The organism is Burkholderia sp. BCC0398 (genome assembly GCF_902833245.1).
Taxonomy (GTDB): Bacteria; Pseudomonadota; Gammaproteobacteria; order Burkholderiales; family Burkholderiaceae; genus Burkholderia; species Burkholderia sola.
In genome coordinates this window covers 112,972-225,578 of the sequence record NZ_CADFEM010000007.1, presented here as the reverse complement: position 1 = coordinate 225,578, position 112,607 = coordinate 112,972, and the positions used below count along the sequence as shown (strand labels likewise).

106 protein-coding genes, 1 tRNA gene and 1 pseudogene (1 of these 108 running past the window's edge) are annotated in these 112,607 nt (G+C 66.1%); 56 read left to right on the top strand and 52 right to left on the bottom strand.

Annotated features, from left to right (window positions below; genetic code table 11):
* Nucleotides 1-613, bottom strand: the 5' portion of a protein-coding gene (locus tag HWX76_RS17650; RefSeq protein WP_124631689.1) for an AMP-binding protein. Its footprint begins 950 nt before the window's first position; 613 of the gene's 1,563 nt are visible here — the first part of the coding sequence; its start codon is at nt 611-613; the stop codon falls past the left edge of the window.
* Nucleotides 614-848: 235 nt separating this feature from the next.
* Between HWX76_RS17650 and ybaK the strand changes: the two genes are divergently transcribed.
* A complete protein-coding gene (ybaK, locus tag HWX76_RS17645) occupies nt 849-1,340 on the top strand; it encodes a Cys-tRNA(Pro) deacylase (protein WP_047898865.1) in 492 nt (163 codons plus the stop codon).
* A gap of 116 nt (nt 1,341-1,456) precedes the next feature.
* Nucleotides 1,457-2,098 (top strand): glycerol-3-phosphate 1-O-acyltransferase PlsY, encoded by a 642-nt coding sequence (plsY, locus tag HWX76_RS17640; RefSeq protein ID WP_050017052.1) that lies wholly within the window; start codon nt 1,457-1,459, stop codon nt 2,096-2,098.
* A 77-nt stretch (nt 2,099-2,175) separates the two neighbouring features.
* Here the strand turns inward: plsY and HWX76_RS17635 are convergent, their stop codons facing one another.
* Entirely contained in the window at nt 2,176-2,661 is a 486-nt protein-coding gene (locus tag HWX76_RS17635) for a YajQ family cyclic di-GMP-binding protein (RefSeq protein WP_006482217.1), read from the bottom strand.
* 135 nt (nt 2,662-2,796) lie between these two features.
* On the opposite strand from HWX76_RS17635, the gene murB reads away from it, so the two are divergent.
* Nucleotides 2,797-3,846, top strand: coding sequence for a UDP-N-acetylmuramate dehydrogenase (murB, locus tag HWX76_RS17630; RefSeq protein WP_124639440.1), 1,050 nt, complete (start codon nt 2,797-2,799; stop codon nt 3,844-3,846).
* Between the two features lie 85 nt (nt 3,847-3,931).
* On the opposite strand, the gene argF is transcribed toward murB, so the two are convergent.
* A complete protein-coding gene (gene argF / locus HWX76_RS17625; protein ID WP_027785240.1) occupies nt 3,932-4,861 on the bottom strand; it encodes an ornithine carbamoyltransferase in 930 nt (309 codons plus the stop codon).
* Between the two features lie 423 nt (nt 4,862-5,284).
* On the opposite strand from argF, the gene HWX76_RS17620 reads away from it, so the two are divergent.
* Complete coding sequence (locus tag HWX76_RS17620) at nt 5,285-5,605, top strand: DUF3579 domain-containing protein (RefSeq protein WP_011546046.1); 321 nt, start codon at nt 5,285-5,287, stop codon at nt 5,603-5,605.
* A 159-nt stretch (nt 5,606-5,764) separates the two neighbouring features.
* On the opposite strand, the gene rpsT is transcribed toward HWX76_RS17620, so the two are convergent.
* A complete protein-coding gene (gene rpsT / locus HWX76_RS17615; RefSeq protein WP_006482211.1) occupies nt 5,765-6,037 on the bottom strand; it encodes a 30S ribosomal protein S20 in 273 nt (90 codons plus the stop codon).
* A 304-nt stretch (nt 6,038-6,341) separates the two neighbouring features.
* Between rpsT and murJ the strand changes: the two genes are divergently transcribed.
* Nucleotides 6,342-7,892, top strand: coding sequence for a murein biosynthesis integral membrane protein MurJ (gene murJ / locus HWX76_RS17610; protein ID WP_176016098.1), 1,551 nt, complete (start codon nt 6,342-6,344; stop codon nt 7,890-7,892).
* 8 nt (nt 7,893-7,900) lie between these two features.
* Entirely contained in the window at nt 7,901-8,743 is an 843-nt protein-coding gene (locus HWX76_RS17605) for a SirB1 family protein (RefSeq protein ID WP_011546044.1), read from the top strand.
* 233 nt (nt 8,744-8,976) lie between these two features.
* Here HWX76_RS17605 and adk read toward each other — a convergent pair whose 3' ends face one another.
* The 4 genes from adk to lpxK form a co-directional block, all read right to left on the bottom strand.
* Nucleotides 8,977-9,639: an adenylate kinase gene (gene adk, locus HWX76_RS17600; RefSeq protein WP_050017061.1), complete on the bottom strand. Its 663-nt coding sequence runs from the start codon at nt 9,637-9,639 to the stop codon at nt 8,977-8,979.
* Between the two features lie 208 nt (nt 9,640-9,847).
* Entirely contained in the window at nt 9,848-10,639 is a 792-nt protein-coding gene (gene kdsB / locus HWX76_RS17595; protein ID WP_050017063.1) for a 3-deoxy-manno-octulosonate cytidylyltransferase, read from the bottom strand.
* Nucleotides 10,640-10,763: 124 nt separating this feature from the next.
* On the bottom strand, nt 10,764-10,958 hold the full coding sequence (locus HWX76_RS17590; RefSeq protein ID WP_006482216.1) for a Trm112 family protein: 195 nt from the start codon (nt 10,956-10,958) through the stop codon (nt 10,764-10,766).
* Complete coding sequence (gene lpxK / locus HWX76_RS17585; protein ID WP_089488758.1) at nt 10,939-11,967, bottom strand: tetraacyldisaccharide 4'-kinase; 1,029 nt, start codon at nt 11,965-11,967, stop codon at nt 10,939-10,941. The genes HWX76_RS17590 and lpxK overlap by 20 nt, the downstream gene beginning before the upstream one ends.
* A 449-nt stretch (nt 11,968-12,416) precedes the next feature.
* Between lpxK and xseA the strand changes: the two genes are divergently transcribed.
* Both xseA and sodB read left to right on the top strand, forming a co-directional pair.
* On the top strand, nt 12,417-13,799 hold the full coding sequence (xseA, locus tag HWX76_RS17580) for an exodeoxyribonuclease VII large subunit (RefSeq protein ID WP_089488757.1): 1,383 nt from the start codon (nt 12,417-12,419) through the stop codon (nt 13,797-13,799).
* Between the two features lie 227 nt (nt 13,800-14,026).
* Nucleotides 14,027-14,605 (top strand): superoxide dismutase [Fe], encoded by a 579-nt coding sequence (gene sodB / locus HWX76_RS17575; protein ID WP_006489396.1) that lies wholly within the window; start codon nt 14,027-14,029, stop codon nt 14,603-14,605.
* Nucleotides 14,606-14,708: 103 nt separating this feature from the next.
* Here the strand turns inward: sodB and chrA are convergent, their stop codons facing one another.
* Entirely contained in the window at nt 14,709-15,920 is a 1,212-nt protein-coding gene (gene chrA, locus HWX76_RS17570; protein ID WP_050017070.1) for a chromate efflux transporter, read from the bottom strand.
* A 115-nt stretch (nt 15,921-16,035) separates the two neighbouring features.
* Nucleotides 16,036-16,743 (bottom strand): Crp/Fnr family transcriptional regulator, encoded by a 708-nt coding sequence (locus HWX76_RS17565; RefSeq protein ID WP_050017071.1) that lies wholly within the window; start codon nt 16,741-16,743, stop codon nt 16,036-16,038.
* Between the two features lie 81 nt (nt 16,744-16,824).
* Here HWX76_RS17565 and HWX76_RS17560 point away from each other — a divergent pair, with 81 nt between their 5' ends.
* Both HWX76_RS17560 and HWX76_RS17555 read left to right on the top strand, forming a co-directional pair.
* Nucleotides 16,825-17,349 (top strand): Mpo1-like protein, encoded by a 525-nt coding sequence (locus HWX76_RS17560; protein ID WP_050017073.1) that lies wholly within the window; start codon nt 16,825-16,827, stop codon nt 17,347-17,349.
* Between the two features lie 237 nt (nt 17,350-17,586).
* Complete coding sequence (locus HWX76_RS17555) at nt 17,587-18,192, top strand: methyltransferase domain-containing protein (RefSeq protein ID WP_124557694.1); 606 nt, start codon at nt 17,587-17,589, stop codon at nt 18,190-18,192.
* Nucleotides 18,193-18,211: 19 nt separating this feature from the next.
* On the opposite strand, the gene HWX76_RS17550 is transcribed toward HWX76_RS17555, so the two are convergent.
* Nucleotides 18,212-19,486 carry an EAL domain-containing protein gene (locus HWX76_RS17550; protein ID WP_176016097.1) on the bottom strand — a complete coding sequence of 425 codons (1,275 nt, stop codon included), beginning with the start codon at nt 19,484-19,486 and terminating at the stop codon, nt 18,212-18,214.
* 168 nt (nt 19,487-19,654) lie between these two features.
* Nucleotides 19,655-21,091, bottom strand: a complete 1,437-nt coding sequence (gene mdtD, locus HWX76_RS17545) for a multidrug transporter subunit MdtD (RefSeq protein WP_050017080.1) — start codon at nt 21,089-21,091, stop codon at nt 19,655-19,657.
* Nucleotides 21,092-21,329: 238 nt separating this feature from the next.
* On the opposite strand from mdtD, the gene HWX76_RS17540 reads away from it, so the two are divergent.
* On the top strand, nt 21,330-21,653 hold the full coding sequence (locus HWX76_RS17540; RefSeq protein ID WP_176016096.1) for a DUF2917 domain-containing protein: 324 nt from the start codon (nt 21,330-21,332) through the stop codon (nt 21,651-21,653).
* Here HWX76_RS17540 and HWX76_RS17535 read toward each other — a convergent pair.
* Nucleotides 21,626-22,858 (bottom strand): citrate/2-methylcitrate synthase, encoded by a 1,233-nt coding sequence (locus tag HWX76_RS17535; protein WP_124631693.1) that lies wholly within the window; start codon nt 22,856-22,858, stop codon nt 21,626-21,628. The genes HWX76_RS17540 and HWX76_RS17535 overlap by 28 nt on opposite strands.
* 140 nt (nt 22,859-22,998) lie before the next feature.
* On the opposite strand from HWX76_RS17535, the gene HWX76_RS17530 reads away from it, so the two are divergent.
* A complete protein-coding gene (locus HWX76_RS17530) occupies nt 22,999-24,501 on the top strand; it encodes a CoA transferase (protein ID WP_244137978.1) in 1,503 nt (500 codons plus the stop codon).
* Here the strand turns inward: HWX76_RS17530 and HWX76_RS17525 are convergent.
* Nucleotides 24,401-25,147, bottom strand: coding sequence for a GntR family transcriptional regulator (locus HWX76_RS17525; protein ID WP_006489667.1), 747 nt, complete (start codon nt 25,145-25,147; stop codon nt 24,401-24,403). The genes HWX76_RS17530 and HWX76_RS17525 overlap by 101 nt on opposite strands.
* Before the next feature lie 167 nt (nt 25,148-25,314).
* On the opposite strand from HWX76_RS17525, the gene HWX76_RS17520 reads away from it, so the two are divergent.
* Entirely contained in the window at nt 25,315-26,160 is an 846-nt protein-coding gene (locus HWX76_RS17520) for an aldo/keto reductase (protein WP_176016095.1), read from the top strand.
* Between the two features lie 27 nt (nt 26,161-26,187).
* On the opposite strand, the gene HWX76_RS36700 is transcribed toward HWX76_RS17520, so the two are convergent.
* From HWX76_RS36700 to HWX76_RS17490, 6 genes are all read right to left on the bottom strand, one after another.
* Entirely contained in the window at nt 26,188-27,624 is a 1,437-nt protein-coding gene (locus tag HWX76_RS36700) for a hypothetical protein (RefSeq protein ID WP_244137981.1), read from the bottom strand.
* A gap of 291 nt (nt 27,625-27,915) precedes the next feature.
* Nucleotides 27,916-28,926, bottom strand: a complete 1,011-nt coding sequence (locus tag HWX76_RS17510) for a HoxN/HupN/NixA family nickel/cobalt transporter (RefSeq protein ID WP_176016093.1) — start codon at nt 28,924-28,926, stop codon at nt 27,916-27,918.
* 167 nt (nt 28,927-29,093) lie between these two features.
* Nucleotides 29,094-31,205, bottom strand: coding sequence for an elongation factor G (gene fusA / locus HWX76_RS17505; protein ID WP_023477042.1), 2,112 nt, complete (start codon nt 31,203-31,205; stop codon nt 29,094-29,096).
* Between the two features lie 249 nt (nt 31,206-31,454).
* Nucleotides 31,455-31,955 carry a DUF192 domain-containing protein gene (locus HWX76_RS17500; protein ID WP_006490889.1) on the bottom strand — a complete coding sequence of 167 codons (501 nt, stop codon included), beginning with the start codon at nt 31,953-31,955 and terminating at the stop codon, nt 31,455-31,457.
* A 160-nt stretch (nt 31,956-32,115) separates the two neighbouring features.
* Nucleotides 32,116-32,331, bottom strand: coding sequence for a hypothetical protein (locus HWX76_RS17495; RefSeq protein ID WP_011352970.1), 216 nt, complete (start codon nt 32,329-32,331; stop codon nt 32,116-32,118).
* A 281-nt stretch (nt 32,332-32,612) separates the two neighbouring features.
* Nucleotides 32,613-33,191, bottom strand: a complete 579-nt coding sequence (locus HWX76_RS17490; RefSeq protein ID WP_006490892.1) for a pseudouridine synthase — start codon at nt 33,189-33,191, stop codon at nt 32,613-32,615.
* Between the two features lie 276 nt (nt 33,192-33,467).
* On the opposite strand from HWX76_RS17490, the gene icd reads away from it, so the two are divergent.
* Both icd and HWX76_RS17480 read left to right on the top strand, forming a co-directional pair.
* Nucleotides 33,468-34,724 carry an NADP-dependent isocitrate dehydrogenase gene (icd, locus tag HWX76_RS17485; protein WP_039368210.1) on the top strand — a complete coding sequence of 419 codons (1,257 nt, stop codon included), beginning with the start codon at nt 33,468-33,470 and terminating at the stop codon, nt 34,722-34,724.
* A 281-nt stretch (nt 34,725-35,005) separates the two neighbouring features.
* Nucleotides 35,006-37,234, top strand: a complete 2,229-nt coding sequence (locus tag HWX76_RS17480; RefSeq protein WP_176016092.1) for an NADP-dependent isocitrate dehydrogenase — start codon at nt 35,006-35,008, stop codon at nt 37,232-37,234.
* A 123-nt stretch (nt 37,235-37,357) separates the two neighbouring features.
* Here the strand turns inward: HWX76_RS17480 and HWX76_RS17475 are convergent, their stop codons facing one another.
* Entirely contained in the window at nt 37,358-37,582 is a 225-nt protein-coding gene (locus HWX76_RS17475; RefSeq protein WP_006478028.1) for a hypothetical protein, read from the bottom strand.
* A gap of 591 nt (nt 37,583-38,173) precedes the next feature.
* On the opposite strand from HWX76_RS17475, the gene HWX76_RS17470 reads away from it, so the two are divergent.
* Entirely contained in the window at nt 38,174-39,790 is a 1,617-nt protein-coding gene (locus HWX76_RS17470) for a multicopper oxidase family protein (protein WP_176016091.1), read from the top strand.
* A gap of 180 nt (nt 39,791-39,970) precedes the next feature.
* On the opposite strand, the gene HWX76_RS17465 is transcribed toward HWX76_RS17470, so the two are convergent.
* The gene (locus HWX76_RS17465) at nt 39,971-40,174 is read right to left on the bottom strand and encodes a cold-shock protein (protein ID WP_006488945.1); all 204 of its coding nucleotides are present in this window, start codon (nt 40,172-40,174) and stop codon (nt 39,971-39,973) included.
* Nucleotides 40,175-40,719: 545 nt separating this feature from the next.
* Between HWX76_RS17465 and clpS the strand changes: the two genes are divergently transcribed.
* The 3 genes from clpS to HWX76_RS17450 all read left to right on the top strand — a co-directional run bounded on the left by clpS (nt 40,720) and on the right by HWX76_RS17450 (nt 44,814).
* A complete protein-coding gene (clpS, locus tag HWX76_RS17460) occupies nt 40,720-41,034 on the top strand; it encodes an ATP-dependent Clp protease adapter ClpS (RefSeq protein WP_006398529.1) in 315 nt (104 codons plus the stop codon).
* Nucleotides 41,031-43,331 (top strand): ATP-dependent Clp protease ATP-binding subunit ClpA, encoded by a 2,301-nt coding sequence (clpA, locus tag HWX76_RS17455; protein ID WP_050017548.1) that lies wholly within the window; start codon nt 41,031-41,033, stop codon nt 43,329-43,331. Before clpS ends, clpA begins: the two co-directional genes overlap by 4 nt.
* A gap of 103 nt (nt 43,332-43,434) precedes the next feature.
* Nucleotides 43,435-44,814, top strand: coding sequence for an amino acid permease (locus HWX76_RS17450; RefSeq protein WP_176016090.1), 1,380 nt, complete (start codon nt 43,435-43,437; stop codon nt 44,812-44,814).
* A 106-nt stretch (nt 44,815-44,920) separates the two neighbouring features.
* Here the strand turns inward: HWX76_RS17450 and dut are convergent, their stop codons facing one another.
* The 5 genes from dut to HWX76_RS17425 all read right to left on the bottom strand — a co-directional run bounded on the left by dut (nt 44,921) and on the right by HWX76_RS17425 (nt 51,137).
* Complete coding sequence (gene dut / locus HWX76_RS17445; RefSeq protein ID WP_050017546.1) at nt 44,921-45,367, bottom strand: dUTP diphosphatase; 447 nt, start codon at nt 45,365-45,367, stop codon at nt 44,921-44,923.
* A 55-nt stretch (nt 45,368-45,422) separates the two neighbouring features.
* The gene (gene coaBC / locus HWX76_RS17440) at nt 45,423-46,634 is read right to left on the bottom strand and encodes a bifunctional phosphopantothenoylcysteine decarboxylase/phosphopantothenate--cysteine ligase CoaBC (RefSeq protein ID WP_050017545.1); all 1,212 of its coding nucleotides are present in this window, start codon (nt 46,632-46,634) and stop codon (nt 45,423-45,425) included.
* Nucleotides 46,635-46,701: 67 nt separating this feature from the next.
* A complete protein-coding gene (lspA, locus tag HWX76_RS17435; RefSeq protein ID WP_050017544.1) occupies nt 46,702-47,202 on the bottom strand; it encodes a signal peptidase II in 501 nt (166 codons plus the stop codon).
* Between the two features lie 3 nt (nt 47,203-47,205).
* Complete coding sequence (ileS, locus tag HWX76_RS17430; RefSeq protein ID WP_050017543.1) at nt 47,206-50,043, bottom strand: isoleucine--tRNA ligase; 2,838 nt, start codon at nt 50,041-50,043, stop codon at nt 47,206-47,208.
* Nucleotides 50,044-50,144: 101 nt separating this feature from the next.
* A complete protein-coding gene (locus HWX76_RS17425) occupies nt 50,145-51,137 on the bottom strand; it encodes a bifunctional riboflavin kinase/FAD synthetase (RefSeq protein ID WP_176016089.1) in 993 nt (330 codons plus the stop codon).
* A 123-nt stretch (nt 51,138-51,260) separates the two neighbouring features.
* Between HWX76_RS17425 and purN the strand changes: the two genes are divergently transcribed.
* The 6 genes from purN to nadC all read left to right on the top strand — a co-directional run bounded on the left by purN (nt 51,261) and on the right by nadC (nt 58,121).
* The gene (gene purN / locus HWX76_RS17420) at nt 51,261-51,923 is read left to right on the top strand and encodes a phosphoribosylglycinamide formyltransferase (protein ID WP_006478038.1); all 663 of its coding nucleotides are present in this window, start codon (nt 51,261-51,263) and stop codon (nt 51,921-51,923) included.
* On the top strand, nt 51,920-53,185 hold the full coding sequence (locus tag HWX76_RS17415; protein ID WP_050017541.1) for an RsmB/NOP family class I SAM-dependent RNA methyltransferase: 1,266 nt from the start codon (nt 51,920-51,922) through the stop codon (nt 53,183-53,185). The genes purN and HWX76_RS17415 overlap by 4 nt, the downstream gene beginning before the upstream one ends.
* 18 nt (nt 53,186-53,203) lie before the next feature.
* Nucleotides 53,204-54,565, top strand: a complete 1,362-nt coding sequence (locus tag HWX76_RS17410) for a mechanosensitive ion channel domain-containing protein (protein WP_124631844.1) — start codon at nt 53,204-53,206, stop codon at nt 54,563-54,565.
* Nucleotides 54,566-54,780: 215 nt separating this feature from the next.
* On the top strand, nt 54,781-55,977 hold the full coding sequence (locus tag HWX76_RS17405; protein ID WP_089488751.1) for an acyl-CoA desaturase: 1,197 nt from the start codon (nt 54,781-54,783) through the stop codon (nt 55,975-55,977).
* 129 nt (nt 55,978-56,106) lie between these two features.
* Nucleotides 56,107-57,243: a quinolinate synthase NadA gene (nadA, locus tag HWX76_RS17400; protein ID WP_176016088.1), complete on the top strand. Its 1,137-nt coding sequence runs from the start codon at nt 56,107-56,109 to the stop codon at nt 57,241-57,243.
* Nucleotides 57,240-58,121 (top strand): carboxylating nicotinate-nucleotide diphosphorylase, encoded by an 882-nt coding sequence (gene nadC / locus HWX76_RS17395; protein WP_050017538.1) that lies wholly within the window; start codon nt 57,240-57,242, stop codon nt 58,119-58,121. The genes nadA and nadC overlap by 4 nt, the downstream gene beginning before the upstream one ends.
* Before the next feature lie 96 nt (nt 58,122-58,217).
* On the opposite strand, the gene nadB is transcribed toward nadC, so the two are convergent.
* The 4 genes from nadB to radC all read right to left on the bottom strand — a co-directional run bounded on the left by nadB (nt 58,218) and on the right by radC (nt 61,395).
* On the bottom strand, nt 58,218-59,804 hold the full coding sequence (gene nadB, locus HWX76_RS17390; RefSeq protein WP_050017536.1) for an L-aspartate oxidase: 1,587 nt from the start codon (nt 59,802-59,804) through the stop codon (nt 58,218-58,220).
* 160 nt (nt 59,805-59,964) lie between these two features.
* Nucleotides 59,965-60,132 (bottom strand): 50S ribosomal protein L33, encoded by a 168-nt coding sequence (gene rpmG / locus HWX76_RS17385; RefSeq protein WP_006478046.1) that lies wholly within the window; start codon nt 60,130-60,132, stop codon nt 59,965-59,967.
* Nucleotides 60,133-60,149: 17 nt separating this feature from the next.
* Nucleotides 60,150-60,383, bottom strand: coding sequence for a 50S ribosomal protein L28 (rpmB, locus tag HWX76_RS17380; RefSeq protein ID WP_004186391.1), 234 nt, complete (start codon nt 60,381-60,383; stop codon nt 60,150-60,152).
* A 238-nt stretch (nt 60,384-60,621) separates the two neighbouring features.
* Entirely contained in the window at nt 60,622-61,395 is a 774-nt protein-coding gene (radC, locus tag HWX76_RS17375) for a DNA repair protein RadC (protein WP_050017535.1), read from the bottom strand.
* Between the two features lie 135 nt (nt 61,396-61,530).
* Here radC and HWX76_RS17370 point away from each other — a divergent pair, with 135 nt between their 5' ends.
* The 8 genes from HWX76_RS17370 to HWX76_RS17335 all read left to right on the top strand — a co-directional run bounded on the left by HWX76_RS17370 (nt 61,531) and on the right by HWX76_RS17335 (nt 68,658).
* Nucleotides 61,531-61,986, top strand: a complete 456-nt coding sequence (locus tag HWX76_RS17370; RefSeq protein WP_069233031.1) for a peptidylprolyl isomerase — start codon at nt 61,531-61,533, stop codon at nt 61,984-61,986.
* Between the two features lie 2 nt (nt 61,987-61,988).
* Nucleotides 61,989-62,969, top strand: a complete 981-nt coding sequence (gene ispH, locus HWX76_RS17365) for a 4-hydroxy-3-methylbut-2-enyl diphosphate reductase (protein WP_050017533.1) — start codon at nt 61,989-61,991, stop codon at nt 62,967-62,969.
* A 269-nt stretch (nt 62,970-63,238) separates the two neighbouring features.
* Nucleotides 63,239-63,883 (top strand): hypothetical protein, encoded by a 645-nt coding sequence (locus HWX76_RS17360; RefSeq protein WP_050017532.1) that lies wholly within the window; start codon nt 63,239-63,241, stop codon nt 63,881-63,883.
* Nucleotides 63,884-64,094: 211 nt separating this feature from the next.
* Nucleotides 64,095-65,045 carry a branched-chain amino acid ABC transporter permease gene (locus HWX76_RS17355; RefSeq protein ID WP_021160758.1) on the top strand — a complete coding sequence of 317 codons (951 nt, stop codon included), beginning with the start codon at nt 64,095-64,097 and terminating at the stop codon, nt 65,043-65,045.
* 19 nt (nt 65,046-65,064) lie between these two features.
* Nucleotides 65,065-66,234 (top strand): ABC transporter ATP-binding protein, encoded by a 1,170-nt coding sequence (locus HWX76_RS17350; protein WP_006488940.1) that lies wholly within the window; start codon nt 65,065-65,067, stop codon nt 66,232-66,234.
* Between the two features lie 23 nt (nt 66,235-66,257).
* Nucleotides 66,258-67,034 (top strand): ABC transporter ATP-binding protein, encoded by a 777-nt coding sequence (locus tag HWX76_RS17345; RefSeq protein ID WP_050017531.1) that lies wholly within the window; start codon nt 66,258-66,260, stop codon nt 67,032-67,034.
* Entirely contained in the window at nt 67,034-67,750 is a 717-nt protein-coding gene (locus HWX76_RS17340; RefSeq protein WP_050017530.1) for an ABC transporter ATP-binding protein, read from the top strand. Before HWX76_RS17345 ends, HWX76_RS17340 begins: the two co-directional genes overlap by 1 nt.
* A 236-nt stretch (nt 67,751-67,986) precedes the next feature.
* Nucleotides 67,987-68,658: a DUF2278 family protein gene (locus tag HWX76_RS17335; protein ID WP_050017528.1), complete on the top strand. Its 672-nt coding sequence runs from the start codon at nt 67,987-67,989 to the stop codon at nt 68,656-68,658.
* A gap of 24 nt (nt 68,659-68,682) precedes the next feature.
* Here the strand turns inward: HWX76_RS17335 and HWX76_RS17330 are convergent, their stop codons facing one another.
* From HWX76_RS17330 to HWX76_RS17320, 3 genes are all read right to left on the bottom strand, one after another.
* Nucleotides 68,683-69,138 (bottom strand): GNAT family acetyltransferase, encoded by a 456-nt coding sequence (locus tag HWX76_RS17330; protein WP_050017527.1) that lies wholly within the window; start codon nt 69,136-69,138, stop codon nt 68,683-68,685.
* A gap of 13 nt (nt 69,139-69,151) precedes the next feature.
* Nucleotides 69,152-70,336: an acetylornithine transaminase gene (locus HWX76_RS17325; RefSeq protein ID WP_050017526.1), complete on the bottom strand. Its 1,185-nt coding sequence runs from the start codon at nt 70,334-70,336 to the stop codon at nt 69,152-69,154.
* A gap of 292 nt (nt 70,337-70,628) precedes the next feature.
* Nucleotides 70,629-71,660 carry a CDP-6-deoxy-delta-3,4-glucoseen reductase gene (locus HWX76_RS17320; protein ID WP_050017525.1) on the bottom strand — a complete coding sequence of 344 codons (1,032 nt, stop codon included), beginning with the start codon at nt 71,658-71,660 and terminating at the stop codon, nt 70,629-70,631.
* Nucleotides 71,661-71,767: 107 nt separating this feature from the next.
* On the opposite strand from HWX76_RS17320, the gene HWX76_RS17315 reads away from it, so the two are divergent.
* A complete protein-coding gene (locus tag HWX76_RS17315; RefSeq protein WP_050017524.1) occupies nt 71,768-72,805 on the top strand; it encodes an NAD-dependent epimerase/dehydratase family protein in 1,038 nt (345 codons plus the stop codon).
* Here the strand turns inward: HWX76_RS17315 and HWX76_RS17310 are convergent.
* Both HWX76_RS17310 and HWX76_RS17305 read right to left on the bottom strand, forming a co-directional pair.
* Nucleotides 72,788-72,976 (bottom strand): hypothetical protein, encoded by a 189-nt coding sequence (locus HWX76_RS17310; protein WP_050017523.1) that lies wholly within the window; start codon nt 72,974-72,976, stop codon nt 72,788-72,790. The genes HWX76_RS17315 and HWX76_RS17310 overlap by 18 nt on opposite strands.
* A gap of 106 nt (nt 72,977-73,082) precedes the next feature.
* Nucleotides 73,083-73,799: a 16S rRNA pseudouridine(516) synthase gene (locus HWX76_RS17305; protein WP_050017522.1), complete on the bottom strand. Its 717-nt coding sequence runs from the start codon at nt 73,797-73,799 to the stop codon at nt 73,083-73,085.
* Between the two features lie 112 nt (nt 73,800-73,911).
* On the opposite strand from HWX76_RS17305, the gene copC reads away from it, so the two are divergent.
* From copC to HWX76_RS17285, 4 genes are all read left to right on the top strand, one after another.
* Complete coding sequence (copC, locus tag HWX76_RS17300; protein WP_176016087.1) at nt 73,912-74,292, top strand: copper homeostasis periplasmic binding protein CopC; 381 nt, start codon at nt 73,912-73,914, stop codon at nt 74,290-74,292.
* Nucleotides 74,293-74,358: 66 nt separating this feature from the next.
* The gene (locus HWX76_RS17295; protein WP_089488748.1) at nt 74,359-74,859 is read left to right on the top strand and encodes a DinB family protein; all 501 of its coding nucleotides are present in this window, start codon (nt 74,359-74,361) and stop codon (nt 74,857-74,859) included.
* Nucleotides 74,860-75,041: 182 nt separating this feature from the next.
* Complete coding sequence (locus tag HWX76_RS17290) at nt 75,042-75,815, top strand: SDR family oxidoreductase (RefSeq protein WP_027785181.1); 774 nt, start codon at nt 75,042-75,044, stop codon at nt 75,813-75,815.
* Nucleotides 75,816-75,979: 164 nt separating this feature from the next.
* Nucleotides 75,980-76,909: a LysR family transcriptional regulator gene (locus HWX76_RS17285; RefSeq protein ID WP_176016086.1), complete on the top strand. Its 930-nt coding sequence runs from the start codon at nt 75,980-75,982 to the stop codon at nt 76,907-76,909.
* Nucleotides 76,910-77,020: 111 nt separating this feature from the next.
* On the opposite strand, the gene HWX76_RS17280 is transcribed toward HWX76_RS17285, so the two are convergent.
* Nucleotides 77,021-77,908 (bottom strand): LysR substrate-binding domain-containing protein, encoded by an 888-nt coding sequence (locus HWX76_RS17280; protein ID WP_089488746.1) that lies wholly within the window; start codon nt 77,906-77,908, stop codon nt 77,021-77,023.
* Between the two features lie 106 nt (nt 77,909-78,014).
* Between HWX76_RS17280 and HWX76_RS17275 the strand changes: the two genes are divergently transcribed.
* Nucleotides 78,015-78,905 carry an alpha/beta hydrolase gene (locus HWX76_RS17275; RefSeq protein ID WP_050017517.1) on the top strand — a complete coding sequence of 297 codons (891 nt, stop codon included), beginning with the start codon at nt 78,015-78,017 and terminating at the stop codon, nt 78,903-78,905.
* Between the two features lie 30 nt (nt 78,906-78,935).
* On the opposite strand, the gene HWX76_RS17270 is transcribed toward HWX76_RS17275, so the two are convergent.
* Together HWX76_RS17270 and HWX76_RS17265 are read right to left on the bottom strand one after the other, a co-directional pair.
* Nucleotides 78,936-79,835: an SDR family oxidoreductase gene (locus HWX76_RS17270; protein ID WP_176016085.1), complete on the bottom strand. Its 900-nt coding sequence runs from the start codon at nt 79,833-79,835 to the stop codon at nt 78,936-78,938.
* A 44-nt stretch (nt 79,836-79,879) separates the two neighbouring features.
* On the bottom strand, nt 79,880-80,617 hold the full coding sequence (locus HWX76_RS17265; RefSeq protein WP_050017515.1) for an SDR family oxidoreductase: 738 nt from the start codon (nt 80,615-80,617) through the stop codon (nt 79,880-79,882).
* A gap of 120 nt (nt 80,618-80,737) precedes the next feature.
* Between HWX76_RS17265 and HWX76_RS17260 the strand changes: the two genes are divergently transcribed.
* Nucleotides 80,738-81,640, top strand: a complete 903-nt coding sequence (locus HWX76_RS17260; protein WP_176016084.1) for a LysR family transcriptional regulator — start codon at nt 80,738-80,740, stop codon at nt 81,638-81,640.
* A 717-nt stretch (nt 81,641-82,357) separates the two neighbouring features.
* Here HWX76_RS17260 and HWX76_RS17250 read toward each other — a convergent pair.
* Both HWX76_RS17250 and HWX76_RS17245 read right to left on the bottom strand, forming a co-directional pair.
* On the bottom strand, nt 82,358-83,260 hold the full coding sequence (locus tag HWX76_RS17250; protein WP_060010179.1) for an SDR family oxidoreductase: 903 nt from the start codon (nt 83,258-83,260) through the stop codon (nt 82,358-82,360).
* A 672-nt stretch (nt 83,261-83,932) separates the two neighbouring features.
* Nucleotides 83,933-84,841 (bottom strand): LysR substrate-binding domain-containing protein, encoded by a 909-nt coding sequence (locus tag HWX76_RS17245; protein WP_060010182.1) that lies wholly within the window; start codon nt 84,839-84,841, stop codon nt 83,933-83,935.
* 99 nt (nt 84,842-84,940) lie between these two features.
* Here HWX76_RS17245 and HWX76_RS17240 point away from each other — a divergent pair, with 99 nt between their 5' ends.
* Both HWX76_RS17240 and HWX76_RS17235 read left to right on the top strand, forming a co-directional pair.
* Nucleotides 84,941-85,858 carry a DMT family transporter gene (locus HWX76_RS17240; protein ID WP_060010184.1) on the top strand — a complete coding sequence of 306 codons (918 nt, stop codon included), beginning with the start codon at nt 84,941-84,943 and terminating at the stop codon, nt 85,856-85,858.
* Between the two features lie 185 nt (nt 85,859-86,043).
* Complete coding sequence (locus HWX76_RS17235) at nt 86,044-87,138, top strand: NmrA family NAD(P)-binding protein (protein WP_060010187.1); 1,095 nt, start codon at nt 86,044-86,046, stop codon at nt 87,136-87,138.
* 369 nt (nt 87,139-87,507) lie between these two features.
* Here the strand turns inward: HWX76_RS17235 and HWX76_RS17230 are convergent, their stop codons facing one another.
* The 4 genes from HWX76_RS17230 to HWX76_RS17215 form a co-directional block, all read right to left on the bottom strand.
* A complete protein-coding gene (locus tag HWX76_RS17230; protein ID WP_060010189.1) occupies nt 87,508-88,083 on the bottom strand; it encodes a recombinase family protein in 576 nt (191 codons plus the stop codon).
* A 257-nt stretch (nt 88,084-88,340) separates the two neighbouring features.
* Nucleotides 88,341-89,501: an IS30 family transposase gene (locus tag HWX76_RS17225; protein WP_176016082.1), complete on the bottom strand. Its 1,161-nt coding sequence runs from the start codon at nt 89,499-89,501 to the stop codon at nt 88,341-88,343.
* Between the two features lie 170 nt (nt 89,502-89,671).
* Nucleotides 89,672-91,909 carry a restriction endonuclease gene (locus HWX76_RS17220; RefSeq protein ID WP_176016081.1) on the bottom strand — a complete coding sequence of 746 codons (2,238 nt, stop codon included), beginning with the start codon at nt 91,907-91,909 and terminating at the stop codon, nt 89,672-89,674.
* A gap of 4 nt (nt 91,910-91,913) precedes the next feature.
* The gene (locus HWX76_RS17215) at nt 91,914-94,181 is read right to left on the bottom strand and encodes an AAA family ATPase (protein ID WP_176016080.1); all 2,268 of its coding nucleotides are present in this window, start codon (nt 94,179-94,181) and stop codon (nt 91,914-91,916) included.
* A gap of 620 nt (nt 94,182-94,801) precedes the next feature.
* On the opposite strand from HWX76_RS17215, the gene HWX76_RS17210 reads away from it, so the two are divergent.
* The 7 genes and pseudogenes from HWX76_RS17210 to HWX76_RS36695 all read left to right on the top strand — a co-directional run.
* Nucleotides 94,802-94,993 (top strand): AlpA family phage regulatory protein, encoded by a 192-nt coding sequence (locus HWX76_RS17210; protein WP_013699107.1) that lies wholly within the window; start codon nt 94,802-94,804, stop codon nt 94,991-94,993.
* Nucleotides 94,990-95,514, top strand: a complete 525-nt coding sequence (locus tag HWX76_RS17205) for a hypothetical protein (RefSeq protein ID WP_176016079.1) — start codon at nt 94,990-94,992, stop codon at nt 95,512-95,514. The genes HWX76_RS17210 and HWX76_RS17205 overlap by 4 nt, the downstream gene beginning before the upstream one ends.
* Before the next feature lie 327 nt (nt 95,515-95,841).
* Nucleotides 95,842-96,018, top strand: coding sequence for a hypothetical protein (locus HWX76_RS17200; RefSeq protein WP_045588310.1), 177 nt, complete (start codon nt 95,842-95,844; stop codon nt 96,016-96,018).
* A complete protein-coding gene (locus tag HWX76_RS17195; RefSeq protein WP_176016078.1) occupies nt 96,011-96,313 on the top strand; it encodes a hypothetical protein in 303 nt (100 codons plus the stop codon). Before HWX76_RS17200 ends, HWX76_RS17195 begins: the two co-directional genes overlap by 8 nt.
* The gene (locus tag HWX76_RS17190) at nt 96,306-96,518 is read left to right on the top strand and encodes a hypothetical protein (protein ID WP_043304843.1); all 213 of its coding nucleotides are present in this window, start codon (nt 96,306-96,308) and stop codon (nt 96,516-96,518) included. Before HWX76_RS17195 ends, HWX76_RS17190 begins: the two co-directional genes overlap by 8 nt.
* Entirely contained in the window at nt 96,511-96,858 is a 348-nt protein-coding gene (locus HWX76_RS17185) for a hypothetical protein (RefSeq protein ID WP_176016077.1), read from the top strand. The genes HWX76_RS17190 and HWX76_RS17185 overlap by 8 nt, the downstream gene beginning before the upstream one ends.
* Nucleotides 96,859-97,046: 188 nt before the next feature.
* A pseudogene (locus HWX76_RS36695) lies at nt 97,047-97,445 on the top strand (hypothetical protein); the annotation flags it as partial.
* 615 nt (nt 97,446-98,060) lie between these two features.
* Here HWX76_RS36695 and HWX76_RS17170 read toward each other — a convergent pair.
* From HWX76_RS17170 to HWX76_RS17155, 4 genes are all read right to left on the bottom strand, one after another.
* Nucleotides 98,061-99,275, bottom strand: coding sequence for an integrase arm-type DNA-binding domain-containing protein (locus HWX76_RS17170; RefSeq protein WP_028201415.1), 1,215 nt, complete (start codon nt 99,273-99,275; stop codon nt 98,061-98,063).
* Between the two features lie 172 nt (nt 99,276-99,447).
* Nucleotides 99,448-99,532: transfer RNA gene (locus HWX76_RS17165), tRNA-Leu, on the bottom strand.
* Between the two features lie 95 nt (nt 99,533-99,627).
* Nucleotides 99,628-100,803 (bottom strand): ABC transporter substrate-binding protein, encoded by a 1,176-nt coding sequence (locus HWX76_RS17160; protein ID WP_050012081.1) that lies wholly within the window; start codon nt 100,801-100,803, stop codon nt 99,628-99,630.
* Between the two features lie 64 nt (nt 100,804-100,867).
* Nucleotides 100,868-101,809 (bottom strand): CysB family HTH-type transcriptional regulator, encoded by a 942-nt coding sequence (locus HWX76_RS17155; RefSeq protein ID WP_006478072.1) that lies wholly within the window; start codon nt 101,807-101,809, stop codon nt 100,868-100,870.
* A 214-nt stretch (nt 101,810-102,023) separates the two neighbouring features.
* On the opposite strand from HWX76_RS17155, the gene HWX76_RS17150 reads away from it, so the two are divergent.
* The 6 genes from HWX76_RS17150 (at nt 102,024) to cobA (ending at nt 108,201) form a co-directional block, all read left to right on the top strand.
* Complete coding sequence (locus HWX76_RS17150; RefSeq protein WP_124554760.1) at nt 102,024-103,703, top strand: nitrite/sulfite reductase; 1,680 nt, start codon at nt 102,024-102,026, stop codon at nt 103,701-103,703.
* A gap of 25 nt (nt 103,704-103,728) precedes the next feature.
* A complete protein-coding gene (locus HWX76_RS17145; RefSeq protein WP_050012079.1) occupies nt 103,729-104,271 on the top strand; it encodes a DUF934 domain-containing protein in 543 nt (180 codons plus the stop codon).
* Nucleotides 104,268-105,014 (top strand): phosphoadenylyl-sulfate reductase, encoded by a 747-nt coding sequence (locus HWX76_RS17140; RefSeq protein WP_050012078.1) that lies wholly within the window; start codon nt 104,268-104,270, stop codon nt 105,012-105,014. Before HWX76_RS17145 ends, HWX76_RS17140 begins: the two co-directional genes overlap by 4 nt.
* Nucleotides 105,015-105,089: 75 nt before the next feature.
* Entirely contained in the window at nt 105,090-106,052 is a 963-nt protein-coding gene (cysD, locus tag HWX76_RS17135) for a sulfate adenylyltransferase subunit CysD (RefSeq protein WP_050012077.1), read from the top strand.
* A gap of 22 nt (nt 106,053-106,074) precedes the next feature.
* Complete coding sequence (locus HWX76_RS17130; RefSeq protein WP_050012076.1) at nt 106,075-107,391, top strand: sulfate adenylyltransferase subunit 1; 1,317 nt, start codon at nt 106,075-106,077, stop codon at nt 107,389-107,391.
* A 60-nt stretch (nt 107,392-107,451) separates the two neighbouring features.
* Complete coding sequence (cobA, locus tag HWX76_RS17125; protein WP_050012075.1) at nt 107,452-108,201, top strand: uroporphyrinogen-III C-methyltransferase; 750 nt, start codon at nt 107,452-107,454, stop codon at nt 108,199-108,201.
* Nucleotides 108,202-108,285: 84 nt separating this feature from the next.
* Here the strand turns inward: cobA and HWX76_RS17120 are convergent, their stop codons facing one another.
* The 3 genes from HWX76_RS17120 to lptF are packed head-to-tail and all read right to left on the bottom strand — an operon-like array spanning nt 108,286 to nt 110,940.
* Nucleotides 108,286-108,666 (bottom strand): CbiX/SirB N-terminal domain-containing protein, encoded by a 381-nt coding sequence (locus HWX76_RS17120; protein ID WP_050012074.1) that lies wholly within the window; start codon nt 108,664-108,666, stop codon nt 108,286-108,288.
* 27 nt (nt 108,667-108,693) lie between these two features.
* Nucleotides 108,694-109,842: an LPS export ABC transporter permease LptG gene (gene lptG, locus HWX76_RS17115; protein WP_050012073.1), complete on the bottom strand. Its 1,149-nt coding sequence runs from the start codon at nt 109,840-109,842 to the stop codon at nt 108,694-108,696.
* A 3-nt stretch (nt 109,843-109,845) separates the two neighbouring features.
* Nucleotides 109,846-110,940 (bottom strand): LPS export ABC transporter permease LptF, encoded by a 1,095-nt coding sequence (gene lptF, locus HWX76_RS17110; protein ID WP_050012072.1) that lies wholly within the window; start codon nt 110,938-110,940, stop codon nt 109,846-109,848.
* A 122-nt stretch (nt 110,941-111,062) separates the two neighbouring features.
* On the opposite strand from lptF, the gene HWX76_RS17105 reads away from it, so the two are divergent.
* Nucleotides 111,063-112,574 (top strand): leucyl aminopeptidase, encoded by a 1,512-nt coding sequence (locus HWX76_RS17105; protein WP_050012071.1) that lies wholly within the window; start codon nt 111,063-111,065, stop codon nt 112,572-112,574.
* Nucleotides 112,575-112,607: the final 33 nt, after the last annotated feature.

The window sequence follows — 112,607 nt, the reverse complement described above, 5'->3', positions numbered from 1 at the left end:
TCGCCGCGATGAACAGCAGGTTGCGGTGCGACAGCATCACGCCTTTCGGCGTACCGGTCGTGCCAGTCGTGTAGATCAGCGCCGCGCATTGCCCGGCGCCGTCGGCGGCCACCGGTTCGGCGGGGGCGCTTGGATCGACGCGATACGACCACGCGCCGATGTCGACCGGCAGCGCGCCGGCGGGCGTCGCGCCGAGCCGCTCGGCGTGGGTGCGCGCGTCGGCCGATGCGTCGGTCGTGAACGCGATCAGCTTCGGACGCGCATGCGCGGCGATCGCGTCGAGCTCGGCGGCCGACAGCCGCGCGTTCGACACGAGCGCCCAGGCGTCGAGGCGCGCGGCCGCGAACAGCAGCACGATCTGCGCGACGCAGTTTTCCGCGACGATCATCACGCGGTCGCCGCCTCGCACGCCGAGGCGCGCGAGCCGCGCGGCCGCCGCGTCGACGGCCTGCGCCAGCTCGCCGTACGACAGCCGGCGAGCATCCTCGATCAGCGCCGGATGCGCGGGCGACTGCGCGGCCCGGTGCGCGGGCACGTCGGCGATGCGGCGCGGCAGCGCGGCGAGCAGCGCATCGACGTCGAGCGATTCGGATGAACGGATGGGCGAGGACATGGCGTCTCCAGATGAGGGGGCCGGCGGCGCCGACGATATTTGCGAACGATCGTGCCATGAGGGCGCGCGCGCCACAATCAGCCAAACGGGCAATAGCGCTTCGCGATGTTCGCAACGATGATGGGCACACTTGCGACGGCGATGCGGCGGGCCGGCGGAAAACGGGCCGCGAGTATACCGCCGGCGCGGGCACGCCATTGCGCGCTCGCCGATCGTTCGCCATTAAAATGCCGCCATGAGCAAATCCAGACACGTGTCCGAAACCCCCGCGACCCAGTTGCTGCGCCGCCATGGCGTCGCGTTCGGCGAGCATCCGTACGAATACGTCGAGCACGGCGGCACCGGCGAATCGGCGCGCCAGCTCGGCGTCGACGAGCACAGCGTCGTGAAGACGCTCGTGATGGAAGACGAGCACGCGAAGCCGCTGATCGTGCTGATGCACGGCGACCGCACCGTGTCGACGAAGAATCTCGCGCGGCAGATCGGCGCGAAGCGCGTCGAGCCGTGCAAGCCCGACGTCGCGAACCGCCATTCGGGCTATCTCGTCGGCGGCACGTCGCCGTTCGGCACGCGCAAGACGATGCCCGTCTACGTCGAGGCGACGATCCTCGAACTGCCGACGATCTACCTGAATGGCGGCCGGCGCGGCTACCTCGTCAGCCTCGCGCCGGCGGTGCTCACGTCGCTGCTCGGCGCGCAGCCGGTGCAGTGTGCGAGCGTCGACTGAGGGTTTCACCTTCGTGGCACCCCGCGCCCGTTCGGTAGAATGGGCGCCGTTTCGGCCTGCCGGCTTGCCGCGCACGGCCGTCCCTTTCCCGATACGTTGAAAGAAGAGTCCTCCGCATGCAGATCCTGCTCGCCGCCCTCGTTGCCTACCTGATCGGTTCGGTGTCGTTCGCCGTCGTCGTCAGTTCCGTGATGGGGCTGGCCGACCCGCGTTCGTACGGATCGAAGAATCCCGGCGCGACCAACGTGCTGCGCAGCGGCAACAAGAAGGCCGCGATCCTGACGCTCGTCGGCGACGCGTTCAAGGGCTGGATCGCCGTCTGGCTCGCCCGGCGCTTCGGCCTGCCCGACGTCGCGATCGCGTGGGTTGCGATCGCCGTGTTCCTCGGCCACCTGTACCCGGTGTTCTTCCGCTTCCAGGGCGGCAAGGGCGTCGCGACCGCGGCCGGCGTGCTGCTCGCCGTGCACCCGGTGCTCGGGCTCGCGACCGCGCTGACCTGGCTGATCGTCGCGTTCTTTTTCCGCTATTCGTCGCTCGCGGCGCTGGTCGCGGCCGTGTTCGCGCCGGTATTCGACGTGTTCCTGTTCGGCATGCCGGGCCACAACCCGGTCGCGTGGGCCGTGCTGGCGATGAGCGTGCTGCTCGTGTGGCGTCACCGCGGCAACATTTCGAAGCTGCTCGCGGGGCAGGAGAGCCGGATCGGCGACAAGAAGAAGGCGGCCGCGGACGGCGGCGCGCAGGACGGCGGGAAAGCCTGAGCACGCGCGGCTGGCCGCGCGCCGGGCGCGCCGCGTGCGCGGGGCCCGGCCGGATGACGCGACGGATCGGCGGCCGGTCAGTCGCGGAAGTTGTTGAAGTCGAGCGGCGTGTCGGTCACGTCCTTGCGCAGCATCGCGATCGTGCTCTGCAGGTCGTCGCGCTTCGTGCCCGAGATGCGCACCGCGTCGCCCTGGATGCTTGCCTGCACCTTGATCTTGCTGTCCTTCACGAGGCGCACGATCTTCTTCGCCAGGTCGCCCGTTACGCCCTTCTTCACGGTGACGATCTGCTTGACCTTGTCGCCGCCGATCTTCTCGACCTTGCCGTAGTCGAGGAAGCGCACGTCGACGTTGCGCTTGGCCAGCTTGCCGATCAGCACGTCCTTGACCTGGCCGAGCTTGAAATCGTCGTCGGCGAACAGCGTCAGCTCGCGTTCCTTCTGCTCGACGCGCGCGTCGGAGCCCTTGAAGTCGAAGCGCGTCGAAATTTCCTTGTTCGACTGCTCGATGGCGTTCTTCACTTCGATCATGTTCGCTTCGGAAACGACGTCGAACGATGGCATGGCATTCTCCCTTGAGATGCGGGCACCCGGCTCGCGCGCGGGCACTCGCTATAATTGCGGACTGTTTGCCATTTTACCGATGCCCCTCCGTTTGCCCAAGGCCGGCCATGCGCCGCCCGGCCGACGTGACCGCGAATGCCGATGCCTCCTGACGATTGCTCCCTGTCGCTGCTTCCCGACCATCCGCTCGCCGCGCACAACACGTTCGGCATCGCCGCGCGCGCGCGCTTCGCCGCGCGCATCACGCAGGCGGCGCAGTTCGAGGCGCTGCATCGCGACCCGCGGGTCGCGAGCCTGCCGCAGCTCGTGCTCGGCGGCGGCAGCAATATCGTGTTCACGCGCGATTTCGACGGCATCGTGCTGCTCGACGAGATCGCGGGCCGCCGCGTCGTGCGCGAGGACGACGACGCGTGGTATGTCGAGGCCGGTGGCGGCGAGAACTGGCACGCGTTCGTCGCGTGGACGCTCGAGCACGGGATGCCGGGCCTCGAGAATCTCGCGCTGATCCCGGGCACCGTCGGCGCCGCGCCGATCCAGAACATCGGCGCGTACGGTCTCGAGATGAAAGCGTATTTTGATTCGCTGGTCGCGGTCGAGCTGGCGACCGGGCGCAGCGAGCGCTTCGACGCCGCGCGCTGCGCGTTCGGCTATCGCGACAGCTTCTTCAAGCGGGAAGGGCGCGGCCGGTTCGCGATCGTCGCGGTGACGTTCCGGCTGCCGAAGCAATGGACGCCGCGGCTCGGCTACGCGGACGTCACGCGCGAGCTCGACGCGCGCGGCATCGCGTCCGATGCGGCGACGCCGCGCGACGTGTTCGATGCGGTCGTCGCGATCCGCCGCGCGAAGCTGCCCGATCCGCTCGTGCTCGGCAATGCGGGCAGTTTCTTCAAGAATCCGGTGATCGACGCCGCGCAGTTCGACACGCTGCGCGCCCGCGTGCCGGAGGTCGTGTCGTATCCGCAGCCGGACGGGCAGGTGAAGCTCGCGGCCGGCTGGCTGATCGACCGCTGCGGCTGGAAGGGGCGCGCACTCGGGGCGGCGGCCGTGCACGACCGCCAGGCGCTCGTGCTCGTCAATCGCGGCGGCGCGACCGGCGCCGACGTGCTGGCGCTGGCGCGGGCGATCCAGGCTGACGTGCGCGCGCAGTTCGGCGTCGAGCTGGAGGCCGAACCGGTCTGCCTGTAACGGCGCGCGCCGGTTTTCGCGCATCCAAACGAAAAGCGCCGGTCGTCGACCGGCGCTTTTTTACGCGGGTGCGTTGGGCGGCGCGTCAGTGCTTGAGGCGGCCGAGCAGCAGGAACTCCATCAGCGCCTTCTGCACGTGCAGGCGGTTTTCCGCTTCGTCCCACACGACGCTCTGCGGGCCGTCGATCACGCCGGCCGTCACTTCCTCGCCGCGGTGCGCGGGCAGGCAGTGCATGAAGAGCGCATCCGGATTCGCGTGGCCCATCATTTCCTCGTCGACGCACCAGTCGGCGAATGCCTGCTTGCGCGCCTCGTTTTCGGCCTCGAAACCCATGCTCGTCCACACGTCGGTGGTGACGAGATCGGCGCCCTTGCACGCTTCGTTCGGATCGTCGAACACCTCGTAGAACGGCGCGCTGTCGGGCGACACGAGCTTCATGTCGAGCGCATAGCCGGGCGGGGTGGACAGGCGCAGCTTGAAGCCGAGGATCTGCGCGGCCTCGATCCACGTGTACAGCATGTTGTTCGCGTCGCCGACCCACGCGACGGTCTTGCCGGCGATCGGCCCGCGGTGCTCGTAGTACGTGAAGATGTCCGCGAGCACCTGGCACGGGTGGTAGTCGTTCGTCAGCCCGTTGATCACCGGCACGCGGGAATTCTGCGCGAAGCGCGTGATCACGTCCTGTTCGAACGTGCGGATCATGATGATGTCGACCATTCGCGAGATGACCTGCGCGGAATCCTCGACGGGCTCGCCGCGGCCGAGCTGCGTGTCGCGCGTGCTCATGAAGACGGCGTGGCCGCCGAGCTGGAAGATCCCGGCCTCGAACGACAGGCGCGTGCGCGTCGAGCTCTTCTCGAAGATCATCGCGAGCGTGCGGTCGTGCAGCGGGTGATAGGTCTCGTAGTTCTTGAACTTGCGCTTCAGGATACCCGTGCGTTCGAGCACGTACTCGTAGTCTTCCAGCGAGAAATCCTTGAACTGCAGGTAGTGACGAATGGTTTTGGCGGTCATGAAACGAAATACGGCGGGTCTCACCCGGCAGCGAGGCCGGACGGCGCCGCCGTCGGGTGTGGATAACTCAAAGCAGCATAAAGGATTTTCTGTGCTTTGACGAGCCGTGAAAAAGCCGTCGAAAGACGCGGGGCAGGATCGCCGCGCGCGACCGGCCGTGCGGGAAGAGGGGTGTCGGGACGACGCGCGATGGCGCGCTGCGGTATAATTCAAAAGTTTTCTCCAGCCCGGCAGGCAAGGCTTTTCGCGCTCTGCCGGACACAAGCCGTGCGCTGCACACATCCGGTGCAGTCCACCGGCGGCGCGCATCGACGCTCCGTTTTCGGGATATCGATCGGCGCGTGCGGCCGACCCTCCAGCTTTGTGTTCGCGTATCCAGGCGCCGTTGCCTGGGCATCGCCGGGCCGTCACTTGGGTAACCACATGGCTGAAACCCCTCCGACCGAATTTTTCATCCAGGGCATCACGAAAGACGGGAAAAAGTTTCGCCCGAGCGACTGGTCGGAACGTCTGGCCGGTGTGATGGCCTGCTTCGGGCCGGGGGCGAGCGGGCCGAACGCGCGTCTCAAGTATTCGCTGTACGTGCGCCCGACGATGCTCGGCGACCTCAAATGCGTGATCCTCGATTCGCGGTTGCGCGACATCGAGCCGATGGCGTTCGATTTCGTGCTGAATTTCGCGAAGGACAACAACCTCGTCGTGACCGAGGCGTGCGAACTGCCGGACTACAACACGAAGAAGTGACTGATGCCGACGGGCGAGGGTGCGTGTCGCACCCGCCCCCAAGGCAAGCACTGCCGCCGCGCACGATGCGCCGGCGGCAGGCAACGAAAAAGCCCGCCTAGGCGGGCTTTTTCGTGATCGCAGGAAACAGGAACGCCCGCGTGAGCGGGCGCACCGGAGTTACGCTGCTGCCTGCAGGCCCTTGACGGCTGCGGCCAGGCGGCTCTTGCTGCGAGCGGCCTTGTTCTTGTGAACGATCTTCTTGTCGGCGATCGTGTCGATCGTCTTCACGGCAGCCTTGAACAGCTCGGCAGCCTTTGCCTGGTCGCCGGCTTCAACAGCCTTGCGAACCGACTTGATCGCGGTACGGAATTTCGAGCGCAGCGCCGAGTTGTGCGAGTTTGCCTTCGCGGCCTGGCGGGCGCGCTTGCGTGCTTGTGCGGAGTTAGCCATGACGGTTCCTTATCCTGTCCTGTTTCCAGAGCTTGGAGCCTGACGGCCAAGCGCTGCTTTTCGATCCGTCCCCTGAGAACGATTGCCCAGGGGCGCATAAAAAAACGGTGATTTTAACCGAGGCCGGGACATGAAAACGGCAGTTGCCGTGCATGTACGAGCCCAGAAACCGGCGATTATAGCAACAAAATCAAGCGAGTGGCAAGTTCGACGTAACGTCCGCCAACTGGAGCGCCGGCGGCGGCCGCGCTTTTCGGCATCGGCCGGTGGCCGGGTCGCGCAACGTCCGTATAATAAGCGCCCCATGAATCTATTCCGAGCCCTGCTGACGGTCAGCGGCTTCACGCTGCTGTCGCGCGTGACCGGACTGGCCCGCGAGACGCTGATCGCCCGTGCGTTCGGCGCCAGTCAATACACCGACGCGTTCTACGTCGCCTTCCGCATCCCGAACCTGCTGCGCCGCCTGTCCGCCGAAGGCGCGTTCTCGCAGGCGTTCGTGCCGATCCTCGCCGAGTTCAAGAACCAGCAGGGGCACGATGCGACGAAGGCGCTCGTCGACGCGATGTCCACCGTGCTCGCGTGGGCGCTGGCCGTGCTGTCGGTCGTCGGCATCGCCGGCGCGTCGTGGGTCGTGTTCGCGGTCGCGTCCGGCCTGCACGCCGACGGCCAGGCGTTCCCGCTCGCGGTCACGATGACGCGGATCATGTTCCCGTACATCGTGTTCATTTCGCTGACCACGCTCGCGTCGGGCGTGCTGAACACGTACAAGAGCTTCTCGCTGCCCGCGTTCGCGCCGGTGCTGCTCAACGTCGCGTTCATCGCCGCGGCCGTGTTCGTCGCGCCGCACCTGAAGGTGCCGGTCTACGCGCTTGCATGGGCGGTCATCGTCGGCGGCGTGCTGCAGTTTCTCGTGCAGTTGCCGGGCCTGAAGAAGATCGACATGGTGCCGCTGATCGGCATCAACCCGCTGCGCGCGCTGCGTCATCCGGGCGTGAAGCGCGTGCTCGCGAAGATGGTGCCCGCGACGTTCGCGGTGTCCGTTGCGCAACTGTCGCTGATCATCAACACCAACATCGCATCGCGGCTCGGGCAGGGCGCCGTGTCGTGGATCAATTACGCCGACCGCCTGATGGAATTCCCGACCGCGCTGCTCGGCGTCGCGCTCGGCACGATCCTGCTGCCGAGCCTGTCGAAGGCGCACGTCGACGCCGACTCGCACGAGTATTCGGCGCTGCTCGACTGGGGGCTGCGCGTCACGTTCCTGCTCGCGGCGCCGAGCGCGCTCGCGCTGTTCTTCTTCGCGACACCGCTCACCGCGACGCTGTTCAATTACGGCAAGTTCGACGCGCATACCGTCACGATGGTCGCGCGCGCGCTGGCCACCTACGGGATCGGCCTCGTCGGCATCATCCTGATCAAGATCCTCGCGCCGGGCTTCTATGCGAAGCAGGACATCAAGACGCCGGTGAAGATCGCGGTCGGCGTGCTGATCGTCACGCAGCTGTCGAACTACGTGTTCGTGCCGCTGATCGGCCACGCGGGCCTTACGCTCAGCATCGGCGTCGGCGCGTGCCTGAATTCGCTGCTGCTGTTCCTCGGGCTGCGCAAGCGCGGCATCTACCAGCCGTCGCCGGGCTGGCTGCGCTTTTTCGTGCAGCTCGCCGGCGCGGCGCTTGTGCTCGCGGGCCTGATGCACTGGTGCGCGATCAATTTCGACTGGACCGGCATGCGCGCGCAGCCGCTCGATCGCATTGCGCTGATGGCCGCGTGCCTCGTGCTGTTTGCTGCACTATATTTCGGTATGTTGTGGGTGATGGGCTTCAAATACGCTTACTTCAGAAGGCGCGCCAAGTGACGACCGCAATGACCCGCGTCCTCGACTACTTCAGCACGCTCGTGGCGGACGACGACAGTCTGCCCGTCACGGAAGCCGCGCTGTCGCTGGCGCAGGACGCGTATCCCGACCTCGACCTGCAGGGCACGCTGGCCGAACTCGACATGCTGGCGGCGCGGCTGCGCCGGCGACTCGCCGACGATACGGACCTGAAGGGCCGCGTCGCCGCGCTGAACGACTTCTTCTTCCGCGAGCTCGGCTTCGCGTGCAATCACAACGATTACTACGACCCCGATAACAGCCACCTGAACGCCGTGCTGAAACGGCGCCGCGGGATCCCGATCTCGCTGTCGGTGCTGTACCTGGAGCTCGCCGAGCAGATCGGCGTGCCGGCGCGCGGCGTGTCGTTTCCCGGCCATTTCCTGCTGCGCGTGACGCTGCCGGACGGCGACCTGATCATCGATCCGACCAACGGCCATTCGCTGTCCGAAGCCGAGATGGTCGAGATGCTCGAGCCGTACGTCGCGCGCGCGGCCGGCGCCGTCGACAGCGCGTTGCGCGCGCTGCTGCAGCCGGCGACGAGCCGCGAGATCATCGCGCGGATGCTGCGCAACCTGAAGACGATCTATCTGCAGACGGAGCGCTGGCAGCGGCTGCTCGCGGTGCAGCAGCGGCTCGTGATCCTGTTGCCCGAGCAGCTCGACGAGGTGCGCGACCGCGGCTTCGCGTATGCGCGGCTCGATTACCTGCGTCCCGCGCTCGAGGATCTCGAGCAGTATCTCGGCGAGCGGCCGGAGGCGGAAGACGCGACCGTCGTCGAGTCGCAGGTCAGCGAATTGCGGCAGCGGATGCAGCGCGACGGCGAGGATTGAGCGCGCCGGCACGCCCTTGCCCGCACACGGAAAGAACGCCCGCATCGCGGGCGTTTTTCTTGCACGCGTGCCGTTGCTACTTCGGCTGCATCCGGATCGCGCCGCCCACGCGAATCACTTCGCCGTCGAGCCTCGGACGCTTGCGGCGGCGACACGCGCACGCGCGTGCACGTCGCGGCAGGCGAAAAAAAAGCCGCCCGGAACGGGCGGCTTGCGGGTGCGCGACGCGCTGCTTACTTCAGTGCGTCAAACGCGCGCTCGCGGATTTCGTCGACGGTTCCGAGGCCCGAGATCTTGCGATACTGCGGCGCCTTCAAACCGTTTTCCTCGCCGCGCTGCGCCCAGTCGCCGTAGTACGTGATCAGCGGCTTGGTCTGCGCTTCGTATACTTCGAGACGCTTTTTGACAGTTTCTTCCTTGTCGTCGTCGCGCTGGATCAGCGGTTCGCCCGTCACGTCGTCGTGCCCTTCGACCTTCGGCGGGTTGAACTTGACGTGGTACGTGCGGCCCGATGCCGGGTGCGTGCGGCGGCCGCTCATGCGCTCGATGATTTCCGAGAACGGGACGTCGATCTCGAGCACGTAGTCGATCGCGACGCCGGCGTCCTTCATCGCGTCAGCCTGCGCGATCGTGCGCGGGAAGCCGTCGAACAGATAGCCGTTCGCGCAGTCGGATTCCTTCAGGCGTTCCTTGACGAGACCGATGATCAGCGCGTCCGGCACGAGCTTGCCGGCATCCATGTAGCCCTTCGCCTCGACGCCGAGCGGCGTGCCGGCCTTGACGGCCGCACGCAGCATGTCGCCGGTCGAGATTTGCGGAATCCCGAATTTTTCCTTGATGAAGTTTGCCTGGGTGCCCTTTCCCGCGCCGGGCGCGCCCAACAGGATCAAACGCATGGTGATATCTCCAAGTATGTAGATTCGTGTGGCGAGACTCAAAGGCGTCGGCGACGGCGGGCGCGGGGCTTGCACGGCGCGTGGCGGACCGGTCTGATGCGGCGCGTCGGTTCGAGTGACGCGCGGCTGCCGGCAGGGCCACGGGCGGGGTCAAGCGAGGACGCGCTGGTCGCGGACGGCTCGCACAATCGCCTGATTATGCCACGGGTTATTTTGAACCCGGCTGAAAAAGGGCCTGCACGCGCGCGAGATCGGCCGGCGTGTCGATGCCGGCTTCGGGCGCGGACTCGGTGATCAGCACTGCGATGCGCTCGCCGTGCCACAGCGCGCGCAGCTGTTCGAGCTGCTCGGCCTGTTCGATCGGCGCCTGCGCGAGCGACGGATAGGTGCGCAGGAAACGCGCGCGATACGCATAGAGGCCGATGTGCCGGTAGACCGGGAAAGCCGGTGCTGGCATGGCTGAGACGTCGGGCCAGTGCGGCTGGTACGCGTCGCGGCTCCACGGAATCGGCGCGCGCGAGAAGTACAGCGCGACGCTCTGCGCGTCGAGCGCGACCTTCACGACGTTCGGGTTGAACACGTCGGCCGCGTCGTGGATCGGATGGGCCGCGGTCGCGATCGCGCACGCCGGATGGGCGGCCAGGTGCGACGCTACGTCGCGGACGAGCGCGGGGTCGATCAGCGGTTCGTCGCCTTGCACGTTGACGACGACGGTGTCGTCGCGCCAGCCGAAGGCCGCCGCGACTTCCGCGAGCCGGTCGGTGCCGGACGGATGATCGGCGCGGGTGAGCACCGCTTCGAAGCCGTGATCGCGCGCCGCGTCGAGCACGCTCTGCGCATCGGATGCGACGAGCACCTGCTGCGCGCCCGCTTCGCGCGCGCGTTCGGCGACACGCACGACCATCGGCTTGCCGCCGAGATCGGCGAGCGGCTTGTTCGGGAGCCGCGTCGACGCGAGCCGGGCGGGAATGACGGCGATGAAGGGTTGCGGCTGAGTCATCGGGGAGCGCTGGGAAGGACGGGGCGGGCGACGCCGGAAGCCGGTCGCCCGGCGGAGGGCGGCGACCCGGCCGGGGCCGGGCCGCCAGTGTCGAATCGGTGCGCCGGGCGAGCGGCGCGGCGGTTCAGCGGCCGGCCGGATCGACCGGCGTGCCTTCGACGGTCTGGCGCGCTTCGTCGACGAGCATCACCGGGATGCCGTCGCGGATCGGGTACGCGAGCTTGTCCGCGTTGCAGATCAGCTCCTGCGCGGCACGGTCGTAGTGGAGCGGGCCTTTGCAGATAGGGCACACAATGATTTCAAGCAGGCGAGCGTCCACGGAGTTTCTCCACAACGAGGGCAATGAGGCGAGGGTCGAGCGCGGCTTCGACGGGGACTACCCACAGTCGGGCGTCGCGCCAGGAAGCGCCCAATTTTACTGCATCCTTCTCGGTGATCAGGATCGCATCGACGGCATCGTCGACGAACGGATTGTCGGCGAACGCGTAATGGTCGGGCAGCGCGCGGGTCGCCGGCGAGAGGCCGGCCGCGCGCAGCGTCGCGAAGAAGCGTTCCGGCGCGCCGATGCCGGCCGCGGCGAGCACGCGTTCGTTCGCGAATTGCGACAGCGGGCGGCGCAGCGCGGGCTGGTCGAGGTGCCATGCGGCGCCCGGCGTCAGCGCGAGCGCGTAGGTGTCGGGCCACGGCGGCAGCGCGCCGCTGTACGGATCGTTGATGAGCGTCGCGTCGCGATGCCGCGACAGCGGCTCGCGCAGCGGGCCGGCCGGCAGCAGGAAGCCGTTGCCGCCGAGCCGGTGGTCGAATACGACGAGCTCGACGGTGCGCGCGAGGCGGTAGTGCTGCAGGCCGTCGTCGCTGACGATCACGTCGACGTCCGGATGCGCGGCGCGCAGCGCCTGCGCGGCCGCGACGCGGTCGGGGCACACCCACACGGGCGCGCCGGTGCGGCGCGCGATCAGCAGCGGTTCGTCGCCGGCCGCGCCCGGGCGAGACGCCGGCGTGACGGCCGTCGGCGCCTTCACGTTCGCGCCGTAGCCGCGCGACACGACGCCGGGCGTGAAGCCGGCCGCGCGCAGCGCGTCGACGAGCGCGATCACGGTCGGCGTCTTGCCGGTGCCGCCGACGGTCACGTTGCCGACCACGACGACGGGCACGCCGACGTCGACCGGCTGCTTCCAGCCTTGCGCGTAAGCGGTGCGCCGCAGCGCCGCGCCCAGGCCGAACACGCAGGCGAACGGCGTGAGCGCCCACGCGAGCGCGCCGCGCCGCTGCCATTCGCGCGTCAGGCGCGCTTCGAGTCGCGCGAGCGGGCCGCCGGGCGCGCTCATCGGGCCGGGCGCGGCGCGTCGGGCGCCGCGGCGAGGGACGGATTCGTCAAGGCGGGTTCTCCATTGGGCGGCGCATGCCGCGGGGTCCGTGGAAGGCGGCACTCTAGCGCGCCGCACGCCGGCGCGGCAAGCGCGACCGGCCGCCGCGGCGCGCGGGGCCGGATCGCGACGGCCTGTGGATAACTCTGTGAAAAACTCGCCGGTCGATCGTGTCAAACGCCCGCCCGGCGGGCATCGAATCGGATGAGAATCATTTCGAAAGGTTTAAAAGATTATAAAAATCAACGTGTTGCGAAGAATCGTCTGGCTTTTTTCGCGGTTTCCGGGCGTTTTACGTGGACGAATGCCAGAGTGTGGACACCTTCCGCGCACGGTGGCGAATGCGGCGGCGCTGGACGCCGCGCGCGCGTCGGACTATCGTGACGCCGCCAGCATTCATCCGACCGCCCATGCTTTCCGATTCTCCTTTTTCCGCACCCGGCGCCACGCGCGGCGGCGACGAAGTGATTCCCGTTTCGGCGCTCAATCGTGCGATCTCGACGATGCTCGAGCGTTCGTTTCCGCTGCTGTGGATTGCCGGCGAAGTGTCGAATTTCACGCGCGCCGCGAGCGGCCACTGGTATTTCTCGATCAAGGACCAGCAGGCGCAGATGCGTTGCGTGATGTTCCGCGGCCGCGCGCAGTACGCGGAATTCACGCCGCGCGAAGGCGACCGCATCGAGGTGCGCGCGGTCGTCACGATGTACGAGCCGCGCGGCGAGGTGCAGCTCAACGTCGAAGCCGTGCGGCGCACCGGGCAGGGGCGCCTGTACGAAGCGTTCCTGCGGCTGAAGGCGCAGCTCGAAGGCGAGGGCCTGTTCGCCGCCGAGCGCAAGCGGCCGCTGCCGGCCCATCCGCGCGCGATCGGCATCGTCACGTCGCTGCAGGCCGCCGCATTGCGCGACGTGCTGACCACGCTCGCCCGCCGCGCGCCGCACATTCCGGTGATCGTCTATCCGGCCCCCGTGCAGGGCGCCGGCTCCGCCGAAAAGCTCGTCGCCGCAGTTGCGACCGCGAACGCGCGGCGCGAGGTCGACGTGCTGCTGGTGTGTCGCGGCGGCGGCTCGATCGAGGATCTGTGGTCGTTCAACGACGAGGCGCTGGCGCGCGCGATCGCAGCGAGCGAGCTGCCGGTCGTCAGCGGCGTCGGGCACGAAACCGATTTCACGATCGCGGACTTCGCGGCCGACCTGCGCGCGCCGACGCCCACTGGCGCGGCCGAACTCGCGAGCCCGCAGCGCGCGCTGCTGCTGCGCGAGGTCGACGAGCGCCAGCGCGCGCTCGCGCGCGGCATGGCGCGCCGGCTCGAACAGCGCGCGCAGCAGCTCGACTGGCTTGCGCGGCGGCTCGTGAGCCCGGCCGAGCGGCTGCAGCGGCAGCGCACGCACGTCGAGCAGCTCGCGGTGCGGCTCGCGTCCGCGGCATCGCGGCCGGTGCGCGATGCACGTGCGCGTTTCGCGCTCGCGCAACTGCGCTGGCAGCGCGCGCGGCCCGATCCGTCCCAGGCGCGCCACGCGCTCGCCGGGCTGTCGCAACGTCTCGCGAGCGCGGTGCAGCGCCGTCACGAACGCGACACCGCGCGTGTGTCGGCCTGTGCGGCACGGCTCGAGGTGCTGAGCCCGCAGCGCACGCTCGAGCGCGGCTATGCGGCGCTGATCGATGCGCAGACGGGCCGCGCGGTGCGCGCACCGAACGCGCTGAAGCCGCAGCGGCGCCTGACCGTGCATCTCGCCGAAGGCTCGGCCGACGTGTCGCTCGCCGACGTGCAGCCACGGCTGACGGATACGATCTGACGTAACGGGTGCCAAGCGAAACGCGTGTCGTCGCAACACGCGCATCGCGGCGGGAACGGATGCTGCGCATCGTCGGGCTCGTCCTGCCCGGCGTTGCGCCAGCAGCGCTTTTCCGCATACCGCGGATAAATGGCCCGTGAGTTTGCGGGGTTATTCGTCCTCGCCTACAATCGGACGCTCGGCAGCATCCAACACAGCCTCCCTACATACTCAACGAAGGAATCGCCATGGCTCATACGCTCCCGCCGCTCCCGTACGCTGAAGACGCACTCGCGCCGACCATCTCGAAAGAGACGATCGAGTACCACTACGGCAAGCACCATCAGGCTTATGTGACGAACCTGAACAATCTGATCCCGGGCACGGAATTCGAAAACCTGCCGCTGGAAGAGATCGTGAAGAAGTCGTCGGGCGGCATCTTCAACAACGCCGCGCAAATCTGGAACCACACGTTCTTCTGGAACAGCCTGTCGCCGAACGGCGGCGGCGCACCGACGGGCGCGCTGGGCGATGCGATCAACGCGAAGTGGGGTTCGTACGACGCATTCAAGGAAGCGTTCACGAAGGCCGCGGTCGGCACGTTCGGTTCGGGCTGGGCATGGCTCGTGAAGAAGGCCGACGGTTCGCTCGACATCGTGTCGACGAGCAACGCCGCCACGCCGTTGACGACCGCCGACAAGGCGCTGCTGACGATCGACGTGTGGGAACACGCGTACTACATCGACTACCGCAACGCGCGTCCGAAGTTCGTCGAAGCGTTCTGGAACATCGTGAACTGGGACTTCGCCGCGAAGAACTTCGCGTAAGTCCGGCGCCTGCGCGCCGCCACGGCGCGCGGCATCGAAGCAAAGCCCTCGGTTCGAGGGCTTTTTGTTTTTTGCGCGGCCCGAACGTGCGGCGTTCGCTGGCTCAGCCGGCCGTGCCGAGCAGCCAGCCGAGCGCCGCGCTCGCGATCACCACGGCCCACGGCGGCACGCGCCAGAACACCAGCGCGACGAACGCGACCAGCGCGGCGGCCAGGTCGCGCGGCGCGACGATCGTGTCGGTCCAGACCGGATGATAGAGCGCGGCGAGCAGCAGCCCGACGACGGCCGCGTTCACGCCGGCGAGCGCGGCCTGCATGTGCGCGCTGCGGCGCAGGCGCTCCCAGAACGGCGCGGTGCCGGCGATGAGCAGGAACGACGGCGCGAAGATCGACACGAGTGCGAGCGTGCCGCCGAGCCAGCCGTTCGGCGCATCGCGCAGCGACGCACCGAGGAATGCCGAGAACGTGAACAGCGGCCCCGGCACGGCCTGTGCGACGCCATACCCGGCGAGAAACGCCGAATCGCCGACCCAGCCGGGTGCGACCACGGCCGCCTGCAGCAGCGGCAGCACCACGTGGCCGCCGCCGAACACAAGCGCACCCGTGCGGAAGAATGCGTCGACGACAGCGAGCGTATCCGAGCGCAGCGCGCGGGCTGCGGACGGCAGCGCGACGAGCAGCGCCGCGAACAGCGCGAGCCACAGCACGCCCGCGTGGCGCGACACGTGCAGCGGCAACGGTTCGTGTGCATCGCGTGCCGGTTGCGGCAGCAGCACGAGACCGGCCGCGCCGGCCACGACGATCACCGCGACCTGCATCCACGCAGCCGGCGCGAGCAGCGCGACGCACGCGGCCGCGGCCATCAGCGTGACGCGCCGCGCATCCGGGCACAGCGTGCGCGCCATGCCCCACACGGCCTGCACGATCACCGCGACCGACACGATGCGCAGCCCGTGCAACGCGCCGGCTTCGATCGGCGCGCCCGTTGCGTGAACGCCGAGCGCGAACAGCATCATCAGCAGCGCCGACGGCAGCGTGAAACCGAGCCACGCGGCGAACATGCCCGCATAGCCGGCACGCGCGAGACCGATCGCCATCCCGACCTGGCTGCTCGCGGGCCCCGGCAGGAACTGGCACAGCCCGACGAGATCGGCATAGGTGCGCTCGGTGAGCCAGCCGCGCCGCGTGACGAATTCCGCGCGAAAGTAGCCGAGATGCGCGACCGGGCCGCCGAACGACGTGAGGCCGAGCCGCAGGAATGCGATGAAGACGGGCCACGGATGGCGGGCGGAGGCGGGGACGGTCGACGTGTTCAAGGCGGTGCGCGCGGCGGACGGAACGAGTCGCCACGATAGCGCAACTCGGCGGCCGCGGGCAGCGCATGGCGCCAATCGCGGCCAATCGCGGCCGATAGATGTCGTTGCGCGTCGTTCAGTACGGGCCGTCGCCGAGCCCGCTCGCGCGGCGCAATGCGTCGATGTCCACGAGTTCGATCTCGCCGACGTGCAGCCGCACGACGCCATCCGCCTGAAGCGCCTTCAGCAACTGGTTGGTGGTCTGCCGCGTCAGCGACAGCATCGACGCGAGCGTTTCCTGCGACAGCCGGATGTGCGTGCGCCCGGCGCTGATGCCGCCGTAGCCTTCGGCGATCATCAGCAGCCGCGCGGCGAGCCGCTGCGCGGCCGGCATCACGCTCATCGATTCGACGGTCAGGAAGCTCAGGCGCAGCTTTTGCGCCATCAGCAGCGCGAACTGCCGCCAGTATTGCGGCGTCGTCTCGAGGATCGCGAGCAGCCCGGCCTGCGGCACGTGCAGCAGCAGCGCGTCGTCGAGCGCGATCGCGTCGTGCGTGCGCGGCTGGCCGTCGAACAACGCGATCTCGCCGAACCACGTGACGGGCTCGGCCACCGTCAGCAGCGTCTCCTTGCCCTGCGGATCGACCGCACCTATCGTGAGTGAACCGGCCAGGACCGCGTACAGTCCGCACGGCGGGTCGCCGCGCCGGAACAGCGCGTGGCCGGACGGCAGCCGGCGCAGCGTCGCGCGGGCGATCAGCTCCGCGCGCAACGCGGGCGGCAGCGCGGCGAACCACGGGTTCGCTTCGAGCTGCTGCAGGTATGGGGCGAGCGAGGCAGGCATGGGCACGCGATGTCGGGTAGCTGACAGAGGTTCTCGGGCGTGACGCGCATCATAGCGCTCAACAACCGATCAGGAGACGCGATGAAGACCCTCGAAGACCATCTTTCCCAGTATGCGGCCTACCATCGCGACGCGCGCAACATCGCGACGCATCTGGTCGGCATCCCGATGATCGTGTTCGCGGTCGAGGTGCTGCTGTCGCGGCCGGCGCTCGGGATGCTGGCCGGCATCGCGCTGTCGCCGGCGCTGCTGCTCGCCGTCGTGTCCGCGCTGTTCTACCTGCGTCTCGACCTGCGGTTCGGGATCGTGATGACCGTGCTGCTCGCGCTCGGCCTGTGGGCCGCGCAGTCGCTGGCGCCGCTGCCGACCGCGCAATGGCTCGCGATCGGCGTCGGCGCGTTCGTCGTCGGCTGGATCGTGCAGTTCGTCGGGCACTGGTTCGAAGGCCGCAAGCCGGCATTCGTCGACGATCTGGTCGGCCTGATCGTCGGGCCGTTGTTCGTCGTCGCCGAGGTCGCGTTTTTCGCGGGACTGCGCGGCGACGTGCGCCGCGAAGTCGAGCGGCGCGCCGGTCCCGTGCATGGCGGTGCGCATTCGCATGTCTGACGGGCCGGCCGGGCCGGTCTGCGTGTTCGGCGCGGGCGCGTCCACGGCGCCGAACGCGCGACGGCGCGTCGGGCTTGGCGCGGCGATGCGCGGTGGGCCGATCTGACCGCGCAGGCGCCGCGTGCGGGCCACGTGCCGGCCCCGTAGACCGGCGTCGCGCGAACCCGGTCGGCGCGGGCCGCGCGCAGCGACTAAGATGCGGAGTGCGTCATACGACGCCTTTGCGGAGCACTCGCCATGGCGGATCGCCCGACACTCGATGCCTACGACACCCATGCCGCGCAATACGCGCAGGACTGGCTCGACCAGGCCGCGCCCGACGACATGTACGCGCTGCTCGAACAGTATTTCACGCCGGGACCGACCGCCGACGTCGGCTGCGGCGCGGGGCGCGACACGGCCTGGCTCGCGTCGCGCGGCTTCGACGTGCGCGGCTACGACGCGAGCGCCGCGCTGCTCGACGAGGCGCGGCGTCGCCATCGCGGGCTGACTTTCGAGCTGACCGCGCTGCCGGCGCTGGCCGGCGTACCGTCCGGCGCGTTTCGCAACGTGCTGTGCGAAACGGTCGTCATGCATCTCGAACAGGCGGACGCGGCGGCCGCCGCCGCGCGGCTGGCCGATCTGCTGATGCCGGGCGGCACGTTGTACCTGAGCTGGCGGGTGGCCGGACACGGCGTGTTGCGCGACGAGCGCGGCCGCCTCTATACGCCGCTCGACTCGGCGCGGATGCATGCGGCGCTGGGCGCCGGCGTGCAGGTGATCGACGAACACGAAGTCGTCAGCGCGTCGTCCGGCAAGCGCGTGCACCGGCTGATCGTGCGCAAGGCGGCCGGCGACGCGTGAACGCGGCGCGCCGGCGCGCTTACTCGCGGCTGAGCGCCGCTTCCCAGTTGATGTCGACGCAGAGCACCTGCATGCCGGTCGCGGCCGGCGCGGCGATCGACGCGGTCACGCACAGGTGCGCCTCGTTGATCGACAGGTAGGGCGGCGTCAGGTGCACGCGGCCCGGCGCGCGCATCGCGTCGATGAAATACGGGCGGCGTTCCCAGCTCGCGCCTTCGGAATGCAGCAGCGGCCGGAAGCGCTTCGCGCGTTGCGACACGCTGCCGCGCGCGAGCACGTTGTCGCCGATCTGGCGGCCCGACGCGTCGAGCAGGAAGCAGCGCGCGGTCTCGGGCAGCCCGAGCACGGCGGCCGCCGCATCGGTGAGCGATTCGCCCGCGCCGAGCCGGCGGCTCGCTTCCTCGAGTGCGGCGACGTACGGCGCGAGCCGTTCCGACTGCGTGCGCTCGCGCTGCGCGACGCGCAGCCGCAGCGCGGCCGACAGCGTATCCATGCAGCCCGCGGCGGCCTGCGGCTGCACGGGATCGACGCTCGGCCCCGCGAAGTACTGACCCTGCACGAAATCGACGTCGCATTCGAGCGCGATCAGCGCGTCGCGTTCGGTCGAGAGGCCGCCCATCAGCACGAGCTGGCCGGATTCGTGCAGCAGCGACACGAGCCCTGGCAGCACGCGTTCGAGATGCGAGTGCTCGCTCGCCTGCGCGAGGATGCCGCGGTCGAGCGTGACGATGTCGGGATGCAGATGCCACACGCGATCGACGTTCGAGTGCTTCGCGCCGAACCCGACGAGCGCGATCAGGAAGCCGGCCTTGCGCAGCCCGTCGATGATCGCCGCATAGCGCGGCGTCTCGCCGCCGGCCTGCTCGGGCACCTCGAGCACCACGCGGTGCGGCGGCAGCCCGAGCGCCTTCAGGTTCGCGAGCAGCGCGTCGCCGTAGACGGTGTCCATCAGCGCGGCCGGATGCAGGCTCAGGAAGAGCCATTCGTCGTGGCTGTCGAACGCGTGGAAGTTACCGAGATGCAACGATTCGGCGAGCCGGCCGAGCTCGAGCAGGTCGCCGCGCCGCGCCGCCTGCGTGAATACCTCGTGCGACGCGACCTGGCGGCTTTCCTCGTCGTGCGCGCGCAGCGACGCGTGATAGCCGATCGCGCGCCGGTGCGACACCGAGAAAACGGGCTGGAACACGCTGAACACGGTGTAGCCGCCGTACAGCACGGTGCGCCGGTTCCCGTCGTCGCCGGCGACCGGGCGGGGCGGCTGAAAGCCGGGGGGATCGATTTCGATCATGCTCATGATGTCGGCCGAAGGAAGACTGCCAGTTTACCTACAGAATAGGCGAGCAAGAAGCATGCACGGCAGGGCGCCACGTGCGGCCGCCGGTCGCGGTCGATACGCGCACGCGTGCCGGGCCGCGTTGCACCGCGATGGTGCGCGCGGGCCCGATTCGGCGCGCGCCGCCGGTCACGCGCGCTCGGACGGGTCGGTCTTGCGCGCGGTGCTGCGGATCTCGGGCGCGAGCTGCGCGAAGATCCACGCGGACGCGGCCGTGATGATCCCGACGCAGACGAACGTCGCATGGAACGCCGGCAGCGTGTTGCTCGGCGTCACGGTGCGCAGCATGCCGGTGAACGTCGCGAGCAGCGCGCCGGCGACCGTGACGCCGAGGCTCATCGACAGCATCTGCACGAGCGAGAACAGGCTGTTGCCGCTGCTCGCGCCGCCGGTGCCGAGATCCTTCAGCGTCAGCGTGTTCATCGCGGTGAACTGCATCGAGTTGAAGCCGCCGAACAGCGCGAGATGCACGACCTTCACCCACACCGGCACCGTGTCGCGCATCAGCGCGAAGCTCGCCATCATCACGCCGACCATGATCGTGTTCGCGAGCAGCACCTTGCGATAGCCGTGCTGCGTGATCAGCCGCGTGATGATCCGCTTCGAGAACATGCCGGCCGCCGCGACCGGCAGCATCATCAGCCCGGCCTCGAACGCCGAGTAGCCGAGGCTCACCTGCAGCAGCAGCGGGATCAGGTACGGCATCGCGCCGCTGCCGATCCGCGCGAACAGGTTGCCGAGCAGCCCGACGCTGAACGTGTGGATCTTGAACAGCTCGAGCGAGAAGATCGGCTGCGGCGCGCGCACCGCATACAGCCCGTACGCGACGAAGCACGCGAGGCTCAGGATCAGCAGCACCAGCACGGCCGCGTGCTGCATGCCGAGATCGGCGAGCCCGTCGAGCGACAGCGAGATCGCGACCATCCCGATCGTCAGCAGCAGATAGCCCTTCAGGTCGAAGCGGCCGGCGGCCGGGTTGCGCGAATCGGGCATCGAATAGAAGGTCGCGATGCAGCCCGCGACGCCGACCGGCACGTTGATCAGGAAGATCCAGTGCCACGACGCGATCTTCACGAGCCAGCCGCCGAGCGTCGGCCCGATCAGCGGGCCGATCAGGCCCGGAATCGCGACGAACGACAGCGCGGGCAGGTAGCGCTCGGCCGGGAACGTGCGCAGCACCGCGAGCCGCCCGACCGGCAGCAGCATCGCGCCGCCGACGCCCTGCACGACGCGGAACGCGACGAGCTGCGTCAGCGTATGGGCGTTCGCGCACAGCAGCGAGCCGAGCGAGAACACCAGGATCGCGCTGAAGAACACGCGCCGCGTGCCGAACGTATCGGCGAGCCAGCCCGACACGGGGATCATCACCGCCATCGTCAGCGAGTACGCGATCACGACCGATTGCATCCGCAGCGGCGATTCGCCGAGGCTCGCGGCCATCGACGGCAGCGCCGTGTTGACGATCGTCGCGTCGAGCGTCTGCATGAAGAAGCCCGTCGCAACGAGCCAGAGCATCACGGTGAGGTTTTTTTCGCCGGGAGCGGCGGCGGGCGGGCTTTGGAACATGACGGCGGGGGCGGTGGCGCGGGACAGCCGACATTGTAGGGAAAGCCGCCGCGCCGTGCAGGTTCTGCGCGGTATGTCGTGCGGTTCCGGCCGGACCGGGCCGGCGCGGCGGCCGGCTGCCTGTCCCCGTCGGGCGGCCAGTACAGTTCAGCCGGAACTGTACGCGGCCGTATCTGTCCGGGTGCGGCCGCTCTCCGAAATACTGGTGTCATCGAACCGGTGCGACCAGGAGGCTGCGATGCGCGAACTGCGACTTTACGTAATGGACGGCGACGAGCCGGCCGGACGGTGGCGGATCGTCGATCGTACGCTGCTCGAAGTGGCCGAAGGCGACGTGTGGGTGACCGTCGAGGGCCGGTCAGACGATCACTGGCTGGGCGCGGGCGAATCGTTGACGTTGCTGCCCGGCACGCGCGCGTGGGTCAGCGCCGGGCCGCGTGGCGCGACGTTCGCGTTCGGGCCATTGGCGGTGCCGGCCCTGCGCACCGCGCCCGCGTGGTGGCGCCCGTTCGCCGCATGGCGCGACGGCCGGCGTCACCCGGCCGCGTCGCTGCCGACGTAGCGTGCGCGCGGCCGGATCAGCTTTCCGTCCGCGTACTGTTCGAGCGCGTGCGCGATCCAGCCGGCCGTGCGGCCGGCCGCGAACAGCGTGAACGCCGCGCCGTCGGGCAGCGCGAGCGTGCGCTCCAGCACCGCGAGCGCGAAATCGATCGTCGGCCGCAGGCCCGTCGCCGCATCGACGCGTGCGGCGAGCGCGCGCGCCGCGCGCAGCGCCGGCCGGTCGGGCGCCGTCGCATGCAGCGCATCGAGCAGCGCCCGTGCGCGCGGGTCGCCGTCGGGGTACAGCGGGTGCGCGAAGCCGGACAGGGCCGTGCGCCCGCCGTCCGCGCGTTCGTCGTGCGCCAGCCGCAGCGCGAGGTAGCGATCGAGATCGGCGGCGCGGGCCGCTTCGTCGAGCAGCGTGCCCGCGCGGAACGTCTCGCCGCCGTGACGCGGCCCCGACAGCGCCGCGAGCCCGCCCGAGATCGCACCGAACAGATGGGTGCCGGTCGATGCGATGCAGCGCACCGCGAAGGTCGACGGATTCAGTTCGTGATCGGCGCACAACACGAGCGCACGCCGCAGCAGGTCGGCTTCGTTGCGCCGCCGCACGCGCCACGCGGCCGCGAGCTGGCGGTGCACGGGCGCGTCGCCCGGCGCGATGCCGGCGAGCGCAGCCGTCGCGACGCGCAGCAGCAGCGCCGCGGCATCGAGCTGCGCATCGCGCCCTTGCGCCCACAGGCGCGGCAGCGATGCGGCCGCGGCCGGCAGCAGCACCAGCGTGCGTTCGAGCGGTGCGAGATGCGCCCAGCGACGCGCCCAGTCGTCCCACTGCGCCGCATCGAAACCGCTGGAAGCGAGCGACGCGGCGGCCAGCCGCGCGGGCGGACAGTCCCACAGCCGCGCGGCCGTTTCTTCGAGCGTCGCCGCGTCGGCCAGCGCGAGTGCATCGACGCCGCGGTAGCGCAGGCGGCCGTCGGCGATCTGCGTGATCCGCGATTCCAGGACGGGCACACCCCAGTCGAGCGAACGTTCGGCGACACCGCCCGCGCGTTTCGCATCGGCGCGGCGGCGCGCGAGCAGGCGCACCTCGTTGGCGTCGTAGCGGCGGCGCTTCGTCGCGCCGTCGGGCAGCGAGCGCAGCAGGCCGCGGCTCACGTACGCGTAGAGCGTGCTCACGCTGACGCCGAGCATGCCCGCGGCTTCCTGCGCACTGACGGATGTCATGCCGGTGGCTCCTGTCGCCGCGCATGAAGCGCGGGCCCGTTACGACTATTCGTTATGTATTGATTCGCGCAATCAAGATTGATCGCGCCTGTCGCGAATTCTAGACTCGATTCCGTCTCCTCAACGGCGTCTCCTCCACCATGACACCCGAATCCGCATTGGCGCATCTTTGGCAACTCGCACGTGGCGAGCGCGACGCGCTGGCCCGCACGACCGTGACGGGGCAGGACCCGACGCTGCCGTCGACGTTTCATGTCGGCACGCTCGCTGCCGCGACGATCGCCGCGGCCGGGCTCGCGGCAGCCGAATGCCATCGGCTGCGAACGGGCGTGGCGCAATCGGTCGACGTATCGGTGCGCGACGCGCTCGTGGCGTTCCGCAGCGAACGCTACCTGCGCGTGGACGACGGGCCGCCGCCGGAGCTGCGCCATCCGGTGACCGGCTTCTTCGAGACGGGTGACGGACGATGGATTCAGCTGCACGCGAATTTCCCGCATCATTTGCACGGCATTCTCGACGTGCTCGGCTGCGGCCCGCGGCCCGCCGACGTCGCCGCCGCGATCCATACGTGGGACGGCGCGGCGCTCGATACCGCGCTGGCCGACGCCGGCCTGTGCGCGGCATTGATCAGAACCCCTGATGAATGGGCGGCGCACGAGCAGGCGCACGCGATCGCGTCGCTGCCGCTGTTCGAGATCGAGCGGATCGGCGACGCACCGGCCGAGCCGATCGGCCGCGGCGAAGCCGGCCAGCCGCTGGCCGGCGTGCGCGTGCTCGATCTCACGCGCATCATCGCGGGGCCGGTCGCGGGCCGCACGCTGGCGTCCCACGGCGCGCAGACGCTGCTCGTCAACGGTCCGCACCTGCCGAACATCGCGCCGCTCGTGATCGACAACGGGCGTGGCAAGCGCTCGACGCGGATCGATCTGCGCGACGCGGCAGGCGTCGATACGCTGCGCGCGCTCGCGCGCGAGGCGGACGTGTTTCTGCAGTCGTACCGGCCCGGCGCGCTCGCGGCGCGCGGTTTCGCGCCGCAGGCATTGGCCGAACGGCGGCCCGGCATCGTCTACGTGTCGGTGTCGGCGTACGGGCATGCAGGGCCATGGGCGAAGCGGCGCGGGTTCGACAGCCTCGTGCAGTCGGCGAGCGGAATCGCATGGCAGGAGCAGCAGGCCGTGCAGGCGCGCGGGCCGCGCCATCTGCCGTGCCAGGCGCTCGATCATGCAACGGGGTATCTCGCGGCGTTCGGCGCGATGATCGCGCTCGCGCGAAGGGGGAAGCTGGCACGTGCGGATGTCGCTCGCGCAGACGGGGCGCTGGCTGCAGTCGTTCGGCGCGGTGCCGGACGGGTTGCACGCGCCCGATCTCGCGTTGGCCGACGTGCGCGACCGGATCGACCGCATCGCGTCGCCGTTCGGCGTGCTCGACACCGTGCGGCCGGCCGAGCGACTGTCGGCGACGCCGCCGTCGTTCGCGCGGCCGCCCGTGCCGCTCGGCACCGACGACGCGCGCTGGCTGTGAGCGCCGGCGACGCGCGTCGCGTTACTTGCGCAGTTCGACGACGAAATCGTAGTAGTCGTTGCGGCAGTAGGTATCGGTCAGTTCGATCGCGCGCTGGTCGGACGTATAGCCGATCCGCGTGATCAGCAGCAGCGCGTCGTGCGGGGCGATGCCCATCTGCTCGGCGATCTCGTCGGTCGCGTTGACCGCGCGGAAATGCTGCAGCGCGCGCACGATCGGCGTGCCGCGCGCTTCGAGATAGCTGTACAGCGAGCCGACGATCGCCTGCGGATCGGGAATCAGCGTCGCGGGGAACGTCGAATTCTCGACGGCCATCACGATGCCGTCGGCGAGACGCAGACGTTTCAGGCGTGTTACCGATGCGGCCGGCGACAGCCCGAGCTGGATCACTTCGTCGCGGTTCGCGGGCTGAATTTCGCGCGCTAGCCACTGCGAGCTCGGCTTGAAGCCGCGGCGCTCGAGCATTTCGCTGAAGCTCGACAGCCGCGACAGCGGATCCTCGTAGCGCGGCTGGATGAAGTTGCCGGCGCCCTGCGTGCGACGGATCAGGCCTTGCTCGACGAGCAGCGCGATCGCCTTGCGCGCGGTGATGCGCGACACGCCGAGCGCTTCGGACAACACGCGCTCGGACGGCAGCGCCTCGCCGGCCGTCCAGCGGTTGTCGTGGATCGCATCGCCGAGCTTGCGGGCGAGCTGCAGGTAGAGCGGCGTATCGTTGTCGGGGTCGGGGCGCAGGTCCTGCCAGCGGTCGTCCGTGGGTGCCTTCATACAATGGGTATCGATCAGGTTGCGGCCATTCTAAGTCATCATGCCGCGCCGTTATAGCCGGTTTTTGCCGCGTAACAGGCCGGGGGCGCACCGATTGACTACACTGATGCGTCGTATCCGATGCTTCGGCCGCGGTGTGCGGCCACGAATCCGCCACGAGGAAACGCATGACAGACACGATCGCCACGGTCGTTTTGCCGAACGGCGAGACGATTCCGAAGCTGGGCCTGGGCACCTGGGAAATGGGGGAGCGGCCGGCGCGGCGCGCGGACGAGATCGCCGCGCTGCGCGAGGGCGTCGAGCTCGGAATGACGTTGGTCGATACCGCGGAGATGTACGGCGACGGCGCGACCGAGGAACTGGTCGGTGACGCGCTTGCGGGCCTGCGCGACGACGTGTTCCTCGTCAGCAAGGTCTATCCGCACCATGCGAGCCGGCGCGGCGTCGCCGCCGCGTGCGACGCGAGCCTCAAGCGCCTGCGTACCGATCGCCTCGACCTGTACCTGCTGCACTGGCGCGGTTCGGTGCCGCTAGCGGAAACGGTCGAGGGTTTCGACGCGTTGCAGCGTGCGGGCAAGATCCGGCACTGGGGCGTGAGCAACTTCGATACGGCCGACATGGCCGAACTCGTCGACGACGCGGGCGGCGGGGCGTGCGCCACCAACCAGATTCTCTACAACATCGCGCGACGCGGTCCGGAGTTCGACCTGCTGCCGTGGCTGGCCGATCGTCGGATCCCGGCGATGGCGTACAGCCCGGTCGATCACGGGCGGCTGCCGAAACGCTCGCCGCTCGACGACATCGCGCGGCTGCGCGGCGTGTCGGTGACGCGCGTCGCACTGGCATGGGTGCTCGCGCAGCCGGGTGTATTCGCGATTCCGAAGGCGTCGCGGATCGAGCACGTGCGCGACAACCGCGCCGCGCTCGATGTCGTGTTCAGCGATGACGAGCGCGCGCAGCTTGACGCGTATTTCCGTCCGCCGCGCAGCAAGCGCGCGCTCGAGATGCTCTGACCGACTTCAGCCGGGCAACGCTTCGGGTCAGTGGCGGCCGCCCGACGATCCGCCGTTGCCGGGACCGCCGCCGTTGCCGTTGCCGGCGCCACGGCCGTTGCCGACGCCGTTGGCCCCGCCGTTGCCGGCGCCGCCACTGCCATTGCCGTTACCGTTGCCGCCGCCATTGCCGTGGCCGCCGGTGCCGTTGGCGCCGCCGCTTCCGCCGCTCCCGCCGTTACCGTTTCCACCGCCATTGCCACCGGCGCCATTGCCGTTACCGCCGCCGTTGCCCGCGCCACCACCGCCGTTTCCGTGGCCACCTCCGCCGTTACCATGGCCGCCGCCGCCGCCGCCGCCGCCGCCGCTGCCGCCGCTGCCGCCGCTGCCACCGCTGCCACCGCTGCCACCGCTGCCGCCGCTGCCGCCGCTGCCGCCGCTGCCGCCGCTGCCGCCGCTGCCGCCGCTGCCACCGCTGCCACCGCTGCCACCGCTGCCACCGCCACCGCCACCGCCGCCACCGCCACCGCCGTTGCCGTGACCGCCGCCGCCGCCACCATGACCACCGCCGTTGCCGTGACCGCCACCATCGCCATGGCCGCCGCCGTTGCCGTGACCGCCACCGTCACCATGGCCGCCGCCGTTGCCGTGACCGCCACCGTCACCATGGCCGCCGCCGTTGCCGTGACCACCGCCGTCACCATGGCCGCCGCCGTCGCCGTGACCACCGCCGTCACCATGGCCGCCACCGTCGCCATGACCGCCGCCATGACCGTGACCGCCGCCGTCACCATCGCCACCACCACCGTGGCCACCGCCACCGGAAGTGCCGCCACCGGAAGTGCCGCCACCGGAAGCGCCGCCACCGGAAGTGCCGCCACCGGAAGTGCCGCCACCGGAAGTGCCGCCACCGGAAGTGCCGCCACCGGAAGTGCCGCCACCGGAAGTGCCGCCACCCGAGGTGCCGCCACCCGAAGTGCCGCCACCGGAAGTGCCGCCACCCGAGGTGCCTCCACCCGAGGTGCCTCCACCGGAAGTCCCACCACCCGAAGTCCCACCACCTGAACCACCGTTCCCGGACGCATTGCCTCCGCGGCCCGTGCCGTTCGTACTGCCGGAGGTTCCGCCTGTCGTTCCGCCGACACCCGCAGGTCCGACGGCGCCGTTCCCGTTGTTGCCGCCGCTACCGTTCCCATTCCCTGTGCCGCCGCCGTTTCCGCTGCCGCCCGCACCGGCGCCGCCATTACCGACGCCCCGGCCGGCATACACGTGTACCGCGCACGCAGCCGGATTGGCGGCGCACGGCGATGCGTTCTCGACGAGCGTCATGATGGTGTCCGCGCTGGCGTTCGCGTCGGGCGCGGCGTCAGGCGTCGTGTTCTGTGCGACCGCATACGAGCAGCAGCACGCGAACGCGGCCACGGCCAGCAAGGTTGCACGAGGGCGCCGTCCCGCCGCGCGGAACGGTTGTTTCGTTTTATGCATCATGGCCTCCCCATGCGCGCGATGCCTCGTAGCCGCGCGACGATTTACGTGTGGTGCAGGGGGGCGTAAAAGATTCGTAGTCCTATCGTCGGCCGATCGCCTTCGGGCCGACGCTGGACGTCAGCCGCGAACGCGGATCGGCACGCGGGCCCGCCGTGCGAATCTCACTCTGCGAGATTCGTGCCATCGGCCGCTCGGGCCCGTCGGTAAAGGCGGGCGCAGTCGCGTGACCGCGCATGCAACGTCGTAGGGGAGCGTTTTGTTTCCGGAATGAAACGTCGGAGGAGTCGTTCAGCGCGCCGGCGCGTCGGCCGCGCGTTGCCAGCGGTGGAACAGGATCGACGCGATCCAGCAGACGAGGAACAGCGCGACGATGCCGTAGCCGATCGAGCCGAAGCGTTCGCCGAGCGCGTCGAGCGTGTCGCGCACGGGGCCCGTCAGCGACAGCTTGTCGGCCAGCAGGCCGGCTGCCTCGATCCCGCCGATCGCCAGCGCGACGGCCGCCGAGACGAACGTGATGCTCGCGTTGTAGAGCAGCTTGCGCTGCGGATCGTCCATTGCCCAGCCGTATGCCTGAATCATCAGCACGTTGTCGGTCGAGTCGATCAGCGTCATGCCGGCGGTGAAAAGCGCGGGAAACAGCATGACCGTATAGACCGGCAGCCCCTGGCTCGCCTGCGCGGCGGCGATCGCGAGCAGGCCGATTTCGGTTGCAGTATCGAAACCGAGCCCGAACAGCACGCCGACCGGATACATGTGCCAGCTCTTCGACACGAACCGGAACAGCGGGCGCAGCAACCGCGATACGAGTCCGGCGGGACGATGCTCGTGCGCGCCGTCGTGCGTGTGCCCGGACGCGCCGCGATAGCGTCGCCACACGTCGCGCAGGATCATCAGGTTCACGCACGCGAGCACCAGCAGGAAGGTAGCCGATACCGCCGTGCCGATCGTGCCGCCGATCTCGCGGAATGCATCGAACCGGTCGCGCAGCGCGAACGCTGTCAGCGCGATACCGAGCGTCGCCGCGATCACGATCGTCGAATGACCGAGCGAAAAGAACAGGCCGACGCTCACCGGACGCTGGCCGTCCTGCATCAGCTTGCGCGTCGCGACGTCGATCGCGGCGATGTGATCCGCGTCGACCGCATGACGCAGCCCGAGCCCGTATGCGATCGCCGCGGTGCCGAGCAGCAGCGGATGGTCGTGCAGCACCGCGAGCGCCCACAGCCAGACGGCGACGTTCGCGGCGATCAGGCCGGCATAGAGGGTCAGCAGGCGGCGCAGGGCAGGGGTGGGCGGCATCGGGCGGGTTCCATCTGACGAAACGCCATCCATTGTGGCACGCGAAAAAAAGCGCGGCACGCCGATCGACAAGCCGCGAACGCGATGTGCGCCGGACGAAAAAAAGCCCGTCCGGAATGAACCGGACGGGCCTTGTGCGCATGCGCCGAAGCGCGAGCGAGCGGCGCTTACTTCACTTTCGCGTTGATCACGGCTTCCGACACGTTCGCCGGCGTTTCCGCGTAATGCTTGAACTCCATCGTGTATGTCGCGCGGCCCTGCGTGGCCGAACGCAGCGACGTCGAATAGCCGAACATTTCCGCGAGCGGCACCTCGGCGCGCACCAGCTTGCCGCCGCCGCCCGCGATGTCCTCCATCCCCTGCACGATGCCGCGCCGGCTCGACAGGTCGCCCATCACGTTGCCCATGAAGTCCTCGGGCGTCTCGACCTCGACGGCCATCATCGGCTCGAGCAGCACCGGCTTCGCCTTGCGCATCGCTTCCTTGAACGCCATCGAGCCGGCCATCCGGAACGCGTTTTCGTTCGAGTCGACGTCGTGGTACGAACCGAACGTCAGATGCACCTTCACGTCGACGACCGGGTAGCCCGCGAGCACGCCGCTCTTCAGCGTCTCGGTGATGCCCTTGTCGACGGCCGGGATGAACTCGCGCGGAATCACGCCGCCCTTGATCTCGTCGAGGAACTCATAGCCCTTGCCGGGGTTCGGCTCCAGCGTGATCACCGCATGGCCGTACTGGCCGCGCCCGCCCGACTGCTTGACGAACTTGCCTTCGACGTCGGCCGCCGTCGTGCGCACCGTTTCGCGATACGCGACCTGCGGCTTGCCGACCGTCGCCTCGACGCCGAACTCGCGCTTCATCCGGTCGACCAGGATTTCGAGGTGGAGCTCGCCCATCCCCGAAATGATGGTCTGGCCGGACTCTTCGTCGGTCTGCACGCGGAACGACGGATCCTCCTGCGCGAGACGGTTCAGCGCGAGGCCCATCTTTTCCTGGTCGGCCTTCGTTTTCGGCTCGACGGCCTGCGAGATCACCGGCTCCGGGAATTCCATCTTTTCCAGGATGATCGGCTTGGCCGGATCGCACAGCGTGTCGCCGGTGGTCGCTTCCTTCAGGCCGACGGCCGCCGCGATGTCGCCCGCGCGCACTTCCTTGATTTCCTTGCGCTCGTTCGCGTGCATCTGCAGGATCCGGCCGAGCCGTTCCTTCTTGTCCTTCGTCGCGTTGAGCACCGTGTCGCCAGACTCGACGACGCCCGAATACACGCGGAAGAAGATCAGCTGGCCGACGAACGGGTCGGTCATGATCTTGAACGCGAGCGACGAGAACGGCTCGTCGTCGCTCGGATGACGTTCCGCCGGCTTTTCCGGATCGGCGAAATCGTGACCGAGGATCGCGGGCACGTCGACCGGCGACGGCAGGTAGTCGATCACCGCGTCGAGCATCGCCTGCACGCCCTTGTTCTTGAACGCGCTGCCGCACAGCATCGGCACGATCTCGTTCGCGATCGTGCGCTGGCGCAGCGCGGCCTTGATCTCGTCCTCGGTCAGCGATTCATGGTCGTGCAGATACTTCTCGAGCAGTTCCTCGCTCGCTTCGGCCGCGGCCTCGACCATCTTCTCGCGCCACTCGTGCGCGAGCTCGACGAGGTTCGCGGGGATGTCCTCGTACGTGAACTTCACGCCCTGGCTTTCGTCGTCCCACACGATCGCCTTCATCTTCACGAGATCGACGACGCCCTGGAAATGGTCTTCTGCGCCGATCGGAATCTGGATCGGCACGGCGACGCCTTTCAGGCGCTCGCCGATCTGCTTCTGCACGCGGAAGAAGTCGGCGCCGATCCGGTCCATCTTGTTGACGAACGCGATGCGCGGCACCTTGTACTTGTTCGCCTGGCGCCACACGGTCTCGGATTGCGGCTGCACGCCGCCGACCGAGTCGTAGACCATGCACGCGCCGTCGAGCACGCGCATCGAGCGCTCGACTTCGATCGTGAAGTCGACGTGCCCGGGCGTATCGATGATGTTGATCCGGTGTTCCGGATAGTTGCCGGCCATGCCCTTCCAGAAGGCCGTGGTCGCGGCCGACGTGATCGTGATGCCGCGTTCCTGCTCCTGCTCCATCCAGTCCATCGTGGCCGCGCCGTCGTGCACTTCACCGATCTTGTGGCTCACGCCGGTGTAAAACAGGATGCGCTCGGTCGTCGTGGTCTTGCCGGCATCGATGTGAGCGCTGATCCCGATATTTCTATAGCGCTCGATGGGGGTTTTGCGGGGCACGTGAACCTCCTGGTGGTTCGGATCGTAAGCGGGCCGGCTGATTGGGTGCCGGCCCGGGCTGGAACTAGCGAGATTTAAAGGATAGCGCTTGTCCGTGGCTTTTGCAGATGCGGGCAGCGGGTGCCGAATCAAGGCGGGCGCCGCCGGCGGGCGAAAAAAAAGGCCGGCGCCCGATAACAAACAAGGGGCGGCCGGCTTTTCGGTCGGTGCGCGGTGCGCGATGCAAGGCCGCCGCGCGGGCCGCTGCGGTTACTGGGCCCTCGGCAGGCCGTCGAGCTTCATGCCGGGCTTGATGCCTTTCGCGGCGAACCAGCCCTTGCTCATTTCCAGCGCATAGACGCCGTTGTTGCGCGGGCAGTGGTTGTCGGTGGTTTCCGCGCGCATCTCGTCGATGTCGGTGATCGTGCCGTCGGCGCGGATGAACGCGATCGACAGCGGAATCAGCGTGTTCTTCATCCAGAAGCAGTGCACGGCGTTCTCGTTGAAGACGAACAGCATGCCTTCGTTCGGCGCGAGCTGCGAACGGTACATCAGCCCCTGTTCGCGGTCGGCGTCGTTCGCGGCGACGGCCGCGTCGATCACGTACATGCCGGCGCGCAGCTTCACGCGCGGGAACTCGCTCGGCTGCTTGGCGCCGGGCGGCACTTGCGCGCCGGCGGCCTGCATGCCGAGCGCGAGGACGGCGAGCGCGGCGGGAAACACGGCGGCACGCGCAAGGCGGCCGAGCGACGGGCGCAGGGAGAAGTGCACAGCATGGCTCCTGTCTGGAAAACGAGACCCGCATGGTACGCGATGCGCGCCGGCGGGCACAAAAAAGAAAAAGGCAGATCGCCTTGCGGTGATCTGCCTTTCAACGCCGTAAGAACGGCAGGACTGCGTGTTCTTGACTGCGTTATTACAGCTTGCTTACTTAGTTCGAAGCAGCTGCCGGTGCTGCTGCGTCGCTTGCTGCAGCCTTCTTCGATGCCTTGTGGTGCTTCTTGGCAGCGTGGTGCTTCTTGGCAGCGTGCTTAGCCGGTGCCGAAGCAGCTTCTGCTGCTGCCGGAGCAGCTTCCGGAGCCGAAGCTTGTGCGAAAGCAGCCGTTGCGAAGAGGCCAGCGACCAGAGCGGCGATCAGTTTGTTCATGTTGTGTTCCTCAGCTTTAGTTAATTAACCAAATGACCCGGCAATAGGAGTCATGTCGTCTAACGGTGCCATCCACCTTTCGGTTGACAGACGCTTCGAGAAATTTCTCTTTGCGCTGCGGGCGCCGAATCGTATTCGAATAAAACGTCGCTTTCGTGACGCAAACACGGGTTCGGCTGCCAATGCCGGATAGCTAAGGTTGGCATCTGCGTGATTTAACGCGCGATCTGCGCGGGTGGTTGACGAAAAAGATGACGAAAAATTCGCGCGTCCCGGATTCGTCATCCGGCCGGCGCGAAACCGTCCCACGGCGCGCGCGGCGGCAGCGCGATTGTTTCGCCCGGCGCAATGCCGAGCGCGAATATATCGAGCGCGCCGATGCCGACGCGCACCAGACGCAACGTCGGGAAGCCGACGGCCGCCGTCATCCGGCGTACCTGCCGGTTCTTGCCCTCGGTGATCGCCAGCTCGATCCACGTGGTCGGGATCGCGGCGCGGTAGCGGATCGGCGGATTGCGCGGCCACAGCGTGTCGGGCGGCTCGATGAATTCGGCGCGGCACGGGCGCGTCACGTAGTCGCCGAGGTCGACGCCGCGTGCGAGCGCCTTCAGGTCGGCCGGCCCCGGCGCGCCGTCGACCTGCGCCCAGTAGCGCTTCACCAGCTTGTGGCGCGGCTCCGCGATGCGGGCCTGCAGCGCGCCGTCGTCGGTGAGCAGCAGCAGCCCCTCGCTGTCCGCGTCGAGCCGGCCGGCCGCATACACGCCGGGCGTTTTTACCCAGTCGCCGAGCGACGGTCGCGTCTCGTGCGCGGAAAACTGGCAAATCGTGCCGAACGGCTTGTTGAGGGCGATCAGGTTCATGGCGGGGCGCCCGCCCGGCGCCCCGCGGGGAGCGGGGGCGGGCGGTCTATGGCAAATGGCGGAATCTTAATGCATAATACGGAACGGCAAGTCCTCTGTCTTATATAAGACATAAGTGAGGTCTTGATGCGCAGTGCCGCGGTTCGCGCCGAAGTGCCCGGTTGGGGCGCTAGAATAGCGGCTCGCTGTTGTCGTCACGGGGTGGCCATGCCTCGCCCCGCCGCGCGCGCAGCTTCGACCAGCATCACCTGCTCAGCCACGTCACTGGAGTCGATCATGCCGTATCAGCACATCAAGGTTCCGGAGGGCGGTGACAAGATCACCGTCAACAAGGACTTCTCGCTCAACGTTTCCGATCAGCCGATCATTCCCTATATCGAAGGCGACGGTACGGGCTTCGATATCACGCCGGTCATGATCAAGGTCGTCGACGCGGCGGTCGCGCATGCGTACAAGGGCCAGCGCAAGATCCACTGGATGGAGATCTTCGCGGGCGAGAAGGCGACCAAGGTGTACGGTCCGGACGTGTGGCTGCCGGACGAAACGCTGCAGGTGCTGAAGGAATACGTGGTGTCGATCAAGGGGCCGCTCACGACCCCGGTCGGCGGCGGCATCCGTTCGCTGAACGTCGCGCTGCGCCAGGAGCTCGACCTGTACGTGTGCCTGCGCCCGGTCCAGTACTTCAAGGGCGTGCCGTCGCCGGTGCGCGAACCGCAGAAGATCGACATGGTGATCTTCCGCGAGAATTCGGAAGACATCTACGCGGGCATCGAATGGGCCGCGGGCTCCGAGCAGGCGAAGAAGGTGATCAAGTTCCTGCAGGACGAGATGGGCGTGAAGAAGATCCGCTTCCCGGAAACGTCCGGGATCGGCGTCAAGCCCGTGTCGACCGAAGGCACCGAGCGTCTCGTGCGCAAGGCGATCCAGTATGCGATCGACAACGATCGCAAGTCGGTCACGCTGGTGCACAAGGGCAACATCATGAAGTTCACGGAAGGCCTGTTCCGTGACGCCGGCTACGCGCTCGCGCAGAAGGAATTCGGCGGCGAGCTGATCGACGGCGGCCCGTGGATGCGCGTGAAGAACCCGAAGACGGGCAACGAGATCGTGATCAAGGATTCGATCGCCGACGCGTTCCTGCAGCAGATCCTGCTGCGCCCGGCCGAATACGACGTGATCGCGACGCTGAACCTGAACGGCGACTACATCTCCGACGCGCTGGCCGCGCAGGTCGGCGGCATCGGGATCGCGCCGGGCGCGAACCTGTCGGATTCGGTCGCGATGTTCGAGGCGACGCACGGCACGGCGCCGAAGTACGCAGGCAAGGATTACGTGAACCCGGGTTCCGAGATCCTGTCGGCGGAAATGATGCTGCGCCACCTCGGCTGGACGGAAGCAGCCGACACGATCATCGCCGCGATGGAGAAGTCGATCCTGCAGAAGCGCGTCACGTACGACTTCGCGCGCCTGATGGAAGGCGCGACGCAGGTGTCGTGCTCCGGCTTCGGCGAAGTGCTGATCGAGAACATGTAAGACCCCTTCCGGGGTGGGCCGGCAGGTTGCCGGCCGCCCCGGCGCTGACTGCCGGCGCCGGAGCGTTTCGTGGATGGCAGGTTTGTTGGCAGGGTGGCCCGGCATGCGGGCCGCGGCGCCGCGAGGCGGCCGCATGCCCTGCAAGGTAGAACATGACGGCCCTCGCAACACCACCGCCCGGCTGAGCCGGCGCGCCCCTTTCGCGATCGACCCGGTCGCTTCCCGCCGGTTACCGCCGGCGCTCCTCAGTCCCATCATCACGTAGCAATGCTTTGACCACCATGTCCACTTCGCCCAAGATCATCTACACCCTCACCGACGAAGCGCCGGCGCTCGCGACCTATTCGCTGCTGCCGATCGTCAAGGCCTTCACGCGTTCGTCGGGCGTCGCCGTCGAAACGCGCGACATCTCGCTCGCCGGCCGCATCATCGCGGCATTCGCAGACGTCCTGCCGTCGGAGCAGAAGGGTTCCGACGATCTGGCCGAACTGGGCCAGCTCACGCTGAAGCCGGAAGCGAACATCATCAAGCTGCCGAACATCAGCGCATCGGTGCCGCAGTTGAAGGCCGCGATCGCCGAACTGCAGGCGCAGGGCTACGCGCTGCCGGCCTATCCGGAAGATCCGTCGACGGACGAAGAGAAGGCCGTCAAGGCGCGCTACGACAAGATCAAGGGCAGCGCGGTGAACCCGGTGCTGCGCGAAGGCAACTCCGACCGCCGCGCGCCGCTGTCGGTCAAGAACTACGCACGCAAGCATCCGCACAAGATGGGCGCGTGGAAGGCCACGTCGAAGGCCCACGTCGCGCACATGAGCGAAGGCGATTTCTACGGCAGCGAGAAGTCGGCGCTGATCGCCGATGCCGGCAGCGTGAAGATCGAACTGACGACGACCGACGGCGCGAAGAAGGTGCTGAAGGAAAAGACGGCCGTGAAGGCCGGTGAAGTGATCGACGCGTCGGTGATGAGCCGCAACGCGCTGCGCCGCTTCATCGAAGCGCAGATCGCCGACGCGAAGGCGCAGGACGTGCTGTTCTCGGTGCACCTGAAGGCGACCATGATGAAGGTCTCGGACCCGATCCTGTTCGGTCACTTCGTGTCGGTGTTCTACCGCGACGCGCTCGCGAAGCACGCGGACGTGCTGGCGAAGGTCGGCTTCAACCCGAACAACGGGATCGGCGACCTGTACGCGCGCCTGAAGGACCTGCCGGCCGACACGCGCGAAGCGATCGAAGCCGACGTCAAGGCCGAGTACGCGGTGCGCCCGCGCCTCGCGATGGTCAACTCGGACAAGGGCATCACGAACCTGCACGTGCCGAGCGACGTGATCGTCGACGCATCGATGCCGGCGATGATCCGCGATTCGGGCGGCATGTGGGGCCCGGACGGCCAACTGTACGACGCGAAGGCCGTGATTCCGGACCGCTGCTACGCGGGCGTCTACCAGGCCGTGATCGAGGACTGCAAGCAGCACGGCGCGTTCGATCCGGTCACGATGGGCAGCGTGCCGAACGTCGGCCTGATGGCGCAGGCGGCCGAGGAATACGGTTCGCACGACAAGACGTTCCAGATCCCGGCGGACGGCGTCGTGCGCGTCACCGACGAAGCCGGCAACGTGCTGCTCGAGCACGCGGTCGAGGCGGGCGACATCTGGCGCATGTGCCAGACGAAGGACGCGCCGGTGCAGGACTGGGTCAAGCTCGCGGTCAACCGTGCCCGCGCGACCGGCGCCCCGGCCGTGTTCTGGCTCGATCCGGCGCGCGCGCACGATGCGCAGATCATCGCGAAGGTCGAACGCTACCTGAAGGATCACGACACGAACGGCCTCGACATCCGCATCATGACGCCGGAAGACGCGACCCGCTTCTCGCTCGAGCGCATCCGCGCGGGCAAGGACACGATCTCGGTCACCGGCAACGTGCTGCGCGACTACCTGACCGACCTGTTCCCGATCATGGAGCTCGGCACCAGCGCGAAGATGCTGTCGATCGTGCCGCTGATGGCCGGCGGCGGGATGTTCGAAACGGGTGCGGGCGGCTCCGCGCCGAAGCACGTGCAGCAGTTCGTCGAGGAAGGCTTCCTGCGCTGGGATTCGCTCGGCGAATTCCTCGCACTGGCCGCGTCGCTCGAGCACCTCGGCAACGCGTACCAGAACCCGAAGGCGCTCGTGCTCGCGAAGACGCTCGACCAGGCGACCGGCAAGTTCCTGGACGAGAACAAGTCGCCGGCGCGCAAGGTCGGCGGCCTCGACAACCGCGGCAGCCACTTCTACCTGTGCCTGTACTGGGCGCAGGCGCTGGCCGAGCAGACCGAGGACGCCGCGCTGAAGGCACAGTTCGAGGGCGTGGCGAAGGCGCTGTCCGACAGCGAAGCGCGCATCCTGGAGGAACTGGCGGCCGCGCAAGGCAAGCCGCAGGCGATCGGCGGCTACTACCGTCCGAACGTCGACCTGACGAGCCAGGCCATGCGCCCGAGCGCGACGCTGAACGGCATCGTCGACGCGGTCGCCTGACCCCGGGCGCGCACTCGCGCGAGCCGATGTGTGTGTCGACGCGGCGCGGTGAGCCGTTCGCCGCCCGACACCCAATAAAAACGCCCCGGTCGCCCGGGGCGTTTTTCGTTGCAGGCGTGCCATTCAGACGTGAACGATTTCCCATTCGGCGATTTCGTCCGGCACTTCGAGCGTGGCCGTGTCCAGTTCGGACGGCTGCGCGCAGTCGCCGCGGGAGATGCGGTCGGCTGCGACTTCGGGGCACGAGAACGCACCGAGCGAAGCGTTGCCGAACGTCGCTTCCCAGCCGCCGTTTGCCGGCAGGATGTAGAACGACCCGAGCGCTGAACCAAAGCGAAATCCCTTCATTTCCGTTCTCCCTTTCTGATCACAAGCGATTCTGTTGTGCCGCCTGCCGGATCGACCGGCCGTGGCCCGACTGACTGCTTTGCGCCGGGTTCCGTGTCGAACGTCGTGGCGAAGCGTCAGTGCATGGAACAAAGTCTACGTCCGCGACTCGCCCGGATGGTGCATGTAGAACGGCTTCTCGAAACAAAAATTCTCTTTTAAAAACAAATAATTATTGACATCGTTTTGTATGGCGGAACGTTTTTCGGCATCGCGAAACGGGAAATTTGTGCCCTGCACCACGAATTTTTATAACGCAGGGACTTGTTCCGCATCGTGAAAAATTGACGGGTTGACGGATCGTCGATGCAGCGGATGGGGGGAACGTGGGGGCGGGCGCAACGCGCAAAGGGACGGCAGATGAGCAGCGATGGCTGCCGAAGCGTCGTTTGGCGATGCTGATCGTCGCGCCGCATCCGGCGCGGTAGCGATGCTTGCTGCGGCGTATCGCCGCCCGCCCGGCGGCAGCGCTTTTCGATCCGGCCCTGCGGTTATGATGACGTGACCGCCGCGGCTGCCGCGCGGCGCTGTATGAACGACGAGGATCGATTGATGAGACGGAGAACCTTCCTGTCGCGCACCATCGGTGTCGCGGCCGCATCGCTGTTCGCGCGCACCGCATGGGCGCAGCATGCCGGTCACGCGGGCATGGCCGGCATGGATTCGATGGACGACATGCCGGGCATGACGGGTATGTCAGGGATGTCGGCGCACGCGCAGCACGGCAAGCTCGCACCGGACGCGCTCGCGGCCGCCGACGCGCTGCCGGCCGGCGCGCCGCTCGCGACGTTGCGCACGCTCGCCAACGAAAGCCGCGAGCCCGGCACGTTCCGGGCCACGCTGGTTGCTCAACCGGTGGCGCGACCGCTGCTGCGCGGCGCGCGGCCGACCGCGTTCTGGCAGTTCGGCGCGGGCACGCAAGGGCCCGTTGTCGGCCCGCTGATCGACGTGCGCGAGGGCGATACGGTCGAGATCAGGTTCGTCAACAAGCTGCCGCAGCCGTCGACGATCCACTGGCACGGCCTGCCGGTGCCGCCCGACCAGGACGGCAACCCGTCCGATCCCGTCGCGCCCGGCGCGTCGCGCGTGTATCGCTTCACGCTGCCGAAGGGCAGCGCCGGCACCTACTGGTACCACCCGCATCCGCACATGATGACCGCCGAGCAGGTGTTCCGCGGGCTGGCCGGCCCGTTCGTCGTGCGCGCCGCGGACGATCCGCTCGCCGGCTGGCCCGAGCGCCACCTGTTCGTGTCGGACCTGAAGCTTGCACGCGACGGCACGATTGCGCCGAACGACATGATGGACTGGATGAACGGCCGTGAAGGCCAGTTCGTGCTGGTCAATGGCGCGCGCCGGCCGCGCATCGATGTCGCGGGCGACGAACGCTGGCGGGTCTGGAACGCGTGCAGCGCACGCTACCTGCGCATCGCGTTCGACGACGGCCGCGCGTTCGAGCACGTGGGCACCGACGGCGGATTGTTCGATGCGCCGCGGCGCGTGACGTCGCTGCTGATTGCGCCGGGCGAGCGCGCGGAGCTGCTGGTCCGCGCCGGCGACCGTGCGTCGCGCGCGGTGCTGCAGGCGGCCGAGTACGACCGCCGCAAGATGGCGATGTCGCACGACGACGGTCACGGCAGCCTGCCGCCCGACCCGGCGCTGGCGCTGGCCGACGTCGCGTTCGCGCCCGCCGCGGCCCGCGCGCTGCCTGCCACGCTGCGCGCGGTGCGCGCGGTGCGGCCGCTGGGCGAACCGGCCGCGCACAAGACGGTTGCGTTCGGCGAGGAAATGGACATGGACGCGATGATGAAGGGCGGCGCGCACGGCCGCCCGGCGGGCATGCGCTTCACGATCAACGGCGACACCTACGCGCCGCACCGCGCGACGCTGACGAGCCGCCGCGGCGACGTCGAGCGCTGGGAGATCCGCAATACGACGGACATGGATCACCCGTTCCATTTGCACGGCACGCAGTTCCAGGTGATCGAGCGGGCGTCGGGTGGTTCACGCACGAGCGAGCCGTTCCGCGCATGGCGCGATACGGTGAACGTGCGCAGCGGCGAAACCGTGTCGATTCTCGTCACGCAAGACATGCCGGGCGAGCGCATGTTTCACTGCCATATTCTCGAACACGAGGATCTCGGCATGATGGGCACGCTGAAGGTCGTGTAACTAAGCCGCGAATGTGTTTCACGCGCGGATTCGTTATCCGATCTGCATGCGCGACGAGACAATATGCGTTCAACGGTCGGGATTGAACGAAAAGGCCGGCCAATCGATTATCGACGGGCCGGCCTCAAAAAAAGAAACCCGGCGCAATGCGCCGGGTTTCTTCGTCAGATATCCGATGCCTTATACGGCCTGGATGTTCGACGCTTGCTTGCCCTTCGGCCCTTGGACGACGTCAAAGCTCACCTTCTGGCCTTCCTTCAGCGTCTTGAAGCCATTCATGGTGATAGCCGAGAAGTGCGCAAACAGATCCTCACCGCCCTCGTCGGGAGTGATGAAACCGAAGCCCTTCGCGTCGTTGAACCATTTAACGATACCAGTTGCCATTTCCTACTTCCCCTGTCACACAGTCGCTGCTACTTACCACGAGCACGCTCGAAAAGCTAAACGACCGGAAAATGCAGCCGTTCCCCCCTCACAAGCTCACCTCGGCCCCTTTCGTTTCGCCAACCGGCGAATTGAAAAAAGTGCCAGCTTGATTGTTGGCGCTCTTTATTGGAGTGTCAAGTGGAATTTTTAGACGTTTAGAGGGTCGTTGTAAAGAACCCATTTTCAGGGTTTTTCCGGCTTTGCCTGGCTGCATGCGGCCAAGCGCGAGGGCTTGAAAAGCCGCATAATCGGCTCATATACCAGGCTCGAGTGACACGCGTTCGAGTCGTCCCGGCTTGTGGGATACTGGATGCGGACACGACGTTCCGGTGCGATTCCCCCTGACGGTTCGTGTTCCGCGCCACGCGTGAAAGCCGGCACCGCAGCCGGCTTTCGTATGGCGCGAAGGCGATCGCGTGTTCCGGGATACCGGGGAGGGCGCCGGCCGGTCGGTCGGGTAATGGCAGGATTGCGGGCCTGTCCGAGTTGTTTAGAATGGGTGTATGGCGATTATCCCGGACAAGCAGGACAGTACCGTCCTGGAACGCAAGCAGCAGAAGCTGAAGCCGCCTTCGATGTACAAGGTGGTGCTGCTGAACGACGACTTCACCCCGATGGAGTTCGTCGTGATGGTGGTCCAGGAGTATTTCAAGAAGGATCGCGAGACGGCCACGCAGATCATGCTGAAGGTCCATCGCGAAGGACGAGGGGTATGTGGGGTCTATACGCGGGACATCGCGTCGACCAAGGTTGAGCAAGTCGTTACCCATGCGCGGCAGGCAGGGCATCCGCTGCAGTGCGTGATGGAGGAAGCATGATTGCCCAGGAATTGGAAGTCAGCCTGCACATGGCGTTCATGGAAGCACGCCAGGCGCGCCATGAGTTCATTACGGTCGAGCATCTGCTGCTGGCCCTGCTGGATAATCCGACGGCGGCCGAGGTGTTGCGCGCGTGCGCGGCAAACATCGAGGACCTGCGTCAGAACCTGCGCAATTTCATCCACGACAACACACCTACCGTCCCGGGCACCGACGATGTCGATACCCAGCCGACGCTCGGTTTCCAGCGCGTGATCCAGCGCGCGATCATGCACGTCCAGTCGACGTCGAACGGCAAGAAGGAAGTGACGGGCGCGAACGTGCTGGTCGCGATCTTCGGCGAGAAGGATTCGCATGCCGTGTACTACCTGCAGCAGCAGGGCGTCACGCGCCTCGACGTGGTGAACTTCATTTCGCACGGCATCGCGAAGACGAACAGCGGCGAAGCCGCGAAGTCGACCGACGCGAACGCGGAAAGCGAAGACGCGAACGCGCAGAAGGAAACGCCGCTCGCGCAGTTCACGCAGAACCTGAACCAGATGGCGAAGGACGGCCGCATCGATCCGCTGATCGGCCGCGAGCCCGAGGTCGAGCGCGTCGTGCAGGTGCTGTGCCGCCGCCGCAAGAACAATCCGCTGCTCGTCGGCGAAGCCGGTGTCGGCAAGACCGCGATCGCCGAAGGGCTCGCGTATCGGATCACGCGCGGCGAAGTGCCGGACATCCTCGCGAACGCGCAGGTGTACTCGCTCGACATGGGCGCGCTGCTGGCGGGCACCAAGTACCGCGGCGATTTCGAGCAGCGTCTGAAGACGGTGCTGAAGGAGCTCAAGGAGCGTCCGCACGCGATCCTGTTCATCGACGAAATCCATACGCTGATCGGCGCGGGCGCCGCGTCGGGCGGCACGCTCGATGCGTCGAACCTGCTGAAGCCGGCGTTGTCGTCGGGCACGCTCAAGTGCATCGGCGCAACCACGTTCACCGAGTATCGCGGCATCTTCGAGAAGGATGCGGCGCTGTCGCGGCGCTTCCAGAAGGTCGACGTGACGGAGCCGAGCGTCGAGCAGACGGTCGCGATCCTGCGCGGGCTGAAGTCGCGCTTCGAGGAGCACCACGGCGTCAAGTATTCGTCGGGTGCGCTGTCGGCCGCGGCCGAGCTGTCGGCGCGCTTCATCACCGACCGTCACCTGCCGGACAAGGCGATCGACGTGATCGACGAGGCGGGCGCCGCGCAGCGCATCCTGCCGAAGTCGAAGCAGAAGAAGACGATCGGCAAGGGCGAGATCGAGGAAATCATCTCGAAGATCGCGCGCGTGCCGGCGCAAAGCGTTTCGCAGGACGATCGCAGCAAGCTGCAGACGCTCGACCGCGACCTGAAGAGCGTCGTGTTCGGCCAGGATCCGGCGATCGACGCGCTCGCGGCGTCGATCAAGATGGCGCGCGCGGGCCTCGGCAAGATGGACAAGCCGATCGGCGCGTTCCTGTTCTCCGGCCCGACGGGCGTCGGCAAGACCGAAGTGGCGCGCCAGCTGGCGTTCACGCTCGGCATCGAGCTGATCCGCTTCGACATGTCGGAATACATGGAACGTCACGCGGTGAGCCGGTTGATCGGCGCGCCGCCGGGCTACGTCGGGTTCGACCAGGGCGGCCTGCTGACCGAAGCCGTCACGAAGAAGCCGCATTGCGTGCTGCTGCTCGACGAAATCGAGAAGGCGCATCCGGACATCTTCAACGTGCTGCTGCAGGTGATGGACCACGGCACGCTGACGGACAACAACGGCCGCAAGGCGGATTTCCGCAACGTCATCATCATCATGACGACGAACGCGGGCGCCGAGTCGATGCAGAAGGCGACGATCGGCTTCACGACGCGCCGCGAAACCGGCGACGAGATGACCGACATCAAGCGCCTGTTCACGCCGGAGTTCCGCAACCGGCTGGATGCGATCATCAGCTTCCGCTCGCTCGATGAGGAAATCATCATGCGCGTGGTCGACAAGTTCCTGATCCAGCTCGAGGAACAGCTGCACGAGAAGAAGGTCGACGCGCTCTTCACCGACGCGTTGCGCAAGCATCTCGCGAAGCACGGCTTCGACCCGCTGATGGGCGCGCGGCCGATGCAGCGGCTGATCCAGGACACGATCCGGCGTGCACTGGCCGACGAGCTGCTGTTCGGCAAGCTTCTCAACGGCGGTCATGTGACGGTCGACGTCGACGAAAACGACAAGGTGCAGTTGTCGTTCGACAAGCTGGCGAATCCGCCGCACAAGCCGAACGAAGAGACGGTCGAAGTCGAGTAAGCGATAATTCGTTGTTCATGCGAACGGCGCGGGAAGTTCTCCGCGCCGTTTCGTTTTATCCGGCGCCGGCGGCGCGATGGTGGGGCAGGGGAGTGGTAACGCAGTGACACGACAACAACGGTCGTTCGACGCTATCGTCGCGCGCGAACAAGGGCTGCGCCACGCGCTGACGTCGGGGCAGATGGCGATGATCGCGATCGGTGGCGCGATCGGCACGGGGCTGTTCCTCGGCAGCGGATTCGCGATCGGGCTCGCGGGCCCGAGCGTGCTGGTTTCGTATGCGATCGGTGCGCTGATTGCGCTGCTGCTGATGGGCGCGCTTGCGGAAATGACGGTCGCGCATCCGACGGCCGGCTCGTTCGGCGCCTATGCCGAGCATTACGTCGGCCCGCTCGCGGGCTTCCTGGTGCGCTATGCGTACTGGTTCGCGGTCGTGTTCGCGATCGGTACCGAGATCAGCGCGATCGCCGTGTTCATGAAGTACTGGTTCCCGGCCGTGCCCGGCTGGTACTGGGTGATCGGATTTTCCGCGCTGCTGATCGCCGTGAACCTCGCGAGCGTCACGCTGTACGGGACGGTCGAATACGCGTTCTCGCTGCTGAAGATCGCGGCGATCGTCGTGTTCATCGTGCTCGGCGCGTTTCTCGTGTGGTCGGCGCCGCCCGCATCGGGCATCGGTTTCGCGAACTACACCGCGCACGGCGGCTTCATGCCGAAGGGGCCGTGGGGCACCTGGGTCGCCGTGATCGTCGCGATCTTCAGCTACATGAGCATCGAGGCCGTCGCGATCGCGGCCGGCGAGGCGCGCGATCCGCAGCACGCGGTCACGCGCGCATTCCGCTCGACGGTGTTCCGGCTCGTGCTGTTCTACCTGCTGACGCTCGCGCTGATGCTCGCGATCGTGCCGTGGACGCAGGCCGGCACCGACGAAAGCCCGTTCGTGAAGGTGATGGCCGCGACGCACGTGCCGTATGCGGCGGGCGTGATCAACTTCGTGCTGCTGATCGCGGCGCTGTCGGCGATGAACAGCCAGCTCTACGTGACGACGCGGATGATGTTCAGCCTGTCGCGCGCGCAACTCGCGCCGGCGGTGTTCGGCCGGCTCGGCGCGAACGGCGTGCCGCGCGCCGCGCTGTGGATCTCGACGAGCGGCGTCGCGGTGGCGGCCGTGCTGGTCGCGCTCGCGCCCGATACCGCGTTCACCGTGATGATGGCGATCGCGATGTTCGGCGCGCTGTTCACGTGGCTGATGATCTTCGTCACGCACCTGCGGTTCCGTTCGCAGTATCGCGGCCCCGCGCTCGCGTTCCGGATGTGGGGGCACCCGTTCGGCAGCCTGGCCGGTGCGGGGCTCGTCGCGGCGATCCTGCTGACGACCCCTTTCACGCGCGAATTCCGGATGACGATGGTGGTCGGTGTCGTGTTCGTCGTGCTGCTGACGCTCGCCTACGCGTTGCACTACCGCCACCAGCACGCGCGCTGACCGCGGCGTCGCGAACCCGCGCCTGCGCGAATCGCGCAACCGGGCTGCACGTGGCGGTGCGCAAAAAGAAAAAGGGGCCGTGGCCCCTTTTTTCGTGCTGTGTGGCTCAGTGGCGGCCGGTGCTGCCGAACCCGCCTTCGCCGCGATCGCTCTCGGTGAATTCGTCGACGATGTTGAATTGCGCCTGCACGACCGGCACGATCACGAGCTGCGCGAGGCGTTCGAACGGGTTCAGCACGAATTCGGTCTGGCCGCGGTTCCACGTCGACACCATCAACTGGCCCTGGTAGTCGGAGTCGATCAGGCCGACGAGGTTGCCGAGCACGATTCCGTGCTTGTGGCCGAGGCCCGAGCGCGGCAGGATCAGCGCCGCATAGCCGGGATCGGCGAGGTGGATCGCGAGGCCGGTCGGCACCAGCGTGGTTTCGCCCGGCTGCAGCGTGACCGGCGCGTCGAGGCATGCGCGCAGGTCGAGGCCGGCGCTGCCGGGGGTCGCGTAGGCGGGCAGGTAATCGCGCATGCGCGCGTCGAGAATCTTCAGGTCGAGTTTCATGCGGTCGTCGAATCGGTCGGGAAGGGCGCGGCGGCGTCTGCCGCCACGCAAGGGATCAGATCAGGCGGTTGTCCGGCAGGCGCTTCGCGATTTCGGCCACGAGCGTATGCGCGAGTTCGTCCTTGGGCGCGCGCGGCAGGCGCGTGAGGCCGGCCGCTTCGAACAACACGACTTCGTTGTCGTCGCGCCCGAACGTCAGCGGGCCGAGGTTGCCGACGAGCAGCGGCACGTTCTTGCGCTTGCGCTTCTCGTCGCCATGCACGTCGAGGTCGCCGCTTTCGGCCGCGAAGCCGACGCAGAACGGCGCATCGGGCAGCGCCGCGACCGATGCGAGGATGTCGGGGTTCTCGACGAACGCGAGCGCCGGCATCTTGCGGTCGGCCGTCTTCTTCATCTTGTGCTCGGCCGGCTGGTCGACGCGCCAGTCGGCGACTGCGGCCACCGCGATGAAGATGTCGGCATCGTTCACGGCATGCATCACCGCGTCATACATCTGCTGCGCGGTCTGCACGTCCTGGCGGGTCACGCCCCACGGCGTGTCGAGCGCGACCGGCCCGGCGACGAGATGCACGTCGGCGCCGGCCTGTTGCGCGGCGCGCGCGAGCGCGAACCCCATCTTGCCGCTGGAGCGGTTCGTCAGGCCGCGCACCGGGTCGAGCGGTTCGAATGTGGGCCCGGCCGTGATCAGCACGCGGCGGTGCGCGAGCACCTTCGGCGCGAAGTGCGCGACGATCGCTTCATAGATCGCCTCGGGTTCGAGCATGCGGCCGTCGCCGACTTCGCCGCAGGCCTGCGCGCCCGAATCCGGGCCGAGCACCGACACGCCGTCCGCGCGCAATTGCGCGGCGTTGCGTTGCGTGGCCGGGTTCTGCCACATCTGGCGGTTCATTGCGGGCACGACGAGCAGCGGACAGTCGCGCGCGACGCACAGCGTCGACAACAGATCGTCGGCGAACCCGTGCGCGAGCTTCGCGAGGAAATCCGTCGACGCGGGCGCGATCACGATCGCGTCGGCTTCGCGCGACAGGTCGATGTGCGCCATGTTGTTGTCGATGCGCGCGTCCCACTGGCTCGTATAGACGGGCCGGCCCGACAGCGCCTGCATCGTGACGGGCGTGATGAACTGGGTGGCGGCGTCGGTCATCGCGACCTGCACGGTCGCGCCGGCCTTCACGAGCAGCCGCGTGAGTTCGGCGATCTTGTAGCAGGCGATGCCGCCCGTCAGGCCGAGAACGAGGTGTTTTCCTGCGAGTTCTGCGTGTGCCAACTCAGGCCTCCTGGGGTCAAACGGAACGGCCGGCGCGAAGCCGGCCGTCGACACGGAGTATGCGCGCTCAGCGCGCGCCGCGCACGCGCCGCAGCTCGTCGTAGATCAGCAGCACCGCGCCGACCGTGATCGCGGAATCGGCGAGGTTGAACGCCGGGAAGTGCCACGCGCCGACGTGAAAATCGAGGAAGTCGATCACGTGGCCGTAGACGAGCCGGTCGATCACGTTGCCGAGCGCGCCGCCGAGGATCAGCGCGAGCGACACGCTGAACAGCCGCTGGTGGCCGTGGCGCTTCAGCAGGAAGCAGATCACGAGCGTCGCGCCGACGCCGAGCGCGGTGAACGCCCAGCGCTGCCAGCCGCTCGCGGTCGACAGGAAGCCGAACGCAGCGCCGCGGTTGTACACCAGCACGAGGTTGAAGAACGACGTCAGCGCATGCTGCGCGCCGTACGCGAATGTCTTGAGGATCGCGATCTTCGACAGCTGGTCGAACAGGATCACGATCAGCGAAATGCCGAGCCAGGGCGCGAGCGCGCCGCTGGCCGGTTTCGACAGGGTCTTCGCCATAATTTAAGCAGCGCTCCGGATTTCGCCGTTTTCAAACAGGTTCGAGAAGCAGCGGCCGCACAGCGTCGGATGATCGGCGTGTGCGCCGACATCTTCACGGTAGTGCCAGCAGCGCTCGCACTTCTGGTACTTCGACGCGGCCACGTCGACGCTTTCCTGCGCTTCGTCGTCGACCTTCACGACGGTCGCCGCCGACGTGATCAGCACGAACTTGAGATCGTCGCCGAGGCTCGTCAGCGCGTCGTAGCGCGCGCCGCTCGCATGCACGGCCACTTCGGCCTGCAGCGACGAACCGATGCGGTTCGCGGTGCGCGCTTCCTCGAGCGCCTTCGTCACGTTGCCGCGCACGTCGCGCAGCAGCGCCCACTTGTCGATCAGCGCGGCCGAGCCGGCGACTTCCGGATACGCATAGTAGGTTTCCGTGAAGATCGTGTCGCTCGCCGGCTGGAACACCTTCCACGCTTCTTCCGCCGTGAACGACAGGAACGGCGCGAGCACGCGCAGCAGGCCGTGCGTCAGGTGATACAGCGCGGTTTGCGCGGAGCGGCGCGCGCGCGAATCGGCGGCGCTCGTGTACAGGCGATCCTTCAGCACGTCGAGGTAGAAGCCGCCGAGGTCTTCCGAGCAGTACGTCTGCAGCTTCGCGACGACCGGGTGGAATTCGTACTTCTCGTAGTGGCCGAGCAGTTCGGTCTGCAGTTGCTGCGAGAACGCGACCGCATAGCGGTCGATCTCGAGCCATTCGTCGGCCGGCACCGCGTGCTGCGCGAAATCGAAATCCGACAGGTTCGCGAGCAGGAAGCGCAGCGTGTTGCGGATGCGGCGATAGCCTTCCGTTACGCGCTTCAGGATTTCCTCGGAGATCGCGAGTTCGCCCGAGTAGTCGGTCGATGCGATCCACAGGCGGATGATTTCCGCGCCGAGACGGTTCGCGACTTCATGCGGGTCGATGCCGTTGCCGAGCGACTTGCTCATCTTGCGGCCTTCGCCGTCGACCGTGAAGCCGTGCGTGAGCAGGCCCTTGTACGGCGCGTGACCGTCGATCATCGATGCCGTCAGGAGCGACGAGTGGAACCAGCCGCGATGCTGGTCCGAGCCTTCGAGGTACAGGTCGGCCGGGAACTGCAGCTGATCCTTGTGCGAGCCGCGCAGCACGTGCCAGTGCGTCGTGCCCGAATCGAACCACACGTCGAGCGTGTCGCGGTTCTTTTCGTACAGGTTCGCGTCGTCGCCGATCAGCTCGCGCGGGTCGAGCGATTGCCACGCCTCGATGCCCGACTGCTCGACGCGCTTCGCGACTTCCTCGAGCAGCTCGAGCGTGCGCGGGTGCAGCTCGCCGGTTTCCTTGTGCACGAAGAACGCCATCGGCACGCCCCACTGGCGCTGGCGCGACAGCGTCCAGTCGGGACGGTTCGCGATCATGCTGAACAGGCGCTGCTTGCCCCACGACGGGTAGAACGCGGTCGCGTCGACGCCTTCGAGCGCCGTCTCGCGCAGCGTCTTGCCGCCGTCGCGCGGCGTCACGTCCATGCCGGCAAACCACTGCGACGTCGCGCGGTAGATGATCGGCGTCTTGTGGCGCCAGCAGTGCATGTAGCTGTGCGTGTACTTCTCGCTGCGCAGCAGCGAGCCGGCCGCGTTCAGCGCGTCGACGATCTTCGGGTTCGCGTCCCAGATCGACAGGCCGCCGAACAGCGGCAGCGATTCGATATAGCGGCCGTCGCCCATCACCGGGTTGATGAAGTCGGAATCGGTCATCCCGTGCGCCTTGCACGACTGGAAGTCCTCGATACCGTACGCGGGCGACGAGTGCACGACGCCGGTACCCGTGTCGGTCGTCACGTAGTCGCCGAGATAGACGGGCGCGGTGCGCTGGTAGCCGGGGTGGGCCGAGGCGAGCGGGTGGTGGAAGCGCAGGTTCGCGAGCTTCACGCCGGGCGCGGTCGCGACGACGCGGCCGGTCAGCTTGAAGTCGGCCATGCAGGCTTCGACGCGCTCTTGCGCAATGATCAGCAGCCCGCGCTCGGTGTCGACCAGCGCGTAGACGATTTCCGGATGGAGGTTCAGCGCCTGGTTGGCGGGAATCGTCCACGGCGTGGTGGTCCAGATCACGATGCCGCCGTCGGCGCGCGGCAGCGCCGGCAGGCCGAACGCGTGCGCGGTCTTTTCCGGTTCCGCGAACGCGAACATCACGTCGATCGTCGGGTCGGTGCGGTCCTTGTACTCGACTTCCGCTTCCGCGAGCGCCGAGCCGCAGTCGAAGCACCAGTTGACCGGCTTCAGCCCGCGGTACACGTAGCCCTTCTCGATGATCTTGCCGAGCGCGCGGATTTCTTCCGCCTCGTTCACGAAGTTCATCGTCTTGTACGGATTCGCCCAGTCGCCGAGCACGCCCAGGCGCTTGAAGCCGACCTTCTGCTTCTCGATCTGCTCGGTCGCGTACGCGCGCGCCTTGCTCATCACCTCGGCCGCCGGCAGCGACTTGCCGAACTGCTTCTCGATCTGGATCTCGATCGGCATCCCGTGGCAATCCCAGCCCGGCACGTACGGTGCGTCGAAGCCGGCCATGTTGCGCGACTTGACGACGATGTCCTTCAGGATCTTGTTGACCGCGTGGCCGAGGTGGATGTCGCCGTTCGCATACGGCGGGCCGTCGTGCAGGATGAACTTCGGCCGGCCCTGGCTGGCCGCGCGGATCTTCTCGTAGATGCCGCGCTCCTCCCACTCCTTGACCCACTGCGGCTCGCGCTTGGGCAGGTCGCCGCGCATCGGGAACGGCGTGTCGAGCAGGTTGACCGGATACTTGGCCTGCGGTTTCGAATCGGCTTTCTTGTTGCTCATGATGGGATCGCTATCTAAATCGGGGGACGCTCGGCGTCGTGAATCGGGTAGGCGCGCGACGGGGCGGCGCGAGGGTGCGGCGCGAGGCGCCGCCGTCCGGATCAGCTAATTCGGTCGGTAGCCGACGTCGCGAAGCCCGTCGCGCGGCTGCCCGGCGCACGGTCGCGTTCGACGAAATAAGCGCGTGCATTCGCGACGTCCAGCGCGATCGCGCGCGACAGCGCCTCGAGATCGTCGAACTTCGCCTCGTCGCGCAGCTTCTTCAGGAATTCGACACGGATCAGCTTGCCGTACGCATCGCCGTGCCAGTCGAGCAGGTGGACTTCAAGCAGCACGCCGCCCGAATCGTCGACGGTCGGGCGCAGCCCGAGGCTTGCGACGCCGGGCAGCGGCTCGGGGCCGAGGCCGTGCACCTGCACGACGAAGATGCCCGCGAGCGCCGGCCGCTTGTGCGCGATCGGCAGGTTCAGCGTCGGGAAGCCGAGGTCGCGGCCGAGCTTGAGGCCGTGCGCGACGTGGCCGCTGATCGCGTAGCCGTGGCCGAGCGCCTGCGCGGCCGCGTCGAGATCACCCGCGGCGAGCGCCGCGCGCACGCCGGAGCTGGAAATGCGCGTGCCGTCGCTGCCGGACACCGTGCCCATCTGTTCGACCTCGAAGCCGTGCAGCTCGCCGGCCGCCTTCAGCGTGTCGAAGGTGCCCGCGCGCTTCGCGCCGTAGCAGAAATCGTCACCGACCATCATCCAGCGCGCGTGCAGCCCGTTCACCAGCGTGCGCTCGACGAACGCCTGCGGCGACTGGCTCGCGAAGGTGTGGTTGAAGTGCTCGACGACGACGCGGTCGACCCCGTGGTCGCGCAATGCTTCCAGCTTGTCGCGCAGCATCGCGATGCGCGGCGGCGCGCCGGCCGGGTTGAAGAATTCGCGCGGGTGCGGCTCGAACGTCATCACGCACACGGGCAGGCCGCGTGCGTCCGCTGCCGCGCGCACGCGCGCGAGCAGGGCCTGGTGCCCGCGATGGACACCGTCGAAGTTGCCGATCGTCAACGCGCACGGGGCGCGGCTCTCGGCGTTGGGCAGGCCGCGGAAGACTTTCACGATAGCGGATGCAGCGTCGGGGGAATGGGCGGTGGGATGCCGCAAAGCAGAAGATTATAAACGTTCGGGCGGCCCGACGGCCGAGAAGGCGGGAAACGCGAGGGCGAATGGTAAAATTCGCGGATGAAAAAACTCGTGATCCTGATTTCCGGTCGCGGCAGCAACATGGAGGCCATCGTCCGCGCGTGCGCGCAGGAACGCTGGCCGGCCGAGATTGCCGCCGTGATCGCCAACCGGCCCGATGCGGCCGGGCTGGCTTTTGCCGCGTCGCACGGGGTGGCGACCGCGGTGGTCGACCACCGGTCGTTCGACGGCCGCGACAGCTTCGACGCGGCGCTCGCCGCCGAGATCGACCGTTTCGCGCCCGATCTCGTCGTCCTCGCCGGCTTCATGCGCATCCTCACGCCCGCATTCGTCAGACGATACGAAGGCCGGCTGCTGAACATCCATCCGTCGCTGCTGCCGAGCTTCAAGGGCATCCACACGCATCAGCAGGCGCTGGATGCCGGCGTCGCGCTGCATGGCGCGAGCGTGCATTTCGTCATTCCCGAGCTCGACAGCGGCGCGATCGTCGCGCAGGGCGCGGTGCCCGTGCGCGCCGGCGACGACGCGGCCGCGCTCGCGCGGCGCGTGCTGACGGTCGAGCACGTGCTGTATCCGCGCGCGGTGCGCTGGTTCGTCGAGGGGCGTTTGCGCCTCGAGGACGGCCGTGCAGTGGTCGCGCCCGAAGAGGCGCGCTGGATTTTCGCGGATCAACCGCAAACCGAAACGAGTGAGGGCGTATGAAGCTGCACGGATTCCTGATTGGCCAGACCGAAACCCTGCTCGCCGAGGTGCTGAAGTTCGCCGGCCCCGCCGACGCGACGACGAGCCGGTTCTTCCGCGCGCACCCGAAGCTCGGGCATGCCGAGCGCGGCGTGATCGCCGAGGCCGTGTTCGCGGTGCTGCGCCGGAAGATGGAGTTTTCGCATCTGGCCGAGAGCGGCACCGGCACGCCCGCGCGGCGCCTGACGCTGCTCGGCCTGATGCAGACGATGGGGCGCAATGCGCTGAAGCCGTTCCTGTCCGACACCGAGTCCGCATGGCTCGAGCACGTGTCGAAGATCGATCCGGCGAGCCTGCCCGTGCGCATTCGCACGAACCTGCCCGACTGGATTCACCAGGCGCTGTCGGCCCGCTTCGACGCGGACGAGCTTGCGCAGCTCGCCGCCGCGCTGAACTACCCGGCGCCGCTCGACCTGCGCGCCAACGCGCAGAAGGCGAGCCGCGACCAGGTGATCGAAGCGCTGCGCGTGAGCGGCATCGACGCGGGCGCGACGCCGTTCGCGCCGTTCGGCGTGCGCGTGGTCGGCAAGCCGGCGCTGACGCGCCTGAAGCTGTTCGAGGAAGGCGCGATCGAGGTGCAGGACGAAGGCAGCCAGCTGCTGTGCTCGCTGGTCGCGCCGCGGCGCGGCGAGATGGTCGTCGATTTCTGCGCGGGCGCGGGCGGCAAGACGCTCGCGCTCGGCGCGATGATGCGCTCGACCGGGCGCCTCTATGCGTTCGACATCTCGGAGAAGCGCCTCGCGAAGCTGAAGCCGCGCCTCGCGCGCAGCGGGCTGTCGAACGTGAACCCGGTGCTGATCGACAGCGAGCACGACGCGAAGATCAAGCGGCTCGCCGGCAAGATCGACCGCGTGCTGGTCGACGCGCCGTGCAGCGGCCTCGGCACGCTGCGCCGCAATCCGGACCTGAAGTGGCGCCAGACGCGCACCGCGATCGACGAGCTGACGCCGAAACAGGCGTCGATCCTCGCGAGCGCCGCGCGGCTCGTGAAGAAGGGCGGCCGGCTCGTCTACGCGACCTGCAGCGTGCTCGACGCCGAGAACGAGCGCATCGTCGAGCAGTTCCTCGCCGATCACCCCGAGTTCGTGCTGGTGCCGGCGCAGCAGGTGCTGGCCGACCAGCGCATCGAGCTCGAGACGGGCGACTACCTGTCGCTGTGGCCGCACCGTCATGCGACCGACGGCTTCTTCGCCGCGGTGCTCGAACGCCGCGCCGCGCAGTAACGACCGGCCGGACGGACGATGGAGAATCTGCAGAGCCGCCTGCTGTCGCACCGGCTGGAATCGGTGATTCGCGATTTCCACCAGCCGGTGATGATCTGGCAGGCGGCGATCCTCGTCGGTGCGCTGTGTTTCGCATGGGTGGCCGCGCGTTTCGTGCACGGCCGGATCGATGCGCGGCGGCGGGCGGCCGGGCGCGCGCCCGGCGCGGGTGCGCAGAGCCTGAAGCGTGCGCTGTTTCCGCTGTTCGGCAGCGTGTTCGTCGGCGGCGCGCAGCTCGCGTTCGAGCCGTTCATGTCGACGTCGCTGCTGTCGCTCGCGCTCGTGCCGCTGTTCGGCATCGGGCTGATCTACGTGCTGTTCTTCTTCGCGCGGCGCGTGTTCGCACGCGACGGCCACACGCACGCGTGGCTGTCGATCGTCGAGAAGATTGTGTCGACCGTCGTGTGGGCCGCGATGGTGATGACCGTGCTCGGCATCCAGCGCGACGTGCTCGGCTGGCTCGACAGCGTGCAGTTCCGGGTCGCGACCGCGCACCTCACGCTGCTGTCGGTGATCTCCGGCGCGCTGTGGGTGTGCGTGACGCTGATGGTCGCGATGTGGCTCGGCTCGGTGCTCGAGGATCGCCTGTCGCGCGCGAGCACGCTCGACGCCAACCTGAAGGTCGTGCTGTCGCGGGTCGGCCGCGCGCTGCTCGTGTTCGCGGCGATCCTGATCGGGCTGTCGCTCGTCGGCATCGACGTGACGGTGCTCGGCGTATTCGGCGGCGCGGTGGGCGTCGGCCTCGGCTTCGGGCTGCAAAAGATCGCGAGCAACTACGTGTCGGGTTTCATCATCCTGCTCGACCGCTCGTTGCGGCTCGGCGATGCGATCAGCGTCGGCGGGCTGCAGGGCGTCGTCACGCAGATCCGCACGCGCTACACGGTCGTGCGCGGCCTCGACGGCAACGAGACGCTGATCCCGAACGAGAAGCTGATCACCGACGTCGTGCAGAACCAGTCGTCGTACCTGACGCGCGGCTATGCGAAGGTCGCGGTGCAGGTCGCGTACACGAGCGACGTCGAGCAGGCACTCGCGTTGCTCGCTGACGCGGCGAAGGACGTGCCGCGCGTGCTGGCCGAGCCGGCGCCGACCCCGTACCTCGTGAGTTTCGGCGCGGACGGGATCGATCTGGAGCTCGGTTTCTGGATCGAGGATTCGGCGAAAGGCACGTCGGGCGTGCGCTCGAGCGTGAACCGCAACATCTGGCGGCTGTTCGGCGAGCACGGGATCTCGATTCCGTTTCCGCAGCGCGAAGTGCGCGTGGTCGGGCTGCCGGACGGCTTTCTCGCGGCGGGCGCGGCGGCCAACGGTGCGCTGGACGGGCACGCGCCGCCGGCGTAGCGGGCGCGGGCGGTCAATCGTACCGATTCCGCGGCCGAAACCGGATCGCGGGGCTTTCCGAGTCCGCGCATGGACCGCGCGGATTGCGTCAGGGCAAGAAAATATTCATTTTTTACAAAGACTTGGAGCGGTTGAAGTAAAATTCTGGTCTACACGCGGTATGCTTTCATTCTTCTGACGCCAGCGTGGCGTCGCTCTCATCACGGGTAACTGCCTTGTTGAATTCTGTGCTCGATTTTCTTTCCCACGGGCTCCTGCATTTTTCGTGGTGGCAAGTCGCGTTGTTCGCGCTCGCCGTCACGCACGTCACGATCATCGGCGTGACCGTCTACCTGCACCGCTGCCAGGCGCACCGCGCGCTGGAGCTGCATCCGATCGCGAGCCACTTCTTCCGGTTCTGGCTCTGGATGACCACCGGCATGCTGACCGGCCAGTGGGCCGCGATTCACCGCAAGCACCACGCGAAGTGCGAGACCGAGGAAGATCCGCACAGCCCGCAGACGCGCGGCATCTGGAAGGTGTTCCTCGAGGGCGCCGAGCTGTACCGCGCGGAAGCGAAGAACGAAGAGACGATGCGCAAGTTCAGCCACGGCACGCCGAACGACTGGCTCGAGCGCAATGTGTACTCGAAGTACCCGATTCTCGGCATCAGCATGATGATGGTGATCGACGTCGCGCTGTTCGGCGTGCTCGGCCTGACCGTGTGGGCCGTGCAGATGGTCTGGATTCCGTTCTGGGCCGCTGGCGTCGTGAACGGCTTCGGTCACTTCTGGGGCTATCGCAACTTCAACTCGGCTGACGCGAGCACAAACCTGTTCCCGTGGGGCATCGTGATCGGCGGCGAGGAACTGCACAACAACCACCACACGTTCGCGACGTCGGCGAAGCTGTCGAACAAGTGGTACGAGTTCGACATCGGCTGGATGTACATCCGCATCATGTCGGCCTTCGGTCTCGCGAAGGTGAAGAAGGTCGCGCCGACGCCGCGCCTGAACAAGCCGAAGACGGTGCTCGATCAGGAAACGCTGCAGGCCGTGCTGTCGAACCGCTACGAAGTGATGGCGCGCTACGGCAAGGCCGTGAAGCGTGCGTACCGTCAGGAGCTCGCGCATCTGAAGGAACTCGGTTCGAGCGAGAAGTACCAGCTGATGCGCGGCGCGCGCAAATGGTTCCACAAGGACGCCGACGGCCTCGACGAGCCGCAGAAGAAGCTGCTGCCGGAAATCTTCGCGAACAGCCAGAAGCTGCATACGTACTTCCAGCTGCGCCAGGATCTCGCCGCGATCTGGGATCGTTCGACCGCATCGCGCGAACAGCTTCTCGCGCAATTGCAGGATTGGTGCCATCGCGCAGAACAAAGCGGCATCAAGGCGCTGCAGGAATTCGCGACACGCCTGCGTCGCTACGCCTGATTCGAAATCGATTAGAATCTCAGGACGTCACAAACCCCGCGTTGGCGGGGTTTTTTCATTTGGGCCGCTGGTTTTTGACGGATCGGCGGCGCCGGGATTGGTATGAGGTTTGGGGCAGGAGATATGGAGATGCAATCGACGATCAAACCCGTCGAGTACGACCGGCCCATCGCAACGGGGACCGTGTGTGGCGTCGGACAGGCATGGGCCAAGGTGCCCGACGCGCCGTCCGCCGAGGAGCGCGCTGCGCTGAAGGCGCGCATCAAGGCGTTGCTCGCCCGTGAAAAGGCCGTGCTGGTCGCCCACTACTACGTGGATGCCGAACTGCAGGAGCTGGCCGACGAAACGGGCGGCTGCGTCGCGGATTCGCTCGAAATGGCCCGCTTCGGCCGCGATCACGACGCGCAGACGCTGGTCGTCGCCGGCGTGCGCTTCATGGGCGAAACCGCGAAGATCCTGAGCCCGAACAAGCGGATTCTGATGCCCGACCTCGACGCGACCTGTTCGCTCGACCTCGGCTGCCCGGTCGACGAATTCTCGGCGTTCTGCGATGCGCATCCGGACCGTACCGTCGTCGTCTACGCGAACACCAGCGCGGCCGTGAAGGCGCGCGCGGACTGGATGGTCACGTCGTCGATCGGTCTCGAGATCGTTGCCAACCTGCATGCGCGCGGCGAAAAGATCATCTGGGCGCCGGACCGCCATCTGGGCAGCTATATCCAGAAGAAAACCGGTGCCGACATGCTGCTGTGGCAGGGCTCGTGCCTCGTCCACGACGAGTTCAAGGGCATCGAGCTCGACCTGCTGCGCGCCGAATATCCGGACGCGAAGGTGCTCGTACATCCCGAGTCGCCGGAAAACGTCGTGGCGCAGGCCGATGTCGTCGGTTCGACCACGCAACTGATCGACGCGGCCGTCAAGTTCGACGCGAAACGCTTCATCGTCGCGACCGATCTCGGCATCCTGCACAAGATGCAGCTTGCCGCGCCCGGCAAGACCTTCATCGCCGCGCCGACGGCCGGCAACAGCGCGACCTGCAAGAGCTGCGCGCACTGCCCGTGGATGGCGATGAACGGACTCGCGAACCTCGCCGACGTGCTCGAACGCGGTCACAACGAGATCTTCGTCGATCCGGCGATCGGCGAGCGCGCGCGTTTGCCGATCGACCGGATGCTCGAATTCGCGGCTGCACACAAGAAGCGCGTGCAGGCGAGCGGCGACCTGCAGCGCGACCAGCAACTGTTCGCGAACGTGGGGCCCGCATGAGCAACGCCGTCTCCCCGCTGTTCGACGCCGTCCGCGCCCAATACGGCGCGGCATTCGACGAAGCGATCGCGCGCAACGTGGCCGATGCGATCGCCGAAGACGTCGGCCCCGGCGACCAGACCGGGCGCCTCGTGCCGGCCGGCGAGCGCCGCCGTGCGCGGATCATCGTGCGCGAGGAAGCCGTGCTGTGCGGCGTGCCGTGGTTCGAGGGCGTGATCGCACGGATCGATCCGTCGATCGTCGTGCAATGGCGCTATCGCGAAGGCGACCGGATGACGCCGGATTCGACCGTGTGCGAACTCGAAGGGCCGGCGCGCGCGCTGCTGACGGCCGAGCGCAACGGGCTGAACTTCCTGCAGTTGCTGTCGGGTGTCGCGACCGCGACGCGCCGTTACGTCGATCGCGTCGAAGGCACGCGCGCGAAGATCCTCGACACGCGCAAGACGCTGCCGGGGCTGCGGCTCGCGCAGAAGTACGCGGTGCGCGTGGGCGGCGGTGAGAACCAGCGTCTCGCGCTGTACGACGGCATCCTGATCAAGGAGAACCACATCGCGGCGGCAGGCGGTGTCGGCGAGGCGCTCGACGCGGCGTTCGCGCTGGAGTCGGGCGTGCCGGTGCAGGTCGAAGTCGAGACGCTCGCGCAGCTCGACACGGCGCTCGCGCATCGCGCGCAGTCGGTGCTGCTCGACAACTTCACGCTCGACATGATGCGCGAAGCGGTGCGCGTGACGGCGGCCAGGGCCGTGCTCGAAGTGTCGGGCGGCGTCAATTTCGATACGGTGCGTGCGTTCGCGGAGACGGGCGTCGATCGTATCTCGATCGGCGCGCTGACGAAGGACGTGCGGGCGACCGACTATTCGATGCGGATCGTCGACTGACCGAAACGCGTTCGTCAGACAAAAAGCCGTTGGCGCGCACACGCCAACGGCTTTTTTCTTGGGCTGCGGTCGCCGCCGGGAAGGGCAGTGCGCCGCTCAGCGGCGCGAGCGCGGCGTGAGCACGCTCGGCAGCGCCTTCGGCAGCGTATGCGGCCAGTCGCGGCTGTAGTGCAGCCCGCGGCTTTCGCGGCGCGAGTACGCGCTTTTCACGATCAGCGTGGCCACGTCGACGAGGTTGCGCAGTTCGAGCAGATCGCGCGTCACGCGGAAATTCGCGTAGTACTCGTGGATCTCGTCGCGCAGCAGCGACAGCCGGTGCTTCGCGCGCTCGAGGCGCTTGTCGGTGCGCACGATGCCGACGTAGTTCCACATCAGGCGGCGCAGTTCGTCCCAGTTGTGGGCCACGACGACTTCCTCGTCCGCATCCGACACGCGGCTTTCGTCCCATGCGGGCAGTGCGGTGGGCGTTTGGGCGTCGAAGCCGGCCGCTTCGATCGCCTCGGCCGCCGCGCGGCCGATCACGAGGCATTCGAGCAGCGAGTTGCTCGCGAGCCGGTTCGCGCCGTGCAGCCCCGTATACGACGTTTCGCCGACCGCATACAGGCCGGCGAGATCGGTGCGCCCCGCGAGATCGGTGACGACGCCGCCGCACGTATAGTGCGCGGCCGGCACGACGGGGATCGGTTGTTTCGCGATGTCGATGCCGAATTCGAGGCAGCGCGCATGAATCGTCGGGAAATGTTCGCGCAGGAACGCTTCCGGCTGATGGCTGATGTCGAGATACACGCAGTCGATCCCGCGCTTCTTGATCTCGAAGTCGATCGCGCGTGCGACGATGTCGCGCGGCGCGAGCTCGGCGCGCGGATCGTGTGCGGGCATGAAGCGCGTGCCGTCGGGCAGCTTCAGCAGGCCGCCTTCGCCGCGCACGGCTTCCGAAATCAGGAACGACTTCGCGTACGGATGGAACAGGCAGGTCGGGTGGAACTGGATGAATTCCATGTTCGACACGCGGCAGCCTGCCCGCCATGCCATCGCGATGCCGTCGCCGGTCGCGGTGTCGGGGTTCGTCGTATACAGGTAGACCTTGCCCGCGCCGCCGGTGGCGAGCACCGTATGCGGCGCCTCGATCGTGATCGTGCGGTCGTGGTCGACGTCGAGCGCATACAGGCCATGACAGCGGCGGCCGGGCAGGCCGAGCCGGTCCGACGTGATCAGGTCGATCGCGTGGTGGTTTTCGAAGAACGTGATGTTCGGATGCTGGCGCGCGCGCGCCGACAGCGTCGCGAGCACCGCATGGCCGGTCGCATCGGCCGCATGGATGATCCGGCGGTGACTGTGGCCGCCTTCGCGCGTCAGGTGAAAGCCGAGTTCGGCCGCGTCGTCCTTCGTGAACGGCACGCCTTGCGAGATCAGCCATTCGATCGCTTCGCGGCCGTGCTCGACGATGTAGCGCGTCGCGCCTTCGTCGCACAGCCCGCCACCGGCGACCAGCGTGTCGTCGACGTGGTTCTCGATGCTGTCCGCCGAGTCGAGGACCGCCGCGATGCCGCCCTGCGCGTGATCGCTTGCCCCCTCCATCATCGAACGTTTCGCGATCAGCGCGACACGTCGCGTGCTGGCCAGGTTGAGTGCGACCGACAGCCCTGCCAGGCCGCTGCCGACGATCGCCACGTCGAATTTCATGCTGCATCTCCATCGTTACGCTTTTTGATCTTGAGTTCCGTCGGTCGTCGCCGCGGAAAGGGGAGAGCATACCGCGTCGGGCGCGAGCGCGCGCGCCAAAACAAAAAGCCCCGCGGGAGCGGGGCTTTTCGGTCGCCGTCAGGCTGGCAGAAACCGGAGATTACTTGATCTTGGTTTCTTTGTATTCCACATGCTTGCGGACGACGGGATCGAACTTCTTGATCGCCATCTTTTCCGGCATGTTGCGCTTGTTCTTCGTGGTCGTGTAGAAGTGACCCGTACCAGCGGTCGACTCAAGCTTGATCTTGTCGCGGGCGCCTTTTGCCATGATTCTGCTCCTTGGGCTTAGGCTTCGCCGCGTGCGCGCAGGTCAGCGAGCACGGAATCGATGCCGTTCTTGTCGATCAGGCGCAGACCGGCGTTCGAGACGCGCAGACGCACCCAGCGGTTTTCGCTCTCAACCCAGAACCGGCGGTTTTGCAGGTTCGGGAGGAAGCGGCGCTTCGTCTTGTTGTTGGCGTGGGAAACGTTGTTGCCGCTCATCGGCGCTTTCCCAGTTACTTGGCATACGCGTGCCATGAGAGCACTCCTAATACGCTAAATTCGGGGTTCGATCGCCGGTGAAGGTTCCATCGCACCGCCACGTGATCCATGGCTGCACTCAGAACGCCGTAGCCCTTACAGACAAGGCCCTTCGATGGCTAGAACTGGTTGGAAAAAAGACAGACGGCGATTCTAGCAGAAAAAGTTCAGAAAAATCAAACCTAATTTCGCTTCGCCGTTGCGGCGCCCTGGGGAAGGGCCGCCGCGCCACAGTCTACAGCCAACCGGCCCGTGCGAACGAAAAAGTATCGCTGACGCCGACGACGACGTGATCGAGCAGCCGCACGTCGACGAGCTCGAGCGCGTCCTTCAGCACGCGGGTCAGGCGGCGGTCTTCCGCGCTCGGCTGCACCGCGCCCGACGGATGGTTGTGCGCGACGATCAGCGCGGCGGCGTTCTGTTTCATCGCCTGCCGCACGATCTCGCGCGGGTAGACGGCCATGCGCGTGAGCGAGCCGCGCGCGATTTCCTCGATGTCGATCATGCGGTTGCGGGCGTCCAGGTAGACCGCGACGAACACTTCGTGCGGGAGCGTGCCGATCTTCATGCGCAGGCAATCCTCGACGGCGCCGGGCGAATCGATCTGCATGCCGTCCCGGGCCTTTTCCTCCAGCATGCGCCGGGCGATCTCGGTGACCGCGACCAGCCGCGCGGAGCGCGCGGGGCCGATGCCGGGGTGCGCCTCGAAATCGTCGGCGCCCGCTTCGAGCAATCCGCGCAGCGACTTGTATTGATCGATCAGTTCGCGGGCGATGACGAAGACGTCGTGACCGGGCTTGCCGGTGCCGAGCAGCAGCGCGATCAGCTCGTCGTCGGTCAGCGCGGCCGGCCCGCGCTCCAGCAGTCGTTCGCGCGGCCGCTCGGGCCGCCAGTCGGCCGGGCGGCGCTTGCGCCGGTTGATCGGGATGACGCGGGCCGGCGAATCGGCCGGCGCGTCGGCGGTGTCGCGGCATTCGGCCGACGGCAGGATGAGGCAGGGTGATGGCATGGTCTGAACTCCATTGGCGGCGGGCGGCATGCGCGACGTCGTCGCACTTTCCGCCTTGCACGCTCAGGTGACTTACAATATTGGCTTTGCGCCGGGCCATTCGGCCGTAGCGGGCGCCGACCGAACGAGTAATTCATGAGCCTCATCGATCTATCCGAAGTGAAGCCCGGTTCCCACGTCACGTTGCATTACCGGCTCGCACTGGCCGACGGCGCCGACATCGTCAACACCTTCTCGGACAAGCCGGCCACGCTGTTGCTGGGAGCGGGGCAACTGGCGCCGTCGCTGGAACAGATTCTGCTCGGGCTCCGGGTCGGCGACCACTCGACTTTTCAGCTAGCGCCCGAGCAGGGGTTCGGTCCCCGCAATCCCGACATGCTCCAGCGCGTGACGCTGTCGACGCTGCGCGAGAACGGGATGGTCGGCGACGACTTCACGCCGGGCGAACTCATCGAGTTCAACGCACCGGATGGCGGTCGCTACGCGGGGGTGCTGAAGGAAGTCAGCGAGACCTCGGCGCTGTTCGACTTCAACCATCCGCTCGCGGGCCAGGCGCTCACGTTCGAAGTGAAAATCATCGGAATCCTGTAATCATGAGTACCACCGATACGCTGTCCGGGCAGACCGTCGCCGCCGACGCCGAAATCCTGCTGGCCCAGCCGCGCGGTTTCTGCGCGGGCGTCGACCGCGCGATCGAGATCGTCGAGCGCGCCATCGCGATGCACGGCGCGCCGATCTACGTGCGTCACGAAATCGTCCACAACAAGTACGTGGTCGAGGATCTGAGGAAGAAGGGCGCGATCTTCGTCGAGGAGCTCGAGGAAGTGCCGGCCGGCAATACCGTGATCTTCAGTGCGCACGGTGTGTCGAAAGCCGTGCGCGACGAGGCCGACGTGCGCGGCCTGCGCATTTACGACGCAACCTGCCCGCTCGTCACGAAGGTGCACGTCGAAGTGGCGAAGATGCGCCAGGATGGCGTCGACATCGTCATGATCGGGCACAAGGGCCATCCGGAAGTCGAAGGCACGATGGGCCAGGTCGAGCGCGGCATGCACCTCGTCGAAAGCGTCGAGGACGTACAGAAGCTCGAGCTCGCCGATCCCGAACGCATCGCGCTCGTCACGCAGACGACGCTGTCCGTCGACGACGCGGCCGAGATCATCGGCGCGCTGAAGGCGAAGTATCCGAAGATCCGCGAGCCGAAGAAGCAGGACATCTGCTACGCGACGCAGAACCGCCAGGACGCGGTGAAGTTCATGGCGCCGCAATGCGATGTCGTGATCGTGGTCGGCAGCCCGAACAGCTCGAACTCGAGCCGGCTGCGCGAAGTGGCCGAAAAGCGCGGCGTGGCCGCGTACATGGTCGATGCACCGGACCAGATCGATCCGGCGTGGGTCGCCGGCAAGCGCCGCATCGGCGTGACGGCCGGCGCGTCGGCGCCCGAGGTGCTCGCCCAGGCCGTGATCGCGCGGCTGCGCGAACTCGGCGTGCGCAACGTCCGCGCACTCGACGGCATCGAGGAAAACGTGTCGTTTCCGCTGCCGCGCGGGTTGAACCTGCCGCCCGCCGCCTGATTGCCGCATCGCACCCCGCGGAACACCGAAGCGCGCCTTCCCGGCGCGCTTTTTTTGTGCCTCGAAATTCATATCGCAACCATTATTCCCAGCGATGGTGCAACCCGGTTGCTCTCGGCTCGCGCAATCGTGTCTCAAAATTGGTTGCAATGCAGGAAAACCCCATCGAATCAGGAATATTGGCGGCCTATAAATGGAGTTACAATGCGGCCGTTTTCAAGCCGGAATGGCTTTGAAACGGGTTTTGGCAAGGCGCGGGAGACCATTCAATGCATGTGAAGTTGGCTTACGCCGTGTCCGTCGCCGCACCGGTTGCAATGCTTGCCGGTTGCAGCAAAAAGAGCGACGACGGGGCGGGCAGGAAGGCTGCGGGGTTCGCGGCACCATCGGCCAGCGGCGTGCGCGCCGCCGGAACCGGACGGGCGGCGCCATCGGCGCGCCGTCTCGTGCAACAGGGCAGGGACAAGGAAAACGGGGCACGTTTGACGATCGAGGAAATCAACGCGCTTGGACCGGCGACCGGTCCGGCAGCGGGCATGCCGGCTGCATCGCGGCAAGCCGCCGGTCGACGGAAGCCGGACGATCGCGGCGTTGCCGGCAGCGTGCAGACGCCTCTGTTCCCCCTTCAATTCGATTCGACGAAACAGCGCGCCGCCGCGACCGACCGTGTCGTGGCGCGCCGTCTGGTTCGTACGATGGATTCCGATGCAGTCCTGACGAACGTCGGGCGCGGCCGTCGCAACGCCTTGTCGGGCGACGTGGCGCGGAATCCGATCCGTCCTGGCGCGATGCTTGCATGGCACCGGACGGACCAAGGCACGGATGCCGGGAAACCGGACGACGGCCGTCTCGGCATGCTGCCCCACGACTTCAAGGAGGCCACGAACACCGTCCTCGATGTCGTGACGATTTAGCGACGGGACTCATGACGGCACCGGATCAGTGCGGTGCCGTTTTTGTATCCGCTCCGGCGGCAGGTCCGGCCGTACAGGCCGGGCGGCGCGCGCCGGGACGATCCACCCTTACCGGTATCGACTAGTACCCGCAGTGTCGCCGAGAAGGCGCGATTCCTCGCTTACCCGCGGGGCGCAACGTCCTCCGGCAGCACGGGCCAAGGAGCTTTAAATGGATATTTTCGTCCAGCAGGTTCTCAACGGGCTGGTGCTCGGCAGTGTGTACGCCATCATCGCGTTGGGATACACGATGGTGTACGGCATTCTCGGCATCATCAACTTCGCGCACGGCGACGTGCTGATGATCGGCGCGATGGTCGCGCTGTCGGCCATCACCGTGCTGCAGAATCACTTTCCCGGACTCGGCAACGTCGCGACGCTGACGATCGGCCTGGGCATCGCCGCGGTCGTCTGTGCGTTCGTCGGCTTCACGATCGAGCGCGTCGCGTACCGGCCGCTGCGCCGCGCGCCGCGCCTCGCGCCGCTGATCACCGCGATCGGCGTGTCGATCCTGCTGCAGACGGCTGCGATGATCATCTGGTCGCGCAACCCGCTGCCGTTCCCGCAATTGCTGCCGACCGACCCGATCAACGTGATCAAGGCCACCGACACGACGCCCGGCGCCGTGATCTCGGTCACCGAAATCGTGATCATCGCGGTCGCGTTCCTCGTGATGGGCGGCCTGCTGCTGCTCGTGCACAAGACCAAGCTCGGCCGCGCGATGCGCGCGATCGCCGAAAGCCCGAATACGGCGAGCCTGATGGGCGTGAACCCGAACTTCGTGATCTCCGCGACGTTCATGATCGGCTCCGCGCTCGCCGCGCTGGCCGGCGTGATGATCGCGTCCGAATACGGCAACGTGCACTTCTACATGGGCTTCATCCCCGGCATGAAGGCGTTCACGGCCGCGGTGCTCGGCGGGATCGGCAACCTCGGCGGCGCGATGGTCGGCGGCGTGCTGCTCGGCCTGATCGAGCAGCTCGGGGCCGGCTACATCGGCAACCTCACGGGCGGCGTATTCGGCAGTAACTACCAGGACGTGTTCGCCTTCGTCGTGCTGATCATCGTGCTGGTGTTCCGTCCGTCCGGCCTGCTGGGCGAACGGGTCGCGGACCGCGCGTAACGGAAGGGGAGCAAACAACATGACATCCATTCAACCGATCGAATCGTCGACGTCGCTCGTCGAAGAGCGCAACACCGCCAAGACCGTCGTCATCGGCCTCCTCACTGCGGTCCTCGTGATCGCCGCGCCGATCGTGATCGGCTCGGCCGGCGGCAACTACTGGGTCCGCGTGCTCGACTTCGCGATGCTGTACGTGATGCTCGCGCTGGGCCTGAACGTGGTGGTCGGCTTCGCCGGCCTGCTCGACCTCGGCTACATCGCGTTCTACGCGGTGGGCGCGTACACGGCGGCGCTCCTGAGCTCGCCGCACCTGACCTCGCAGTTCGAGTGGATCGCGGCGCTCGCGCCGAACGGCCTGCACGTGCCGTTCCTGCTGATCGTGCCGATCGCGATGGCGCTCGCGGCGACCTTCGGGATCCTGCTCGGCGCGCCAACGCTGCGCCTGCGCGGCGACTACCTGGCGATCGTCACGCTCGGCTTCGGTGAAATCGTCCGGATCTTCATGAACAACCTCGACCGTCCGGTGAACATCACCAACGGCCCGAAGGGGATCACGGGCATCGATCCGGTGCACGTCGGCGGCTTCAACCTGTCGCAGACGCATACGCTGTTCGGCTTCCAGCTGCCGTCGGTGTACATGTACTACTACCTGTTCGTGCTCTGCTCGCTGCTGGTGATCTGGGTGTGTACGCGTCTGCAGCACTCGCGTATCGGCCGCGCGTGGGCCGCGATCCGCGAAGACGAGATCGCCGCGAAGGCAATGGGCATCAACACCCGTAACGTGAAGCTGCTCGCGTTCGCGATGGGCGCGTCGTTCGGCGGCCTGTCGGGCTCGATGTTCGGCGCGTTCCAGGGCTTCGTGTCGCCCGAGTCGTTCACGTTCTGGGAATCGATCGTCGTGCTCGCGTGCGTGGTGCTCGGCGGCATGGGCCACATCCCGGGCGTGATCCTGGGTGCGGTGCTGCTCGCGATCTTCCCGGAATTCCTGCGTTCGACGATGAGCCCGCTGCAGCATGCGCTGTTCGGTCATGACATCGTCGATACGGAAGTGATCCGTCAGGCGCTGTACGGCCTCGCGATGGTGATCATCATGCTGTATCGCTCGGAAGGCCTGTGGCCCGCGCCGAAGCATGAGGACAAGATCGCGAAACTGGCGAAGCGCAACAGCAAGAAGCCGGTGCGCGCGTAACCTACGGACAAGGGGATAAACACATGAGCGACAAGCAAATCCGACTGTCCGTCTCGGGCGTGAACAAGCGCTTCGGCGGGCTGCAGGCGCTGTCCGACGTCGGCCTGCAGATCAAGGAAGGCGAGATCTACGGGCTGATCGGCCCGAACGGCGCCGGCAAGACCACGTTCTTCAACGTGATCACGGGCCTTTACACGCCGGACTCCGGCGACTTCAAGCTGGACGGCACGAACTACACGCCGACGGCCGTGCACCAGGTGGCCAAGGCCGGCATCGCGCGCACGTTCCAGAACATCCGCCTGTTCGGCGGGATGACGGCGCTCGAGAACGTGATGGTGGGCCGCCACGTGCGCACCAAGCACGGGCTGCTCGGCGCGGTGTTCCAGACGCCGGCCGAACGTCAGGAAGAGCGCGAGATCAAGGAACGCGCGATCGAGCTGCTCGACTACGTCGGCGTGCTGCAGTACGCGGACTACACGTCGCGCAACCTGTCGTACGGTCACCAGCGCCGGCTGGAAATCGCCCGTGCATTGGCGACCGACCCGAAGCTGCTCGCGCTCGACGAGCCGGCAGCCGGGATGAACGCGACCGAGAAGGTCGAACTCACGCGCCTGCTCGACAAGATCCGTTCGGACGGCCGCACGATCCTGCTGATCGAGCACGACGTGAAGCTCGTGATGGGGCTGTGCAACCGGATGACGGTGCTCGATTACGGCAAGGTGATCGCCGAGGGTCTGCCGCAGGACGTGCAGAAGAATCCGAAGGTGATTGAGGCATATCTCGGCGCAGGGGTGCACTGATGGCAGCGGCAATGTTGAAAATCAAGGGCTTGCAGGTCAACTACGGCGGCATCCAGGCCGTCAAGGGCGTTGACATGGAAGTCCGCCAGGGCGAGCTCGTGACGCTGATCGGCGCGAACGGCGCCGGCAAGACCACGACGATGAAGGCGATCACCGGCCTGAAGCCGTACTCGGCGGGCGACATCGAGTACGACGGCAAGTCGATCAAGGGCGTGCCGTCGCACGAGCTGCTCAAGCGCGGCCTCGCGATGGTGCCGGAAGGCCGCGGGATCTTCGCGCGGATGTCGATCATCGAGAACATGCAGATGGGCGCGTACCTGCGCAACGACAACGACCAGATCAAGAAGGACGTCGACCGGATGTTCGGCTTCTTCCCGCGCCTGAAGGAACGGGCGACGCAGCTCGCGGGCACGCTGTCGGGCGGCGAGCAGCAGATGCTGGCGATGTCGCGCGCGATTCTGAGCAAGCCGAAGCTGCTGCTGCTCGACGAGCCGTCGATGGGGTTGTCGCCGATCATGGTCGAGAAGATCTTCGAAGTGGTGCGCGAGATCTCGAAGGAAGGCATCACGGTGCTGCTGGTCGAGCAGAACGCACGCCTCGCGCTGCAGGCAGCCGATCGCGGCTACGTGATGGACTCGGGCACGGTCACGATGGAAGGCGACGCGAAGCAGATGCTCGACGATCCGAAGGTGCGCGCCGCGTATCTGGGCGAGTAAGCGATCGAACGAACGAGTCCGGTTGCGCGCGTCGCACCCGGGCTGTCGAAAGCCGTTACGGGAAACCGTGACGGCTTTTTTTCGTATGGGGCGATTCGCGTCGAACTGTGCGCACGAAGGCGACTCCATTCGACTATTGGATCGTGCATGCGGCTGGCGCGCCGGCCGCCCGCAGCCCGCAAACCGACACACGGGCCGCGTAGCATCGATTACCCATCGGCACACGGAGAACGCGCATGAGTCTGGACTACGGTTTCGTGAAGGCGAAGGTGAAGTCGATCGCGAAGCTGAAGGGTTCGCCGCACGGCAGCGAGATCCAGTATCACGTTCACCTGACGCTGGCGCTGCCGGCAGGTGACTGGGACGTCGCGATCAACGTCGGTACCAACGACGCGGACGACCTGCTGAACTACAAGCTCGTCTACGATTTCCATCATCCGGTCACGCAGACGCTCGCGGCCGCGGCCGAAGGCTACACGGACCTGACCGGGCAAACGGCGTTGCCCGCGCTCGACTATCTGCGCAGCGACATCCTGGGCGACACGGGCGCGTGGCGCGCGAGTGCGGTGATGGACGGCACCGAGCATCCGGAGCCGATCCCGTCGCTGCTGCGGCTCGTGAACGCCGCGCAGTCGCAGGGGCTCGACGTCGTCGTGTTCGGCCGCACCTATGCGCAAGGCAACGGCATCCACGACACGCACATGAACCAGGGCTCGACGGGTCCGAACTACCTGCATCGCGCGGGCGACGACCACAACGATCACAACGACGTGTGGCAGGACGGCGCGCTGCTCGTGCGCGTGAGCGACACGCAGTGGGCCGCGTATTTCGCGGCGTTCGAACAGCAGGCCGTGCCGACCGACGCGCTCGGCAATCCGCTGCCGGGTGCGGGGCCGATCACGCGCTGAGCCGCGCGGCGGCCGGCGGCGGTTTTACGCGACCGGCAGCGTCTTGCCGAACGAGATGCGTTCCTCGACGCGATAGCCGAGCGCTGCGTAGAAGCGGCATGCATCGTCGTTGCCGGGCAGCACCTGCAGGTTGATCTTCATGCAGCCGCGCGCGGCGAGCGCGCGTTCCGCATGCGCGATCAGCGCGCGGCCGACGCCGAGCCGGCGCGCGTCGTTCGCGACGCCGAACGAGTAGAGCCAGCCGCGATGTCCGTCGAAACCGGCCATCAGCGTGCCGACGACGCGCGCGCCGCTGATCGCGACGAAGAACAGTTCCGGCTGCGTCGCGAGCTTCAGCTCGATCGATCGCAGCGGATCGCGGTGCGGGGGCGCACCGGTCTCGTCGTACTGCGGGAACGCGTCGCGCCATACCGCAAGCACGGCATCGGTGTCGGCGCGTTCGAACGGGCGGATCGCGACAGCATCGGCGGCGGCATTCATCGCGGCGGTCTCTTTACAGCGTGTCGAGGATCGACCGCAGCATCGCCATCATCTGGTCGATTTCCTCGGTCGTCACGTTCAGCGCGGGCATGAAGCGCAGCAGGTTCGGCCGTGCGGCGTTCAGCAGCAGGCCGTCCGGTTGCATGTCGCGCGCCTTCTCGACGATCTGCGGGCCGATGTCCTTGCCGAGCAGCAGCGCGCGCAGCAGGCCTTCGCCGCGCTCGCCCTCGAAGCCGCGTTCCTCCGACAGCTCGAGCAGCTTGCGCTTCAGATACTCGCTGCGCGCGCGCACCCCTTCGAGGAAGCCGGGCGCGACGAGCTGCGAGATCACCGAATAGCCGACCGCCGTCATCAGCGGGTTGCCGTTGTACGTGCCGCCCTGGTCGCCGGCCTCGAACACCGCGACATCGGCCTTCGACAGCAGCGCGCCGAGCGGTACGCCGCCGCCGATGCCCTTCGCGAGCGTCATCACGTCCGGCTCGATGCCGGACAGCTCGTACGCGAACAGCGTGCCCGCGCGGCCGCAGCCGCTCTGCACTTCGTCGACGATCAGCAGCAGGTTGTGCTGCTTCGTCAGCGCGCGCAGCGCCTGCATGAATTCACGCGTGGCCGGGATCACGCCGCCTTCGCCCTGGATCGGCTCGAGCATCACGGCGACGGTCTTGTCGGTGATCAGCTTCTCGACCGACTCGATGTTGTTCAGCTCGGCCTTCGGGAAGCCCGGCACCTGCGGCGCGTAGATCGTGTCCCAGCCCGGCTTGCCGCTGGCCGACATCGTCGCGAGCGTGCGGCCGTGGAAGCTGTGGTCGAACGTGATGATCTCGTACGCGCCGTTCCTGAACTTGCGGCCCCACTTGCGCGCGAGCTTGATCGCGCCTTCATTAGCCTCGGCGCCGCTGTTCGTGAAGAACACCTTGTCGAACACGCTGTGCTGCGTGAGCAGGCCCGCGAGCTTCGCCATCGGCTCGTTGTAGAACGCCGGCGACGGATTCAGCAGCTTGTCGGCCTGCGTCTTCAGCGCTTCGACGATGCCGTCGTTGCAGTGGCCGAGGCTGTTGACGGCCCAGCCCTGGATGAAGTCCAGATAGCGCTTGCCCGTGTGATCGTAGAGCCACGAACCCTTGCCGTGCGTAAACACGATGTCGGGGCGGTTCGTGATGTACATCAGCGAGTCGATCGGATAATCGTTCAGGGGCATGGCAGCAGACTCCAGCGGGCGTTGAAAGGGAAACGGGCAATAAAAAAGCCACGGAAGGCCGTGGCTGGTGGGTCGAACAGCTTGTGCGTAACCGGTGAAGCGGAGGAGGGTTACGCGCGAGTCCGTGACGAGCCGGCGGCATCCGGGCGGAGCGGCGAGCGGCGACGTCGGAGAGCGGACAGGAAGCGGTTCATGTGCGCAAGCATAAGGCATCCCGCGCCCCACTGTAAACCGCCGCGATGCCACGGATGTGACACGGCGGGGCGCAGCGGGGCGCGGGCGCGCCCGCCGCTCAGACCGGATGCGCGAGGTCGGCGGCGCTCGTGAACGAGTCCGCGTAGAACTCGTCGGCCGGCAGCGCGTGGTGCTGCGTGAAGTCGCGCTGCGCGGATTCGACCATCACCGGCGCGCCGCACGCATAGACCTGGTGGCCGGACAGATCGGGCAGGTCCTCGATCACCGCCCGGTGGACGAAGCCCGTGCGGCCCGTCCACCGGTCGGCGTCGTCCGGCTCGGAGAGCACCGGCACGTACTTGAAGTTCGGGATCTCGCGCGCCCACTGCTCGGCGAGTTCGGCGAGATAGATGTCCTTCTTGCGGCGCGCGCCCCAGTAGAGCGTCATCGGACGCGTGATGCCCGAGTGCTTCACGTGCTCGATGATCGCCTTGATCGGCGCGAAGCCGGTGCCCGACGCGAGCAGCACGATCGGCTTGTCGGAATCCTCGCGCAGGAAGAACGTGCCGAGCGGGCCTTCGAAGCGCAGGATGTCGCGCTCCTTCATCGCGCCGAATACGTGGTCGGTGAACTTGCCGCCCGGCATGTGGCGGATGTGCAGCTCGATCGGGCCTTCCTCGTGCGGCGCGTTCGCCATCGAGTAGCTGCGGCGCGAGCCGTCCTTCAGGATGAATTCGACGTACTGGCCCGCGAGGTACTGCAGGCGTTCGTTGGCCGGCAACTGCAGCTTCACGACCATCACGTCGTCCGCCTTGCGTTCGAGCGCGGCGATCCGGCACGGCAGCTTCTTCACCTGCACGCCGTCGACGCCGGCGATTTCGCGCACGTCGATCTCGAGATCGCATTGCGCCTTCGAGCAGCACAGCAGCGCGAGGCCGCGCGTGCGTTCGTCGTTGGACAGCGCCGACGCGGCGTGCGGGCCCTGTTCGATCTGGCCCGACACGATCTGGCCCTTGCAGGAGCCGCACGCGCCGTTCTTGCAGCCGTACGGCAGATGGACGTTCTGGCGCAGCGCGGCCGCCAGCACGGTTTCATCCGACTCGACCTGGAATTGCCGGCCGCTTTGCTTGAGAGTGACGTTGAATGCCATAGAACCAAACTAGAACAAAATGGGGGGACCGTGCATGTCGCGCACGGCAGCTACAATGCAAAACCGTTGCGCGTCGCGCAACGGCGGCTACTGATCTCGCAACCAACATGATCGCGACACGAATCCTGCGCCGTCCGCGCGTACTGATCGTCGGCTGCGGCGACGTCGGCATGCGCTGCGTCGCGCAATGGCGTGACGCGCGCCCCGACCTGCGCATCCTCGCGCTGACGAGCCACCCGGCTCGCCGCGACGAACTGCGCGCCGCGGGCGCGACGCCGATCGTCGGCGACCTCGATCGCCGGGCGACGCTCGGCCGCCTCGCGGGCCTTGCCCGCACGATCCTGCATCTCGCGCCGCCGCCATCCGGCGGCCGCGACGACCGGCGCACGCGTGCACTGATCGCCGCAACGGCCATGCCCGCGCGTCGGCCGGCGGTACCGCCGGCATCGGCAGTCGGCCGGCTCCGAACGCTGCGCGGCGCGGCGCGACAGGCCGGCGCGTCCGTGCGGGCAGCGCGTATTGTACCCGAGGGTCTTCGCGCGCCGAGGCTGGTCTACGCCAGCACGACGGGCGTCTACGGCGACTGCGGCGGCGCGCGCATCGACGAAACGCACCCGCTGCGCCCCGCGAACCCGCGCGCATTCCGGCGCGTGTCGGCCGAGCGGCAACTGCGTGCGGCGACGGTGCGCGGCGTGCTGTCCGCGCGCATCGTGCGCATTCCCGGCATCTATGCGGCGAACCGTCTGCCGGTCGCGCGGCTCGAGCGCGGTACGCCGGCGCTCGAGCCGGCCGACGACGTGTACACGAATCACATCCACGCGGACGATCTTGCGGCGATCCTGCGTCGTGCGGCCGAGCGCGGCAAGCCGGCGCGCGCCGTGCACGCGTCGGACGATACCGAACTGCGGATGGGAGAGTATTTCGACCGGGTCGCGCAGGTGCTCGGCCTGCCGAAGCCGCCGCGTGTCAGCCGCGCGGACGCGGAGCGCGTGCTCGAGCCGACGCTGCTGTCGTTCATGCGCGAGTCGCGGCGCCTGTCCAACGCACGGCTCAAGGCCGAATTGTGCGTGACGTTGCGCTATCCGACCGTAGACGATTTCCTTCAAACGCTCGCGCCGGGCGGTGCGTCAGGTGAGCGCCGGTAACGCCTCGATCAGCAGGAAGCACAGCAGCGCACCGATCAGCGCGCCGATCAGGTTCGGATGATATTTGTGCTTCAGATGCATCGCGGCCAGCAGGCCGCCGATCACGATGACGCCGATGACCGCGAACGCGATCATCACGGACGACAGTTCGAAAGAATGGTTGATGTTCATGGTGTCTCCCCCTGCATCACTGCTCTTGCAGCTTGTGATTTCAGTATAGCGGGGGAACCTGCAGCCGAGAGGCCGCCAGGCACCGAACGGTCGTGCGGATTTTCCCTTACAGGGTTTGGACGGGATTGCGCAGCATGGAAAGGTCGGCTTCGTCGAGCCACCGCCATGCGCCCGGCGCGAGATCGGCCGGCAGCGTGAACCCGCCGATGCTTTCGCGGTGCAGCAATTCGACGCGGTTGCTCGCCGCCGCGACCATCCGCTTGACCTGGTGGTATTTGCCTTCGAGCACGGTCAGCGCGAGCGTGTGCGGGGCGCGGGCGTCGGCGGCGACGGCCGCGATCGGCTTCGGCTCGCCATGTAGTTGCACGCCGGTGCGCAGCGCGTGCAATTGCGCATCGTCGAGCGGGTGGCGCACGGTCGCGACGTAGGTCTTCGGCACCTTGCGCTTCGGCGACGTGTACGCGTGCACGAACTGGCCGTCGTCGGACAACAGCAACAGGCCGGTCGTGTCCTGGTCGAGCCGGCCGACGCACTGCACGCCGCGCGCGACGAGCGGCGCGGGCAACAGGCTGAACACGCTCGCATGGTGCTGCGGATCGCGCGAGCATTCGTAGCCGGCCGGCTTGTTGAGCGCGAGATACGCGCGTGCGTGGAACGGCCAGGCCGTATCGTCGACCGTGAACACGAGGCCGTCGGTATCGAAGGTGGCGTCCGGGTCGGGCGCGACGGCGCCCGCGACGGCGACGCGGCCTGCTTCGATCAGGCCGCGGCACTGGCGGCGCGAGCCGAAGCCCTGGGTGTAGAGAATGCTTTCGAGATCCATAGCGCGCGCATTCTATCAAGCGCGGGCGCCCGACCGGCATGAACGCGTCTGCGCTGGTAAGCTGCCGGAACTGCGCCGCGCGCGGCGCCCGTTCATTCTTCACGGACAGTCCATGCGTTTCGATTCATTCCCGTTCGGCCGACACGTTGCCACCGTCATCGTGGCCGCGACCGTTTCGTCGGCCGCGTTCGCGCACGCGCATCTCGCAACGAGTGACCCGGCGGCGGGTGCGACGCTGGCCACCGCACCGGCCGCCGTCACGATCGACTTCACCGAGCCGCTGGAGCCGGCATTCAGCTCGATCGTCGTCGTCGTCGTCGACGGCGACGGCAAGACGGTGTCGAACGACCGCGCGCGCATCGACGCGTCGAACCGCAAGCGGATGACGGTGCCGCTCGCGGCGCTCGGCACGGGCGCGTACGCGGTGAAGTGGGTGGCCGTCGCGACCGACGGGCATCGCACGCAGGGCGCGTACGGCTTCAGCGTGAAGTGACGCAACGGCGGCGGCAGGCCCGTGCCAGGGTTGCCGCTCGCCTTCATCCGACAGGGAGGCTCCCGCATGAATCCGACGACGCTCGACGCACTCGCCGATTTTCCCCGTCAGCTCGAAGCGCATTTCGCGGCCGTGCCCGACGGCTATGCGCGCTGGACCCCCGACGACTGGGCCGGCATGCCGAGCGAGCATTTCTCGCCGCTCGGGCAGCTCTGCCACGTGCGCGACATCGAGATCGACGGCTATCACGTGCGGCTGCGTCGCATGCTCGACGAAGACCACCCGCTACTCGTGTCGATCGATGGCGACGCGCTCGCGATCGAACGGCGCTACGGCGACGCGTATGCGTCCGACGTGCTCGCGGCGATTCGCGACGCACGGCGCGAGACGCTGGCGCTGCTGTCGCGCCTAACGCCCGAACAGTTCGAGCGTACCGGCGAATTCGACGGCTACGGTTCGCTGACCGTGCGCGGGCTGGTCCATTACCTGTGCAGCCACGACCAGCAGCACCTGGCCGGCATGCAGTGGCTGCTCGGCAAGATCGACGCGGCGCGGTACGCGCGCTGAGCCGGCCGGCGGCGGCGCCGCAATCGGTCGCGGAATCCGGCGCCGCCGTCGGTGCGGCAGATCACCTTGCGCGGCTTCGATTGGATCGGTTTTATGGATAATCCATCCAGCGTCGACCGGCTGATCGGCGCGTCGCGTATGCCTACACTCCTAGCTTCGTTCAACGAAAAAAGGAGTCAACCGTGGCAACTCATACGCTCGCAGACAAGGTCGTCCTGATCGCAGGCGGCGCAAAGAATCTCGGCGGCCTGATCGCGCGGGACCTGGCGGGCCACGGCGCGAAGGCGGTGGCGATTCACTACAACAGCGCGGCATCGCAGGCGCAGGCCGAGGAGACGGCCGCGGCGGTGCGCGCGGCTGGCGCGCAAGCCGCGACGTTCCAGGCGGACCTGACGACGGCCGCCGCGGTCGAGAAGCTGTTCGACGACGCGAAGCAGCGCTTCGGCAAGATCGACATCGCGATCAACACGGTCGGCAAGGTGCTGAAGAAGCCGTTCACCGAGATCAGCGAGGCCGAGTACGACGAGATGTTCGCGGTCAACAGCAAGTCGGCGTTCTTCTTCATCAAGGAAGCCGGGCGGCATCTCGAGGATCACGGCAAGCTCGTCACGCTCGTGACGTCGCTGCTCGGCGCGTTCACGCCGTTCTACGCGGCGTACGAAGGATCGAAGGCGCCGGTCGAGCATTTCACGCGCGCGGCGTCGAAGGAGTACGGCGCACGCGGGATCTCGGTGACGGCCGTCGGGCCGGGCCCGATGGACACGCCGTTCTTCTATCCGGCCGAAGGCGCCGATGCGGTCGCGTATCACAAGACGGCCGCCGCGCTGTCGCCGTTCAGCAAGACCGGGCTGACCGACATCGAGGACGTCGTGCCGTTCATCCGCCATCTCGTGACCGACGGCTGGTGGATCACGGGCCAGACGATCCTGATCAACGGCGGCTATACGACCAAGTAACCGGGCCGCTTGCGGCCGCGCGGCGCGCCGCAATGGCGCGTTTGCGTGGACAATGGACGGGCGCGCAGCCGCGAGGCCGCGCGCCCGTTTTCTCTTGTCGCCGAAGCCAGCCGCGCTGCGTGGCGGCCGGCGCCGACCGTCGTTCGAACTCGGGTTTCCCGTCGATGGACAAACTGGATCAGGTCAGGATCTTCCTGCAGGTTGCCGAGATGGGCAGCTTCATCAAGGCCGCGCATGCGCTCGACGTGCCGCGCGCGACCGTGTCGGCGGCCGTCCAGCAACTCGAGACGGCGCTCGGCACGCGGCTGCTGCACCGCACGACGCGCCAGGTGCAACTGACCGCCGACGGCGCGCTGCTGCTCGAACGCGGCCGGCGCCTGCTCGCGGAGGCCGACGAACTCGACCGCCTGTTCCGGCGCCGCGACCGCGACGTGGTCGGGCGGCTGAACGTCGACGTGCCGAGCCGGATCGCCCGCCGCGTCGTGGCGCCCGCGCTGCCGTCGCTGTTTCGCCGCCACCCGAAGCTGCAACTGTCGCTCGGGTCCACCGACCGCGCGATCGACCTCGTGCAGGAGGGCGTCGATTGCGCGATCCGCGTCGGGCGGCTCGCGGACAGCAGCCTCGTCGTTCGGCCGCTTGGGCAGTTCGCGCTGATCAACTGCGCGAGCCCCGACTACCTGCGCGAATGCGGCGTGCCCGAGCATCCGGATGCGCTCGCGCACGGGCACCGGGCGATCGGCTATGCGTCGCCGACGACGGGGCGCGAACTCGGCTGGGAATATTGCGCGGACGGGCAGCGGCACATGCTGACGCTGCCGAGCCGCGTGATCGTCAACAACGCCGAAACCTACATCGCCAGCTGCGTCGCGGGAATGGGGCTGATCCAGATTCCGCGCTTCGACGTCGAGCATCTGCTGGCAAGCGGCGCACTCGTCGACGTGATGCCCGGCCACCGCGCCGAGCCGATGGACGTGTCGGCCGTGTATCCGCACCGCCGGCATCGCTCGAGGCGGCTCAACGCGTTCATCGAGTGGTTCGGCGCGTTGATGGTGGAGGCATTGAACGACGAGGGCGCGAGCGACAGCGGCGACTGAAAGCGGCATCGTGCCGGTATCCGCGGCCGTCCGCCGATCACCGACTCGTGACGCCGCTCGATCGGCGCCGGCGCGAGACGGCGGCCCGTGCGGCGAGCGCGCCGCGCGTGCTCAGTCGGCGAACTGCCGCGTGCGCCCGGTGGCCCGCACCGCGTCGATCAGCGCGGCGCCGACGCCGGCGGGTTTCGACGCAAATGCGTAAAAGCGGGCGGCCGGCAGCGCCGGCAGGCCGTCGTGCGGCCCGCACGCGCGCAGGCCGTCGCGCAACTGGCTGCGCGCGAGCGCCGTGACCGCGAAGCCGGCGAGCGCGGCCGACATGCAGCCGGCCATGCTCGCGCTTTCGAACAGCACGCGAAACGGCCGCAGCGCCGCCGCGAGCGCGGACACCGCGGCTTCCCGATACACGCACGGTTCCGGAAACAGCGCGAGCGGCACGCGTTCCTCGGCGTCGAGCGCCGTATCGGCCGCGAATGCCCACACGAGCGGCTCCTCCCACAGCAGTTCGCCGGGCGTGTCGACCTGTCGGCACTGCTTGCCGAACACGACGTCGAGCCGGCCCAGCGATTGCTCCCGTAGCAGCGACGCGGTGATGCCGACTTTCAGTTCGATCGATGTGCGCGGATGGCCGTCGCGGAACGTGCGCAGCACCTGCGGCAGCCATGTGCCCGCGAAATCCTCCGACGCGCCGACTCGCAGCGGCCCGTGCGCCGGTGCGCCGCGCAGCCGCGCGCGCACCTCGCGCTCCATGTCGACGATGTTGCGCGCGTACGCGTACAGCGTGTCGCCGGCCGGCGTCAGCGCGATCCGGCGGGTCGTGCGCGCCAGCAGCACGGTGCCGGCCGCCTGTTCGAGCCGCTTGATGTGGCCGCTGACGGCGGACGGCGTCAGTGCGAGCCGTTCCGCGGCCGGCGCGAACCCGCGGCTGTCGACGACTTCGAGAAAGGTGCGCAGCAGCGCGATGTCGAGCGCGGTCGACGCGGGATCGGTCGGCGGTTCCATGGATCGATTCAACGCGATATTCGAAGAGTGAATCATGATACTCCGCGAATCGTGATGAAAGGCCGACCTACCATCGGAAGCTCATGCTGACCTGACGGAGTACACGATGACGACCTATACGCATGCGACGACCGCGTCGCTGGACGTTGCCTATCTCGAATGGAACCCGCGCGGCGAGCGCGTGGCCGTGCTGCTGCACGGCTGGCCGGACAGCCCGGTCGGCTGGGAGGCGGTGGCCGCGGGGCTGGCCGCACGCGGCTACCGCGTGCTCGCGCCCGCGTTGCGCGGCTTCGCGCCGACGCGCTTTCGCGACGCATCCGTGCCGCGCAGCGGCCAGCTCGCGGCGCTCGGGCGCGACCTGCTCGAATTCGTCGACGTGCTCGGCATCGAGCGGCCCGTGCTGGTCGGGCACGACTGGGGCGCCCGCGCGGCCGCGAACGCGTGCGGGCTGCGCGACGGTGCCGCATCGCAGCTGGTGATGCTGTCGGTCGGGTACGGCACCAACGATCCCGCCCAGCCGCTGTCGCTGCAGCAGGCGCGCAACTACTGGTATCACTGGTTCATGGCGACGCCGCGCGGCGAACAGGCGCTGCGCCACGACCGCCGCGCGTTCGCGCGCCTGATGTGGGATACGTGGTCGCCGCCGGGCTGGTATCGCGACAGCGATTTCGACGCGGCAGCCGTCGCGTTCGACGGACCCGACTGGATCGACGTCGTACTGCATTCGTACCGGCAGCGCTGGGGCTTCGCGCCGGGCGCGCCGGCCTATGCCGACGACGACGCGCGGCTGAACCCGGCGCCCGTGCTGGCGGTGCCGACGCTCGTGCTGCATGGCGGCGCGGACACTTGCAACCATCCCGACAGCTCGGCGGGGCGGGAGCGGTTCTTCGCCGGGCGCTACGAGCGGCAGGTGCTCGACGGAATCGGGCACTTCCCGCAGCGCGAATCCGCGGCGGCGGTCGCGGACGCGATTCTCCGGTTCTGCGAGCGGGATTGACGCGCGCCGGCCGGCCCGGCGCGCGAACGATCAGCCGTCGATGCGCGGCGCGAGCAGGTCGCCCAGGCCGATGTTCCTGAACATCTCGCGGCGGATGCGGTCGCCGACGCGGAACACTTCCTCGGCGCCGTCCTGCGACGGGTCGACGAACACGCGGTACGGGCGCTTGCCGGCCGGCGCCGCGACGAGTTCGGCAATCGCCGTGGCGACGGCGCCCGCGTCGGCGTCCGCCGGTTCAAGCGCGGCGAGGCCCTTCAACGCCTGATCGGCGACGCCCGCGTACGGCCCGCCGTCGTAGGCGGCTTGCACGGCGGTATCGGCCGGCTTGCCCGCATGGAGGAAGTGATTCGTGCCCCGCGTGAACGCGCCCGGCACGACGATCGACGTTTCGATGCCCCAGCGCGCGAGCTCGGCCGCGTAGGACACGGCGAGCGAGTCCATCGCGGCTTTCGAGGCGAAGTAGGGCGCGAGGAACGGCGGCGTGCCGCCGCGCGCCGACGAGGACGACACCCACACGAGCAGGCCGCGGCCCTGGCGGCGCAGATGCGGCAGCGCCGCGCGGTTCACGCGCTGGGTCGACACGACGTTGACGTCGTAGAGCTGCGCAAGCTGCTCGGGCGTGAACGCTTCGGCCGGCCCGAACACCATATGGCCGGCGTTGTGGACGACGACGTCCAGACGCCCATTGTCGGCGATCACGCGATCGATGGCGGCGTCGACGGAGGCGTCGTCGCCGACGTCGAGTTCGACGCTGCGCAAGTCGACGCCGTGTTGTTGCGCATAGGCGGCGATGGCGGCGACGCGCGGCGCATTGCGCCCGGCGCTCTCGCGCATCGATGCGTAGACCGTGTGACCGGCGCGGGCGAGCGCCTGGGCCGTCAGCAAGCCGAAGCCGCTGGACGCGCCGGTGACGAGGACGACTTGGTTCATGAGCATTCTCCTGGCGGAAAGATGAGGCGGCGGTGAGCGGTCCGTCAGCACATGCCGCCGTTGGCGCGCAGGATCTGGCCGTTGATCCACGCGCCGTCCGGGCCGGCGAGGAACGCGACGACGCGCGCGATGTCGTCGGGCTGGCCGAGCCGCTCGAGCGGGTTCAGCTTCGCCAGCCGATCGATGAGTTCGGGGCTCTTGCCCTGCAGGAACAGCTCGGTCGCGACCGGTCCCGGCGCGACGGCGTTCACGCGGACGCCGCGCCCGCGCATTTCCTGCGCGAGCACCTGCGTGAGGCTTTCGACCGCGGCCTTGCTGGCGACGTACACGCCGTACGTCGGCATGCGCATGCCGATCACGCTGGTCGACAGGTTGATGATGCGCCCGCCGTCGCGCACCCGCCTGGCCGCTTCGCGACAGACGTTGAACGTGCCTTTCACGTTGATCGCGAACGTTTCGTCGAACAGCGCGTCGTCGCAGTCGGCGATGGCCGACAGCTTCATCACGCCTGCGGAATTGACCACCACATCCAGACCGCCGAATGCGTCGCGGGTGGCGTCGAACAGCGCGGCCACGGCCGCTGGATCGGCGACGTTCGCCTGCACCGCGACCGCATGGCCGCCATCGGCGACGATCGCGTCGACCACTTCGCGGGCCGGGCCGGCGCTGCCGGCATAGTTGACGACGACCCGGAAGCCGTCCCGGGCGAGCTGGCGTGCGATTTCCGCGCCGATGCCGCGCGACGAACCCGTGACGAGGGCGACTTGTTCCGATGTGCTCATGTCCTGCTCCTGATGAAGGTTGAATGCCGTTCGATCCGGCGACAGGACTGACTGTAGGCTTCCTCGATCAATAAAAATAATGAATAATCATCATTCAATGAATGACTGAAAGTATGTCTCATGGGATTCGACAGCAGATTGCTCAGCGGTATCGGCGTGCTCTCGGCGGTGATCGAGGCCGGCACCTTCGCGCGGGCGGGCGAGGCGATGGGGCTGACTCAACCGGCGGTGAGTCGCGCCGTCGCCCGGTTGGAAGAGCGGGTCGGCATCCGGATCTTCAACCGGACGGCGCGCGCGATCACGTTGACCGACGAAGGGCGACGCTTTTACGAGGCGGTCGCGCCGCTGCTGGCCGGCATCGAGGAGGCGGCGCTCGACGCCGGCCAGTCGAAGGCGCGCGTGAGGGGGCGGCTGCGGGTCAACGTGGACGGCACGTTCGGCCACTACGTGCTGGCGCCGCGGATGGCGGAATTTCTCGACCGCTTTCCCGACCTGTCGGTCGAAATCAGCGTGCGGGACCGGATGGGCGACCTCGTCGCCGACGGCTTCGACGTGGCGGTGCGCTTCGGCATCCCGGAGCCGTCGTCATATCGCGCGCGGCTGCTGCTCGAGACGCGCGTGCTGACCTGCGCGTCGGCGGCCTACGTCGCGCGTCATGGCGAACCGCGGCACCCTCGGGATCTCGCGGACGCTCACCGGTGCGTGCTGATCCGCGATCCGGTGACGGGGCGGCCGTACGAATGGGAGTTTCATCGCGGCAAGGAAGTCGTGCCGGTCGACGCCTCCGGCAGGCTGACGGTCAACGATACGGGCGGGCTGCTCGGCGCGTGCCTGGGCGGTGTCGGCATTGCGCAATTGCTCGAGCTCTATGCGCGGGACGTGCTGGCCGACGGGCGGTTGGTGCAGTTGTTGCCCGAGTGGGCGGACGAGACGTTCCCGCTTTATGCGTATCACCACGCGTCGAATCTCGTTTCGGCGAAGGTGAGGGTGTTTCTGGATTTCGTCCGCGAGTTGATGGCCTGAGCGTACCGGGCGGCAGGCCGCCGTCGATCACTGGGTGCGGTGCGGAACGCGCGCCATAAACAAAAAACCCGCGAAGCGGCGAGCTTGCGCGGGTTTCGACAAAGGCAGCGCATGACGCTGCGAAAGACTGGTGCCAGGGCCGGAATGAAATAATTCTATGTGAGGCCCGTAGTATAAGGGTGTTGCTTGTGTGGTGTTGCTGAGTTGCCCCCAGAGTTGCCCCCCGCGCTTCTGGCAGCCGCAGAATTCATATCGCTCTGCTGCGTGTGCCGTTCGGGCGAGGTCGTTCAGAAGATATCAACAAGCGTATCAGCGTAGGCTCGATCAGTCGAAGGCCGGTGCCGTGCGGAACGTTGCTGTGCCGCCGGAAGCAAAAATATCTGGAGATTTGGAGATAGACGGTTGTATCGGCCTGTAAGCCTTGTCTGGCAAGGCTGTGGTTATCTCCAAGTCTATCTCCAAAGTACACATTTTCTTGGAGATAAAGTTGGAGACAGACTGCTGAGCTATGGCGTCCGCACGACGACGTTGAGAGTTGCCCTGCCTTCTGGAACGCTGCGCGCAAAGAACGCCCCGCGCGCCCACACCCCCGAGCCGGCGTTACGCTAGAAAGTTACTTTGCAACCGTCGCATCACGTCAGTGATCGGCACGAGGACGCGCGGCATAATCGCGACAAGATTGATTCGGGGGCTGGCTGGCCGCGCAGCGGGTGCACTTCACACCTGCGGTGGACTCGTCGCCGTCAATGCTTCTGCTACTTGCCACAGGCGAACCGAATCCGCGCTCGTGGCGGATCGGGGCTGTTTGGCAACGTGCGAGTTCCCGACGAGCAGAAAGCGGGGGCCGTAGAATGCGCCCTGAGTCGCTGTGGGGTCGACTGCCGCCTGCAAGAGCGAGTCCGTGGCCCATTTCACATCCATGGACGGTACAAGTCGGAACGATAGCCTCTTGCGGGTTGAATCAGTACCCATATTCGGACCGCTCGTCTGAAGGTTGGTGCGTGTATGGCCTGGATGGGCACTCGTACTGAGCAGGGGCCAGCCACGCTCGCGCGCAATTTCTGCCAATCGATTTGCCAACAGCAGGCAGGCTAACTTGGACTGCGCATACGCCGTCATGGGCTTGTACGACCTTTCGCCTTGAAGGTCGTCGAAATTGATTTTGGCACCAATTGCGGCGCTGCTTGTCATCGTGGCGACGCGAGGAGACTTCGCTCCAAGCAGAAGCGGCAACAGCAGATTGGTCAGTGCGAAGTGGCCTAGGAAATTGGTCGCAAACTGTAGCTCGAATCCGTCGGAGCTCAGTACACGGGTCGGCGGCATCATGATCCCTGCGTTGTTTACGAGCACGTCGAGAGGGCGTCCCTCCTCGAGCAACTGGCGACCAAAATTCCTCACACTCGAGAGGCTTGAGAGATCCAGCGTGCGGACCTCAATCGATGCCCCTGGAAACTCCTTGCGTATATCCCGGCGGGCGGCATCGCCTTTCGACTCGTTGCGTACAGCCATGATGACGTCGGCACCAGCCGCCACCAATCGCCTAGTCGCCTCCTTGCCGGTGCCGCTATTGGCTCCGGTAATTACAATACGGCGCCCCCGCTGATCAAGAGGTTTGTACATTCGCGTTTCTCCTATGAGTTCATTCGATAAAGCGGGGCTCTGACGCGGATAGCCGGCAGGCGTTCAGCTTCAGCCGACAACGCACGTGCAGCTGAGAAATGGGTCTGGTGTTGGACGGTCCGGGTGGACCCGCAGGGATGACTTCGGTGAAGTACACCGCATAGTGTAGTTTTCTTGGCGAAAAGTAAACTCACCGGTGTAAATTTTCGGCTGCTTAGGCAACCCATCCCGACGTGGCTTAACCACTGCAAGTGGCCGCAAACCGACGAATGCGGCCGGCGGTTACCGACGCCATGCCGCGCAGCTTGGTCATCCATCGCGGCGCTCTCTTCGCGCAATCCGCGATGAACCTTGTCCAGACGTTATTGCGTCAATGGTTAGCGATGCCTGGCGCGGCACGCACGAACTTCCTGCCGGGCAACCAATCGGAAAATTCGCATAGCCTGACTTGGGTGTCCGCTCCCTGAGCCAGACGGGACGCCTCAACGTCTCGCCGTTGACGCAAACCAATGACGCTTCATGGCTGAACCCGGACCGACGATGTAGTTTTGCAGCATCGTTGGTGGCCGTGGTCGCCGACGGCGGAAGTCGACCCATTGTTACCGGTCGGAATCGCATTATCCGGCGTCGGAATTAGAGCCGACAGCAGTCATTGAGACAATAATTCGACGACTAAATGCCCCCACGTCGCGCACATCCCACAGCGATGCTGCCGACAAACCACGCCTTGAGCAATTGAACCGCCTGTTTGGTTCCGGCACTGGCGGGATGGACGAGGTAGTATCCGGCGTCCAAGGCCAGCGCATTATCGAATGGCTCGATCAGTTCTCCACGAGCCAGTTCCGCTTCTACCAGCAGGGGGCCGGTAAGCACAACGCCTTGCGCGCGCACTGCGGCGTCGATCGCCATCAACGACTGGTCGAACCTGATACCGGTAATGGTGTCAATCTGCGAACCGTCGAGACCGCTGAATCGAGCAAGCCACGTGGCCCAGTGCGGGTGTAGCGTGTTATGGAGCAGTGTCGCCGTGCGCAAATCGTCGGGGCGCTTCAATCGGCGCTGCTTCGCGTATGCCGGATGGCAATACGCGCGTGCCTCGTCATGGCACAGCAGTTGAACGGATAGTCGTGCATCCATCCCGTCGAAATGCCTAACCGCGAGATCGACGCCATCCAGTTCGAAGTCGACCATCGTTGTCGATGTGCTCAGGCTCAGCGCAATCCCGGGGTTTGCCTGCAGGAAGTCGGCCATGCGTGGGGCGAACCACTTGGCAGCGAAGCTCGGCGGCATCGACAACCGCACGCCGCTACCGCGACGCTCACGAATGCGATGGCTCGCATGAATAAGCTCTGCCAGGGCGGGTTGAATCTGCGCGAAGTAGGCGCGACCATCCTCTGTGGGCGTTACCTGCCGTATCTGGCGCACGAACAGGGCAACGCCGAGCCATTCCTCAAGCTTCTGAATCTGCTGCCCTATCGCACCAGGCGTCACGTTCAGTTCTCGGGATGCAAGAGTAAAACTGCCGTGCCGCATGGCAGCTTCGAAGGCAGGCAGGGCTTTCAGCGGAGGAGTCGATCGCATAGCTCAGTTTTTCTATTCCATAGTCGACATTAAATCATTTGTAGAGCACACCGGTGCGGAACACAATCGGGACTTCATCCGCTTTCCTGGTGCGCTGACATGAATCCCGCCTATTTCGCCTTCGCCGCCCTCGGGTTCATCTGGGGCACCAACTTCCTGTTCATGAAGTGGGCGAGCGTCGATCTGGCTGCCAGTCAGATCGTCTTCCTGCGCGTGCTTTTCGGCTTCATCCCGCTGCTCACGGTCGCGCTATTCACTAAGGCGCTCAAATGGCGCCATCTTCGGCACGCTCACCACTTCGTGGTGATGTCGCTGCTTGCGACCGTGATTTACTACTATGCGTTCGCGAAAGGGGCCGGGCTGCTGTTCTCGAGCATTGCCGGGATGCTAAGCGGCGCCATCCCGCTTTTTTCCTTCCTGTGCGCATGGGCACTGCTGCGCGAGGAACGCCCGAACGCGCGAATGATCGCGGGCATCGTCTGCGGATTCGTCGGCGTACTGCTGATCGCGCGTCCGTGGAATGCGCACGCGGCTGGCGTCAACCTGCTCGGAGTCGGCTATATGATCGCCGGCTCGCTCAGCGTGGGCTGCTCGTTCGTGTACGCGCGCCGCTTTCTTTCCGGCCTGGACCTCTCACCGCTCGCGCTGTCGACGTGGCAGATCGGCTTCGCACTGGTCCTGATCGGCTGCGTCACGGATTTCCACGGCATCGTGCGTGTGACGGGCGATGCGCGAGCGCTGCTCGGCCTCGTCCTGGGACTCGGTCTGACGGGCACCGGGATCGCTTACATCCTTTATTACTTCATCGTCGGACGGCTCGGAGCAGTGGCCGCGTCCAGCGTGACGTACATTCCACCGGTCGTTGCGTTGCTGATGGGTTCGTGGCTTGCGCAGGAACCGATCGGCGCAGTCGAACTGTTCGCGATGGGCGCAATCCTCGGTGGTGTGTTTCTGCTGCAACGTAGCCGGCAACCACGCGCAGTCGCGGCGCGCGGTCCGGCGAAGGCGGCCGGTTAGGGCCGCAGTGTCGTATGAATGAATGCTTCGATGAAATATCGCGCAGACCGCAATTCGGCATCTCGACAGAAGTTCACGGGCGAGTGGTCGGCGTACCGGTGCCCGATGCCATATGAAGCTGACATCCGTGCCATCGGCGCGCAGCGGTCGGCAAATCTATCCAACTCATACCAGCGTAAACAAACATGTCTTCACGGGTCCCCTCGACCATATTCGTCATCGGTGGAACGGGCGCACAGGGATTGCCCGTCATCCGGGCGCTCGTCGCCGACGGCAAATATGCCGTGCGCGCCTTGAGCCGAGATCCTGAATCGCGACGGGCCATCGAGCTCTCCACTCTTGGGAACGTCTCGATCGTGAAGGGCACGTTTGCCGATGAAGCGGTCCTGCGTGACGGTTTTCGTAATTGCAGCGCAGCGTATATCAATCTCGATGGATTCAACACCGGGGAGAAGACTGAGATTTATTGGGCCATCCGATGCTATGAAATAGCCATCGAAGAAGGAGTCAAGTTCTTCGTATACGGAAACCTCGATTACGCGCTCAAAAGGTCCGGATACGATTCCCGGTTTCGGACAGGCCACTATGATGGCAAGGGCCGCGTAGGGGAATGGATTCTGTTCCAGAACCTGACAAACCGGGACCGGATGGGCGCCGCGCTGCTTACGACCGGTCCGTATATGGAGATGGCCGTCTCGGCAATGACACCAATGACGCCGTCCGTGGAAAGCGGCGTCGTTACGTGGCGGGTGCCACTCGGTGACGGCGCCGTTCCGCATGTAGCGCTTGAGGACTGCGGGTACTACGCACGTTGGCTTTTCGACAATCCGGAGCGTGCGAATGGCATGAATCTCGAGGTCGCGATCGAGCATGTCGAGTATGCGAAGCTTGCCGAGGCGTTCGAAGCCGTGACCGGACATCCCGCGCAATATATTGATACCGACCTCGAAGCATACTGGAGCGGACCGCTCAAGGCCGCAGCCGATTTGCCGTCCGGATATAACGCCGATCTCCGCGACAAAAGTACGATGAGCTTCCGCGAAAACTTCACTGGCTTCTGGAATCTGTGGAAGTACGGGATCGTCAAGAGAGACTACGCATTGCTCGACGAAATTCATCCCGGGCGAATCAGGACGGTCGAACAATGGCTCAGGCGCGAAGATCAGTTGGGACGAGCACTGGGCAACGGAGGCCTCTGGGAACGGGTTCAGCCTGAAAATCTGCTCAGATCGCCGCCTGTCTTGAAGCTGTCCGAAGACAAGAGGAAGGGCGCGTTATAAGTTCCTCGCGAACTTCTGGCTCAACTGCAAAACGCCTCACTACTTGCCACGCGTTTTCTCACGCTGCGATGCCGGCGAAGATCGTCGACGCTCAACGTCCGAAGCTGTCGGCAAGGCGGCCAACGAGGAACGACATGCCAATGTCCGGACATGGCCGAACTGAGTCAGACAACCTGACACTGTCTGCTTGGTCTGGTCCAGTCCTATACAGATGAGAGACTGGACGCACTTTTGGAGTGCTGCCACTTGGGCAATGCGGACCGATATCCATCCGGAACCGCGCATGCGCCGCCTCGCGCCTTTAAGCTGCTCGCTCCACCACCCAGCGAGCCGGGCTCTAGCAGGGCGTGAGTTGAACGGCGCGCGCGCTTAGACTGCGTCGCGTACCCGCATGATCGTCTGGCGGCTCGTGCCAAATCGCCGAGCAAGCGCGGCCACGCTTGCCCCCGCGTCCAACTCGCGCAGCACGTCCGCCCGCTGCTTGTCCGACAGGGCGGACGGCCGCCCCATCGCCTTGCCTTCCGCCTTCGCGCGAGCGATACCAGCGTGCGTGCGCTCAATCAACAGATCCCGCTCGAATTCGGCCACCGCGTTCAATACCTGCATCGTCATCCGGCCTGCCGCGCTCGTCAGATCTACGCCGCCGAGGGCGAGACAATGAACGCGGATACCGCGTTCGGCCAATCCTTCGACCGTGGCCCGCACGTCCATCGCATTGCGGCCGAGTCGGTCGAGCTTCGTCACGATCAACACGTCGCCTTCTTCCATCTTGACGAGCAACTGCGCAAACCCCGGCCGCTGATCGGCGCTTACGCTCCCCGAAATGCTTTCCGACACAACGCGGCGCTTGTCGACCGAGAAGCCGGCCGCCTCGATCTCTCGTAACTGGTTCGCGGTGGTCTGGTCGGACGTACTGACGCGGGCATAGGCAAAGGTTCGGGACATATCGGGCACTCAATCTGTACGAAATGGACGTCCGAATATAAGGAAATGTCCAAAACGTTTCAGCCCTTATTTACGGACAGGGCAAAATGCCCCTGTCCGCAAGGGATCGGTTTTGGACAGACGCATTTGATCGGAGGCCAGATTACTTTCTGGTCGGTCGCGGGGCAGACAGGAAGGTGCCACTATTCGAACGAGAACAACCGCCCCATTGCTGTCGTTCGAGTATTGCTAGTCAATGTCTGCTTTGCAGTGCGGATTCAACCGGTCGATGCAACAGATTGATGGAACCGCTGGGCGGGTGTGTCAAAGTTTAGCGTCTTACGCGGACGCTCGTTGAGACGCCTCGCTACAGCGTCGAGTTGGGCTTGGGAATAGGCAGAGACGTCGGTGCCTTTCGGGAAGTACTGCCTCAGCAGTCCGTTCATGTTTTCATTCGAGCCGCGTTGCCACGGATTCTGCGGATCGCAGAAATAGACCTGGATCTTGGTCGCCACGGTAAAGCGTTTGTGATCAGCCATTTCCGTGCCCCTGTCCCAGGTCAGCGATTTATATAGTTCTCGAGGTAACTTGCTGGCGTGTCGTATCAGCGCGTTGACCACAGCCTCGGAATCCTTACCGGCTACTTTTACCAGCATCACGTATCGACTCTGACGTTCGACAAGAGTCGCAATCTGGCTGGTCGCGTTGCCAAACAGCAAGTCACCTTCCCAGTGCCCGGGTATCGCGCGATCCTCCGCCGTCGCGGGGCGTTCACTGATCGATACAGCGTCGCGAATGTTCGTGCGGTCTTCGGTTTTCAATGTGTGATGGCGAGACCGGCGCATCGCTCGAGAGCGTCGCAAGTGTTCAAGCAATTCCTTTTTCAGGGCACCGCGAGCTTGAATATAGAGGCTCCGATAGATCGTCTCGTGTGACACCAGATGGTCCTTGTTGACGGCATACATATGCTTGAGCCAACCAGAAATCTGCTCAGGGGACCACTGCAGCTTCAGCTTTGCAGCGACAACTCGCGCCAGCGTCTGATTGCTCACTAATTTGCAAATCTTCGGGCGACGTGCCCGATCCCAGGCGAGCTCATCCGCCCGGCTCGCTCGATAACCTTGGCTGCCTCCGTTGCGCTGCAGCTCGCGGCTGATCGTGGAAGGAGCACGTCCCAGCTTGGCCGCGATAGACCGAATCGATAATCCGCTTACCAGGCAGCGAGAGATTTCCTCGCGTTCCGCGAGCGTCAATGTCTGCGGTGCGCGATGTCTTTGCGGTGGCTCGATGCCGCCGGCCTCTGACAGGATCCGCTGTATCGAAGAGTGGCCCCGATCGAACAGTTTGGCAATTTGATGAATCGTTTCACCTTTGCGCCAGCGGTCCCACATGAGTGCTTTCTGACTCTCAGAATAGTAGATCCTCGGCCTCTGCTTCATTTGCAACACCTCCACTGCTTGCGCAGATTCTAGTGTGTTGCATCGACCGGTTGAATCCGCAAGCGGTTATAGTCGTTGGGCGGCTACGGCCGAACTCACGCTTCCGACCGTCTACCAGTCACTGACCAGCTTGGACCTGGTTCGACGAACGGCCGGTTCGAGAAGCCCCGCTATCCACTGGCGGGGCCGGTTGCCATTAGCGAGAACATCGACTTGATCTCGGCGTCCGAAATTTCGCCAACTGCGTCCTGCGGACCGGCTTGCTGATAAGGATCGGAGTCCTCTTCGTCCTCCCGCCTCTCAAGAGTCTCGCGGCGATTTTGAATGTCTTGCGTTAGCGCCGCGTCAATGCGGACGCCATACTTCTGTGCTGCGTGAACAAGATCGTCGCGAAATGTGTCGAGTTCTTGACTAGAGGAGATGTCGGAAAGTTTGTGTTCGATGCCAAAAATGAAACCCTGTAGCGCCTCGCTTGCCGCACTGCGGACTACGCGTTGTTCCGTCAGCGGCCCAAGTGCGCCAGCAATGTTTGTGATTTCATCAATCGTCAAGTCATCGCCAGCATTGGCAAGCATGTTTGCCGCAGCATTGGTCAGGGTTTTGCAGGCTGGATCAAGAAGGTCGTCTGTCCGATCCTGAAGCCGCTTCAACTGCCGCAGGGAGAACAAGCACTCGTAGTGATCTCTGGCCTCTATTCCCTGCGACATCAAATCGTCAACCGCCCTGTCGAGGACAGCCTTGATATGAAGACCCGGCAAGTGTTCGCACATCTCAAGGATGAGCCGAAGCGATGCGATCGCGGTTGTACTTTTATCACCTTGGATGCGGTCAATGGCGGCTAACCATAGATCATGGTCCCCGAACTGATCGCAACACATCGTGATGTTCGTCCTGAAGAAATTCCATGCGCTTCGCAGCTCGTAAATCGTCGAAACGGATCGCACAACAATGGGAAGCAGGTGGTCGTCGATGAAGACCTTGCTCAGAAAATCGCGAATGCCGGGATTTGCGAAGGAAATTTCTTGGTCTCCGACCGTAACAAACGACCCGCTCAGTTCTTTCAACCCAGTACGGAACCGCGAAACTGCCTCCGATGAAGCGATTTGGTGCCCCGCATTAGCGGTGATTCGCTTGAACAACTGCAAGCAGCGATCCATTCCGACGTAGAGACCGGCAAAGAAGATGGCCCACATCAGGCATCTTGCGTCAGCGCTTAGGTGCGCTCGATACGGCCGCTCCCACAACTCCGCCGGGTTGTTTAACACACGCAGAACCGTAGCCTGAATAGATTCATCACCCACTGAATAGTAGTCTGCGGAAGTCAGCAGCTCGATCAAACGGGGGCTGAAGTTGCGGTGGTCGATCATCTTCAGAAAGAAGTCATCGTCCAGGAGTTTGGCCTTTTCCTCGTCGACCAGATCCGAAAAGTAGATGTGGTTGAAGACCACCTTGGCCTTGATGGTGCGTGTATAGACCCCGACATTCAGGGTCATCTCGCTTGCAGCCACTCGTGGAGACGAAAGCTTGTCTGATTGAATCTGTGCCTGGTTTAACAGGTAAAGCCTGGTCGTCAGGATAAAGCGAAGATCTTTGTTGTTTCGAAGTCGATCCAGGAATACCGGCAGACGCTGATCCACCGTTCCTAGCAGTTCATTCGTCAGGCTGATCTGGCCCAGGAAATCGTCGAGAAAGATGAGTCGCTTCTCGCCGGCGGTACTGACCGCCATCGCCTCCTGCAGATCGTCCACGACGAAGACCTTCCAATTCTGCTCCATGTGGAGCCAGAGCAGCATTCGGCCAAGGGTGGTCTTTCCGACCCCTGGCTCACCAGCGATGATCAGTGCGCCACGATCGTCCAATATCTTCTCTGCCTCGGCCAAACTGGCGTTATGCACGAACTTGGGGACAAGTTGCCTGATGCGGGTCAACTCGGCATCGGTCCGGTTGTAGACCGCACTGTGCAAGATTCGCTCAAGGACTTCCGTGCTGGTCAACCAAAGCTTGAAATGCTGACGCAGCACGTGTGGATGGAGGCCCAAAAGGTTATTAAGATCCTCGCGGCCCAGTACGTCTCCAGCGCTGACCGGCGTGGACGGCATCGCTTGAATGATTTTGCTCTTCAGCGCCGGGGTAAGCGACAAAGATGTGACCAGAATGTACCGGCTCGGAGCCAGTTTCAGAACTTTGCAATTCTCTCTTATCGCCGCTCGAAGAAGGCTCCGTGCCCCGCCTTCAACGTGATGCTTAGCTTGCACTACGACATCCTGGTCCGCCATGGAAAAGCGGAAGTCGATTCCGCCATCCTTGCCGGGACCAAAGCTTTCCATTGTGATGCCAAACTCCGCTTGCAGCAGGTCACGCACGAGCAGTTCGAAGTCGATCGGCGACAGGGTGCGAAAGTCGTACATGCCGTCACCCTTGGGAGGCCGCGATCAGGGCATCCATGTGTGGCTTGTCAGTCTCAGTGATGGCATCTATCAGGTCCTTGACCGCATGCTCTAGGTCGAAGATCAACTCGTTGTTTCCAGCGAGCCGGTCCAGTGTGTTGCCGTGGCTGAAGTAGTGGAAGATCTTAAGGATCCGCTTTGCACGCTCGACCCCGAACAGAATTTCAGTTCGCTCGTCGACCTGTTCCGTGTCCTTTGGCCCAGGAAGCCTAGAGTACGTGTAGAGTTCGATGAAGCGCCTCATGGCGTTTGGCAGCAGCATCAGCACTTCGTGAACGGTCTTGTCGGGCGCCTTGTGGAAACGATGGATGACATCAAACAGGAAGTGATATTCAGACTGATAGCGTGCTAGCGAGGCCGGCATGTCCTCTAACGTCGAGGATTTTTCGGCGATCCGTCTAATCAGGTATAGCCGCGCTCCCTTGTTGCTTGCCACGGGCTTGATTTCTCTGAGCAGGTTGAAGAATTCGAAGTTGTGCGTGGAGATGAACAGTTGCTTGCAGGTGGTCTGCCAAGGAGCGTTCTTCTCCTGCTGAGTGAAGAACAGTGCCCGGATCGCGGCGGTCACCTGAAAGATGTGACTGGCGTCGAGGCTCGAGATGGGATCGTCGATGTAGACGATGGTCTCCTTGAATTCCGCGGGTTTGATCTCCTGGAGCTTTGTCAGAAAGTACGAGAAGGCAACTGCCGTGCGTTCTCCGTCACTCATATTCTTGGCAACGGCTCCCGTCTTCCGGACCAATTGAAAGCGCTCCTGGCCTGCTGCATCCTTGACGACCTCGATCTGGACAGCTTCACTGCCCAACATGGATGCTAGACGTTCGTTGATCTTTTCCCGACCTTGTTGCGCTTGACTGATCTGAGCCTGAAGACGGCTGATCTCCGGCCTCAGCCTTGCGGCATAGGTCTTGAGACGGTCGGACCGCTTGGCGAGCAGTGTTTTCTGTTGCTCCAAGCCTGTAGCATCCTGGTCGTCCTTAAATTGCTGGACGTAGTGGTATCGAACCCGCCTCGATGCATCGGCTCTTGCCTTAGTGAAATTTGAGGCCAACTCGTTGTTTTGCTTGATGACGAGGTTGACTGCGGCAACTGCGTCCTTGATCCCTTTTTCCAGACCAGCCGCCAAAGGCGTGGGCGCCATAGCTTTGCGGGAGTCGTCTGCCTTACGTTGCACTTCGTCAGCCAGTTTCCCTATCGCCAGATTGAACGCGTCGATGGTCGAGGGCAGCGCTTTGAGGGCGGCGGTATAGCTTTCGCGAAACTGAGCGTTAATTTCAGCCGCCTTGGGCCAATTCAGACTGAAAACGGCCGCCTTCACACGTTCAAGAAGACCATCGACCCGCTCCTTGTGTTCAGCGAGATCTTTCGAGAAATGCGCTCGAAAGGCTTCGAGGCGATCCTGGGATAAACTGTTCCCGCAGAATTCACACGTCCCAGCACCAGGATGCAGGGCCAGGCCACCTTGGACCCAGCGTTCAATGGCAGGGTTCTCCTCAAGGTGCTTGATGGTATTGGAGAAACTTGGCGTGGCGGCGAGAACCGTTACAGCCTCCTTGTGGAGACCCTCGATAGACGGAGAAGCGCTCAGTTCCTCGACCGTGCTGGGCTTCTTGGAGTCAGGCGTCAACGCAAGCTCAATTGCATCGGCGAGTTCCTTCTCCGTTAAGAGTTGTTGGGATTCAAGGACGCCGACTGCGACGAGGTCCTGGCCGAGATGTGTGGCCGTATAGGGATCAACCTTAAGGCGTTGGCGGATGAACTTGGCAGTGTCGGTCTTGGCCTGCGCTATCCGCGTCTTCAGTTCTTCGACCTTACCGTTCAGTTTGCGTTGAACCTCGTCTGAGCGCTGGATTCGCTTGCTGAGCTGATCGATCTTCCGTTGCGCCTCCTCGGAATCCTTGCCTAGCAGCAGGATGGGGTTGAAGCTCCCGCCTTCGAAGTGCAAATTAGCGCGGACGAAATCCGAATTGAAGACCCGAACCGACAGACTGCACCGGCTGAAGTTCTCCTCGGTGATCGAATCATCGGCAGTCTCAAGCGTGAATTCACAGCCGGACAAGTCGGGATTGGCCGATTTGGTCTCAAGCTGAGCGAACAGGCGGGAGAGGGTGGTCTTCCCGGAGTAGTTCCAGCCGTAGATGAGATTCTTGATCCCGAAGTCTTGCGTGCCTGCAGGCTTACTGTAGTTTTGATAAACGCCGAGCCCCTTGATCTTCTCGATGCTCTTCAGCATGTCGCCTCTCTGATCTTTAACGCGAGATTACCGTAAGCGTTTGGTGACACCACTTTGCGGAAGTGAAAGCCCGCCTTATGAGGTCGCTGGCGTTCATAGTTTTCCATCGAGCGTTGCACACCGGTCTATAGCAGTCGCTCACATCTTATCTTTTCCGCTCTTGGCCGAACAGTGAAGCCATGTATTGCGGTCTTAGATAATCCGAGACAAGTCTTTTTTGGGGGCAGACCTTTCGATATAATTGCGGTACTTGTTGGCACCTAATCGAACACGGCTCTAGGAATCTGTGGGCGATGCAAGGAAAAAAGGCGGGGAATGCTCAGTCGTTGAGCATATTTTCGTCGCGCTGACGAGAGGGTGCCGGGGGCGTGCTACCAACACACCCACCGGCGATTTTTTGGCTTGGCTGCCTGTTCCATAATTGGAGGAACCACAAGAGCCACCGCGCCTAGGAAACGCATAGCTCTTGTTAGGACGAATGATACCGCGCGCGGCGCGCCGTGCAAAGTTACTTTGTGCCTCTCCCGCGAACTTCATTGCGCCCGTACTTTGATAGTACGGCGCGGTTTATTGCCGCCGTTTTCCTCCTTCTTGCGGAACAGGCCATTTCTGAACAGAAAATGGCACTTAAGATTCTTCGACTTATTGGTGTGCTGGATTGCGTCGGCGTCAAGAAAACAACGCTGTATCGCTGGATTCGCGAAGGCAAGTTTCCAGCACCGGTCCAGTTAGGGGCCAGGAGCGTCGGTTGGCGCGCCACAGACGTCCAGCAATGGGTTGAATCCCGTCAGTCCACACGGGGGCAGGCATGAGCACGCATGCCCCGCTGATCAGTCGCGGCGGCCCGTATGGTCGCGCGATGGGCACGGCCGTCACGGCCCGCGACGCCGCGTTCGTGCGTTGCCGCGACGCCCGCCTCCGCAAGCTCGCAGGAATCCTCGATGACATCGAGGGCTGCTTCTGGAACCGTGGCGACGACGCCGGGAAGCTCGTAGCGATCGCCGTCACGCTCGCCTCGACGCTCGCGCTCGAAGCCCCGCGTCTGACGACAAAGCAACTTGGCACCGCCTGCGAGAAGTTCGTCCAGGCGATCGCCGCTGCTGAACAGGATTCGGCGAACTATCGTCGTCGACAGTATCGACAGCTGCGGAAAGCCTATCGCGCGCTTTACAACGACATCGATGCGCAGTGCACGGACGGGACGCGCCGTTTGCAAGTTAGCGCCCTGCTGCGAGGCGTCGCGCTCGGCCAATCACTGGCGCAGGGCAGCTCGCGACTGGATATCGAACAGCTCAAGCTGGCGACCGCTGTGCTCAAGGGGGAGGCCGCCTGATGCTCCCCCAAAGTCGCTTTGCACTAGGCAATACACGGCGAGGGGCGTCGCGATTTGCGTCGTCCAGCATCGCGCGGTATTCTGTGCGCGTCGCTGAGACAACAGTGACCCGGTTTGGCGACCGGAGATGCTCCAAGGCGGACAACCGCCTTCGCGCGGTTTTTTTACGTCCGTACACCTTGCGCCTTCTATGGTCGGGCCTTGGTGGGGGTGCGTTCGCGCACGCCGGTTCCCTTGGACGCCGGTTCGCCAACCCTGCCTTGTGCCCGGCCACCCCATTTGGCGATGGGGCCGGGTTCGTCAACCCGTCCAAGGAGGTCGCATTCAATGCGCCAGCCCTCGCACGCCCATACCGGGCAGCAATCCCACCTCATTCAATCCATCGTCCGCGCAGCACTGCGCGACGCGGCAACCGCCAGCACGTATCAAGACGCGCTCGACGCAACCGGCGCGGCACTGGCAGCGATCGCCGCGCTCGTGCGTGCGGAGGTGCGCCATGGCTGAGCTGCGCTGCAAGATTGGCGATCTGGCGATCGTCACGAAGTGCGATGCACGTTCGCGTATCGGCATGCTGGTTGAGGTTGCATCGGCTCAGCCGACGCCCGACCACGATTGGCGCGTGCGGATCTTGGGCGGCCCTGTCTCGGGGCGTAGCGTTTGCGGTCGCCGGTCCGGCGATTTCGCGCACGCGGCCGTCTTTGACTGGAACCTCACGCCGATTCGCGGCGAAGCGGAGCTGGATTGCGCGATCGACGTCCGGCAACTCCTCGCTTCGATTCTGGAGGTGCGCCATGTCTAAATACCGCCTGCCGAACGAAGTCACGATGATCGCGATGTGTGCGGCCCATCAGTTCGCCCAGCTCGAAGCCCTGTTCGATGCTGTCCGGTCGCATCTTGCGGAGGGCACCTACGAGCGAGCGCTCGTCGACATGGGGCAAGGCGTTGCGAGCCGGTATTCGGCCGAAATGCGCCGTACCGCGCAACCGGAGGCGTGCCATGACTGATCAGCGCATCCGAACCGCGGTTATCAATGGCTTCGACAACGCACCGCCGCTCGATACCGGCGCTCCGATCGAGCTGCAATTCGCCGTCGACCTGGGCGCGATCTGCGCCGACGCATGGCTCGACCTGAAAGGCGACGTGCGACTGCACGACTACGCGGCACATCAAGCCGCCGCGTTCGCGCGCGGCATGGAAGCCTCTATGCAGGACGCAGGCGTTGTCGACGCGCACCGCGTGACGATCAGCCGCCAAGCGTTCGCGGCCGGCCTGATGGGGCGCGTACAGCAGCACCTGTTCGCGGCGCTCGGCCTCGTCACGCGCGAACCGCGCACGACGCATTGAGGGCGCGGCCATGGCAAAGACGAACAAGAACGCCGTGCAACCGCTCGCCTCGCACTTCGTGGCCGAGGTGAACCGCCCCGATCGCAACCGCATCGGTACGCGGATCAGCGATGCGATGGAGCTCGAAGCAGTCGCCACGCAGCATAGCGACGCGCTGCTGATTCTCGATGAAATCGGGCAAGTCGAGCCTCGCCGCGCACGGCGACAACCGTTTCGTGTGGATGAACCGGGCGCAGGACGACCATCGGCCGAACGTGCCGCATCGAGCGGGCTTCAAGCAGCACGTGAAGCGCGACGAGCGGCGCACGCCCATCGCCTCCGATCGCGAGTATTACGCCGAGTTCGGCGGCAAGATGAGCGCCGACGACGCGGAAAGCGTCGAGACGGAATACCTGATCGAAGCAGCCGTGTTTCGCAAGGACGTGTGCGCCGGCTTCGATCACAAGATCGTCGCCAAGGCACTGATGAAGCGGGGCGTGCTGATGCCACGTAGCGACGGCTATCCATACCGGCAGGAGTACATCCCCGGTCACGGCAAGTTCATGGTCTATCGCGTGCTGCCGTCCATCTTCACGCTCGAACTGTGAAAGACGCCGCCGCCGTCCGGGAGGGCGGTGGCGGGCATTCCTTTGCGCGGCATTTTTGGCCCGTGCGTCAAAGTTACTTTGAGCGATACGCTCCAGACGGAACTGGACGGGCGGCTGCCGCGAATCTTGCCTCAGCCGTAACAATCCAGCCCGGTTTATCTCCAGTATCTCCAGCGTTCTCCAAATCGTTTGGAGACATGCGAAGCCTTACCCCATAAGGCTTTGCGGCCGATTCAAGCGTTTATCTCCAAATCTCCAACTCGTTTTGCACTGAGCGGACACGTGTCGACCGACCGCGTCGACCGCGAAGCCAGGCAGGGCGCGGCTCTCCCGGATTTGACGGGCGTCGATGACGTGTTTTCGAGGGGGTGTCCGCGACGCGCCTCGGTCGGGCATTGTTGCGCCGGCCGCAAGTGTCAGGACGGCCGGAATGCGGGGGACCCTGCGTCTAGGGCAAAGACGCGGGGGCTCACACCCGCGTGTTTTTCCTACTCCCGGCGCGCCTAAGGGGGGTCATATTCATACCGACATGCAGGGGGACCGACAGTGCGGTGCCAACTCTGAAAAATCGGTGGGGGGTGCGCGGCAAGGGGGTCATACGCGTGGGGCACGGGTCTATCTTGCCGCCGCGATCGGAATGATTTCCGCCCCGGCTTTGAGCTTGTCGAGGTAGTCCGCCCACTGTTGCATCATCGAGCGTCGTGCCTTGATGAACTTTGTTCGGTTGTACGCCCGCCCAAGGCTGTCAGGGACCGTATGCGCTAGTTGGTGCTCGATCACTTCCGGCTTTTCCTCCAGCTCTTCATGCAGGATCGTCCGTGCCATTGCCCGGAAGCCGTGACCGGTAATCTCGGTGCGAGTGTCGTAGCCGAGCCGACGAAGGGCTGCATTGATAGCGGCCTCGCTCATCGGCCGATTTCGGTCGCGAGCACCGGGGAACACGTAGACGCCTTCGCCAGTCAGGGCGTGAAGCTCGCGCAAAATCGTGACAGCCTGCGCGGCCAGCGGAACAAGGTGATCCGTTTTCGTTTTGTTGACGAAATAGCGCCATTCTCCTTTGTCGAGGTCGAATTGCGCCCATTCTGCTTTCCGCAACTCGCCCGGCCTAACGAACAGCATGGGGGCTAGCTTGAGCGCGCAGAGAACCGGGAACGTGCCCGTGAAGCCGTCGAACGCGCGAAGCATCTCGCCCACTTTCTCCGGCTCAGTGATTGAGGCAAAGTGTGTTGTCTGGGCGGGCGGGATTGCATCTACCAGATCGCGGGCCGGATCGGCCTTGCAGTGCCCCTCTTTGATGCCATAGCGGAATACCCGGCTAATCTCGCTGCGGATGCGATGGGCGGTAAATCTGGCTCCACGCCCGTCTACGCGCTTCAGCACGACCAGTATCTCCGGGGCGTCGATTTCAGCGATAGGGCGCTTGCCGAGCCATGGGAATACATCGTTCTCCATGCGGGCGAGCGTCTTGGCATGCTGCGCTGGCTCCACGGTCGTCTTGCGCTCGTCCATCCAGCCGCGAGCGACAACCTCAAACGAATGGGCGGCTGCGAGCAGGCTGGCTCTTTTTTCCGCCTTCTTCGCTTCACCCGGATCGATGCCGGCAGCGAGCTTTTCACGGGCTTCGTCGCGCTTCTTCCGTGCGGTCGCCAATGTAACTTCCGGGTAGACGCCGAGCGAGTAGCGCTTTTCCTTGCCCCCAAATCGGTATTTGAGGCGCCACCACTTGCCCCCGCTCGGGGCGATTTCCAGATAGAGGCCGCCTCCGTCGAACAGGCGCACGGGCTTGTCGGCAGGCTTGGCGTTCCGGATGGCTGTATCGGTTAATGGCACGGGGGCAACTCCTGACAGGTAAGGCAATTTCAGATGGGTTGCCCCCAATGTTGCCCCCGCTTGCCCCCGGCTGTCTACGCACCACACGGCACTTTGCCGGAATGAAAAAACCCGCGAAGCCTTGTGCTGTCGCGGGTTTTGGGACTTCCGGGAATTTCCCGGAACTACGTCATGGTGCCCAGGGCCGGAATCGAACCGGCACGCCTTGCGGCGGGGGATTTTGAGTCCCCTGCGTCTACCAATTTCACCACCTGGGCTTGATCCTGGCCGCGCATACGGTGGTGCGCGGCGAAACGCGGATTATGGCGGAAAACGGGGCACCGGGCAAGCAGCCCGGTGCCCGGCATGCAAGTCACTGGCTCAGATAGACGAACCGGCCCTGTTTCACGATCCCCATCACGCTCGCGCGCTGGTCGAGCCCCACGTGATCCTTGTCGCTCGTATTGACGACGCCGTTCGGCACGACGAGCTCGTGCGCGCGTTCGAGTTCGCGCCGCAGCGCCGTGCGGAAGGCCGGCGTGCCGGGCTGCGCGGCCTTCAGCGCACGGCCGACCGCATCGGCGAGGCGCGGATACACGCCCGCCGCATCGCCCGCGAACTGCGTGACCGTGCCGGCGCCGTACTTCGTCTCGTACGCATCGACGAACGCGAGCGCGGCCTGGCGGGCCGGATGGTCGGCCGGCAACGTGCGCGCGACGACGACCGGCTGGGTCGGGAACAGCGTCCCGTCCACATCCTTGCCGCCGAGCTTGATGAATTCCGGCGTCGCGATCCCGTGCGTCTGGTAGATCGCGCCCTTGTAGCCGCGCTCGATCAGCGTGCGCTGCGGCAGCACGGTCGGCGTGCCCGCGCCGGCGATCAGGATCGCGTCGGGTTTCGCCGCGATCAGCTTCAGCGCCTGACCCGTGACGCTCGCGTCGGTGCGGTTGAAGCGCTCGGTCGCGATCACGCGGATCTTGCGCAGGTCCGCGAAGCGCGTGAATTCGTTGAGCCAGCTGTCGCCATAGCTGTCCGCGAAGCCGATGAAGCCGACCGTTTTCACGCCGTGGTTGGCCATGTAGCGCGTCATCACGTCGGCCATCGCGCGGTCGCTCTGCGCCATCTTGAACGCCCAGGTTCGCGCGCCTTCCTGCGGCTCGACGATCGAGCCCGAGCCGACCAGCGTGATCATCGGCGTCTGCGCGGCGGCCACCGCGTCGAGCGCCGCGAGCGCGGCCGGCGTGATGTTCGGGCCGACCACGACGTCGACGTGATCCTCGTCGACCAGCTTGCGGATGTTGCGCACCGCGGCGCCCGGATCGGACGCGTCGTCGAGCACCGTGACCTGCACGGGCTGCCCGGCGATCGTCTTCGGCCACATCAGGATCGCGTTCTTGCTCGTGATGCCGATCGCGGCGGCCGGGCCGGTCGACGACAGGTCGACGCCGACCTTCAGGTCGGCATGCGCGGCCGCGCAGGCCAGTACGAGGGCGGCGCCGGCGGCGCGGCGCAACGAGGCGGGCAGCCGTGGCAGGGCGGGAAGCGTCATGCGGGAATCTCCGTCGGGCAACAAAACGGGGCGCGACAGGCGCCCCTGTGTTCATACCTGTCCGTCAAAGCTCATACGATTCGGCTTCGCCCTTGAGCGCCTGTTCGATCAGCTTGCGGTTCAGCGTCGGCGACAGCAGTTCGACGAGCGTATACACATAGCTGCGCAGGTAGGCGCCCTGCTTGAGCGCGACGCGCGTCACGTTGCTGCCGAACAGGTGGCCGACCGGGATCAGCCGCAGGCCGCGATCGCGCTCGGGATTGAACGCGATGTCGGCCATGATGCCGACGCCGAGGCCGAGTTCGACATAGGTCTTGATCACGTCGGCGTCGATCGCCTCGAGCACGATGTCCGGCGACAGCCCGCGCAGCGCGAACGCATGATTGATCTTCTTGCGGCCCGCGAACGCGTCGTCGTACGTGATCAGCGGGTATTGGGCGAGATCGTCCAGCGTGACCGGCTTGCGTTCGAGCAGCGGATGGTCGGCCGGCACGACGGCCGCGTGATGCCACTGGAAGCACGGCAGCGACACGAGCTCCTTGTAGTCGGAGATCGCCTCGGTCGCGATCGCGAGATCGGCCTGGTCGTGGATCACCATCTCGGCTACTTGCGTCGGGCTGCCTTGCAGGATCGACAGGTGCACCTTCGGGAAGCGCTTCTTGAACTCGGCGATCGCGGCCGGCAGCGAGTAGCGGGCCTGCGTGTGGGTCGCCGCGATGGTCAGGTTGCCCTGGTCCTGCGCCGCATAATCTTTTCCGACCCTTTTCAGGCTTTCCACTTCCTGGAGAATCCGCTCGACCGACGCGAGGATGATCCGGCCCGGCTCGGTGAGGGAGCGCACGCGCTTGCCGTGCCGCGTGAAGATCTCCACGCCCAGCTCGTCCTCGAGCTCGATGATCGCCTTCGACACCCCTGGTTGCGACGTGTAGAGCGCCTTGGCGGCCTCGGTGAGGTTGAAATTCTGCCGGACGGCCTCGCGCACGAAGCGAAATTGGTGCAGGTTCATTTATAACCCTTCCGCATATCAACAGAATTTTTTAGTCGTTTGAAATATAAGGCGAGTTTATTACGATTCACCGGAGTTTTTCAAATATGGATATCTGTTTTCGTCATTAGCAATCCAGCCGGCCTCGGTTGGCGGCGATGACGATGGAACGGAGATTCGGGCGCGACGTGGCTAGGACGTCGCGCGGTCACCACGAAAACCCTGGGGTCCCCGAATGTATCAGTACGACCAATACGACCAGACGATCGTCGACGAGCGAGTCGCGCAGTACCGCGACCAGGTGCGCCGCCGGCTGTCGGGCGAGTTGAGCGAAGACGAATTCCGTCCGCTGCGTCTGCAGAACGGCCTGTACATGCAGCGCCATGCGTACATGCACCGCATCGCGATTCCGTACGGCAACCTGCGCAGCGACCAGCTCCGGATGCTGGCCCGCATCGCCCGCGAACACGACCGCGGCTACGGTCACTTCTCGACGCGCTCGAACATCCAGTTCAACTGGATCGAGCTCGAAGACACGCCCGAGATCCTCGCGAAGCTCGCGTCGGTGCAGATGCACGGGATCCAGACGTCGGGCAACTGCATCCGCAACATCACGGCCGACCAGTTCGCCGGCGTCGCCCAGGACGAAGAGATCGATCCGCGCCCGTGGGCCGAGGTCCTGCGCCAGTGGTCGACGTTCCATCCCGAATTCGCGTGGCTGCCGCGCAAGTTCAAGATCGCGGTGTCGGGCTCGAAGCACGACCGCGCGGCCGTGCAGATCCACGACCTCGGCGTGTACCTGAAGAAGAACGCGCAGGGCGAGGTGGTCGCGAGCATCCTCGCGGGCGGCGGCCTCGGCCGCACGCCGATCATCGGCGCGGTGATCAAGGAAGACCTGCCGTGGCAGCACCTGCTCACGTACTGCGAAGCCGTGCTGCGCGTGTACAACCGCTACGGCCGCCGCGACAACCTGTACAAGGCGCGGATCAAGATCCTCGTGAAGGCGCTGTCGCCGGCGAAGTTCGCGCAGCAGGTCGAGGAAGAGTGGCAGCACCTGAAGGACGGCCCGTCGACGCTCACGCAGGCCGAACTCGATCGCGTGTCGCAATACTTCAAGCCGCCCGTCTACGAAAAGCTGCCCGACACCGACGCATCGTTCGAACAGCATCTGCTCGAGAACAAGGCGTTTGCGCGCTGGGTCGAGCGTAACGTCGCGCCGCACAAGGTGCCGGGCTATGCGGCCGTCACGCTGTCGCTGAAGGATCACCGCGTGGCCCCGGGCGACGCGACCGACGCGCAGATGGACTTGGTGGCCGACTGGGCCGACGCGTACTCGCTGGGCGAGCTGCGCGTGTCGCACGAGCAGAACCTGATCCTCGCGAACGTGAAGAAGCGCGACCTGTTCGCGCTGTGGGAAAAGGCGAAGGCGGCCGGTTTCGCGACGCCGAACGTGGGCCTGTTGACCGACATCATCGCGTGCCCGGGCGGCGACTTCTGCTCGCTCGCGAACGCGAAGTCGATCCCGATCGCGCTGGCGATCCAGCAGCGTTTCGACGATCTCGACTACGTGTACGACCTCGGCGAACTATCGCTGAACATTTCCGGTTGCATGAACTCGTGCGGTCACCACCACGTCGGCAACATCGGCATCCTCGGCGTCGACAAGGACGGCGCCGAGTGGTACCAGGTGTCGCTCGGCGGCGAGCAGGGCACGGGCCGCAACGGCGCGCGCCTCGGCCGCGTGATCGGGCCGTCGTTCTCGGCGGAAGAAGTGCCCGACGTGATCGCGAAGCTGATCGATACGTTCGTCGAGGCACGCATCGACGGCGAGCGCTTCGTCGACACGTACGACCGCATCGGCATCGCACCGTTCAAGGAGCGCGTGTATGCGGCGCGCCAGGCAGTGAACGCGTAACCAACCGGGTAGAGGGAATTTGCAGATGGCTTCGATTATCAAGAACCGCGCAGTGATCGACGACGCATGGCAGGTCGTGCGCGCGGCGGAAGACGGTGCGCTGCCCGCGGTCGACGCATTGCCGGCCGGCAAGGTGCTCGTGCCGTTCGCGTGGTGGCAGGCCGAGCGCGCGGCGCTCGTCGCCGCGAAGACGAAGGACGAGCTCGGCGTGTGGCTCGCGCCGGACAGCGAACCGGCCGATCTCGTGGCCGACTTCGGCGCGATTTCGCTGATCGCCGTGGATTTCCCGCGCTTCGCGGACGGCCGCGGCTACAGCATCGCGCGCCTGTTGCGCGAGCGCCATGGCTGGACCGGCGAGTTGCGCGCGATCGGCGACGTGCTGCGCGACCAGCTGCTGTACATGTCGCGTTGCGGCTTCGACGCATTCGCGGTGCGTGCCGACAAGGACATCCACGACGCGCTGAATGCGTTCACGGAATTCACGCAGCGTTACCAGGGCGCGTTCGACGAGCCGGCGCCGCTGTTCCGCCGCCGCGAGGCGGCGGTCGACACGAAGGTGAGCGCATGAGCACCGTCACCGCGCTGACGCCGGAGCTTGCCGCGAAGGTCGAGCGCCTCGACGCGCTGCTCGCGCAGATCGGCGAGCGTCACGACAAGGTGAAATTCGCGAGCAGCCTCGCCGCGGAAGACATGCTGCTCACGCACGCGATCCTGTCGAAGGGCGTGTCGATCGGCATCTTCTCGCTGAACACGGGCCGCCTGCACGCGGAAACGCTCGGCATGATCGACCGCGTGCGCGAGCGCTACGGCTACGAGATCGAGCAGTTCCATCCGCGGCAGGACGCGGTCGACCAGTACGTGGCCGAGCACGGTCTGAATGCGTTCTACGAGAGCGTCGAGCTGCGCAAGTCGTGCTGCCACATCCGCAAGGTCGAGCCGCTGAACCGCGCGCTGGCCGACGTCGGCGCGTGGGTCACGGGCCAGCGCCGCGAGCAGTCGGTCACGCGCGCGGAGCTGCACGAGGAAGAACAGGACGAAGCGCGCGGGATCGCGAAGTACAACCCGCTCGCCGACTGGACGGAAGCCGACGTGTGGACGTACCTTAAGGCGTTCGACGTGCCGGTCAACCCGCTGCATGCGCGCGGCTACCCGAGCATCGGCTGCGAGCCGTGCACGCGCGCGATCCGTCCGGGCGAAGACAGCCGCGCGGGCCGCTGGTGGTGGGAGTCGCGCGACACGAAGGAATGCGGGCTGCACATCACGACGATCACGCCGATTCCCGCGAACGCCGAAGCCGGCGCCGCGCACTGAAGACCGACAAGAAACTGAATATTGCGCCGCCTGCGACAGCGGGCGGCACGAACCCAGAAGAGAAGGACTGAAATCATGAGCACGACGCTCGAGCAATCCGCCTTTGCCCCGCCCACCGGCGACAGCAGCCGCATGGGCCACCTCGACTGGCTCGAAGCCGAGTCGATCCACATCCTGCGCGAACTCGTTGCCGAATGCAGCAAGCCGGCGCTGCTGTTCTCGGGAGGCAAGGATTCGGTCGTCGTGCTGCATCTGGCGCTGAAGGCCTTCGGCCTCGGCGCGAGCCGCAAGACGTCGCTGCCGTTCCCGCTCGTGCACATCGACACGGGCCACAACTACGAGGAAGTGATCGACTTCCGCGATCGCCGTGCGCAAGAGCTCGGCGCCGAGCTGGTGGTCGGCCACGTCGAGGATTCGATCAAGCGCGGCACGGTCGTGCTGCGCCGCGAAACCGATTCGCGCAATGCCGCGCAGGCCGTCACGCTGCTGGAAACGATCGAGCAGCACGGTTACACGGCGCTGATCGGCGGCGCGCGCCGCGACGAAGAGAAGGCACGTGCGAAGGAACGCATCTTCTCGTTCCGCGATGAATTCGGCCAGTGGGACCCGAAGGCGCAGCGCCCGGAACTGTGGAGCCTGTACAACGCCCGCCTGCACAAGGGCGAGCATCTGCGCGTGTTCCCGATCTCGAACTGGACCGAGCTCGACGTGTGGCAGTACATCGCACGCGAGAATCTCGAACTGCCGTCGATCTACTACGCGCACCAGCGCGAGATCGTGCGCCGCAACGGGCTGCTCGTGCCGGTCACGCCGCTCACGCCGATGCGTGACGGCGAGACGAGCGAGCTCGCGCAAGTGCGCTTCCGCACGGTCGGCGACATCAGCTGCACGTGCCCGGTCGAGAGCGACGCGGACGACGTCGAGAAGATCATCGCCGAGACGGCGGTGACCGAGATCACTGAGCGCGGCGCGACCCGGATGGACGACCAGGCATCCGAAGCCGCGATGGAACAGCGCAAGAAGCAAGGTTATTTCTGAAGCACACGAGGACATTCACATCATGAGCATCATCGAGAACAACGAAGACCTCGGCGTGTTGCGCTTCATCACCGCGGGCAGCGTCGACGACGGCAAGAGCACGCTGATCGGCCGCCTGCTGTACGACAGCAAGGCCGTGCTGTCCGACCAGCTGTCCGCGCTGTCGCGCGCGAAGAACAAGCGCACGGTCGGCGACGAGCTCGATCTCGCGCTGCTGACGGACGGCCTCGAAGCCGAGCGCGAGCAGGGCATCACGATCGACGTCGCGTACCGCTACTTCGCGACCGCGAAGCGCAAGTTCATCATCGCCGACACGCCGGGCCACGAGCAGTACACGCGCAACATGGTGACGGGCGCATCGACCGCGCACGCGGCGATCGTGCTGATCGACGCGACGCGCATCACGGTCGAGAACGGCGTCGTGCAACTGCTGCCGCAGACCAAGCGCCACAGCGCGATCGTCAAGCTGCTCGGGCTGCAGCACGTGATCGTCGCGATCAACAAGATGGACCTCGTCGACTACAGCGAGGCGCGCTTCAACGAGATCCGCGACGCGTACGTCGCGCTCGCGAAGCAGCTCGGCCTGACCGACGTGCGCTTCGTGCCGGTGTCGGCGCTGAAGGGCGACAACATCGTCGGCGCGAGCGAGCGCATGCCGTGGTACGCGGGCGAGCCGCTGCTCGACGTGCTCGAGTCGCTGCCGGTCGAGACGCAGGCGCATGACGCGCTGCGCTTCCCGGTGCAGTGGGTCGCGCGCCAGGACGGCAGCTCGGCCGACGATTTCCGCGGCTACATGGGCCGGATCGAGTCGGGCGAAGTGAAGGTCGGCGACGCGATCGTCGTGCTGCCGTCGAACCGCACCGCGACCGTTGCCGAGATCGTCGCACCGGTGCCGGGCGGCACCGCGTCGGTCGCGCATGCGTTCGCGGGCCAGACGGTGACGATCCGTCTCGAAGAGGACGTCGACGTGTCGCGCGGCGACATGTTCGTCACGACGGCCGAGCCGGTCGAGCCGGCCAAGAAGCTGGAAGCCGACCTGTGCTGGTTCGACGACGCGCCGCTGTCGCAGCAGCGCAAGTACCTGCTGAAGCAGACCACCAGCACGGTCTTCGCGAAGATCGGCGCGGTCAAGCAGGTGCTCGACGTGCATACGCTGTCGCACGCGACCGACCGTCAGGAACTGAAGATGAACGACATCGGCCGCGTGGCGCTGACGCTGCAGAAGCCGATCGTCTGCGACACCTACGATGCGCACCCCGGTACGGGCGCGTTCGTGCTGATCGACGAGGCGACGCATCACACGGTCGCCGCGGGCATGATCCGCGCGTTCTCGGCGTAATCGTCAATCTGCGCGGCGGCGAACCGGCCGCCGCGGCAGGACCCTAGCGAAGCGACAAACATGGGCAAGGTATATCTGATCGGAGCAGGGCCGGGCGCCGCGGATCTCATCACGGTACGCGGCGTGCGGCTGCTCGAGCAGGCCGACGTCGTGCTGCACGACGCGCTCGTCGAGCCCGCGATGCTCGACTATGCGCCGAGCGCGCGCAAGATCGCGGTCGGCAAGCGCTGCGGGCAGCGTTCGACCGCGCAGCATTTCATCAACAAGCAGATCGTCGATGCGGCGCGCGAGCATGCATGCGTCGTGCGGCTGAAGGGTGGTGATCCGATGCTGTTCGGCCGAGCCGAAGAGGAAATGCGGGCGCTCGAAGCGGCCGGCATCGACTACGAGGTCGTGCCGGGCATCACCGCAGCGCTGGCCGGCGCGGCGACGCTGAAGCGTTCGCTGACGTTGCGCGGCGTGTCGCGCAGCGTCGCGTTCGCGACGCACAGCCGCGCACCGGGCAGCGACGAGATCCGCGAAGCCGCACGCGCCGATTCGATCGTCTACTACATGGGCCGCGACAGCGCGCCCGGCATCGCGCAGGAGCTGATCGACGCCGGCCGTGCGCCGGCGACGCCGGTGGCGATCGTCGAGGCCTGCAGCACCGCGCGCGAACGCACGCTGACGCTCACGCTCGCGCAGATGGCGGCCGGCGACGCGCAGGCGTGGCTCGATCCGGCGGAGCCGAGCCTGCTGATGATCGGCGATGCGTTCGCCGAACGCGCACGGCTCGCGCAGGCGGGCGATCCAATCCGCAATGCCGCCTGAGCGCGGCTCGAACGCAGTCCCAAACGAAAAAAGCGCTGGCAGATGCCGGCGCTTTTTCGTTGGGTACGACGAATGCGCCGGCTGCTACGTGTCGTCGCCGACCTGCTCGATGCAATAGCGCGCGACCGCGTCGAGCACGCCGTCGTCTTCGCCGACCGCCGTCGCGCAACGGATCTCGACGCCCGGATGCGCGGCGCGGCATGCGTCGACGAGCTGCGGCAGGTCGCGGCGGACATGGCCGCCCTGGCCGAAGAATACGGGCACCACGGTGATGCGCGCGCAGCCGGCCGCGACTTGCGCGGCCACGGCCTCACCGAGCGACGGCGTCATCAGTTCGAGGAACGCGAGCGACACCTGCGCGGCCGGGGAGGCGCCGCGCAGCCGCGCGGCGAGCCGCTCGAACGGCTCGGCCCAGCGCGGGTCGCGGGCGCCGTGGCCGAACAGGACGATACCGTGCGAATGCATGTCGAAGCCTCCGTCGCGACGCGGCGCTCAGTGCCGGTCGACCCATTTGAGCGCGAACAGGCCGAGCGCGAGATAGATGAGGCCCGGCGTCGCGGCGGTGAGCGGCGCGGGCCACGTGTTCAGCGTGCCGATGTGCGAGAACAGCGTGTTGAGCAGCTGGAAGCTCATGCCGAGCATGATGCCGCCGAACACCTTCACGCCGACCACGCCGGCCCGCGTGTGCAGATACGCGAACGGCAGCGACAGCACGAGCATCACGAACACCGCGAACGGATACAGCAGCTTGCGCCACAGCGCGATGTCGTAGCGCTGCGTGTCCTGCTGGTTTTCGCGCAAGTGCTGGATGTAGCGGAACAGGTTGATGATCGACATGCGCTCCGGCGACACGAGCAGCACCGACAGGATCTGCGGCGTCAGGTCGGACCGCAGCCGGTATTCGGGCAGCGACACCTGCTGCGACCGGTACACGGGGTTCAGCGCATCGGCCGGCTGGCCGCTGATCGGCTTGATCGGCGTCAGCTCGGTTTCGGTGACGCCCGTCAGCAGCCAGTGGCCGGGCGGCTCGTAGCGGCCGGTCTGCGCGATCCGCACGTTCTGCAGCTGGAATTTCGAGTCGAATTCGTAGATGCGCACGTTGCTGATCGTCGAGTCGGGCGACAGGCTGCCGACGTTGACGAAGCGCGTGACCTGCTCGCCGTTCTCGCGGGCCGCGAGCGTGTCCTTCACCCACACGCCCGACTGGAAGTTCGACGACACCGATGCGCCGAGCGCCTGCAGCCGCACGCGTTCGGACAACTGGTCGGCGTACGGGCCGACGAATTCGCCGATCAGGTAGGTGACGATCACGAGCGGCACGCCGATCTTCAGCAGCGAGCGCAGCGCCTGGTTGGTCGCGAGGCCCGACACGCGGAAGATCGTGAATTCCGAGTTCGCGGCCATCTGCGCGAACACGTAGATCGCGCTGATCAGCGCGGCGACCGGGATGATCTCGTAGAAGCGCGACGGCGTCTGCAGCGCGACGCGCAGCACCGCGTAGCCGAACTTGTAGTTGCCGTGCCCGACCGAATTCAGTTCGCTGATCAGGTCGAAGAAGAAGAACAGACCAGAGAACGCGAACAGGATGAAGACGAACGTGACGTAAATTTGCCGCGCGAAGTACTTTTCATAGAGCCGCATCGATCATGCTCCCGAGCGGCCGAACAGCGCGCGTGTCAACAGCGGACGATTGCGCACGCGCAACCAGAAAATGAATGCGACGATCGCCGCGACGAGCACGTGCAGGCCGACCAGACCGACGCCGAACGACATCTTGCCCTGCTCGATCTGCGCCTGCACGACGTTCAGCAGGTTCGAGTACGTGAGGTAGATCAGCACGGCCATCACGAGGTTGATCGTGCGGCTGCGGCGCGGGTTCTGGTACGAGAGTGGGATGCCGAGCACCATCAGGTTGATCGCGATCAGCGGCAGCCCCGCGCGCCATGCGAATTCCGCGAGGTTGTCGCGCGTCGGGTTGCGCAGCAGGTCGGGCGTGGGCGTGCTGTTGGTGGTCTGCACGTTGACGACCGGCTTGCTCGTGATCTTCACGCCGTAGCGCTCGAACTCCATGATCTTGAAGTTCGGCTGGCCGGGCGTACCGTCGTAGCGGCGGCCGTCCTCGAGGACGACGAAGCGATCGCCGTCCTTCGAGGTTTCCGTATGGCCGGTTTGCGACACGACCACGTTGAGCTTGCCGTTTTCCGTCGACGTGACGAAGACGTTCTGCACCTTGCTCTGGTCGGGCGACATCTTCTCGATGAAGAACACCCGATGGTTCGCGGCCGATTCGCGGAACTGACCGGGCGCGAGCAGCGAGATTTCGTCGCGCTGCTGGAAGCGCGCCTTGATCAGCTTGCTCTGCTGGTTCGACCACGGCCAGCCGACGAACGCGAAGAACGTGATCAGCAGGATGATCGGCGCGGCGAACACGCCGATTGGCTTGATGAGGCGGGTGAGGCTCACGCCAGACGCGAGCCACACGACCATTTCGGAGTCCCGGTACCACCGGGTCAGCACGAACAGGATCGACACGAACAGCGTGACGACCAGCATCACGGCGAGATAGCCGATCACGGTCAGGCCGATCAGCACGAGCACGTCCCGCGGATCGATTTCGCCGGACGCGGCGTAGCCGACGATGCGAATCATCATCGTCGTGAGCATGATCGTGAGCAGCACCATGAACACGGCGCCAGCCGTATACGCAAGCTCGCGCTGGAGGGAGCGTTCGAAGATCATTCTTGATGAGAAGAGGGCGGGAGGCTGCGCACGCGTGGTGGGGCGCTCGCGCCGCCACGGGAAAAATAGCGGATAATTGCGGCTTTCATCCTTAGCCCAGATTTTATCCGAGGACAAGCGCGATGGACTTTAGCATAAAAGGCTGTGATTGGAGCAAAGGCGAAGCCAAGGGGTTCCTGACCGGGAAGTCCGACTGCATCGTGCTCGGCATCTTCGAGGCGCAGACGCTGTCGGGCGCGGCGCTCGACATCGACACGGCCACCAAGGGGCTGATCTCGCGCGTGGTGAAGGCCGGCGACATGGACGGCAAGCGCGGCAAGACGCTGTTCCTGCACGAAGTATCGGGCATCGGCGCGTCGCGCGTGCTGCTCGTCGGGCTCGGCAAGCAGGATGCTTTCAATCAGAAAGCCTACAACGATGCGGTGACGGCCGCGTGGCGCGCGCTGCTGGCGACCAAGGTCGTCCAGGTCACGTTCTCGCTCGCGCAACTGCCGGTCGACGAGCGCAGCTCCGACTGGGGCGTGCGCGCCGCGATCCTCGCGCTGCGCAACGAGACGTACCGCTTCACGCAGATGAAGAGCAAGCCGGAACCGGCGTCGCACACGCTCAAGCGCGTCGTGTTCAGCGTCGATCCGGCCGACGAAAAGGCCGCGAAGGTCGCGATCAAGCAGGCCGTCGCGCTCGCGAACGGGATGGATCTGACCCGCGACCTTGGCAACCTGCCGGGCAACGTCTGCACGCCGACCTACCTGGGCAACACCGCGAAGCAGATCGCGAAGGATTGGGGCCTGAAGGCCGAAGTGCTCGGGCTCAAGCAGATCCAGGCGCTGAAGATGGGGTCGTTCCTGTCGGTCGCGCGCGCATCGGTCGAGCCGCCGCAGTTCATCGTGCTGCACTACCAGGGCGGCGCCGCGAAGGCCGCGCCGGTCGTGCTGGTCGGCAAGGGCATCACGTTCGATACGGGCGGCATCTCGCTGAAGCCGGGCGAAGGCATGGACGAGATGAAGTACGACATGTGCGGCGCGGGCTCGGTGCTCGGCACGATCCGCGCGGTCGCCGAGATGGGCCTGAAGATCAACGTCGTCGCGATCGTGCCGACCTGCGAGAACATGCCGGGCGGCAACGCGACGAAGCCGGGCGACATCGTCACCAGCATGAAGGGGCTGACGATCGAGGTCCTGAACACCGACGCCGAAGGCCGCCTGATCCTGTGCGACGCACTCACGTATGCCGAGCGCTTCAAGCCGGCCGCCGTGATCGACGTCGCGACGCTGACGGGCGCGTGCGTGATCGCGCTGGGCGGCCACAACAGCGGGCTGTTCTCGACCAACGACGCGCTCGCGGGCGAACTGCTCGACGCATCGCGCGAGGCGAACGACCCGGCATGGCGCATGCCGCTCGACGACGAATACCAGGATCAGCTGAAGTCGAATTTCGCGGATCTCGCGAACATCGGCGGGCGTCCGGCCGGCGCCGTGACGGCCGCATGCTTCCTGTCGCGCTTCACCGACAGCTATCCGTGGGCTCACCTCGACATCGCGGGCACCGCATGGAAGGGCGGTGCCGCGAAGGGCGCGACGGGGCGTCCGGTGCCGCTGCTCGCGCAGTTCCTGATCGACCGCGCCGGCCAGTGATGGCGGGGCGGACGACGCCGCGGGTGCGCGGGC

Excerpts from the sequence above, each read along its gene's own strand:
- HWX76_RS36700 (WP_244137981.1), bottom strand. The coding sequence starts at position 27,624 with ATGCATAAAACGAAACAACCGTTCCGCGCGGCGGGACGGCGCCCTCGT.
- rpmB (WP_004186391.1), bottom strand. The coding sequence starts at position 60,383 with ATGGCACGCGTATGCCAAGTAACTGGGAAAGCGCCGATGAGCGGCAAC.
- HWX76_RS17635 (WP_006482217.1), bottom strand. The coding sequence starts at position 2,661 with ATGCCATCGTTCGACGTCGTTTCCGAAGCGAACATGATCGAAGTGAAG.
- HWX76_RS17155 (WP_006478072.1), bottom strand. The coding sequence starts at position 101,809 with ATGAACCTGCACCAATTTCGCTTCGTGCGCGAGGCCGTCCGGCAGAAT.
- HWX76_RS17495 (WP_011352970.1), bottom strand. The coding sequence starts at position 32,331 with ATGAACAAACTGATCGCCGCTCTGGTCGCTGGCCTCTTCGCAACGGCT.
- HWX76_RS17360 (WP_050017532.1), top strand. The coding sequence starts at position 63,239 with ATGCATGTGAAGTTGGCTTACGCCGTGTCCGTCGCCGCACCGGTTGCA.
- HWX76_RS17195 (WP_176016078.1), top strand. The coding sequence starts at position 96,011 with ATGGCTGAGCTGCGCTGCAAGATTGGCGATCTGGCGATCGTCACGAAG.
- HWX76_RS17535 (WP_124631693.1), bottom strand. The coding sequence starts at position 22,858 with ATGACATCCGTCAGTGCGCAGGAAGCCGCGGGCATGCTCGGCGTCAGC.
- nadB (WP_050017536.1), bottom strand. The coding sequence starts at position 59,804 with ATGAAATTCGACGTGGCGATCGTCGGCAGCGGCCTGGCAGGGCTGTCG.
- HWX76_RS17525 (WP_006489667.1), bottom strand. The coding sequence starts at position 25,147 with ATGAAGGCACCCACGGACGACCGCTGGCAGGACCTGCGCCCCGACCCC.
- HWX76_RS17480 (WP_176016092.1), top strand. The coding sequence starts at position 35,006 with ATGTCCACTTCGCCCAAGATCATCTACACCCTCACCGACGAAGCGCCG.
- HWX76_RS17235 (WP_060010187.1), top strand. The coding sequence starts at position 86,044 with ATGTCTTCACGGGTCCCCTCGACCATATTCGTCATCGGTGGAACGGGC.
- HWX76_RS17275 (WP_050017517.1), top strand. The coding sequence starts at position 78,015 with ATGACGACCTATACGCATGCGACGACCGCGTCGCTGGACGTTGCCTAT.
- radC (WP_050017535.1), bottom strand. The coding sequence starts at position 61,395 with ATGCCATCACCCTGCCTCATCCTGCCGTCGGCCGAATGCCGCGACACC.
- HWX76_RS17605 (WP_011546044.1), top strand. The coding sequence starts at position 7,901 with ATGACCCGCGTCCTCGACTACTTCAGCACGCTCGTGGCGGACGACGAC.
- HWX76_RS17240 (WP_060010184.1), top strand. The coding sequence starts at position 84,941 with ATGAATCCCGCCTATTTCGCCTTCGCCGCCCTCGGGTTCATCTGGGGC.
- HWX76_RS17340 (WP_050017530.1), top strand. The coding sequence starts at position 67,034 with ATGGCAGCGGCAATGTTGAAAATCAAGGGCTTGCAGGTCAACTACGGC.
- HWX76_RS17530 (WP_244137978.1), top strand. The coding sequence starts at position 22,999 with ATGACACCCGAATCCGCATTGGCGCATCTTTGGCAACTCGCACGTGGC.
- HWX76_RS17210 (WP_013699107.1), top strand. The coding sequence starts at position 94,802 with ATGGCACTTAAGATTCTTCGACTTATTGGTGTGCTGGATTGCGTCGGC.
- HWX76_RS17355 (WP_021160758.1), top strand. The coding sequence starts at position 64,095 with ATGGATATTTTCGTCCAGCAGGTTCTCAACGGGCTGGTGCTCGGCAGT.
- HWX76_RS17230 (WP_060010189.1), bottom strand. The coding sequence starts at position 88,083 with ATGTCCCGAACCTTTGCCTATGCCCGCGTCAGTACGTCCGACCAGACC.
- HWX76_RS17280 (WP_089488746.1), bottom strand. The coding sequence starts at position 77,908 with ATGGAACCGCCGACCGATCCCGCGTCGACCGCGCTCGACATCGCGCTG.
- HWX76_RS17520 (WP_176016095.1), top strand. The coding sequence starts at position 25,315 with ATGACAGACACGATCGCCACGGTCGTTTTGCCGAACGGCGAGACGATT.
- HWX76_RS17320 (WP_050017525.1), bottom strand. The coding sequence starts at position 71,660 with ATGGCATTCAACGTCACTCTCAAGCAAAGCGGCCGGCAATTCCAGGTC.
- HWX76_RS17415 (WP_050017541.1), top strand. The coding sequence starts at position 51,920 with ATGAAGCTGCACGGATTCCTGATTGGCCAGACCGAAACCCTGCTCGCC.
- HWX76_RS17105 (WP_050012071.1), top strand. The coding sequence starts at position 111,063 with ATGGACTTTAGCATAAAAGGCTGTGATTGGAGCAAAGGCGAAGCCAAG.
- HWX76_RS17560 (WP_050017073.1), top strand. The coding sequence starts at position 16,825 with ATGAAGACCCTCGAAGACCATCTTTCCCAGTATGCGGCCTACCATCGC.
- HWX76_RS17465 (WP_006488945.1), bottom strand. The coding sequence starts at position 40,174 with ATGGCAACTGGTATCGTTAAATGGTTCAACGACGCGAAGGGCTTCGGT.
- HWX76_RS17470 (WP_176016091.1), top strand. The coding sequence starts at position 38,174 with ATGAGACGGAGAACCTTCCTGTCGCGCACCATCGGTGTCGCGGCCGCA.
- HWX76_RS17325 (WP_050017526.1), bottom strand. The coding sequence starts at position 70,336 with ATGCCCCTGAACGATTATCCGATCGACTCGCTGATGTACATCACGAAC.
- HWX76_RS17475 (WP_006478028.1), bottom strand. The coding sequence starts at position 37,582 with ATGAAGGGATTTCGCTTTGGTTCAGCGCTCGGGTCGTTCTACATCCTG.
- purN (WP_006478038.1), top strand. The coding sequence starts at position 51,261 with ATGAAAAAACTCGTGATCCTGATTTCCGGTCGCGGCAGCAACATGGAG.
- ileS (WP_050017543.1), bottom strand. The coding sequence starts at position 50,043 with ATGAGCAACAAGAAAGCCGATTCGAAACCGCAGGCCAAGTATCCGGTC.
- HWX76_RS17225 (WP_176016082.1), bottom strand. The coding sequence starts at position 89,501 with ATGAAGCAGAGGCCGAGGATCTACTATTCTGAGAGTCAGAAAGCACTC.
- sodB (WP_006489396.1), top strand. The coding sequence starts at position 14,027 with ATGGCTCATACGCTCCCGCCGCTCCCGTACGCTGAAGACGCACTCGCG.
- HWX76_RS17565 (WP_050017071.1), bottom strand. The coding sequence starts at position 16,743 with ATGCCTGCCTCGCTCGCCCCATACCTGCAGCAGCTCGAAGCGAACCCG.
- mdtD (WP_050017080.1), bottom strand. The coding sequence starts at position 21,091 with ATGTTCCAAAGCCCGCCCGCCGCCGCTCCCGGCGAAAAAAACCTCACC.
- HWX76_RS17550 (WP_176016097.1), bottom strand. The coding sequence starts at position 19,486 with ATGAGCATGATCGAAATCGATCCCCCCGGCTTTCAGCCGCCCCGCCCG.
- murJ (WP_176016098.1), top strand. The coding sequence starts at position 6,342 with ATGAATCTATTCCGAGCCCTGCTGACGGTCAGCGGCTTCACGCTGCTG.
- copC (WP_176016087.1), top strand. The coding sequence starts at position 73,912 with ATGCGTTTCGATTCATTCCCGTTCGGCCGACACGTTGCCACCGTCATC.
- HWX76_RS17205 (WP_176016079.1), top strand. The coding sequence starts at position 94,990 with ATGAGCACGCATGCCCCGCTGATCAGTCGCGGCGGCCCGTATGGTCGC.
- HWX76_RS17305 (WP_050017522.1), bottom strand. The coding sequence starts at position 73,799 with ATGGATCTCGAAAGCATTCTCTACACCCAGGGCTTCGGCTCGCGCCGC.
- HWX76_RS17510 (WP_176016093.1), bottom strand. The coding sequence starts at position 28,926 with ATGCCGCCCACCCCTGCCCTGCGCCGCCTGCTGACCCTCTATGCCGGC.
- cysD (WP_050012077.1), top strand. The coding sequence starts at position 105,090 with ATGAGCACGACGCTCGAGCAATCCGCCTTTGCCCCGCCCACCGGCGAC.
- adk (WP_050017061.1), bottom strand. The coding sequence starts at position 9,639 with ATGCGTTTGATCCTGTTGGGCGCGCCCGGCGCGGGAAAGGGCACCCAG.
- HWX76_RS17215 (WP_176016080.1), bottom strand. The coding sequence starts at position 94,181 with ATGCTGAAGAGCATCGAGAAGATCAAGGGGCTCGGCGTTTATCAAAAC.
- HWX76_RS17265 (WP_050017515.1), bottom strand. The coding sequence starts at position 80,617 with ATGAGCACATCGGAACAAGTCGCCCTCGTCACGGGTTCGTCGCGCGGC.
- HWX76_RS17555 (WP_124557694.1), top strand. The coding sequence starts at position 17,587 with ATGGCGGATCGCCCGACACTCGATGCCTACGACACCCATGCCGCGCAA.
- HWX76_RS17370 (WP_069233031.1), top strand. The coding sequence starts at position 61,531 with ATGAGCCTCATCGATCTATCCGAAGTGAAGCCCGGTTCCCACGTCACG.
- clpA (WP_050017548.1), top strand. The coding sequence starts at position 41,031 with ATGATTGCCCAGGAATTGGAAGTCAGCCTGCACATGGCGTTCATGGAA.
- argF (WP_027785240.1), bottom strand. The coding sequence starts at position 4,861 with ATGACCGCCAAAACCATTCGTCACTACCTGCAGTTCAAGGATTTCTCG.
- HWX76_RS17410 (WP_124631844.1), top strand. The coding sequence starts at position 53,204 with ATGGAGAATCTGCAGAGCCGCCTGCTGTCGCACCGGCTGGAATCGGTG.
- HWX76_RS17145 (WP_050012079.1), top strand. The coding sequence starts at position 103,729 with ATGGCTTCGATTATCAAGAACCGCGCAGTGATCGACGACGCATGGCAG.
- HWX76_RS17345 (WP_050017531.1), top strand. The coding sequence starts at position 66,258 with ATGAGCGACAAGCAAATCCGACTGTCCGTCTCGGGCGTGAACAAGCGC.
- HWX76_RS17270 (WP_176016085.1), bottom strand. The coding sequence starts at position 79,835 with ATGAACCAAGTCGTCCTCGTCACCGGCGCGTCCAGCGGCTTCGGCTTG.
- lptF (WP_050012072.1), bottom strand. The coding sequence starts at position 110,940 with ATGATCTTCGAACGCTCCCTCCAGCGCGAGCTTGCGTATACGGCTGGC.
- HWX76_RS17540 (WP_176016096.1), top strand. The coding sequence starts at position 21,330 with ATGCGCGAACTGCGACTTTACGTAATGGACGGCGACGAGCCGGCCGGA.
- HWX76_RS17160 (WP_050012081.1), bottom strand. The coding sequence starts at position 100,803 with ATGACGCTTCCCGCCCTGCCACGGCTGCCCGCCTCGTTGCGCCGCGCC.
- HWX76_RS17310 (WP_050017523.1), bottom strand. The coding sequence starts at position 72,976 with ATGAACATCAACCATTCTTTCGAACTGTCGTCCGTGATGATCGCGTTC.
- HWX76_RS17130 (WP_050012076.1), top strand. The coding sequence starts at position 106,075 with ATGAGCATCATCGAGAACAACGAAGACCTCGGCGTGTTGCGCTTCATC.
- kdsB (WP_050017063.1), bottom strand. The coding sequence starts at position 10,639 with ATGACTCAGCCGCAACCCTTCATCGCCGTCATTCCCGCCCGGCTCGCG.
- nadA (WP_176016088.1), top strand. The coding sequence starts at position 56,107 with ATGCAATCGACGATCAAACCCGTCGAGTACGACCGGCCCATCGCAACG.
- HWX76_RS17190 (WP_043304843.1), top strand. The coding sequence starts at position 96,306 with ATGTCTAAATACCGCCTGCCGAACGAAGTCACGATGATCGCGATGTGT.
- HWX76_RS17185 (WP_176016077.1), top strand. The coding sequence starts at position 96,511 with ATGACTGATCAGCGCATCCGAACCGCGGTTATCAATGGCTTCGACAAC.
- HWX76_RS17330 (WP_050017527.1), bottom strand. The coding sequence starts at position 69,138 with ATGAATGCCGCCGCCGATGCTGTCGCGATCCGCCCGTTCGAACGCGCC.
- murB (WP_124639440.1), top strand. The coding sequence starts at position 2,797 with ATGCCGATGCCTCCTGACGATTGCTCCCTGTCGCTGCTTCCCGACCAT.
- nadC (WP_050017538.1), top strand. The coding sequence starts at position 57,240 with ATGAGCAACGCCGTCTCCCCGCTGTTCGACGCCGTCCGCGCCCAATAC.
- HWX76_RS17150 (WP_124554760.1), top strand. The coding sequence starts at position 102,024 with ATGTATCAGTACGACCAATACGACCAGACGATCGTCGACGAGCGAGTC.
- lspA (WP_050017544.1), bottom strand. The coding sequence starts at position 47,202 with ATGGCGAAGACCCTGTCGAAACCGGCCAGCGGCGCGCTCGCGCCCTGG.
- HWX76_RS17490 (WP_006490892.1), bottom strand. The coding sequence starts at position 33,191 with ATGAACCTGATCGCCCTCAACAAGCCGTTCGGCACGATTTGCCAGTTT.
- HWX76_RS17250 (WP_060010179.1), bottom strand. The coding sequence starts at position 83,260 with ATGTACAAACCTCTTGATCAGCGGGGGCGCCGTATTGTAATTACCGGA.
- HWX76_RS17220 (WP_176016081.1), bottom strand. The coding sequence starts at position 91,909 with ATGTACGACTTTCGCACCCTGTCGCCGATCGACTTCGAACTGCTCGTG.
- HWX76_RS17315 (WP_050017524.1), top strand. The coding sequence starts at position 71,768 with ATGATCGCGACACGAATCCTGCGCCGTCCGCGCGTACTGATCGTCGGC.
- lpxK (WP_089488758.1), bottom strand. The coding sequence starts at position 11,967 with ATGAGCGCGCCCGGCGGCCCGCTCGCGCGACTCGAAGCGCGCCTGACG.
- rpsT (WP_006482211.1), bottom strand. The coding sequence starts at position 6,037 with ATGGCTAACTCCGCACAAGCACGCAAGCGCGCCCGCCAGGCCGCGAAG.
- clpS (WP_006398529.1), top strand. The coding sequence starts at position 40,720 with ATGGCGATTATCCCGGACAAGCAGGACAGTACCGTCCTGGAACGCAAG.
- HWX76_RS17200 (WP_045588310.1), top strand. The coding sequence starts at position 95,842 with ATGCGCCAGCCCTCGCACGCCCATACCGGGCAGCAATCCCACCTCATT.
- HWX76_RS17350 (WP_006488940.1), top strand. The coding sequence starts at position 65,065 with ATGACATCCATTCAACCGATCGAATCGTCGACGTCGCTCGTCGAAGAG.
- plsY (WP_050017052.1), top strand. The coding sequence starts at position 1,457 with ATGCAGATCCTGCTCGCCGCCCTCGTTGCCTACCTGATCGGTTCGGTG.
- HWX76_RS17295 (WP_089488748.1), top strand. The coding sequence starts at position 74,359 with ATGAATCCGACGACGCTCGACGCACTCGCCGATTTTCCCCGTCAGCTC.
- HWX76_RS17335 (WP_050017528.1), top strand. The coding sequence starts at position 67,987 with ATGAGTCTGGACTACGGTTTCGTGAAGGCGAAGGTGAAGTCGATCGCG.
- dut (WP_050017546.1), bottom strand. The coding sequence starts at position 45,367 with ATGAAACTCGACCTGAAGATTCTCGACGCGCGCATGCGCGATTACCTG.
- HWX76_RS17140 (WP_050012078.1), top strand. The coding sequence starts at position 104,268 with ATGAGCACCGTCACCGCGCTGACGCCGGAGCTTGCCGCGAAGGTCGAG.
- rpmG (WP_006478046.1), bottom strand. The coding sequence starts at position 60,132 with ATGGCAAAAGGCGCCCGCGACAAGATCAAGCTTGAGTCGACCGCTGGT.
- ispH (WP_050017533.1), top strand. The coding sequence starts at position 61,989 with ATGAGTACCACCGATACGCTGTCCGGGCAGACCGTCGCCGCCGACGCC.
- cobA (WP_050012075.1), top strand. The coding sequence starts at position 107,452 with ATGGGCAAGGTATATCTGATCGGAGCAGGGCCGGGCGCCGCGGATCTC.
- xseA (WP_089488757.1), top strand. The coding sequence starts at position 12,417 with ATGCTTTCCGATTCTCCTTTTTCCGCACCCGGCGCCACGCGCGGCGGC.
- ybaK (WP_047898865.1), top strand. The coding sequence starts at position 849 with ATGAGCAAATCCAGACACGTGTCCGAAACCCCCGCGACCCAGTTGCTG.
- HWX76_RS17285 (WP_176016086.1), top strand. The coding sequence starts at position 75,980 with ATGGACAAACTGGATCAGGTCAGGATCTTCCTGCAGGTTGCCGAGATG.
- lptG (WP_050012073.1), bottom strand. The coding sequence starts at position 109,842 with ATGCGGCTCTATGAAAAGTACTTCGCGCGGCAAATTTACGTCACGTTC.
- icd (WP_039368210.1), top strand. The coding sequence starts at position 33,468 with ATGCCGTATCAGCACATCAAGGTTCCGGAGGGCGGTGACAAGATCACC.
- HWX76_RS17120 (WP_050012074.1), bottom strand. The coding sequence starts at position 108,666 with ATGCATTCGCACGGTATCGTCCTGTTCGGCCACGGCGCCCGCGACCCG.
- HWX76_RS17245 (WP_060010182.1), bottom strand. The coding sequence starts at position 84,841 with ATGCGATCGACTCCTCCGCTGAAAGCCCTGCCTGCCTTCGAAGCTGCC.
- HWX76_RS17260 (WP_176016084.1), top strand. The coding sequence starts at position 80,738 with ATGGGATTCGACAGCAGATTGCTCAGCGGTATCGGCGTGCTCTCGGCG.
- HWX76_RS17620 (WP_011546046.1), top strand. The coding sequence starts at position 5,285 with ATGGCTGAAACCCCTCCGACCGAATTTTTCATCCAGGGCATCACGAAA.